The following is a 112,364-nucleotide window of genomic DNA, read 5'->3' on the forward strand; positions in this document are numbered from 1 at the left end:
GGAAATCTGTGGATCAAAGCTCCTTCGCAGCTCCCCACAGCTTATCGCAGCGTAGCACGTCCTTCATCGCCTCTCATCGCCAAGGCATCCACCGAACACCCTTAAGGCACTTGATTGCTCTCATTATCAATATCCACACACTCGGCAGAATGTTGAACTGCACACTTACTGAAGACCCGAAAGTCATCAGCGCGCCCCCTCGATAGAGGCTGCGTGCAGCTGGATATGATTAGAAAGACCAGCTTGCTTCGTAAGATCGAACCGATAGTGAGGCGGTCAAGCTTCACTAATAAAGACGCTGTCACACAAGGTAACAACACTGGCCGTCTTGCGACAGCCAATGCCACCCGAACCATCTTGCGATGCTTCAGAATGAGCGGCCAGGAGATAATGCAAGAATCCGCAACGCATATCTTGCGATATGCTTCGCGATCCAAGCTCGGATCGATCTCCTCTTTACGATGTCAGAAATCCCGCAGGCAGCGTTCTGGTGAGAACATCTGCATGCGAATTGATATATCGCGGACAATAAAACAGGCGCCACCCGTATGGGGCACACTGTGAACACGCTGCACTGAGCAGTCGTCATGAACCCGTCGCTCCATCCAGACTTCTGGTGGAGGCAGACGGGATCGAACCGACGACCTCATGCTTGCAAAGCACGCGCTCTCCCAGCTGAGCTATGCCCCCGTTCCAGAAGACGAATGCTCAACGCAAAAGACAGCGTCAATACAAGATGCGATGTCGTGACGTGAGCGCAGCAACCTCAATGGATAGTCGCGCATATATGGTGGGCCTGGGAAGACTTGAACTTCCGACCTCACGCTTATCAAGCGCGCGCTCTAACCAACTGAGCTACAAGCCCTAACGACGAGGAGCTCGGTCGGCGCGACGTCGCATATGCAACGTGCATCGCTCAACGCCGCCCCTGGCGCGTGTTCGTCCGCGAAGAAAGAGAAACGAAGACGGCGGTGTCCCGCCAATGCAGCTCAGCGATTGATCCAATCACTGGCCACTGATGTTTCTAAAACGATCCGATAGCTGCCCAAATCTTTGAAGACTTTGGCAAGCTGAAGGACCATCCTTAGAAAGGAGGTGATCCAGCCGCAGGTTCCCCTACGGCTACCTTGTTACGACTTCACCCCAGTCGCTGACCCTACCGTGGTCAGCTGCCTCCCTTGCGGGTTAGCGCACTGCCTTCAGGTAGAACCAACTCCCATGGTGTGACGGGCGGTGTGTACAAGGCCCGGGAACGTATTCACCGTGGCATGCTGATCCACGATTACTAGCGATTCCAACTTCATGGGCTCGAGTTGCAGAGCCCAATCCGAACTGAGACGGCTTTTTGAGATTTGCGAAGGGTTGCCCCTTAGCGTCCCATTGTCACCGCCATTGTAGCACGTGTGTAGCCCAGCCCGTAAGGGCCATGAGGACTTGACGTCATCCCCACCTTCCTCGCGGCTTATCACCGGCAGTCTCCTTAGAGTGCTCAACTAAATGGTAGCAACTAAGGACGGGGGTTGCGCTCGTTGCGGGACTTAACCCAACATCTCACGACACGAGCTGACGACAGCCATGCAGCACCTGTGCTCTATGCCCCGAAGGGAAGGTTCCATCTCTGGTACCGGTCATAGACATGTCAAGGGCTGGTAAGGTTCTGCGCGTTGCGTCGAATTAAACCACATGCTCCACCGCTTGTGCGGGCCCCCGTCAATTCCTTTGAGTTTTAATCTTGCGACCGTACTCCCCAGGCGGAATGCTTAAAGCGTTAGCTGCGCCACTGAAGAGTAAACTCCCCAACGGCTGGCATTCATCGTTTACGGCGTGGACTACCAGGGTATCTAATCCTGTTTGCTCCCCACGCTTTCGTGCCTCAGCGTCAGTATCGGGCCAGTGAGCCGCCTTCGCCACTGGTGTTCTTGCGAATATCTACGAATTTCACCTCTACACTCGCAGTTCCACTCACCTCTCCCGAACTCAAGATCCTCAGTATCAAAGGCAGTTCTGGAGTTGAGCTCCAGGATTTCACCTCTGACTTAAAGACCCGCCTACGCACCCTTTACGCCCAGTGATTCCGAGCAACGCTAGCCCCCTTCGTATTACCGCGGCTGCTGGCACGAAGTTAGCCGGGGCTTATTCTTGCGGTACCGTCATTATCTTCCCGCACAAAAGAGCTTTACAACCCTAGGGCCTTCATCACTCACGCGGCATGGCTGGATCAGGCTTTCGCCCATTGTCCAATATTCCCCACTGCTGCCTCCCGTAGGAGTTTGGGCCGTGTCTCAGTCCCAATGTGGCTGATCATCCTCTCAGACCAGCTACTGATCGTCGCCTTGGTGAGCCATTACCTCACCAACTAGCTAATCAGACGCGGGCCGATCTTTCGGCGATAAATCTTTCCCCGTAAGGGCTTATCCGGTATTAGCTGAAGTTTCCCTCAGTTGTTCCGAACCAAAAGGTACGTTCCCACGCGTTACTCACCCGTCTGCCGCTGACGTATTGCTACGCCCGCTCGACTTGCATGTGTTAAGCCTGCCGCCAGCGTTCGCTCTGAGCCAGGATCAAACTCTCAAGTTGGACTTGAACTTTGAACCGGCTGATCACATCGTTTTGACGAGGTCCCACCATTTTTGGTCAACCGAAGCTGACCGCCGTCCGTGATTCACATCACTGACAGCGATGGTGTAACCTTATAAAACGTGTACCGCCGAAGTCTTTCGTCCGGTCCCAACCCTTTGAAAGCCGAAGCTTTCTCGTGATCGAGACCCGCAAGGACTCCGCCGTCCACGTTTCTCTTTCTTCATCTTTACTTGTCAAACAACCCGACGCCGAAGCGTCGCCCTCCCCGTAAGGGAGGAAATCTCGTTCTGATCTTCCAAAGTGAAGGTCATCAGGCGGCACCCCGTAGGATGCCAGCGCCCCGAAGGGAGCGAACCAGTAGACCCTCCCGAAGAAGGAAGCAATCTCTTTTTTCAGATTATCCGGCGATTTTTTCTTTCGAAGAAATCAGCGAACCTTCCTGAAGAAGAAGATTTGCCAAGCATCTATTCCTAGACCACCCGGCAACCTTACCTCGAAAGCAAATTCTCAACCGACATATATCGGTTGATGTTTCACTCTTCAAGGTGAGGAGCTTGTGAGACACAGACAACCGCCCGGGCCGTTGGGCCCCGGCGCCGCCGCGCTCAGTGGCCGTCTTATAGGGCAGGCTTTCGAAGGTTGTCAACGCCCTTGTCAAAAATCCGTCGCACTGCACCGAAGAAATTTTGCAACGCAAAGAAGCCCCCGTTTTATCGGGCCTTCACGCCGTACTAGAGCCACATTCCTGCGACGTTCTGCACAGGAAACATGCCCTGGCCGGGCGAATAGAAGTATAGTTTCGGCCGGCCGGTTCGAAGATTCGGAGATGATGTAGGATTGTCGCCGAACTTTGGATGAAGCTTGGGATCGAATAATCATCCTGGGGATCGAAAACATCGAAGAGTTGCACCGCATCGACGTTCGGCAGGTCTCGCCAGTACTTTGGCGTACGGCGAATATCGGTGACGGAAAGACAACCAGGCGCTTGTGGCTCGATTGGCAACCCACCCGGGGCGCCATGAGCTGGACGAAGGCACACTGGCAGTTCGTTGAGTGGCGTTTCGTTTGAGTGCTGAGATCTGAGAGACTAAGACAAGACTTGGGGGACGGCAGTTTTGAACCACGGGACGTCACGCGGGGGACACTATGGGCGTGCCGGGATCATCGATCTCGGTCATGAGCCCCCGCTATCCGTCGACGGGTCGGAAGCCGCGGTCATCGACCGCCGCCGTGTCTCCGTGCAGTGGTTCAGCGGAACGATTCTCACTGGTCTGTGCGGCGCGGCTCTGATCGGCGGCGCCGTTTTTGCGTCGCTCGACGGCGAAATGACCTTTGCCAAGGTCCCCGAACGGGTCGAAGGCGCGCTGCGCGGCGCGTTTGGCGCCAATGACAAGGGTGCCGTTGCCCGCAAGAGTGATCGCCTGCCGCCGCCGAGCGACTCGGCAGCCGCTCGCCAGGTCATTCGCGTTTCCACCGTTGCCCGCGCCGGCACCCGCGACGTCATGAAGGTGCGCCCGTTCGTTCGTATCGCGGGCAACCTGTCGCTGACGACCAGCGATCTCTCTGCGAAAGTCCCAGCCTTCAATGCCCAGCGCATGCTGACCGATGTCGGCACTGCGGCGCCCGCGGACGGCGACGATTCGCAGAATCCCAACGCCGCCGAGCCGGATGCCGAAGTCTCGTTTGTGACGCGCGACCTCGCCTCGGTGCTGCCTCGCGCCAAGATCGCAGCCAACGTCGCCATCGACGAGGTGCTGCTGCGGGTGCGCGATGCATCGAACTGGCGCGGCAACAGCGCCGTGAAATATGCGTCCAGCAACCCGGCCGATCTCAAGATGGCCTATGCCGCGGAAGGCACGCCCGATCCGTATGCCGGCTTCGAGGCCCGCGTGGTGCCGGAAAACGTCACCCTGCTGCCGAAGACCAAGGAACAGATCACCGGCGGCAACCCTTCGAGCGAACGCATTCACATCGTCAAGAAGGGCGAAACCGTCCAGACCATCCTGCGTGAAATGGGAGCCAGCCCCGGCGAAGCGCTGGCGATCGCCAATAATCTCGGCGCGCGCGGCCGCGACGGCGGCCTGAAGGAAGGCCAGAAGCTGCGCATCATGATGGCCGGCACCGGTCCGGGACTTCAGCGTCAGCAGCCGGTCCGCGTCATCGTCGCCAACGAAACCACCATCGAAGCAGTCGCCGCCCTGTCGGATCTCGGCAAATACGTCGCCGTCGACGTCCAGAGTTTCAACAGCGTGACGGAAACCGCCAATGCCAGCGACGACGACGATGAGGATGACGGCACCGGTGTGCGGCTCTATCAGAGCATCTACGAGACCGCGATGCGCAACAAGGTCCCGGCCACCGTCATCGAGGACATGATCCGCATCTACTCCTACGACGTCGACTTCCAGCGCAAGGTGCAGGCCGGCGACTCGTTCGAAGTGTTCTTCGCCGGCGAAGACGAAGCTCCGGTCAACACTGAAAAGACCGAAGTGCTGTATGCCGCCCTCACCGTCGGCGGCGAAACCAAGAAATACTACCGCTTCCAGGCGCCCGACGATTCGATCGTCGATTACTATGACGAGACCGGAAAGAGCGCGAAAAAATTCCTGGTCCGCAAACCCGTCAACAACGCGATCATGCGCTCCGGCTTCGGCGGCCGCCGTCACCCGATCCTCGGCTATACCAAGATGCACACCGGCGTGGACTGGGCCGCGCCCTACGGCACGCCGATCTTCGCATCGGGCAACGGCACCGTCGAGAAAGCCGGCTGGGAAGGCGGATACGGCAAATATATCCGCGTCAAGCATCCCAACGGATATGAAACCGCCTATGGCCACATGACCGCTTTCGCCAAGGGCATGGAGCCCGGCAAGCGCGTGCGGCAGGGCCAGGTGATCGGCTTCGTGGGGTCGACCGGCCTGTCCACCGGCGCGCATCTCCATTACGAAATTCTGGTCAACGGCCGCTTCGTCGATCCGATGCGTATCAAGCTGCCGCGCGGACGTTCGCTCGATGGTCCGATGCTGGCTAGCTTTGAGACCGAACGCGACCGGCTCGATGGCCTGATAAACACCCGTCCGGGCAACACTCGTCCGCAGCCGCAGGCCGCCAAGGGCCAGAAGACGGCGCACGCCAACGACCGCTGATTTCACGGCGATTAAGTTTCACAACAAATTTCTCGATGTTTAAAACAGCACCCCGCGCTGCGCAGTTGATGTCGCGTGCGTTGCAATGTCGGTTTCCGTTGCCAAGCAACGCGCTCCGACAAATACTCCCCGCATAAAAATCATACGTAAACGCCGGGAGATTTGGTCATGAGACATCGGTTCGTCGTGTGCACGACAATTGCCGCCGCGCTCGCGGTTGGCGCCGCCACCGCAGCCTTCGCGCAAACCTATGAGGTGACGAAGCTGGTGCCAGGTTCGGCATTCCATGGCGTGCATGGGCTCGGCATCGACAAGAGCGGGCGGCTGTTCGCGGGCAGCGTCGCGGGTGCCGCGCTTTACGAAGTCGACCGTAACGCCGGCACGGCAAAGATTTCTATCTCCACCGCAGACGGCGGCATGGCGGACGACATCGCCTTTGCGCCCGACGGCACCATGGCGTGGACCGGATTCCTCACCGGCGATCTCTACGCCCGCAAGGGCGACGGCCCTATCAAGAAACTCGCGTCCGGCCTGCCCGGAATCAATTCGCTGGCGTTCCGCAAGGACGGCCGGCTCTACGCCACGCAGGTGTTCCTCGGCGACGCGCTTTACGAAATCGACATTGAGGGCGCGAAACCTCCGCGCAAGATCATGGAGAAAATGGGCGGCCTGAACGGATTCGAATTCGGACCCGACGACAGGCTCTACGGACCGCTCTGGTTCAAAGGCCAGGTCGTGAAAGTCGATGTCGACAAGGGCGAACTCGCCGTCGTCGCTGAAGGCTTCAAGGTTCCGGCCGCGGTGAACTTCGATTCCAAGGGCAATCTCTGGGTGGTGGACACCGCACTCGGCCAGCTCGTGAAGGTCGATCCGAAGACCGGCACGAAGAAGGTCACCGCCCAGCTCAAGCCTGCGCTCGACAATCTCGCCATCGACGGCAACGACCGCATCTTCGTGTCCAACATGGCCGATAACGGCATTCAGGAGGTCGATCCCGAAACCGGCGCCGCGAAGCAGGTCATCATCGGGCAACTCTCGCTGCCCGGCGGCATCGGCGTCGTGAGCGACAACGGCAAGGACACGGTCTACGTCGCCGACGTTTTTGCCTATCGCACCGTTGACGGCTCGACCGGCAAGGTCAGCGAACCGGCGCGGATGCATGCCGACGGCGTCACGCTCGAATACCCGATGAGCGCGACGGCGAAGGACGATTTCGTTCTGCTGTCGAGCTGGTTCACCGGCACCGTGCAACTGATCGACCGCAAAACCGGCAAGACCGTGGAAATGCTCCACGGCTTCACAGCCCCGCACGACGCGGTCCGTCTCGGCGACGGCAGCATTCTGGTCAACGAACTCGGCACGAAGTCGCTGGTGCGCGCCAGCGGCGAGCACGGCAAGGACCGCAAGACAATCGCCAGCGATCTCGCGGGTCCGGTTGGCCTTGTCGCTGCGAACGACAACACCGCCTATGTGACGGAAGCGTTTGCGGGGCTGGTGTCGAAGATCGATGTCGCGAGCGGCGCGAAAACCGTCGTCGCCAAGGACCTGAAAGGTCCGGAAGGCATCGCGCTGGCGCCGGACGGCAAGTTGATCGTCGCGGAGGTCGGCGCCAAGCGCGTGATCTCGATCGATCCGCAGACCGGCACGATCACCGAACTCGCCGGCAACCTGCCGATCGGGCTCGCGGGGGCGGCGGGAACATTGCCGACGAATATTCCAACCGGCGTCGGCGTCGGCGCATCAGGAACGATCTATGTGTCGTCCGACATCGAAAACGCGATCTACACACTGAAGAAAAAATAATCGGCGCAGGTCTCATCCGCAGTTCTTCCCTCTCCCCTTGTGGGAGAGGGTGGCGAAGGTGAGCGAGCCGAGCCGGGTGAGGGGGTAAACTCAGCGAGTTTCCAAACCCCTCACCCGCCCTCGCTTTGCTCGGGCACCCTCTCCCACTAGGGGAGAGGGTAAGAGAGTTTAGTTCATCTTGCTCTTCGGCACCGGCGGCGCCTCGGCATCAATCTTGGCAAGCTGACCGTTGAAGGTCAGGCCGCCATCGCCTGCCGAAACCGCAACGGTTTCGCCGTCATGGACACGGCCAGCCAGAATCATCTCCGCCAGCGGGTCCTGCACCGCGCGCTGGATCGCACGCTTCAGGGGCCGCGCGCCGTAAGCCGGATCCCAGCCCTTTGCAGCCAGCCAGTCGCGCGCCTTGTCATCCAGCGTCAGCGTGATCTTGCGATCCGCCAGAAGCTTCGACAGCCGCTGCATCTGGATATCGACGATGCGGCCCATCTCGGTACGCTGCAGCCGGTGGAACAGGATGATCTCATCGACGCGGTTGAGGAATTCCGGACGGAAGCTCGACCGCACGATGGCCATGACCTGATCGCGCACGGCAGCCGTGTCCTCGCCCTCAGCCTGACTCACCAGATATTCGGAGCCAAGGTTCGAGGTCATGATGATCAGCGTGTTGCGGAAATCGACGGTGCGGCCCTGACCGTCGGTCAGGCGGCCGTCGTCCAGCACCTGCAGCAGCACGTTGAACACATCGGGATGCGCCTTTTCGATCTCGTCGAACAGCACGACCTGATATGGACGACGCCGCACCGCCTCGGTGAGCGCGCCGCCCTCGTCATAGCCGACATAGCCCGGAGGCGCGCCGATCAGCCGCGCGACCGAATGCTTCTCCATGTATTCGGACATGTCCATGCGCACCAAAGCGGTCTCGTCGTCGAACAGATATTCGGCGAGCGCCTTGGTCAGCTCTGTCTTGCCTACACCGGTGGGGCCGAGGAACATGAACGAGCCAATCGGACGGTTGGGATCCTGCAATCCGGCGCGTGAACGCCGCACCGCGGTGGACACCGCCGTCACCGCTTCGGCCTGCCCGATCACGCGCTGCGCAAGCTGCAGCTCCATCTTGAGCAGCTTCTCGCGTTCGCCCTCGAGCATCTTGTCGACCGGAATGCCGGTCCAGCGCGACACCACCTGCGCGACGTGGCTTGCCGTCACCGCTTCCTCGAGCACGACATTGCCGGCCTTCTCGCTCTCTTCGAGCGCCTTCAGCCGTTTTTCGAGATCGGGAATGCGGCCATAGGCCAGCTCGCCCGCCTTCTGGAATTCGCCGCGCCGCTGAGCATCGGCCAGCTCCTGACGCGCCTGCTCCAGTTCGCTTTTGACCTTCTGGGCATCGGACAGCTTGTCGCGTTCCGACTGCCACTTCGCAGTCAGCGCGTCGCCCTTCTCTTCGAGCTCGACAAGTTCCTTCTCCAGCCGCTGCAGGCGATCCTTTGAGGCCGAGTCGGTTTCCTTCCTCAGCGCCTCCTGCTCGATCTTCAGCCGCACGATCTCGCGATCGATGTTGTCGAGCTCTTCCGGCTTGGAATCGATCTGCATCTTCAGCCGCGCCGCGGCTTCGTCGATCAGGTCGATGGCCTTGTCGGGCAGAAAGCGGTCGGTGATGTAACGGTTCGACAGCGTCGCCGCAGCCACGATCGCGGAGTCCGTGATGCGGACACCGTGATGCAGCTCGTACTTCTCTTTCAGGCCGCGCAGGATCGACACCGCGTCCTCGACGCTGGGCTCGCTGACGAACACCGGCTGGAAGCGGCGGGCCAATGCCGCATCCTTTTCGACATGCTTGCGGTATTCATCGAGCGTGGTCGCGCCGATGCAATGCAGTTCGCCGCGCGCCAGAGCGGGCTTGAGCAGGTTCGACGCATCCATCGCGCCGTCGGCCTTGCCCGCGCCGACCAGCGTGTGCATCTCGTCGATGAACAGGATGATCTGACCATCGGAACCGGTGACCTCGGAGAGCACGGCCTTCAGCCGCTCCTCGAACTCGCCGCGATACTTCGCGCCGGCAATCAACGCGCCGAGATCGAGCGACAGGACCATCTTGTCCTTGAGGCTCTCGGGCACATCGCCGTTGATGATGCGCAGCGCGAGACCCTCGACGATGGCGGTCTTGCCGACACCGGGCTCGCCGATCAGCACCGGGTTGTTCTTGGTGCGACGTGACAACACTTGAATCGTGCGGCGGATTTCCTCGTCGCGGCCGATCACCGGATCGAGCTTGCCGTCACGCGCGGCCTGAGTCAGGTCGCGGGCATATTTCTTTAGCGCGTCATAGGCGTTCTCCGCCGACGCGCTGTCGGCAGTACGGCCCTTGCGCAGCGCATTGATGGCGGCGTTGAGATTTTGCGGCGTGACGCCGCCCTTCGCGAGTAGGGTGCCCGCCTCGCTGTCCTTGTCGAGCGCCAGCGCCAGCGCCAGCAACAGCCGCTCCACGGTGACGAAACTGTCGCCGGCCTTGTCGGCGGCCTGCTCGGCGGCATCGAAGGCGCGCGCGGTCGCCGGGGCCAGATACACCTGCCCTGCGCCCCCACCGGACACCTTCGGCATCTTGCCCAGCGCATCCTCGGTAGCTTTCAGGATCGCGCGCGAATTCCCGCCCGAGCGATCGATCAGGCCGCCGGCCAGACCTTCGCTGTCGTCGAGCAACACTTTCAGGATGTGCAGGGGCGTGAATTGCTGATGGCCCTCACGCACGGCCAACGTCTGCGCCGACTGGATGAATCCCTTCACGCGGTCGGTGTATTTCTCAATGTTCATTCGGTTTCCCTCAGCCTGCCCTTCCGCCCCGAAGGCACGGAATTAGCATCTTCAATGGGTTTCCGCCCTCCCGCACCGATGCTCGGCTGGAGGCGGAGATGTCGCCAGCGCCACGGCTGGCTTGATCCTCATGTGGGAACCTAGTCCGCATTCGGAAAGAGGCCTGTCCCTCGAAATCGCCGGGTAGCGCGGGACAAAATCATGCCTTAGAAAACCACATGCACGGAACCCCCGCAGTCACCGTTAACGGTATCTATCGCTATCCCGTCAAAGGCCTGTCACCGGAAGCGCTCCCGAGCGTCACCCTGCGTGAGGGCCAGACGCTGCCGGCCGACCGGCGCTACGCCATCGAGAACGGCCCGAGCGGTTTCGATCCGGCCGATCCGAAGTATTTTCCGAAAAACCGTTTTCTGATGCTGATGCGCAATGAACGTCTCGCGGGACTTCAGACCCGGTATGACGACGCCAGCCACATCCTGGCCATCCACGCCAACGGCGCAGAGGCCGTGCGCGGCGATCTCGAAACGCCGGAGGGCCGCGCCGCCATCGAGACTTTTTTCACGGAGAATTTTGCGCCCGAGCTAAAGGGTCCGCCGAAGCTCCTCGCGGCTCCCGGCCACAGCTTCTCCGATGTCGCCGCCAAGGTCGTGTCGATCATCAATCTGGCCAGCGTCGCCGCCATTGAAACCGTCGTCGGACAGCCGGTTCATCCGCTGCGCTTTCGCGGCAATCTCTATGTCAGCGGCTGGCCGGCCTGGCACGAGTTCGATCTGCTCGGGAAAGAACTGAGAATCGGCAGCGTGCGGCTGAAAGTGATCAAGCGGATCGTGCGCTGCGCCGCCGTCAATGTCGATCCGGTGACCGCCGAACGCGACATGAATATCCCGCAGGCATTGATGCAGACATTCGATCACGCCGATTGCGGCGTCTATGCCGAGGTGATCACCGGCGGCAGCATTGCCGCCGGTGATGCAATCGCGACTCTTGAGGAACTCGTTTGAGTTCTGCGCCGTCAGCTTGACGGCATGACGTAGGCGTAGATACGCCCGCGCGAAAAGCTCGCCTCGGCAACACGGCGGCCGTAGTTGCCGGAGATCACGATCGGATTGCCCTTGGCGTCGATGCCGCTGACGACTCCGACATGGCCGCCGCGGCGGCCGCGTGACATGACGGCGATGGCGCCGACCTGCGGGCCGGAAATGCGCTGGCCGTAGCTCGCGAACGAACGCGCCATGTCCGAACCCGTGCCTTTGTGCCCGGATTTCTCGAGAACCATGTTCATGAAGCGCGCGCACCACAGACTGGCTCGGCTTGTGGGATTCCCGCTGCCGATATAACGCCGCGCTTCGGCGACAAGGTTCGATCCGCCGAAACCACCGAAGCCCTGCGAGGTCGAATTTTCGACCGGCGCCGCTTTGACAGAACGGCCGCGCCGCGCGTGATGACGAGTGCGGTGGCCATAATGCTTTTTGGCGTGATGCTTGGAATGGTGGGCGTGATAGTGCCGGCTTGCGCCGTGATGTGGCCTCGCCGAAGCCGGTGTCGCCATTGCGACGATTGCCACCGAACACAGCGCCAGCGCGGCGCCTCGAAGTGGCAGGCGAAATTTACGCGATACAGTCATCCAATAGTCCCCGTGACACCCCTGTGCCCCATCGTTCGCACGCGAACGACATACTGCAGTGCACAAAACGGGTCGATGTGACGAGAACAAGACGCGACAAGGCGCGCGCGGAGTCATTTCGCGGCGATAACGGGAAGATTTCGTGGCGAGAATGCGAACATACACGGCCACATTGGAGCCGTGAATATTAATCGCGGCGCGTGAGCAGAAACACGCCCTGCTCGCCGAACATGTTCCAGAACCACCACGGCGCATTGAGCCGCAGCGGCCGGCCATAGAGATCGAGTGCGACGGCGCGCTCCATCTTGACGTTGATCTCGTCGCAGAGCTGGACGAAATCCTTGATGGTGCAGAAATGGATATTCGGTGTGTCGTACCACGTCGCCGGCAGGTTGTCGGTGCGCGGCATCTGGCCCTTCACAAGCAACTGGAGGCGCATTTTCCAGTGGCCGAAATTCGGAAACGACACGATGGCGCTGCGCCCGATGCGCAGCAGGTTCTCCAGCACCACGCGTGGCTGGCGCGTCGCCTGCAAGGTCTGCGACAGGATCACATAGTCAAACGCGTCGTCGGGATAATTGATGAGGTCGGTGTCGGCATCGCCCTGCACCACCGCGAGCCCCTTGGCGACGCAGTGATTGACGCCCTCGCGCGACAGTTCGATGCCGCGCCCGTCGACGCCGCGCGTCTCCAGCAGGCGCAAGAGATCGCCCTCGCCGCAGCCGACATCGAGTACCCTTGAGCCGGGCTCGACCATTTGCGCGACGAGCAAGTGGTCGCCCCGATAACCGTTCTCGGTGACCGGAAGAACCGCGGTCGGTTTGAATGCCTGATCCTGAATCGTCATGCGGGCACTCCTATCTGCTCGCCGAGGTCAGGCCGTGCGCCGACGCGGCCGATTCCAGAAATGCGCGAGAGATCTCGATGAACTCGGGCACGTCGAGCAGGAACGCATCGTGTCCCCGGTCGGTCTCGATTTCCGCGAACGACACCCGCGCGCTGCCGGCATTGAGCGCATGCACGACCGCGCGCGATTCCGACGTCGGAAACAGCCAGTCGCTGGTGAACGACACCACGCAAAACCGCGTGCGCGTGCCGCGCCAGGCTTCCGCCAGCACGCCGTCATGATCGGCGGCGATGTCGAAGTAATCCATCGCGCGCGTCAGATAGAGATAGCTGTTGGCGTCGAATCGCTCGACGAACGACGAGCCCTGATGGCGCAGATAGCTTTCGACCTCGAAGTCCGCATCGAACGAGAAGGTCGGAACCTCACGATCCTGCAAACGCCGGCCGAACTTGCGATGCAAGGCGGCGTCGGACAGATACGTGATATGCGCGGCCATGCGCGCGACACCGAGCCCGCGGCGCGGATGGGCGTCGTCCTCGAAGTAGCGCCCGCCGCGCCAATCCGGATCGGCCATCACCGCCTGACGGCCCAGTTCGTGGAACGCGATGTTCTGCGCCGAATGCCGCGTGCTGCACGCCACCGCCAGCGCGGAAAACACGCGCTCGGGATAGGCCGTGGTCCACTGCAGCGCCTGCATCCCGCCCATCGATCCACCGACGACGGCGAACAGTTTCTCGATGCCGAGATGATCGAGCAGCATCGCCTGCGCCCGCACCATGTCGGGAATGGTGATGACAGGGAAATCCAGTCCCCACAGTTTGCCGGTTGCTGGATTTGTCGATGACGGACCTGTGGAGCCCATGCAGCCGCCGACCACGTTGGCGCACACGACGAAATAACGGTCAGTGTCGATCGGCTTGCCGGAGCCAACCAGCGTTTCCCACCAGCCGGGCTTGCCGGTGACCGGATGCACATTCGCGACATGCTGATCCCCGGTCAGCGCATGGCAGATCAGAATGGTGTTGGAGCGATCCGCATTGAGCTGGCCGTAGGCTTGATAGGCGATCTGGAACGGCGCGAGATCGATGCCGCAGTCCAGCCGCAGCGGCTTGTCCGCACCGAATTGCGCGACCAGCGACGACGGATGATCCGCCTCGTGCGCGCGCTCGGTGGACGCCGTATCACTCTTCAACGGTTTGACATTAACCATCTTGCTACTGGCCTCCTCAGAAGGTCGCGAGACCAACATCGGAAATCAGGCCACAAAAAACCCGGCCTGAAACGAGGTTCGGCCGGGATCACTTATGTCCCCGGCCTGTTTAGCGAGTTGTTTAACGTGGCTGCAAGCCGGCCGGCTCAAATGACCACGGAATGGCTAAGTTACTAATCACGAACGGCCTTTTCGTCAAGCTGCACCGCGAAAGCGCGGGCTGTCCCTGCCGCGGTTTGAGGCCGGAATTGCCAATGTTTTCTTTGCTTTCAGGCGCTCTCCTGCCTATCAATGCGCCCGTCACCTATCCCGTTTTCGACCAATTCCAGGCGGCCTTTGCGCCGCAAGCCGCGTTCGGACCCAAGTTGAACCGATGACCAAGCAACCGCCATCACTGCAGGACCTGCGCCGCGAAATCGATTCCATCGATGAGCAGGTGCATGGCCTCTTGATGCAGCGCGGCGACATCATAGACCGTCTCATCTCGGTGAAGAAGACGCAGGAAGTCGGCTCGGCGTTCCGGCCCGCACGCGAGGCCGACATGATGCGCCGGCTGGCGCAGCGTCATCGCGGCATCCTGCCGCTCGACACCGTCGAGAGCATCTGGCGCGTCATCATCTCGACGTTCACCTATGTGCAGTCGCCGTTCTCGGTGCATGCCGATCTGTCGGTCGGCGAATCCGCGATGCGGGATTCGGCGCGATTCCATTTCGGCTTCACCGTCCCGTTTCTCGCGCACTTCAATGCCGAGGCTGCGGTCGAAGCCGTGGCGAAATCCAAGGGCGATCTGGCGCTGATCTCGGCGATCAGCAGCCGCTCGCCCTGGTGGATCGCGCTGGAGCCAACAGCCGCGCCGAAGATCATCGCGCGGTTGCCGTTCGTCGAGCGCGCCGACCATCCGGCGGCGCTGCCGGTGTTCGTAGTCTCGCGCGTGGCGGCGGACGCAATGGTCACCGAAGTCGAGATGTGGAGCGTTCGCGTGTCCGGCTGGAGCGCGGATGTGGCGCGTGCGCTGTCGCCATTCTCCGAAATTATCGCCGTCCCCGATACGGCCTCCGATGGCGCCGCCTTGCTGATCTCGGTTCCGGGCCCGGGTGGTCTCGACAAGATCACCGCCGCGCTGGTCGCCGCCGGGGCCTCCGTGCGTTCATCGGCCCTCGTCGGGAGCCATGCGACGCGCTATACGGTGCCGCCGACCACTGCGTCCAAATAGTCTTTCTTTCGGAGTTTAAGTTGATGTCACGTCCTGTGCCGAAGCCGGGCATTCTCGATATTGCACCCTACACGCCGGGCAAAAGCGGCGCCGGGCTGACCGGCCGCGTGTTCAAGCTGTCCGCGAACGAGACCCCGCTCGGGCCGTCACCGAAAGCCATCGAAGCCTACAAGGCCGCCGCCGATCATCTGGAGGATTACCCGGAAGGCACTTCGCGTGCGTTGCGCGAAACCATCGGACGCACTTACGGCCTCGATCCCGACCGCATCATCTGCGGCGCGGGCTCGGACGAACTTCTCAATTATCTTGCCAACACCTATCTCGGTCCCGGCGACGAGGCGATCCACACCACCCACGGCTTCCTCGTCTATCCGATCGCCACCATGGCGAACGGCGCCGTCAATGTGATCGCGCCGGAGAAGAATTTCACCGCCGACGTCGATGCGATCCTGAATCTCGTGACGCCGCGCACCAAGATGGTCTGGCTGGCCAACCCGAACAATCCGACCGGGACCTATGTGCCGTTCGACGAGGTCAAGCGGCTGCGCGCCGGATTGCCGCCGCATGTGCTGCTGGTGATCGACGCGGCGTACTCCGAATACGTCTCGCGCAACGACTATGAAGCCGGCATCGAAATGGTCGCCACCCACGACAACACGGTGATGACGCGCACCTTCTCGAAGATTCACGGGCTCGCGTCGCTGCGCGTCGGCTGGATGTACGGGCCGGCCAACATCATCGATGCCGTGAACCGCATTCGTGGCCCGTTCAATGTCTCGACGGCAGCATCGGAAGCCGCGATCGCATCGCTGGAAGACCCCGAACACCAGAACCGGTCCCGCGTGCATAACGACACGTGGCGCACGTGGCTCACCGAAGAAGTCGGCAAGCTGGGACTTGAGGTGACGCCGAGCGTTGCGAATTTCATTCTGATCCACTTCCCGCAGGAAAAGGGCAAGACCGCGGAGGACGCCGACGCATTCCTCACCAAGCGCGGCCTGATCCTGCGCGCGCTGAAGAACTACAAGCTGCCGCATGCACTGCGCATGACCGTGGGCACCGAAGAAGCCAACCGTCTGGTGGTCGCCGCACTCGCCGAATTCATGGGGCAGAAGTGAACGCGCAACCGCTATTCGGGCGAATCGCGCTGATCGGCTTCGGCCTGATCGGTGGCTCGATTGCGCGTGCGGCACGCACCCAGGGGCTTGCAGGAGAGATCGTGACCACCGCGCGCTCGCCGGCGACCCGCGCGCGCGTGCAGGAACTCGGCATCGTCGATCGCGTGGTGGACACAAATGCGGACGCAGTGAAGGACGCTGACCTCGTCATACTGTCCATCCCGGTCGGCGCCTGCGGGCCGGTCGCGGAGGAAATTGCGCCGCATCTCAAACCAGGCGCAATCGTCTCCGATGTCGGCTCCGTCAAAGGCATGGTGCTGCGGGACATGGCCGCTCATCTGCCGAAGACCGTCCATTTCATTCCAGCGCATCCGGTAGCGGGCACCGAACATTCCGGTCCCGATTCAGGCTTTGCCGAACTGTTCATCAACCGCTGGTGCATCCTGACGCCGCCGCCGGACGCGGACCCGGCCGCCGTCGAGAAGCTTGCGGAATTCTGGCGCGCGCTTGGCGCCAATGTCGAAACCATGGGGGCCGACCATCATGACCTCGTGCTCGCCGTCACCAGCCATCTGCCGCATCTGATCGCCTACACCATCGTCGGGACCGCCGACGAACTGGAAGACGTGACACAGGCGGAAGTGCTGAAATTCTCCGCGGGCGGTTTCCGCGATTTCACCCGCATCGCGGCGTCCGACCCGACCATGTGGCGCGACGTGTTCCTTGCCAACAAGGATGCCGTGCTGGAGATGCTCGGCGCGTTTCAGGAAGATCTGTCGAAACTTACCCGCGCGATCCGCCGCGGCGACGGCGAAGCGCTGTTCGATCACTTCACCCGCACCCGCGCGATCCGCCGTGGCATCGTCAGTCTCGGTCAGGAAACCGCCGATCCCGACTTCGGCCGCAAGCACGCAAACCTTCCGAAGCCAGCGGACAAGGCGTAGGCCGGCTAAAAGCTCAGAAAGTCATGCGCGGGCTTGACCCGCGCATCCATCCTAAAAAACTTTTGAAAGGATGGATTGCCGGGTCAAGCCCGGCAATGACTGTTTCGTCATTGCGAGCGCAGCGAAGCAATCCAGTCATTGAAAAAGCAGGAACTGGATTGCTTCGTCGCTTCGCTCCTCGCAATGACGAGCAGAATTCAAAACAGCGGCGCGGTCTGCGCGATCCGCAAGGGACCGATAGAAATCACGCCTTCTGTGAACTTCAGCGGAAACGCCCGCGCGGGCTTGCCTTCCAGCGTCGAGGCCTGACCAAGCAGGTTGATGCCTGCAACCACACCGGCATTGGCATTCTTGCGTGCGACATTGCCTAATCCCGGAATCATCCGGTCGAGCGCGCCGATCACCTTGTTGACGTCCTGCGCGCTGACGCCGGGCGCGATGCGATCGACGGTCGATTGCGGCACGCCGTCCATCAACAGCTTGTCGATGCCGAGCTGCGACACCACCCGCTCGATCCCCGCGACCGTCATCGTCAGTTCGCCGTCGAGATACCCGGTCGGCGTGAGGGCGAGCGAACCCGCGGCAACCGCGATGGTCTCACCCTGCTGCACACGCGACTGGGTGAAATCGAGGCGGCCACCGGCGGCTTGAATTTCGCGAAAACGTTCCGGCCAGGGTTTCGGCGCGAAGTCCTTCAGGCCGCGCAACAGTGCGCGGATGTCCGCATCGAACGGCTCGACGAGAATGGGATGCAATCCCTGCAAGCTTCCCGCCGTCACCAGAAACGCCGTCTCCACCACCGGATTGTTCGACAGCGAGCCTTCCAGCAGACGCGTATGCAACTCGAGATGCTTTGCGCGCAACAAAGGCGTCTGCGCTGAACCGTTCATGCGATCGAGCGCCGGATCGTCGAACACCAGAGAGACGCGCTGCGGCGTGGGCAGACCGGAAGCGCTGGCGCGGCCCGTGGTCCAGCCCGCAACGAAGGACGGAGCCTCTCCTCTGCCCGCGACGGTCGCCGGTCCGGTGAATTCGGCGATGATCTTGGTCGGATCGTAAACCTGCGCGACGACCAGAATATCCTTCAACCGCGCAGTGAGCTGGGTCTGGTCGGCGGTCTGCGATGTCAGCGTCACCACCGGACTTTCGCAGCGAACCTCCATGCGGAACGGAAAGCCCGTAACCGAGCGGCTGGCGCACTCATAGGCGCGGCCGGATTTCGCCTCGCGCGTGCGCCATTCCTCGAATTTCTCGTCGACATGGGACGCGGCATAGAACCAGAACCCGCTCCACGCCGCGGCTGCGGCGAGGACCAGAACCGGCATTACGAAAACGGGCCAGAGGCGGCGCCGGGGAACGATGGGAGATGTCTGCATGACGGAAGCTAGATCACCGGAATCGGGCAATTGAAAGATGCACTTTTCGCGCAAATCCCTTTGAAGTCCAGAAGGTTGGACGTCCTTCGGTTGCACGTACGGAAGCAGACTGGTAGGCGTCATCTATCAGGTAACGCAATCATGGCCGCAAAAATCCTTTCAGAATCGGAGTTTCCCGAGGGCGACCTGTGGGTGTTCGGCTACGGATCGCTGATCTGGAAGCCGGGCTTCGCGTTTCTCGAACAGAAGCCGGCGCGGTTGATCGGCGAGCATCGCTCGCTCTGCATCTATTCGATGGTTCATCGCGGCACGCCGGAAAAACCCGGACTGGTGCTGGGGCTCGATCGCGGCGGAGCCTGCCAGGGCGTCGCGTTCCGGGTGGCGGCAACTGACAGAAAAGCGACCGTCGCCTATCTGCGCGAGCGCGAGCAGGTGACGGGCGTCTATCGCGAAGTGATGCGTTCGGTCTGGCTTCAGGGCGATGCCCGCCAGCGCGTCAGCGCGCTGGCCTATGTCGCCGACCGCAGCCACGATCAGTACGCGGGCCGGTTGACGATGGACGAGCAGTTACGGCTGGTGCGCCAGGGTCACGGCGCTTACGGGCCGAACGACGAATACGTCATCGCGACGGTGACCGCGCTGGAGGCACAGGGCGTTCGCGACGCCCCGCTGCATCGTCTCGCAGCGCTGCTGCATGGCGAAGCCGCCCTGCACCGTCACACCTGATCGGTTGCCACTCAGGACCGGACGGACGCGGCCACCGGCGCGGAAAAGCCGATCAATCGCACCTGCTCCTCGCGTCCCGCCTTTACCAGCCGGTCGGTCGCCTCCTCGATGGCGGCCTGCATGCGCGCGGTGAACTCCTGACGTTTGAGGCCAGGCGGGATCGGATCCAGAAACTCGATGACAAGCGTTCCGGGGTAACGCATGAAGGTCCGGCGCGGCCAGAACAATCCTGAATTCAGCGCCACAGGAATGCATGGCACGCCGGCCTCGCCATAGATCAGGCTGACGCCGCTCTTGTAGTCGGGTGGCGCACCGACAGCACGCCGCGTCCCCTCGGGAAAAATTAGGAGCTGACGGCCGCGCTGGATTTCGCGGGCCGCGCGCTTGGTGATGTCGATCAAGGTGCGTCCGCCGGCTTTGCGATTGACGCCGATCATGCCGGCCTTGCTGAGATACCAGCCGAACAACGGCAGCCAAAGCAACTCGCGCTTCAGGATGTAAAGCGGCTCGTCGAAAAATTGCAGCAGCGCGAAGGTTTCCCAGGTCGACTGATGCTTCGATGCGGCGATCAGCGGGCCTTTCGGGATTTTGTCGAGGCCGCGATATTCAACCTTGGTGTTGCAGATGATCCGCATCCACCAGATGCTCGTCTTCCCCCAGTTGGTCGCAATCCAGACGATGCCCCAGCGCGGCATTGCGTAGGTCGGAAGTCCGAGCAGCACCCAGAACGCCAGATTCAGATAGAAAACGATATTGTAGAGCAGCGACCGCAGAAATACCGAAACCATCGATGAACCCGGTTAGTTGGCGGACGCGGTGGCCGGTTTTGAAGGGGATGGGGGCGCGCCGATTTCCGGCATGCCGCCCTGCCCTACGCCGCCGAAAGCAACCCGCGTCTGCGCAAAAAGATACTTGGCGTATTCCGATAGCAGGAGCCGCAACGCCGCGCCACTCGTCCACCACGGCTCCTCGCGCCACTTTTCGCCGACCACGGCAAACGGAACCAGTTCGATATCGGGCATCGAGTGGGACAATTCAACGATCGCACGCGGCATGTGATAGTTCGATGTCACCACGATCAGCGAGTGAAAGCCGCGCTCCGTCGCCCAGCGCCGCGTCTCCGTTGCATTGCTGCGGGTGTTGACGGCGGAGCGATCCAGATCGACGCAGCAGGCCAAGAGGCGCTGGCTGTCGGGCAATGTGCGCTGAATATCGCTGTAGCCGCTGGTCGGATGCACGCCGGAAATCAGGAGCCGGCGGCCATAGCCAACCGACAGCAATTCCAGCGCATCGGAGACGCGCGACGATCCGCCGGTGAGCACCACGATGCCATCGGCATTGCGTGACGGCTTCTCCTCGGCCGGCGGCACCCGCGACAGGAAATCGACGAAGCCCAGCCCGATAAACAGAAGGATGCCGGCAGCCGCAAGCATCACCACACGATGGCGCAAGCGCCCGCGCGTCGGCGTGACATCGTAGCTGTGTGAGGTCTCGGACAATCTCAACTCGCTCAGGCGCATCAATGGAGTGCTACCCGTTCCTGCATCAGTCTATCGCAAAATCCGGCGCGGCTGTGGCCTCAAACGTCACCAACACCATGTTTTGACGCGTGGTTTCACTCTAGCCCACTCCTGCCCGCTCGAAAATGCGCTCAATCGATTTCCTCGAGGGTTGCAAAAAGCGTCCGCCGCGACGCCCACGCGGTCACCGCGGCAATCAGGAGGGTCTGGGCGGCAAGCACCAGATAGCCGGAAGCCGGCAGCGCGAATGTCCCGAGCAGTGCGGCAAACTGATCGCCGACCGGCGTGCCGGAGAACCAGCTCGCGATCGATTCCGAAAAGCCGAATGTCAGCATCGCGGCCAGCCCGCCGATCAGGCCGCCCTCCAGGCCCAGCCGCAGAAAATGGCGCAGGAAGCGGTTGGCGATATAGCGGTCCTGCGCGCCGACGAAATGCAGCACCTCTACGATTGGCCGGTTGGCGGCCATTGCGCCGCGCGTCGCGAACGACACCGAGATCACCGTCGCCACGATCACGAGGATCAGAATGCCGGTGCCCGCCAGCACGATGGCCCCGGTCATCGAGCGCATCCGCTCGATCCAGGCGCGATGATCGTCGATGGTTGCGGATGGAGCCGCCTGTGCGACGCTGCGGCGCATGGCCGCGAGATCCGGCGTCGCCCCCGGCGCGATGCGCACGACGATGACGCGTGGAACGGGCAGGTCGTTGAGCGACAATCCGGTGCCCAGCCACGGCTCAAGAAGTTTGGCCGACTCGTCCTTGCTGAAGGGGCGCACTTCCAAAATACCGGGCAGCGTCCGCGTGGCCTCGGTGACGCTACGAATGTCACGCTCGATGTCGCGCCCCGGCGAAGGTCGCAGTTGGATCGTCAATTCGCTGGACACGTCGGATTGCCATTGGGCCGCCGACGACCGCACCAGCAGCACCGCGCCGGTCGTCATCGAGGCGAGATACGTCATGATGGCCACGACCGCGATCAGCGCGCGCCCGGCGATCGAGCCGCGCGGAACGATCGGCGACAGGTTTCGCGCACTCGCCGCGACTTCCGACTTGCTGTCGCCCAGATCCATCATGATCTTGCGGTCATCAATCATAGATGTGCAGCCGCGATTCATGCAGCACCATGCGCCGCGCCTCGTATTGATCCATCAGCGCGATGTCGTGGGTCGCGATGATGACGGCGGTGCCGGATTTGTTCAATTGAATGAAAAGGCTGAGCAGCCGCCGCGCCAGTGACGGATCGACGTTGCCGGTCGGCTCGTCCGCCAGCAGCAGTTGCGGACGGGCGATCACCGCGCGTGCGATCGCGGCGCGCTGCTTCTCACCGCCCGACAGGATCGGCGGCAACGCGTCCATCCGCTTGCCGAGCCCGACCCAGTTGAGAAGGTCGATGACCTCCTTGCGATAGCTGGATTCGCTGCGCCCCATCACCCGGAACGGCAGTGCGACGTTTTCATAGGTCGTCATGTGATCAAGCAGCCGGAAGTCCTGCAGCACAATCCCGATCCGCGAACGCAATTCGGCGCGCGCATCCTTGTCGAGCAGCGACACGTCCTTGCCGAACAGATTGACCAGACCGCGCGTCGGCCTCAGCGACAGGAACAGCATGCGCAGCAGCGACGTCTTGCCCGCGCCGGACGGCCCGGTGAGAAACTGGAACGAGCGGGCAGGAATCTGGAAGGTCAGGTCGCGCAGAACCTCCGGGCCAAGCCCGTAACGCAAACCGACATTTTCGAACCGGACCAATCTCAGCTCCGTTCGACATGACCGATGGAGACGCTGCCTAGTGGTCCGATTCTAATATTCGCATCCCGTTTCAGTTGGCACCTATGCGAATGTTAGAATTGGAGGACCACTAGCAAATATAAAGTTCTGGTGGAGTTTTGGATTTGACATTCGCGTTGGGAACCCGCTGTCAGCAGGGGCGAATGTCAAATCCACTCCACCAGGATGTCTCCGGACACCCCCGTCAGCCGGCAACCGCCGGGGCGGACGCCATAAACGCTTTTGAGGCCGTTATGGTTTCCGATTCGTTAACGGACGCCGGATAGCATCTAGTGGTCCGATTCCGGCATTCGCATTCCCTCGCTGCAGGCACCTTTGCGAATGCCGGAATCGACGGACCACTAGTAGGCATAAGCTTCTGGTGGAGTTTAGGATTTGACATTCGCGATGCGGATTCGCGGTCGCTGGGTCGCGAATATCAAATCCACTCCACCAGACGCGTTCACTCTGGCGATTCGTCCATGCATATCGTTTGTCCCAATTGTACGACATCCTACGCGATCGATCCGGCCAATTTCAGCGAGGCCGGACGCCGGGTCCGGTGCGCCCGTTGTCAGGAAGTCTGGCTCGCGGTGCCGCAGGAACTCGCGTCCACCGCTGCCATGTCGCGGAACGACATGGACGATACCCGTCCGCAGGACGGTTTTGGACCGCAAAACGATGCGGCAGGCGACTGGCGCGAGGACAATGCGCCGCACGTCGAGAGCCCGTCGATTTCCGCCGGATGGCCCGAACCTGAGGCCACGCAACCGGCTGCCGAAGCAGACGGGAACTGGACCGCACTGGCCCGGCAGGAGGCGATGACCGAGGCCGCTCCGGCCAAATCGTCCCGGTTCAAAAAACTTGGCGCCTCCGTCGCGCCCTTCCTGAAATCGGCGAACTGGGCCAAGGCCCTGCCCGGCGTTCTGACCCTGCCGACCGTCTGCGTAGCGCTCGGCGCGATGGTGTTCGGCCTGACCGCTTGGCGCACCGACGTGGTGCGGGTACTGCCGCAGACTGCGGCGTTCTTCAAGATGATCGGCATGGGCGTGAACCTGCGCGGCCTCGCCTTTGAGGATCTCAAGATCAGCACCGAGACAGTGAACAACAAGCCGGTCCTGCTGATCGAAGGTGCGATCGTCGATGTCACGCGCAAGTCCGTCGAGATTCCCCGGCTGCGATTCATCGTGCGCGACGCCAAGGGTGCGGAAATCTACGCCTGGAATGCCGTGCTGGAGCAGCCGGTGCTCAACCCCGGCGAGAAGGCCTGGTTCAAGACGCGGCTGGCCTCCCCGCCGGCGGAAGGCCGCGAAATTGCCGTGAGGTTCTTCCACAAGCTGGACATTGCGTCCGGAGGAACCTGAATGTCGCGCGTCCTGATCGCAGACGACGAAGAGTCGATGCGCCTGCTTGTGGCGCGGGCGATCGCCATGGATGGCCATGAGATCGTCACCGCGGAAGACGGCGCCGAGGCGCTGGAGATTCTGAACCGCGACAACGGTGCATTCGATCTTCTGCTCACCGACATAAAAATGCCCGTGATGGACGGCATTGCGCTGGCGCTGGCCGTCGCGCGCGACTTCCCGCGGCTGACGGTCCTCATGATGACGGGCTTCGCCGATCAGCGCGAACGCGCGTCCGGACTGGAAGCGATCGTCCACGACGTCATCACCAAACCATTCGCCGTGGCAGATATCCGCACCGCGGTCGCGGATGCACTGGCCTCGCGCGCCCCCGACTAAGTCACTCCGCCAGTTGCGGCGCGGCCTTGCCCGAGCGCAACGTCAGCCGCGTCAGAATGAAGGCCGCAACCGCGCACATCGCGATGGTCGCCACCATCGGCATCGCCGTGCCGTCGAAGAAAGCGCTGGCGACGACGATCATCACAGCACCCGTAATCATCTGCAACGTGCCGCCCAGCGCCGATGCCATGCCGGCAATCGGCCCGTGATCCTCCAGCGACAGCACCATGGTGGAGGGAATCACGAGTCCCAGCCATGCATTGGCGATGAACAGCATCACGACGAGCACAATGAGGCTGTCGACACCGGCAGCGGTCACCGCGAACAGGGCAAGCGTCGCAACTGTGAAGCAGGTCACCGCCACCGACACCACGCGCGTGATGCCGAAGCGCGACGCCAGATAAGCACTGAACTGGGAGGCGCCGATGAAGCCGATGGCGTTCACCGAGAATGTCAGGCCGTACTGCGTCGGCGTCAGGCCGAAGTGGCCCATATAGATGAAGGACGAGCTGGCGAGGAACGCGAAAAAGCTCGCCATGCCGAAGCCGCCGATGAAGGTTAATCCAAGGAAGCGCCAGTCGCGGAACAGCTCACCGAAGCCGTCAAGCACGCTGCGGACGCTGACCTCGACCCGCTCCTCGGGCGGCCGCGTTTCGGGCAGCACGAAAGCGACCAGCAGGAATGAGAGGATAGAGGCGGCAGTGACAGCGGCGAACACCGAGCGCCAGCCGAACGGAACGATCAGGCCGCTGCCGACGAGAGGCGCCAGGATCGGCGAGACGCTGAACACCAGCATCACCAGCGACATCAGCCGCGTCGCATCGACGCCGGTATGCAGATCGCGGATCACCGCGCGTGGGATCACCATCACCGCCGCCGCGCCGAGGCCCTGCACGAAGCGGAAGAAAATCAGCCATGCGATGCTCGGCGCCAGACCGCAACCGATGCTGCCGAGCGCAAAGACCACAATCCCGAAATAAAGCGGCGGCTTGCGGCCCACCATGTCCGAGACCGGCCCGTAGACGATCTGGCACACGCCGAACGCCACGAAAAACGCCATCAGCGTCATCTGCGTGGCTGCGGTGGATGCCTGCAGGTCCGACGCGATGGCCGGCAGCGCAGGGAGATACATATCGATGGCGAAAGGGCCGATCGCGGACAACAGACCGAGCACGATCGCGTTTTTTGCAAAGCTTGAAGACATAAAACTTGAAGACATGGCGTGACGTATCCTGAACATTCTTGTCGATTGTGTGAGGGGTTAGACAGTCAATTCGCGCGACCGGCGCGGGCGGCTGTTGTGATGAGCCGTGAAAAATGGTCAATGCCATAGAGGGCTCTGACGGCATCAATCAAGAAACGGGACGGGACATGACCAAGGGACACAAGAAGGTCGCGCTGGTGACCGGCGCCGCGCGGGGCATCGGACTGGCCGCGGCGAAGCGATTTCTGGCCGACGGCTGGCATGTCGCACTGCTCGACATCGAAAAGGACCTGCTCGCGCAGACCTTCAAGACGCTCGCCGCACCCGACACGACGCTGTCGATCCATTGCGACGTCTCTGACGCCGACGCCGTCGCCGCCGCTTTCAGGCAGGTGGTCCAGCATTTCGGGCGGCTCGACGCACTGATCAACAATGCCGGTATCGCGATCTTCAAACCGCTGCTCGAAACCACGCAAGCCGACTGGGACCGCGTGCTGGCGGTGAACCTGACCGGGCCGTTTCTCTGCACCCAGGCGGCGGCGCCGCTGATGCGCGAGAACGGCGGCGGCGCCATCGTGAACATCACCTCGATTTCGGCGCTTCGCGCCTCGACGCTGCGCACCGCATACGGGACCAGCAAGGCCGGCCTCGCACACCTGACTAAACAGTTCGCCGTCGAACTCGCAACACTCGGCATTCGCGTTAACGCGGTCGCGCCCGGCCCGGTCGATACCGCGATGGCCAAAGCGGTTCATACGCCCGCGATCCGCGCCGACTATCACGACACCATCCCGCTCAATCGCTACGGACTCGAGGAAGAACTCGCCGAGGCGATCTTCTTCCTGTGCAGCGACCGCGCCAGCTACATCACCGGACAGATGCTGTCGGTGGACGGCGGGTTCGAGGCGACCGGAATCGGTCTGCCGACGCTGCGCGGCGAAGGCCGCAACGGCTGACAGCGAGACGGCGCCGTTTCGTGCTTCTGCCTTAAGACGCACAGGCATCCATATCGTCCCGCGAGCGTTCTGGCGTCCTGCGGTGTGCAGTCTTGCGAGCATTGCCTGCCTCTATGCGTGACTGCCCCATGCTTTCGATCAGCGGCAGTATTTGCGCCCGGTAACTGGCGAACAGATCGGTCGTGATCCAGCTTTCGTAGTGATCTTCGGTCTCGAACACGCCGATCAGCAGGGCTGAGCTTCCATCGACGTCGCGATAGATCCGGCCACCGTGAAACCCCGAGATCTTGTCCGAGAACGAATCCCGGGCGGCCTCAAGCAGAGCAGCGAGTTCGTCGAGCTTGCCCGGCTTGGGCGTGAAGCTGTTGATCAGGACAAACGGCCGCGGCTCATTGCCCGACGGCTGTGTCCGATCGTGATGAATGGTTCCGCTCATCGATATCATTCCTGATTGCCATGGGAGGTTAGCTCCGCCATCACGACGTCTTGCGATGACGGACAAGGCAGCCTACAACCTCAACTTAAGTTGAGGTCAAGCGATGACGAACAAGGATCACCACGGCAAACCACCCGCCGGGATTGCCCGCGAATTGACTGTCGGCGAGGTTGCCCAACGTTCCGGCGTCGCCATTTCCACTCTCCATTTTTACGAGTCCAAGGGACTCATCGCGAGCCGCCGCAACCAAGGCAACCAGCGCCGCTATCCGCGAGCCGTGTTGCGCCAGGTCGCCATTATCAAGGTGGCGCAAAGCACCGGCGTTCCACTTGCCGCGATCCGCGATGCCCTGACGTCGTTACCCAAGGGACGTCCGCCGACAGCGAGGGACTGGGCGAGACTTTCCGCCAGCTGGCGCGCCGATCTGGATGAACGCATCGCCAAGCTGACCCGTCTTCGTGACCAGCTCGGCGATTGCATCGGATGCGGATGCCTCTCACTCAAAACCTGCCCGTTGCGTAATCCTTCGGATCAGCTCTCAAAGCAGGGTTCCGGAGCAAGACTGCTCGACCCGTCCTAGCGCCCGACGATCGTCGCCACGTGTTACTTCCGCTTCTTTGGTTGCGCATGTTGCCATGCCATTTCCAGTGCGTTCCTGAGTTCAGCGACGCCCAGCGCCGCTAGACTTACTGTCGTCCATCCCTGCTTGCCCCAGGCATTCGGCACCGGTGTGAATGCTCCGGGCGCAAGCATGCATTTGAATTCCTGCTCTTCCGCCGTGAACTTGATATTGGCGGTGCGGCCATCGGCAGCGAGCGTCACAAAGATGCGGGCTACCTTGAACGCCGCCCGATCGAAATGCGGCGCCTCGGTGGTACCGTCCAGAGACAGCGCGATGCGCCGCAGATCGTTGCCCGTTGCCATGGCAGACCACCATCAAAGCTACTTTTCGGCGACGGCCTTCATGCTGCTCAATCCCTGCTGAAACTGGTCGCCGCACATGCGATCCATATTCATGAACATGTGCATGATCTTCATCATGTAAGGCACGGGACCCTGCATCGCCCAGGTCACGTTGGTCGCGTTGCCCTTAGGCTGCATGGTGAACTCGGCGGTATTGTGCGCTTCGAACGGGCTGAAGAAATCCAGCTTGATGACGATTTTGGACGAAGGCGTCGCGTCCAGGATCTCCATGCGGCCGCGGCCGACATTCTTGTTGCCGTTCCACTCATACACCGAACCCTTGCCGTTCGGCGCACCACTGAACGTCCGCTGCATGGCCGGGTCGAGCTTCTCGTAAGGCGACCACGAGCCCCAATGCCTGTAGTCGTTGATCAGCGGGAAAATCTTCTCCGCGGGCGCGTTGATGTCGATGGACCGCTGCACGCGGAAGATATCCGGCCGCATCGCAGCGACGATGAGAACGATTGCGATCAGAACCGCGAGAACGATGGCAATGTATATCAGGGTAGTCATGTTTTTACTCCGTCTCACATGAAAATCAGGCGTCAGCGACGCCAGGGAAAGATCAGACGCAGCCGCTCATCGCGCAGATACAGCCCGGCCCAGAGCAGGATGCCGAGGTAGACGCCGAACAGCGTGTGGCTGAACAGCGGGCTTCCGGCGCGGACATGCACGTAGATCGCGCCGCCGAGGTAGCCGGTCAGCAGGATGGCGCCGAGCACCGAGGTCTTGGGATAGGCGTAGAGCAGCGTGCCGGCCAGCGTCAGCACGCCGAGGGTAACCGCGAGATCGGTCGGGATGCCGAGCTGACGCGACGTCTCGATCACGATATCGAGCGCGATCAGCTTGATGGCACCGTCGAACAGCAGGAACAGGACGACCAGACCGCTGAGGATGCGGCCGGTCCATAGCGCGGTCGGCGAAATCGGAACTAGTTCATTCATAGTGACAATCCTTTCGGCATCGAGCCGGAACCTTGGCCGGGCCATGGCAGGCCCAGCGATTGCAGTGGATCTGGGGATCAGGTCTTCGCCAGATGTTCGTCGAGCTGGTCGAAGGTGCCGCCGTAACCCTGCTGCATGCAATCGAACAGACCCTCGAAGCTCACGCGCTCCTCCGCGGACGGATTTACGGGAGCGCCGTGTAACTCCAGCATGGTTTTCCCGTCATGCTCGGAGAGCGTGAGGGTGTTGTGAACTTCAAGTGGCCAAGTCGGGTCGAACGGCGCGCGCGCAATTCCGCCCTTCGCGTCCGAGAACGAACTGACGAACACGATGCGCTCGGGTTTGACGATTTCGCGATAGACGAAACGGCCCCACCATGTGGTCGCGCCGTCCGGCATCAGCATGCTGTAGTGAAACACCCCGCCCGGCCGAAACTCGAGTTTCGCAACGTCGAGTTTGCCGCCTTTCGGCCCCCACCATTGCGCAAGGCGATCCGCCTCCGACCATGCCTTCCACACAAGATCGCGCGGTGCGTTGAACGTGCGCGTAACAGCGAATTCGCGCGACGCGGTGGCGATGGGCTTTGCTTGAGTCAGCATGGTTTTCTCCTGAGTGGCTCAGGCCGTGCAGCCGGTGGCCAGCGGATGACCGAAACTCCAGCCATGACCGAACGGATCGCGCACTTCGGCGTAACGCGCGCCCCAGAACGCATCCCATGGCTGCACGATGACTTTCGCGCCTGCATCCACGGCACGCTTCACGGCCTCGTCGCAGTTCGGCACTTCGAGATGCAGCAGGAAGCTGGAGCCGCCGAGTTCGTCGGGCGGAATGGTTTTGCCGTCGCCGTGATCGGTCGTGCCGCGGTACTCGGGAAAGTCATCCATCAAGAACACAACCGCACCGTTGATGATGAGGTGCGCATGCATCAGGCGCTTACCGTCCTCGGCGGGCATCCGCATCACTTCGGTGGCGCCGAGTCCCTTCTTGTAAAACTCAACGGCCTCGCTCGCACCCCTGACCACGAGATGCGGAACAAGCGGCGGCAGCGGCGGCATTTGATCGGTCATGGCGTGCTCCTCGGCTTTGGATGTACTTGTGACGTCTTCGAGTGGTTCGCGGCACCGCCGCGAAGGGAGTTGCTATTTTCGGGGCGATGCCCGTTTTGTCGTCTTCCGGTGCTTGGGCTTCCCGGGCTTGCTGGCGTCGCTTGTTTCCTTCGCCTGCAGCCCGCCGAGATATTCCTCAAGGCGATCCAGCCCTGCTTCCCAGAAGCGGCGATAGCTCTCGAGCCAGTCGTCAACTTCCTTCAGCGCCGCGGGTTCGATCTTGCACGGACGCCACTGCGCCGCGCGGCCGCGCGTCACCAGACCGGCATGTTCCAGCACTTTCAGATGCTTCGACACCGCCGGCATGCTCATGGCGAAAGGCTCGGCGAGTTCCGTCACCGATGTTTCGCCCAGCACCAGCCGCGCGAGGATGGCGCGGCGGGTGGGGTCGGCAAGGGCTGCGAACTTGGTGCTGAGCGGGTCCATCGGCGCCTTCATATAACCAATCAGTTAAATAACCTGATGGTTAAATATAAGCGTTCAGCGAAACTGTCAAGCGCTCCTGATCGAAAAATCGGATGGGGACTGTGCCGCGCCGGCATGAAGGCCGAAGCGCGCCTAAGGCTCAATAATCCTTGAGCAGCCGCTCGATGTAATCGAGTTCGATTTGCGGCCGCTGCGGGTCCGCGAGACGGCGGCGCAGTTCTTCCAGAATTCGCCGCACGCGCTGTACGTCGATCTCACCGGGAATCTTCACGGAGAGATCATCGCTCCACTCACGGCCGCTGAGCGGCCGTCCCAGCGGATCGGTGGTGTTGCCGCTGTTCTGCTGACGGCCCATGCGCTCGCCCGGCCCGGTGTCCTGTCCCTCGCCCTGCTGCATCGACTGCGCGAGATTCTGCGCGCCCTTGCGCAGGGCCTCAAGCGCGCGGCCCTGTGAATCGACGGCGCTGTCGGCATTGCCCTGTCCAAGCTGACTGCCGGCATCGCCCATCGCGGAGTCGGCGTCGCCAAGCGCATCGCCGCCGTCCTGACCGTCCTGTCCCTGCTGACCCTGCTGACCTTGACCCGGCTGGCCCTTCTCGCCGCGCTGACCCGGCATCATGCCGTTCTTCTTCATGTCCTCGAGCAGCTTGCTCAGCCGGTCTCGCAGCGCCTGCTGGTCCTGGCGCAGCCCGTCCATCTGGCCCTGATTGCCCTGCTCGCCGCGGCCGCGTTCGCGCCGGGATTCCTGCCCCTGCTTGAACGTCTTGTCGCGCAACTGCTGCTGCTTGCGGATCATGTCGCCGAGTTCGTTCAGCGCCTGCTCCATCTCGCCGTCGCCCTGCCCGGGCTGCGCCATCTGCAGGTTTTCCAGCATCTGCTGCATCTGATCGAGCAGCGCGCGCGCGGCATCCTTGTCGCCGGAGCGCGACAGCCGCTCCATGCGGTCGATCATGTTCTTGAGATCCTGCTGGCGCATCACCTTGGTGTTGGGATCGAGCGGCCGCGCCAGTTGTTGCGGGTTGTTGCGCAACTGCTCCGCCAGTTGGCGCATGAAATTATCCAGCGCCGCGCGCAGGTTGTCGGTCAGCTTCTTGATCTCTTCGTCGCTGGCGCCGCGCTCAAGCGCCTCCTTGAGCGCGTCCTGCGCGGCGCGGAGCGCCTTGTCGACGTCGGTGATGTTGCCGTCCTCGATCGCGATCGCGAGCGCCCACAGGCTGTCGACGGTCTCGCGCATGGCGTCGCGCGTCTTGGCGCGGTTGAGCCGGTTCGCGACGCTACGCAGGCCGAGATAATGTCCAAGCTCGGGCGTGAACGCCTCGGGCGCAATCATCAGCGCTTCGAGCGCGATCAGCACCAGCGGCTTCTGGTTGGCGTCGAGCGCGAGGTTACGGCGCTGCTCGATCAGCGCCCGCGCCAGCGGCTTCACGAACAGCCGCTCCGGCAGCCGCATGTCGAACGGCTCGCTGCGCCCTTCATTGCCGGCTTCGTCTTTCGCGGTCAACGTCAGCGTGACATCCGCGCCGGCGTAGGGATTTTCGCTCAGGTCCTTCACCGTCTGGCCGACGCCGTTACGCGTGCGCACATTCGGCAATCCGAGCGTAATCGACGGCGGATCAAACAGTGGCTGCGCCTTGGCGCTGTCCTCCCTGGCGCCATCCTCTTTCGCCGCACGGGGCGCGAACTGCGCATGGGCTTCGGTAACGCCGTAATCGTCTTCGAGCTTGTAGGATAGCAGCAGCGCACCCTTGGCCTGCCGTTCGGGGTCCTTGGCCAGCGAAATGCTGGGCGCGCGATCGGGCATCGCCTTGAATGTCCATTGCGGCTGCCCTGAAGGCGAACGGACATGCGCGATACCGTCGCCCGTAATCGTAAAGTTCCGCTCGTTGGTGCCCTGCGGCGCATTCCCTGCGACAGGCGTTTCCGTCACGCCGCCGCTTGCGGCGACATCGAGCCTGCTGCCGCTGGATCGGACGATCAGAGTGCTTCCCGCCGGCACCGAAACAGGCCCGGCGCCAGACGGCGGCGCGTCCTTATTGGTGGAGGCCGAGAGGATGATCGGCGGACGGCTGGTGTAAGGCGGCGGCGTCACCCAGGCATCGACGCGAACATTCGCAGCCGAGAAGGCACCATTCCAGTCGAACGCTGCGACGACGCGCGCGAAACGATCGCTGCCGGCGGCGACATAGGTCGCAACCAGCAACACGACCACCAGCGCGCGCAACGCCCACGGATCGTGCAGCGCGAGGCGCGGTGACGGCAGACCGGCGCGGATACGCTTGATCGAGGCCAGCGTACGCGCGTGCTGCTCCTGCCAGAGCGCTTGCGTGATCGGATCCTGCGATTTGAGCGTATCGGTCAGCGCCGTGGCGGGGCGATGGCGAATGCCGGTGCCGCGATCGAGCCGGCGCAGCGCATCCTCGCGCGTCGGCCAGCGAAACCGGATCGCCGGCACCAGCGCCGCGAATGCAAGCAGCACAAAAGCGGCAAAGGCGACGATGCGTACAGCGAAAGGAAGAGCGATCCAGAAACCGGCCCAGGACGCGGCCAGAAAAAGCCCGGCGACGGTCAACAGCCGCGCGAGATGCGGCCAGCCGCGCTCCCATGCGACCGCGAGCCGCGCGCGCTGCAAGGCCTGCGCGAGCTGAAGTTTCCGGGCCTCCTCGGCAATGCGCGGACGCTCCGATGGGTCTGGGGTCGGTCCGTTCAACTGGCTCTCCAGATTCAAGTCATTGCAGCCTAGCACAGCGGCTGCAATGAGGCATGGTCTCAACGCGCTACCCACATGCAAAGCGGCTGCCAAAAGCCACGATCATCCGCGACATGGCGACATTCCCTCTCACAAAAGCGTGACGGCGAAGCGCCGGTTCCCGGGCTTGGCCACGCCTCTCGGTGAGCTACTTCCCGTGCAGGAGAACGCCTGGAGACTTTTCGATGAGCCTCAACGCCAAAAAGGCAGTCGCCGGATTGCTGAGATCGCTGGCCGCCATTGCGGCCCTGCTTTTCATCCCGGCCTGGTCACTGAGGTACTGGCAGGGGTGGGTCTATCTCGCGATCATGGGAGCGGCCTCCGCCGCGATCATCCTGTATCTCGCCAGGCACGACGACGCATTAATCGGGCGGCGGCTCAAGGTTGGCCCCATTGCCGAAAAGGAAAAGAGCCAGAAGATCATTCAGGCTTTCACATCCGTGGCCGGGATTATCCTGATTCTGGTGCCGGGATTCGACTATCGCTGGCAGTGGTCGCACGTTCCAGTCGCGCTGGTCTCGACAGGTTTTGTCGGCGTAGCGCTCGGTTTTATCATCATGTTTCTGGTGTTCCGCGAGAACAGCTTCTCATCAAGCATCGTGGAGGTCGCCAAGGATCAGACAGTCGTCTCGACCGGACCCTACGCCGTGGTCCGGCATCCGATGTATGTCGGCGCGATCGTGCTGTTTCTCGCGACGCCGCTGGCGCTCGGGTCCTGGTGGGCGTTCATTCCCGCGATCATCCTGAGTGCGATGATCGCGGTGCGCCTGATCGACGAAGAAAGATTTCTCGGTCGCAATCTGCCGGGCTACGACGCTTACCGCTCGCAGGTGCATTACCGGCTGATTCCGGGATTGTGGTGAAGGACTAGCAGACTCTTTGCCGAGGCATGATCTGGTCCGAAACCGGTTCTCAATTTTCGGGATCATGCCCTAAAGCCACGGTGCCGTGCGGTCCATCGCGATCAGCGCCTCGGCGTCGATCCGCGGACGCACCACCGCATACTCGCCGTCCTTCACCAGCACCTCGGGCACCAGCGCACGGGTGTTGTAGCTGCCGGACTGCACCGCGCCGTAAGCACCCGCCGTCATGATGGCCACAAGGTCGCCGGGCTTCGGCTCCGGCATCCGGCGGTCGAGCGCCAGATAGTCGCCGGTCTCACAGACGGGACCAACCACGTCCGCGGTGAAGTTCCGCGCGGCATCCTCGCGCACCGGCAGAACGTCGTGATGCGCCTCATACAGCGTCGGACGAATGAGATCGTTCATGGCGGCGTCGATGATGACGAAATTCTTCGCATCGCCATGCTTCACGTAGATCACGCGGGCGACAAGAATCCCGGCGTTGCCCACGATCATGCGTCCCGGCTCGAACATCAGCGTGGCGTCGAGGCCCTTCGTCACTCGCTTGACCATCGCCGCATACGCGGCGGGCTCCGGCGGATTGGGCAGATCGTGCTTGTACGGGATGCCGAGACCGCCGCCGAAATCGACGTGCGAGATGGTGTGGCCGTCGGCGCGCAGCGTGCCGACGAATTCAACCATCAGCTTGAAGGCATCTTCAAGCGGTCCGAGATCGGTGATCTGGCTGCCGATATGCATATCGACGCCGGTGACCTTGATGCCGGGAAGCTTTGCGGCGCGCGCATAAACCTCGCGCGCGCGGCTGAGCGGAATCCCGAACTTGTTCTCGGACTTGCCGGTGGAAATCTTGGCGTGCGTCTTCGCATCGACATCCGGATTGATGCGAACGGAAATACGCGCGGTGCGGCCCATCTCGCTCGCGAGCTTCGACAGCAGTTCGAGTTCGGGCTCGGACTCGACATTGATGCAGAGAATGTCTTCGGCAAGCGCCTGCCGCAGTTCGGCCTCGGTCTTGCCGATCCCGGAGAACAGGATCTTCTGCGGCGAAATGCCCGCGGCGCGCGCGCGCTTCAGCTCGCCGCCGGACACCACATCGGCGCCCGCGCCGAGTTTCGCAAGCGTGCGCAGCACGGACTGATTGGAGTTCGCCTTCATCGCGTAGCACACCAGCGTGGGCACGCCGGCAAATGCCTCGGCGAAAACGCCGTAGTGACGCTCGAGCGTGGCGGTCGAATAGCAATAGAACGGCGTCCCGACCTCATCGGCGAGACGGATCAAGCTCACGTCTTCAGCGTGCAAGACGCCGTTGCGATACTGGAAGTGATTCATGACCTAGCGATCCGGTTCTGACATTCGTATCATAATTTCCGCAGGCACCCTTTACGAATGTCAGAACCAAAGGATCGCTAGAATTATTATATGCTAGTGCCCTCTCGCATCCGACGTTCGTATGCAAAGCGTTGCAGACTGAAACGAACGTCGGATAGGGGCACTAGATCAGTCCAGCAGCGCGTCGAGCGGAATGCGTTTTTTCTCGCCGCGCGGCGCGGTCGGCACGTTGGTGCTGCCCGGCGGACGGTAGACTTCGGTCTGGAGGTTCGCCGCGGAATTCGGATTCGCAGTGGCGAAGTCCGACGTTGGTGTCCCGCTCGGATCTGCCGATGCCCCCGGAGGCGCGTCGAGGAAGGCCTTGCGGCCACATCCTGCAAGCGCGCACGACACGACGATCAGGCCAACGGCCGTCAGTTTCGAGTAGGAGCGATTCGAACGAGAGGTCACGCGTAAGTGTCCCGTATCCAACGTTGCGTCAATGTCAGAACCGGACCACCCGTCCCTGAAATTCCGCGCCACCATACAAAGAAGGTGCCGCTCTGGCGAGGCCCGGATTAAACGAAAATATCCGGGATCAGCCCGAATTTTGCTCTTTTTCCAGCCGCTTGAGCCACTCCTTGGCCTGCGCGCGGACATTCGCCGGCGCGGTGCCGCCATAGCTGGTGCGGCTTTCCACCGAGGCCTGGACCGACAGCACATCCAGCACCGAGGCGGTGATTTTCGGCTCGACCGCCTGCATCTCGCTCAGCGACACCTTGTGCAGGGCGAGACCCTGTTCCGCGGCTTTCGCGACGATTCGCCCTGTGACGTGGTGCGCGTCGCGGAACGGCATTTTCAGCGTCCGCACCAGCCAGTCGGCAAGATCCGTCGCAGTGGCATAACCCTCGCCCGCCGCCACCTTCATGCGCGCTTCCTCCGGCATGATGTCGAGCGTCATGCCGGTCATGGCGCGGATCGCGAGCGAAAGAGCCTTGAAGGCTTCCATCGCGCCTTCCTTGTCTTCCTGCATGTCCTTTTGATAGGCGAGCGGAAGTCCCTTCATCACGATCAGCAATGCCGTCAATGAGCCGATGACGCGGCCGGTCTTGGCGCGCACCAGTTCGGCTGCATCCGGATTTCTCTTCTGCGGCATGATCGACGAGCCGGTCGTGAACTTGTCGGACAGACGCACCAGCCCCACCAGCGGCGAGGTCCAGATCACGATCTCCTCGGCGAAGCGCGACAGATGCACCGCCGCAATCGCCGACGCCGACAGCGTCTCGATCACAAAGTCACGATCCGACACCGCGTCGAGCGAATTGGCCATCGGCCGGTCGAAGCCGAGCGCGCTCGCTGTGGCGTGACGATCGATCGGGAACGATGTTCCGGCCAGCGCCGCGGCACCCAGCGGACTCTCGTTCAGTCGCTTGCGCGCATCCGCGAACCGGCCGCGATCGCGCGAGGCCATTTCCGTGTAGGCCAGCAGATGGTGACCGAATGTCACAGGCTGCGCGGTCTGCAGATGCGTGAAGCCCGGCATGACTGTGTCGGCGTGCTCGATGGCGCGATCCACCAGCGCGCGCTGGAACGCGGCCAGCGCCCGGTCGATGTCGTCGATGACGTCACGCACATACAACCGGAAGTCGGTCGCGACCTGATCGTTACGCGAACGCGCGGTATGCAGACGGCCCGCTGCCGGGCCGATCAATTCACCAAGGCGGCTCTCCACATTCATGTGAATGTCCTCGAGCGCACGCTTGAACGAGAACGAACCCTTGGAGATTTCTGACAAAATCGTGTCTAGACCGCCCGTGATGTTTTTTGCATCGTTGGCCGTGATAATGCCCTGAGCCGCGAGCATCGCGGCGTGAGCTTTGGACGCAGCGATATCCTGGGCGTAAAGGTGCTGATCGACGTCGATCGAGACGTTGATTTCCTCCATGATCGCATCGGGACTTTCACCGAAGCGGCCGCCCCACATCTTGTTGCTCATATCCTGGTACTCACGCGTTCCTGCTCAGATCCAACCGCCAACCGACACTTTTCCGTCAAACCATCCGTTTCCTGTATCGCAACGGCAGCATGACGATTTCAACCGAGACGAGACCTATGCCCAATATCGATCCATCGACACCCGGTTTGCCCCGCAAGAATGCGTCTCGCATTCGAGTAACCGTCGTTTCCGCCATTATAGCGGCCGCGGCGGGACTGGGTGGGATATACGGGATCGGCGGGTTCATGCGCAATGCGCACGCGCAGGCCCAATGTGCGCCGGCGGTCGATCTGGCCAAGAAAATCGCCCCTTTGGCGAAAGGTGAAGTCGCCGCATTAACCATGGCCACGGCTCCGCTGCAATTGCCCGATCTCACGTTCGAGGATTCCGAGGGCAAGACCAGAAAGCTGTCGGAATGGAAGGGCCGCACCGTTCTCGTCAATCTGTGGGCGACATGGTGCGTGCCATGCCGCAAGGAAATGCCGGCGCTCGACAAGCTGCAGGAAACCCTTGGCGGCGCGGACTTTGAGGTGGTCGCAATCAATATCGACACCCGCGATCCCGAAAAGCCGAAGAATTTTCTCAAGGAGGCCGCGCTGACCAAGCTCGCCTATTTCCATGACCGCAAGGCGAAGGTGTTTCAGGATCTGAAAAGCGCCGGGCGCGCGCTGGGGATGCCGACCTCCGTGCTGGTCGACGGCGCGGGATGCGAGATCGCGACCCTCGCAGGCCCCGCTGAATGGGCCAGCGACGACGCTTTGAAGCTGATCAAGGCCGCCACCGCGAAATAAAGCCGCAGTTCCATCTGACGTCGCCCCTTGACGTCACCACGCGCGCCCCTATACTTAACCACATGGTTTACTATTCTACCGATCGCCTGAACCGCGTGTTTGCCGCCGTCGCCGATCCGACGCGGCGCGCGTTGCTGGCCGAACTTGAAGGACGCGACAGCGTCACCATCAGCGAACTGGCGAAACCGTTCGCAATGTCCCTGCCCGCCGTCATGAAGCATCTCGATGTGCTGTCGGACGCGGGACTGATCACCAGGAGCAAGACAGGCCGCACAGTCACGTGCCGCCTGACAGCGGCCCCGATGGAGCAGGCAATGGAATGGCTCAGCCGCTACCAGCGATTCTGGACCGCACAACTCGATCGTCTCGCCGCTTTTGTGGAGAAGGATTTATGCTCACCCAGCCAAGCCTCACCCTCGCCCGACGACTCAAAGCCCCAGCCTCCAAAGTCTTCGAAGCGTGGACGGATCCCGCCAAAATCGTCCAGTGGTTCGGACCCGGACACACCATAGGCGACAGCGTAAAGGCCGACATGGATGTACGCGTCGGCGGGCACTTCCGCATCAATTTCAGCACCGACGACGGCGAGTCGCATCAGGTCGGCGGCAAGTATCTCGAGGTCACGCCCTATCAACGGCTGGTGTTCAGCTGGGCGTGGCATTCGACGCCGGAGCGCGTCTCGCAGGTGACGGTCGTGCTGCGCGAGGAAGGCGACGTGACGCTGCTCACGCTGACCCACGACAAGTTCTTCGATGAAGCGGCCCGCGACGGCCACAAGCGCGGCTGGACCGGAACGCTCGACAAGCTTGAACAGTTCTTCGCCTGATTGCGTAAAAAACTGAGCGAAAGGAGTGCGACATGAAGCTTTTCTATTCCGAGACGCTGAATCCGCGGAAAGCGTGTGCCGTCGCCAAGTATCTCAACTCGCCGGTCGAGTTCGTGCATGTCGATCTGGCCAAGCTGGAAAACCGGACGCCGCAGTTTCTCGAAATCAATCCCAACGGAAAGGTCCCCGTCTTGCAGGATGGCGAGACGACGCTTTGGGAAGCCAATGCGATCATGTGCCATCTCGCGCGGGTCGCGGGATCTGACCTGTGGCCCAAAGATCAACGCCAGATTGAAGTGATGCGCTGGCTAAGCTGGGACGCCAACCATTTCACGCGCTTCGCCGGCAGTCTCTATTTCCAAAATCTCGTCAAACCGCAGCTCGGGTTCGGCGAGCCTGACGCGGCAATCGTGCAGGAGGCCGAAAAATGGGTCCGCCAGCACGGCTCGGTGCTCAACAACCACCTGCGCGGCCGCGATTATCTGGTCGGCGACACACTTACCGTCGCGGACTTCGCCGTCGCCGTGACCCTGCCCTATGCGGACAAGGCGCACATTCCGGTCGGCGACTTCCCGGAGATCGTGCGGTGGCATGCCCGCCTCAACGAACTTCCGGCCTGGCGCGATCCGTTCCCGGGGAACCGCGCCAAGGCGGCTTGAACCAAGGCAGCTTGAATCAAGGCAGCGTGATTTTCCAGACACAGGAGCTTCCGATGCAAACGCACAAGATCGCCTCAAAAGACGAATGGCTGTCCGCGCGCAAGGCTTTGCTCACCAGAGAGAAGGAATTGACCCGGCTGCGCGACAAGATCAGCGAAGAGCGCCGCACCCTGCCCTGGGTAAAGGTAGAGAAGACTTACGTTTTCGATACACCGCAAGGAAAGAAGACACTGGCCGACCTGTTCGAAGGCCGCAGCCAGTTGATCATCAAGCACTTCATGCTGGCGCCCGGCCAGCTCGAAGGCTGCGTCGGCTGCTCGTTCGAGGCCGATCACGTCGAGGGCGCGCTGGTGCATCTTGAACATCACGACGTCACCTATGTCGCAGTGGCGCGCGCGCCGCTTTCCGAAATCGAGACTTACAAGAAGCGCATGGGCTGGCACTTCACATGGGTGTCATCCGCCAACAGTGACTTCAATTACGACTTCAACGTCTCGTTCACGCCGGACCAGGTTGCGAACGGCAAGGTCTATTACAACTACGAGGCGACCGAAGTTCCAATCGAGGATCTCTCCGGCAACAGCGTCTTCATCAAGAGCGAGAACGGCGAGATCTTCCATACCTATTCGACCTACGGCCGCGGGCTGGAAGAAATTCTCGGTACCTACATGTATCTCGACATCACGCCGAAAGGCCGCAACGAGAATGGCCCGAACAACGACCTGACCGACTGGGTCCGGCTTCACGACCGCTACGACAGCGGCGGATATGTCGATGCCACCGACCGTTACCGTGCACCCGACGGCGAACACGCCTGCTGCGCGCCCGCCAAACAGGACTCGTAACACTTCACCGCCGGACACCCGGCATAAACCTGGAAACCACCAAAGGAGTTTGAAATGCAGTATGTCGATGGATTTGTTCTGCCGGTCCCGAAGAAGAACATGAAAGCCTACACGGCCATGGCCAAGCTGGCCTGCAAGGTCTGGCTCGATCACGGTGCTCTCGATTATCGCGAATGCGTTGCCGAAGACGTCAAGCCCGGCAAGGTCACTTCGTTTCCGCAAAGCGTGAAGCTGAAGGCCGGTGAGACCGTCGTTTTCTCCTGGATCACCTACAAGTCGCGCAAGCATCGCGACAGCGTGATGAAAAAAGTGATGGCGGATCCGCGCCTCGCAAAAATGATGAACGATCCGAAGAATATGCCATTCGACGGCAAGCGCATGTTCTGGGGCGGCTTCGACACCTTCGTTACGGCATAGCGCCGCATCTTCCAGCAACTTTAACCCGGTACGGAGTACGAGAATGCAGCCATTCACCACATGCCTCTGGTTCGACGGCAGAGCCGAAGAAGCCGCGAAGTTCTACACATCCATCTTCAAGGATTCGAAGATTGGCAGTATCGCGCGCTACGGAAAGAATATGCCCGGGAAAGAGGGGTCCGTCGTGACCGTCGAACTCGAACTGAACGGCCAGAAATTTCTTGCCCTCAACGGCGGGCCGCACTTCCAGTTCACACCCGCGATCTCCGTTATGGTCAACTGCGAAACTCAGGAAGAAATCGATCACTACTGGGAGAAACTTCTGGAAGGCGGCTCTCCGCAACAATGCGGCTGGCTGACCGACAAGTTCGGCCTGACGTGGCAGATCGTTCCTGCCGAGATTGCAGGCATGTGGAAGAACGGCACGCCCGTGCAAACACAAAAGATGATGGAAGCCTTGATGAAGATGATCAAGCTCGACATCAAAACCCTGAAACAAGCCTATGACCAGGCCGCCTAGCACGGCCCGTCGCCGCGATCTCCTCGACCGGAATGACGTCAATGTCATTCCGATCCCCGGCGGCGCAACCAATCTCTACTCCCTCGCGTTTCACATCGCGTGGGGGCAGGCAGAAACCATCGTGATGCAAAGGAGTGTAGCCATGTTGAAAGCAAGTCATGCGTTCAGCGGCTTCTCGACCAATGACATCGGCAAGGCCAAGGAATTCTACGGCCGCACACTGGGACTTGAAGTGTCCGAAGAGCACGGACTCCTGAACCTGCATCTGGGCGGCGGCGGCGATGTGCTGATCTATCCGAAAGCCAACCACGCCCCGGCGACTTTCACCGTGCTCAATTTCCCGGTCGACGACGTCGACAAGACGGTCGATGAACTGACGAAACGCGGCGTCCGGTTCGAAATTTACACCGAGCCCAGCATCAAGACCGACGCGAAAGGCATCTCGCGTGACAACGGCGGACCCACCATCGCCTGGTTCAAGGACCCCGCAGGCAATATCCTGTCGGTGCTCGACGTCAACGGCGCGATGTAGCGCGAGCGGATCGTAAGCGCTTGATCGCGCGTCAGGACTTCAACGAAGGAGACAGCCATGACGTCGCACGGACACTTCCACTGGAATGAACTGGTGACGCCCGATGCGGAGCGCGCCATGCAGTTCTACAAGACGACCATCGGATGGACGTTCGAGCCGATGCCAATGGAAGACGGCGCAACCTACTGGGTCGCCTATGCGAACGGCGAAATGGCCGCCGGAATCTTTCCAACCAACCGCCCGGCCTTCGAGGGTGTCCCCGAAGGCTGGATGCCATATCTGGCGGTCGATGATGTCGATGCGCGGGTGAAGACAGCCATTGCATCCGGCGCGCAACTGATGCGGCCGATTTTCGATGTGCCGCACGTCGGCCGCATCGCGATCCTGACCGAGCCCGGCGGTGCCGGTATCGGGTGGATCACGCCGGTCTCCTGACCGCGTTCAGGCCGAAATATCGAGATTACCACCGACGCCCGGCGGATTGTTCGCGGCGGGCTGGAGCAGTTGCAGCACCGATTTTTCCGAATCGATGTTCTGCTTCATGACGCTGGTTGCGATCTGCTGCTGGGTATTGGCAGCCTGCATGGCCATCATGCTGCTAACGATGCTCATTACGTCCATGGAAACGCATTCTCTCAGCGACTCAAGTTACGTGAACCTAGCCCAGAGACAGTTAACAAATTTTAGCTGGAGCGCATTTTGTGGCGCGCGGGAGAATTACCGCGTCGGAACCGGCTTGTCGCCACGGTAATCGTAGAAACCGCGTTGCGACTTGCGGCCAAGCCAGCCAGCTTCGACATACTTCACCAGCAGCGGGCACGGACGATACTTCGAATCGGCCAGTCCCTCGTGCAGCACCTGCATGATCGACAGACAGGTATCGAGGCCGATGAAATCGGCCAGTTCGAGCGGCCCCATCGGATGGTGCGCGCCGAGCTTCATCGCAGCGTCGATGGCTTCGACGTTCCCGACGCCCTCATAGAGCGTGTAGATCGCCTCGTTGATCATCGGCAGCAGAATGCGGTTGACGATGAAAGCCGGAAAATCTTCGGAGACGGCAATCTGCTTGCCCATCGCGGTGACAAAGGCGCGCGCAGCATCAAACGTCGCGTCGTCGGTGGCGATGCCGCGGATCAGTTCGGCCAGTTCCATGACCGGGACCGGATTCATGAAATGAATGCCGATGAATTTCTCAGGCCGGTCCGTCGAGGCCGCCAACCGGGTGATCGAGATTGATGACGTGTTCGACGCGATAATCGCCTCGGGCCTCAGGACCGCGCAGAGATCGTGGAAGATCTTGCGCTTGACCTCTTCCTTTTCAACCGCCGTCTCGATCACGAGATCGCAGGCGGCCAGACCGTCGAGGCTGTCGGACGAGGTGATTCTGGCGAGCGCATGCTTGTGCGCGTCTTCGGTGATGGTCTTCTTTGTGACCTGACGCGTCAGGTTGCCGTTGATGGTGGCCATCGCGGATTTCAGGCGATCGGCGGACACATCGTAAAGTACGACATTGAACCCGGCGAGCGCAGCAACATGCGCGATGCCGTTGCCCATCTGCCCCGACCCAATCACACCAACGGTCTTGATCGCTGCCATTCGCTTCCGGTCTCTGTGGCTCTCAGCCTTAAGGTACGGCAATCACCTTGCCGCACCCTCTTTAACATTACGTCAAAACACCGGCCCCGGGTTCAGAAATCCCGCCGGGCCGGTGCGCAACATAACACGGTCCGGGCGCATCGCGCGCCCGGATGTCGATCTTAAAGCGCCGCCGTCAGTTCAGGCACCACCTGATAGAGGTCGGCAACCAGGCCGTAGTCCGCCACCTGGAAGATCGGCGCGTCCTCGTCCTTGTTGATCGCGACGATCACCTTGGAGTCCTTCATGCCGGCCAGATGCTGGATCGCGCCGGAAATACCGATGGCGATGTACAGTTCAGGCGCAACCACCTTGCCGGTCTGGCCGACCTGCCAGTCGTTCGGCGCATAGCCTGCGTCTACCGCGGCGCGCGAAGCGCCGACGCCGGCGCCCAGCTTGTCCGCCAGCGGCTCGATGTACTTGGTGAAGTTCTCACGGCTCTGCATGGCACGGCCACCGGAGACGATGATCTTCGCCGAGGTCAGTTCCGGACGATCGCTCTTGGCGACTTCCTCGCCGACGAAGCTCGACAGCGCCGGATCGGCCGCAGCCGCGGCGTTCTCGACCGACGCGCTGCCGCCGTCGCCGGCCGCGGCGAACGTCGAGGTCCGCACGGTGATGACCTTCTTGGCGTCCTTGGACTTCACGGTCTGGATCGCGTTGCCGGCGTAGATCGGCCGCTCGAACGTGTCAGGCGAAACCACCTTGATGATTTCGGAGATCTGCATCACGTCGAGTAGTGCTGCGACGCGCGGCATCACGTTCTTGAAACGCGAGGTCGCAGGCGCGACGAACGCGTCATACGATCCAGCCAGCGAGACGATCAGCGCAGCCAGCGGCTCGGCCAGATCGTGTTCCAGGCTGGCGTTTTCCGCGAGCAGAACCTTGGTGACGCCCGTGAGCTTCGAGGCAGCTTCGGCGGCAGCCTTGGTGCCCTCACCGCCACCGGCGACGAGAACGTGGACCTCGGCGCCGAGCGCGACAGCCGCGGTCAGGGCCTTGTTGGTGGAATCCTTCAGGGTGGCGTGGTCGTGTTCAGCAATCAGCAGCGTGGCCATCAGAGCGCCCCTACTTCCTTAAGTTTCGACACCAGTTCGGCGACGTCCTTGACCTTGACGCCCGCCTTGCGGCCCGGAGGCTCGGTGGTCTTGAGAACTTCGAGACGCGGCGAAAGATCGACGCCGAAGCTGTCAGCGGTCTTTTCGTCGATCGGCTTCTTCTTCGCCTTCATGATGTTGGGAAGGCTTGCATAGCGCGGCTCGTTGAGACGCAGGTCGGTGGTGACGATCGCCGGTCCCTTGACCTTCACCGTCTGCAGGCCGCCGTCGACTTCGCGGGTGACCTTGAAGTCCGATCCGTCGACTTCAAGCTTGGACGCGAACGTCGCCTGCGACCAGCCGAGCAGCGCGGCCAGCATCTGGCCGGTCTGGTTGCTGTCGTCATCGATCGCCTGCTTGCCGAGGATCACGAGACCTGGCTTTTCCTCGTCCACGATGGCCTTCAGGATCTTGGCGACGCCGAGCGGCTCGACAGTGCCTTCAGCCTTTACGAGGATGCCGCGATCGGCGCCCATGGCGAGGCCGGTGCGGATCGTCTCCGACGCCTGCGCGGGTCCGATCGACACCACCACAACCTCGGTCGCCTTGCCGGCCTCTTTCAGGCGCAGGGCTTCCTCGACAGCGATTTCGTCGAACGGATTCATCGACATCTTGACGTTGGCGAGCTCAACGCCCGTCCCGTCGCTCTTGACGCGAACCTTGACGTTGAAGTCAACGACGCGCTTAACCGGCACCAGAACCTTCATCGGTTCCCTTTCGTCCTGAAATGGGTTGATCACATCCACTCTAAAGCGGTTGGGCGCGGAACCTAATGGTCCCGCCAATCCGGGTCAACGCGCGAAAACTAGAAATACAGGAAGGTATACCTAATACGCGCGATCACCGGTTTTGACCCGGCACCCAAAGCACGTCGCGGGCGCCATTGTCATTGACCGACCGGCCGGCCACGAAAAGAAAATCCGACAGCCGGTTCAGATACTGCAGGGCTGCATCGCTCACCGGCTCGTCCGGCTGGGATGCCAGTTCCACCACCATCCGTTCCGCGCGGCGACAGACGGTTCTCGCCATGTGCAGATAGGCCGCAGCTGGTGTTCCGCCAGGCAAAATAAACGAGTTCAGCGGCGCCAGATCGGCATTGAGCGCGTCGATATCCTGCTCAAGGCGTTCAACCTGCGTGGTCAGCACGCGCAGCCGCTCGGCCTTGCCCTCCCGCTGCGGCACGGCCAGATCGGCGCCGAGATCGAACAGATCGTTCTGCACCCGACCGAGCATCGCATCGATGGCCGGGGCCTGCGCCAGATGAAGGCGGGCCACGCCGATCACGGCGTTGGTTTCATCGACGGTTCCATAGGCACTGACGCGAAGATCGTATTTCGGGCGGCGTTCGCCGCTGCCGAGCGCCGTGGTGCCGTCGTCGCCGGTGCGGGTGTAAATCCGGTTGAGAATGACCATCGCGTCGATCCATTTGCCAGTCGGAGTGGCGGTTGAAATCCAGTCTGCCTCGTCAATCAGCTCTTACCAAGCGCCCAGACGGCAAGCATGGCAATCACGATGGCGATGAACTGAAGCAATACGCGCAGCCGCATCAATCGCTGCGAAGTGTTGGGCGAGCCGCCGCGCATCATGTTGAACAGGCCGAGCATCAGCACGATGGTGACCGCGGCCAATGCGATGGGAAGGGCAATGCTTGAGAGGAACGATGTCATGGGGGGTAGATAACACCGCCGACGGCATCGCGCCATCGCCTGTCTAAAAATGCGGGAGAGAACCTTTTGGCTCCTCAACCGTACATGACTTTAGGTGCCCGGCGCGGTACATCTTAAAGGCGATAAATCAGGGTGAAACGTGAGGCTGATCCGAGACGCTTTCAATATCGCACTCGATGCGTTCTACACGTTCCTGGCCGATGACGGCTGGGCGATCGCGAGCCACATCGCTTTATCGGCGCTGATGGCGCTGTTTCCCTTCCTGATCGTCATTACCGCTCTTGCCGGCGTCTTCGGCTCCAAGGACCTTGCCGACCGGGCCGCCGAGATGATGCTGGACACCTGGCCCTCGCAGGTCGCCGACGCGTTGTCCGGCGAAATCCACAATGTACTGACCCAGTCGCATGGGGGCACGCTGACCATCGGCCTCGTGCTCGCGATATACTTCGCATCGAACGGAGTCGAAAGCCTGCGCGTCGGCCTCAACCGTTCCTATAGCGTGGTCGAACAGCGCAGCTGGTACTGGCTTCGCCTTGAATCGATCGGCTACACCATGGTCGCTGCCGTGATGTCGCTGGCCATGGCGTTCCTGATCGTGCTCGGCCCGCTCATTCTGGCGACAGCCCGGCGCTATATCCCGCTACTGGTCGAACCCAATGAAAACCTTCTCAATATCCTGCGCTACGGCCTCACGATCTTCGCCCTCGTTGCAGCGCTGATCATTCTGCACAAGTGGCTGCCCGCAGGCACACGCAAGCTGCGCGAGATCATGCCGGGTATCGTGGTCACAATGCTCGCTTCGCTGGTGTCCGGCGTGATGTTCGGAAAATATCTCGAGCGCTTCGCCAGTAATTACGTCACGACCTATGCCGGCCTTGCATCGGTGATGATCGCGCTGGTGTTTCTGTATTTCATCGCCGCGATTTTCATCTACGGCGGCGAACTCAATGCGTCGATCGTCAAGTGGCAGAAATCTAAGGCCGCTTCGCGTGAAGAAGAGCGGTCGCCAGCGCGCGCGGGCTGACCGGCTTGGTCAGGAACGCATCTGCGCCCGCGGCGCGCGAGGCGTCCTCATCTTCAGCGCGGCCCGACACTCCGATGATGGCGATGCGTCCGTGCGGCCCTTCGAGCGCGCGGACACGGCGGATTGCTTCAACGCCGTCGATGCCCGGAAGCACCATGTCCATCAGCACCGCATCGAAGTCGCCTTGCGCGATCCGCTCCGGCGCCGCTTCGCCGCGTCCGATGAATTCGGCCTGATGGCCGAGTTCGGTCAAAATGGCGTTGAGCACGACGCGGCCGAACGGATTGTCCTCGATGCTGAGAATGCGAAGGCCTTGCGACGCACGCGGCGGCATGTCCGATCCCGGCGCAGCCGTTAGCTCCTTGGCCCGCTTCACCGCAACGGTCAGCACGAACGTCATCCCGCCGCCACTGCGCTGGGTCGCAGTGATGTCGCCCCCCATCGCGCGGGCCAGTTGCTTGACCGACGACAATCCGAGGCCCGCACCGCCGAAGCGGGAGGCAATGCTGACATTGGCCTGCGAGAACGGCTTGAACAGCCGCCTGATCTCGGCGAGCGAAAGACCGATACCGCTGTCGGACACCGCAAAGGCGATGCTCAGCCTGTCGCCCGCGCCGGCTTTGACCGAAACGTCGAGGGCCACCGTGCCCTGCTGCGTGAACTTGACCGCGTTATCGATCAGGTTCTCGAGCGCCGCACGCAGGCGCACCGGGTCGCCGATCACGAAAACCGGCAGTTTCGCGGCGATCTCAACCTGCGATCGCAGGCCCTTCGCGGCGGCGCGGCCGGCCAGCGAATCCCCGATCGCCTGTGACAGCGCCTGAAGATCGAAGAAATCCTGACGCACCGCGAGCCCGGCGGTATCATGGCGCGCGGCATCGACAAACAGCGTGGCCAGCGCCGCCAGATGCTCCGCGCCGACCTTGATCGTATCCACCCAGCGCCGCTCCCGCTCGCCGAGTTCGGACGTCGCCAGCAGCGAACTGATCGCCAGAATACCGGTCAGCGGCGTGCGGACCTCGTGGGCGAACGCGGCCAGCGCGGCCTCGACGATACGCGATTCCAGATCCGGCCGTTTGGCCCGCCGCTTTGCGGGGGGCTTGGCGACAGCCTTTTTCAAGCTGATCTTTTTTGAGGCGGCCTTTTTTGCACGCGCCTTTTTCGCCACGCGCGGCTTTCGCGCTGGCGTTTTTGCACCGTCTTTGCCGCGCGTTTTCAGGCTGCGCTTGACGCGCGATTTCGCCGCCATGATTCCCCACCCATCCGGCGTCTAACATGCCATGCCGAAGGCGCGGGAGTCACGCCACGGCAGGTTTAAGACGGGTTAATACCAACAAGACGCCGCACTTCGGCCAGCGTTGTCCCGCCGGCCCGCAAGTCCTGCAGCGCCGTGGACCGCGTCGATTTCGACAGCTTCTGCCCGGCTTCGTCCAGCACGAGGGCATGATGGTGGTAAACCGGCTGCGGCAATCCGAGCAACTCCTGCAGCAGGCGGTGCACGCCGGTCGCCCAGAACAGGTCCTGGCCCCGCACAATATGGGTCACGCCCTGCAGGGCGTCGTCGATGACCACCGCCAGATGATAGCTCGTCGGCGTGTCCTTCCGGGCCAGGATGACGTCGCCCCATTGTTCGGGCCGCGCCGGAACGTCGCCGGTTTCGCCATCCGGACCCGCCCCCTGCTCCCTCCATGACAGGACGCCGGTGGTGCGTGCGACCGCCGCAGTCATATCGAGCCGCAGGGCATAGGGCACTTCCGCGCGAATTCTCTGCGCGCGTTCCACTTCCGTGAGTTGCCTGCCGATGCCGGGATAGACCGGAGCGCCATCGGGATCGCGCGGCCACGCACCCGTCCGCTCCTTCTCGCCGACCATCCGGGCGATCTCCGCTCGGCTCTCGAACGCGGGATAAATCAGACCGTCACGCGCGAGCCGGTCAACCGCCTCCCGGTAAAGTTCAAGATGTTCCGACTGTCGCCGCACCGGTTCTTCCCACGCGATGCCAAGCCACGCGAGATCCTCGTAAATCGCTTGCTCATACTCAGGCCGGCAGCGGGTGGCGTCGATGTCCTCGATGCGCAGCAACAAGCGCCCGCCACTCTGCCGGGCGAGATCGAAATTCAGCAGCGCCGAGCGCGCGTGTCCGAGATGGAGAAATCCATTCGGGCTTGGCGCGAAACGGAAAACGGGTGGCGGCATGGTTCGATCCTGTTCGACGCATGCTGCTAGTACAACAATTGCACTCGCGTCCGATTCCCTTCATGCTCGTGATCCGGTTCTGACCTTCGTACTGTATCCTTCGCAAGCACTTTTACGAAGGTCAGAACCAAAGGGATCACGAGAATCATAGTTTGCGAGTGTCCTTTCGTACCCGACGTTTGCTCGAGAGGCGCTGCGAGGTGAGGCAAACGTCGGATACGGGACACTCGCGAATTCAATGACAGTCCATCTCAACACGCAAGCGGACCTCGAGGACGCCGTCCACGCTCTGGTTCGTATCGATCCCAGGCTCGGTCCCGTCGCTGACGTCGCCGGGATGCCGTCCCTGCGGCGGCGCGAACCCGGCTTCGCGGGTCTCGCGGCCATCGTCTGCGGTCAGCAATTGTCGACCAAGGCCGCTGCGGCCATCTGGGGCCGCGTCAGCACCACATTCGATCCGTTTCATCACGACGCGCTGAAAAGTGCGCGCGCGGACCGGCTCGGGCGTCTGGGCCTGTCAGCGGCGAAGATCAAGTCGCTCAAGTTCATCGCACGCGAACTGAGCGCAGAGCGGCTTAATCTTGAAGTGCTCGCCGAAGAAGACGCCGATGCAGCGCATGCGACGCTGACCAAGCTGCACGGCATCGGCCCATGGACCGCCGACATCTACCTGCTGTTTTGCCTCGGTCACGGCGATGCGTGGCCCGCCGGCGATCTCGCGATCCAGGAAGCGATGCGGATCGGGCTTGGATTGAAAGCTCGCCCCACGGTGAAGGAGATGCAGCCGCTGGCGGAGCCATGGCGGCCGCTGCGCGGCGCGGCGGCGCATCTGTGGTGGTCGTATTATCACGCGATCAAAAAACGCGAGGGCGTGATCGCAGGAACAGCGAAGACTCCTGCAACTGCCCCTGTGAAGAAAAAACCTGCGCCAAAAGCAAAGTCCGTTTCAAACACCAAACCAGTTTTAAACAAATCCCGCGTCGCAAAATCGTCAGCGAAGCCGGCGAAGAATGCGCTACGTAAGAAAGCAGCGAAGACAACGGGAGCGCGGAAATGACGTCGGCCACTCAGTTCATTGTAGGACGTAACGATCTGGCGAAGTGCAGACTGGTCGAAGTGCCGTTGCCGAGCGTGACGCAACTGCCCGAGAACGCGCTGCTGGTGAAGGTCGATCGTTTCGCATTCACCGCGAACAACATCACCTATGCGATGCTGGGCGACCAGTTGAAGTATTGGCATCTGTTTCCCGCGCCGGAAGGGTTCGGCAACATTCCGGTGTGGGGTTTCGGGCGTGTCATCGAATCGCGCCATCCCGATATCGCCGTCGGCGAAGTCCTGTTCGGCTATCTGCCGATGGCCACGCACCTGGTGATCGAGGCGGCCGACGTTAAGAAGACCGGCTTCCGCGACGCCGCCGCGCACCGGCAAAGCGTCTCGCCGGTCTACAATGCGTATTCCCGCGTGACCGGCGACCCGGCATTCGAAGGCCGCAATGGCGACTATCAGGCGCTGCTGCGCCCGCTGTTCATGCTGTCGTTCCTGGTGGACGACTTCCTCGCTGACAAGGATTTCTTCGGCGCGACAAGCGTCATCCTCTCCAGCGCATCGAGCAAGACGGCGTTCGGGCTGGCGTGGCTGCTGCATACCCACCGCAAGCCCGTGCGCGTGATCGGCCTCACCAGCGCAGGCAACGTGGATTTCGTCACATCGCTCGGCTGCTACGACGATGTCGTGACCTACGACAAAATCGAATCGATGCCGGACCAGCCCGTCGCCTTCGTCGACATGGCCGGCAATCCGGAATTGCGCACCCGGCTGCACAGGCACTTTGGCGACCGGATGGTCTACAGCGGGCGTGTCGGCCTCACCCACCAGGACGCGGCACCGGACGACGATTCGCTGCCCGGCGCCAAGCCGACATGGTTCTTCGCGCCGGACCAGATCCGCAAACGCGCCAAGGAATGGGGCCCAGGCGGAATCGACCAGCGATTCGGCGCGGTCTGGTCGGGTTTCACCACAGCGATGGGACCCAAGCTCGATGTGATGGAAAGCCGAGGTTCCGATGCGGTCCAGCGGATCTATCTCGACACACTGAAAGGCCGCGTAAAACCGGCACAAGCTCACATGCTGTCGATGGCCGATTGAGGCGAAACGCTCACCAGCAGGTGAGCGGAAACGCTCTTCACAATCCCGTCACGCTGCCTGTAGTATGTCATCCCAAGCTGCTTCGCAGCCAATTGGGGTTGGGGCCAGGAGCGTTACTTGAACGCACATGTGTCACAAGGCGGTTGGCCGGTACTCGTGCTGAATGCGGACTTCCGGCCGCTGAGCTATTATCCGCTGTCGCTCTGGTCCTGGCAGGATGCTGTCAAGGCCGTGTTCCTCGACCGCGTCAATATCGTTGCGAACTACGACCACGCGGTTCACAGCCCAACCTTCGAGATGCAGTTGCCGAGCGTGGTCTCGCTCAAGTCGTTCGTGAAGCCGACGACGCATCCCGCCTTCACCCGGTTCAACGTCTTCCTGCGCGACCGCTTCTCCTGCCAGTACTGCACATCGCAGGACGATCTGACCTTCGATCACATCATCCCGCGCTCGCGCGGCGGCCAGACCACGTGGGAAAACGTCGTCGCCGCCTGTTCGCCGTGCAACCTGCGCAAAGGCAACATGACGATGGCGCAGGCGAAAATGCATCCGCGCCAGATGCCGTTTGCGCCGACGGTCCACCAGCTCCACCGCAACGGCCGGCTGTTCCCGCCGAACTACCTGCACCAGAGCTGGCTCGACTATCTCTACTGGGACACGGAACTCGATCCGTAAGCGCTTCGCCGTCAGGCGCTCTGCTCAAACGGATAGTCGGTGTATCCCGCCTCCGCCCCGCCATAGAACGTGGCCCGATTGTAGGGCGTGAGCGGCGACTTCCGCTGAAGACGAAGCGGCAGATCCGGATTCGAAATAAAGTGGCGGCCGAACGCGATCGCATCCGCCTTGCCCGACGCGACCGCATCTTCTGCGGCTTCTCCCGTAAAGCCGCCCGCGGTGATCAACACGCCGGGCCAGAGCGGCCTGAACAACTCCATTGCCGACGGCACGTTCTGATGATTGACGTCGGCGCGGCCCGCGCCGCTGCTGCGCGGTTCGATGAAATGCAGATAGGCCAGACCGTGCTCGCCCAGCATCCGCACCACATGGCTGTAGAGCGGCATCGGATCGGGCTCGCCGGTATCGTTGGCGACACCGTAGGGCGACAGGCGCACGGCAACCCGGTCAGCGCCCCAAACGCCGACGACCGCGTCGGTCACCTCCAGGAGCAGACGCGCGCGGTTTTCGATCGATCCGCCGTATGCATCCGTTCGCTGGTTGATGCGCGACTGCAAAAACTGCTCGAGCAGATAGCCATTGGCGCCATGAATCTCGACACCGTCGAACCCGGCTTCCAGCGCGTTCCGCGCGCCATCCCGGAAATTTTCAACGATGTCCGCGATTTCGCTGATCTCGAGCGCCCGTGGCGTCTCGTAAGGCACCTGCTTCCCATCAGCCGTCATGGCGCTGAAATTGCCGGAGATCGGAACGGCAGACGGCGCGACCGGCAAGGCCCCGGCGGGCTGGAACGACGAATGCGAGACGCGCCCGACGTGCCAGAGCTGCAGGAAGATGATTCCGCCCTTGGCATGAACGGCGTCGGTGATCTCGCGCCATCCCGCGATCTGCTCGCGCGAATAGATGCCGGGGGTTCTCGGATTGCCTCGTCCTGTCTGGGTGACCGGCGACGCTTCGGCGATGATCAATCCGCCCTTGGTGGCGCGCTGCGCGTAATACTCGAGATTCAATGAATGCGGTGCGTTATCTGTCTGCGCAGCCCGCATCCGCGTCAGCGGCGCCATGACGACGCGGTGGCTAAGCTGATACGGCCCGACTTTCAGCGCGGAAAAGAGCGAGGGAGCAGTCACGTAAGGCCTCCGGGTTCGGCATCAAGGGTCACGCTGCGTACCACAGCTCGTCTGTTTTCTCCCGCATTTGCGAACCAATCACGCGCATGGCAGGTCCCCGCAGGAAAACGCTCACCGCAGCAGCAGCGTCGCCGCGAGCGGCACCAGCAGCGACGTCACCAGCGCATTCAATCCCATCGCGATGCCTGCGAACACGCCCGCGACTTCATCGACCTGAAACGCCCGCGCGGTGCCGATGCCGTGCGACGCAAGGCCGGCTGCAAAACCGCGCGCCCGGAAATCAGTGATACCCAGCCGGTTCATTGTCGGAGTGACCACGATGGCGCCCATTACGCCGGTAAGGACCGTCGCAATAACGGTGATGGCCGGATTGGCACCCAGCATTTCGCTGATGCCCATGGCGACACCGGCCGTGACGGACTTCGGCGCCAATGCCAGCACGATGTCCCGCGGCAGCCCGGCGGCTTCGGCGAACACCATGACCGATACAATTGCGGTCGCCGAACCAACCAGCAGCGCCGCCAGCATCGGCAGGATCGCCGCCGCGACGAGTTTGCGATTCTCGTAAAGCGGGACCGCCAATCCGACCGTCGCAGGGCCAAGCAGAAAATGGACGAACTGCGCGCCGCCAAAATAGGTCGTGTAGCTCGTACCGGTGAGATACAGGAAAACACCGATGACCCAGATCGAATGCAGCACCGGATTCATCAGGGGATTGCGATGCGTCGCAAGCGATACAGCGTCGGCCAACGCATAGACGGCCAGCGTGACCGTCAGCCAGAGCAGCGGCGTCTGTGACAGATAGACCCACAGCGAGAATGGATTGTCCGTCATGGCGACTGACGCCTCCGCACCATGAGGCGGCTGATGATCAGGAACGTCCCGGCCGTGACAAGAAGCGTCACCACCACCGATGCCGCAAGGACCAGGGCTATGGCGACGCCGCGTTGCGCAAGCAGATCGAGATTCTGCACCACACCGACGCCCGCCGGCACAAACAGCAGCGAGAGATGCGCCAGCATGCCCTTTGCCGTTCCTTCCACGGCATTGTCGCGCAGCGGTCCACGCGCCAATGCGGTGTAACGATCGCGCAGGATCATGAGTGCGAACAGAAGCGCAAGGCCGATTACCGGCCCCGGAAGCGGCAGACGCAAACCCCGGACGATCACCTCGCCAATCAATTGACAGATCAGAATGATACTCAGGCTGGCGATCATGGCGGCTCCGAAACTGGTTCACGCCGCATATCACGCAAGTCAGCGCGACGCTGTCAATCGCGGTACAGGCGTGGGTGTAGCTTCATTGCTGCGAGCGCCGATAAAGCTCGACAATGTTTTTCCAGATCGTATCCTTGAGCTGGTTCGCGGCTGGCCCCTCGAGGATAGCTGGCGGTTTGGTGCGCTTGATACAGCCTTCGACCAGCCGCATCATCCAGACTTCGCCATCGGTGTAATAGAGATCGCCCTCGCCGTTGCGTCCGCGCAGCGTGGGACCAACCCCGGCCACGGTGTAGCGTGCCTCGATCATCCCGGCGGCCTGCAAATCGGTTTCGATCAGCTGCCGCTCGGCATCGACATCCGGCGCGATGTGATGCGTGACCGCGCCGGTGTAGCGGCTGAATCCCACGCTGCGGTCGAACGTCACCGCGCCAAGCCAGACCGGGCGCTTTTCTTCGCCATCCTTCAGCACCATCCACAACCGGATGTGATGCCGCTGGTCGGCGCTCTTGCCGACCGGCTTCTCGAAGGCGAGATCTTCGCGGCGGCCATCGTAGAACAGCGGACTGACTGGCGCGTTGGGATAGGCCCGGTCGAGCAGCACGCTGCCCGATATTTCCAGAGAGGAACGCCATGTGATCGGATCGGCGGGAACCCATCCCGCCTCGCGCATGGCGCAGAGAACGTCGTTCGACGATCCGACCAACCCGACATTGATCGGATCGGCTGGGATACCTTGCGCGGTGGCCGTCACCATCGGCAAGCCGTCGAGTTTTTTCTGATGCTCATAGTGCCGCCAGAATGACGGCAGCAGCAGATAGGCGATCGCGCCGTAGACGGCGAGAACGACGACAAGCGCGACGAGCACCCGCTTCATGGCGCACACAGACTGTCGTCGCGCTGAACCAGCCGGGGCGCCCGGCTGATCCGCTGATGGCCTGCCAATGTCAGCCTTTCAGCCGCTTGTTGCATTCGCTGTAGTAGCCGCCGCCCTTCTGGATCCATTTCAGACCACCATTGGCATTGGCAGCCTTGTTGGCGTTGTACTGATCAACGCAGGTGTGCATGCGCGCCTTGCTCGCCTTCTCGCTGGAGTATTTCGGTGCAATGGCGCTCGGGAACACCGCAGCGCCCGCGGCTGCCGGTGCAGCGGCCGGCTTCGGCGCTTCAGCAGCCTTTGGCGTTTCCTTCGGAGCGGCGGCTGCCTTTGGCGCTGCCTTGGGAGCTTCCTTCTGAGATTCCTTGGGAGCAGCCGTTGTCGCGGCCGCCGGCTTCGCATCGGCGCCGCACTGCGCCTTGCGGAAATCATTCCACTTCTGATCGCCCAGTGTGCCTGCGGTCTTCGCGGCCTGATACTTGGCGCTGCATTCCTGGGCAGTCAGGGCCTGCGCCGGCGTTGCGGCGAAACCTGCCGCTCCGGTCAGCAGTGCCACGCAAAATAGATTGGCTCGGATTGTCATCGAACTCTCCTGAAAAGGGATATCGAAAGCAGCACATCCTAGCCGACGCCGATTTGCATTCAATCGCGCCGCCACCGGTGGCACGCAAAATAATGACGGACCGGGTCCTTTCGCGCTGCGGCGCGTTCACCGAACGAAAGCCCGCAAGGCGCGCTGGATCGCCAACTGGAGACCCGTCGCCGGCCGCGCGCACGCTGCTCAGCTATATGGCTGCGGCGATCGGGTTGTTCACCGTGGCCATCGTCATTTCGGCAATCTTCGTCGCGCTTGTCACCCTGACGACCCCTGCGAAGTTCGGCGACATCGTCGTCGCGTTCGCGCCGGGCGCGATGGACGCTATGCTGGCGCTGGCATTGACGCTGCACATCGATCCGATTTTCGTCGGCGCGCATCACCTGTCGCGGTTTGTTTTCGTCTCGATCGCGACGCCGGGCATCGTCCATCTGTTCGGACGCCCGCAAGTCGATGCGGACGACTAGCGGTCAGGCTGACTTCATCGATTTGCCGATGCCCCACAGGGCCAGCGCCGCCAGGCCGAGGGAGATCAGCGCATTGTAGCCCGCCAGCGACAGTCCTAGAAAACGCCACTGCACTTCGTCGCAGCGGATCACTTTCACCTTATTGAGGCCGTCCAGCAGATTGCCGCCACCGCCAAGATCGGTGATCGGCCCGCTGCAATCGGTCGGGCCCTGCCAAAAGCCCCATTCGACGCCGGCATGGTAGGCGCCGAGTCCGGCATTGGCGAGCCATATGACGGCCAGGGCTCCGAGGCCCGCGATCAGAAGCGGGCGCGAGACATTACGGGCGGCTCCGAACGCGATCAGCGCCGCCAGCGGGATCGCCAGATAATAGGCATAGCGCTGCTCGAAGCACAGCGGACAGGGCCTGATATCGAGCACGAGTTCAAAGAACCACGCGCCCGCAAGGACGTCGGCCGCGATGAAAGCGATGGCCGCTCCGGCAACAAAAACCGGATCCCTCGCACGCCCCGTGTATCCCGGCTTGAAGATCGCGTCGCTCGCCACGTGGAATCTCCTGTTCGGAGCGTCCTAACTCGCCTACCGGCCGCTGTCGACGCTCATTCCCATCACAGGCGGTTGACCGCGACCGCGCGCAAGCTATATTCCGCCCGCTTCACGACCCCTGCCCTCGGGCACCGGTCCTGTTGGCCCCTGTGGCGGAATTGGTAGACGCGCTCGACTCAAAATCGAGTTCCGCAAGGAGTGCTGGTTCGATTCCGGCCAGGGGCACCAAGACTTTATCTAAAGTCCGACCCATCGGCGGGTATCTCCGGTGACGTTATGCTTCTATTGACTGCGCGAACGCGAATAACCGTCGATATCAAAAGACGTCACGCTTGAAGGCCAACTTCAGCGTCAATACTGGAATGACAGCGCATGCAACACGCCAACCCACAGCCCGCAGGCGGCTCCGACAGTGCCCGTACAGAAACCGCATTGCTCCAAGGTTTGTACAAGGTCGAGTTTGAGACCCCGCGAGGCAAGGCCTTAGGGGTGATCAACGCGGAAAACGGAAAGCTCCGTGGCGGGAGTTCTGCATTCGCATATATCGGAACTTACACTCAGAACGGCCAATCTTTTGCTGGAAGCGTTTCCAGCGTTCGGCATACGCCTGATTCCAGTCATCCGTCGGTGTTCGGGTTCGACGAGGTCATGATCAATTTCAACGGAACCGTCAAAGGCGGTTTTGCGATCTGCGAAGGCACCGCGACGGAATTTCCAAGCCTCGCATTCAAGGCCGTGCTGACCCGGGTCGCCGACTGACGGTGCGTCAGGCTCAGAGGAAGCGGCCATTCAGCCGCATTTCATCCTGCCCTTGAACTGCTTCTCGCCACCTGACTGATAGACCAACAGAACATATCGCCCGGTATAGGTGTCGTCGTCGGCTCTGTATGTCCCGATCAGAATGAGACTGGCGAGATTCTCACCCTTGTCGTCCGGAATTCCCAGCCGGACCCGCAGTTCATTGCCGTAGATCCATTGCTGCTCGATATTCTTGAGCTCGATCGCGCGTTTCGACCGCAGCGCCTTGTCGTCGCCGACCTTGATGTCGACCGAAGCCTGATTGATCTGGACGATGCCGCCCGCCCCGCCCGTCAGCGCGGAGAATTCGAAATTCAACTGCTTGTCATCGATCGAGCAGTCGAGATTGCCGGTCGCGGACGCGCCTTGCGCGGCAAGCGGCAAGCACACCAGAGCTATCTTCAAGCCTGAAACGATGCGCGATCCCATCCGTCGGCCCTCCGGTCGCGCTCGGCTCATCGCGGCTCGACCACGAGGCACTGAATCGCCTGACCGAAATATCCCTGAACGTCGCCGAGACGCGAGACCGCAAGGCCGGCGCCGTCGGCCCCCAGCGTCATTTCGGAATTCAGCAGGATCCAGTCACCCACCGGCGGCCGCGCAAATGTCACCGTGAGGTCGGCGTTGATGAAACTCCAGCGACTGAAATCCAGCACCGCCGCGACACCGTTGGAGCAATCCGCCGCCAACGCGGTTCTCATTGCCTGTGAAATCGGCGCGCCCTCGACGATCGGACGCTCGGGCCGAAACCAGATGGCTGCGGAGCCGAGCTTGAGAAAACCACCTTTGACGGCGCGCAGCGAGACGCCGCCGAGAAAGCTGCTGGACGTTTGCGGCTCTTCGCGGCCCGCCTCCGGACCCGGAACATCAATCGGCATCTCCGGCACAACATCGCCGGGCAGTGTCACCGCCTGCGTCCTGACCTTGAGCACGGTGGCGCGGACCACCTCAACGCCGTTCGCCAGAAGACGCACCGCGCAGAGCTGGATCTTGCGACCCTCACGCACCACCTCGGTCTCGATCGTGAGCGGCGCCACCGGCACCGGACGCATCAGATCGACGGTCAGCCGCGCCACATGCATCGGCTGAGACGATGGAATTTGCTCGGCGGCCCACACGATCAGGGACGACGGCGCGCCGCCATGCTGCATGCTGGGGTCCCACGGACCCGCAGCATGTTCGCTCGTGACCACGCGATTGCCTTCGACGCGAAAGACGGCTTCCATGATGCGCTTCGTCTGGCTCTAGAGCGGCGCGTCGGCGGCAGCCTCGTATTCTTTCTTGAAGCGCGCCACCAGTTCTGCGACCGGCAGCACCTTGTCGACGCTTCCGATGCCCTGTCCGCTGCCCCAGATTTCCTTCCAGGCCTTCGGCTTGTTGCGCTCGCCGCTGGCATCGGTGCCAAAATTCATCTTCGAGGGATCAGACACCGGCAGATTGTCCGGGTCCATGCCGGCAGCGACAATCGACGGCTTGAGATAGTTGCCGTGCACGCCGGTGAACAGGTTCGAATAGACGATGTCGTCCGCCGAGGATGCAGCGATCATGCCCTTGTAGTTTTCAGGCGCGTTGGCTTCCTGCGTGGCGATGAACGCCGAACCGATATAGGCGAAGTCAGCGCCCAGCACGCGCGCCGCGCGGATGGCGCGGCCATGTCCGATCGCGCCGGACAATGCGATGGGACCATCGAACCATTGCCGAGTCTCCGCCACGAATGCGAACGGCGAGATCGCGCCGGCATGGCCGCCCGCGCCGGCGGCCACCAGCACGAGACCATCTGCGCCCTTCTCGACAGCCTTGTGCGCGAACTTCTGGTTGATGACGTCATGAAACGTAATACCGCCCCAGGCATGCACGGCCTGGTTCAATTCCTCACGCGCGCCGAGCGAGGTGATCACCATCGGCACCTTGTGCTTCTCGCAGACCGCAAGATCCTGATCGAGACGGTTGTTGGATTTGTGCACGATCTGGTTGACCGCGAACGGCGCCGAGAGGCGATCGGGATGCGCCTTGTCGTGCGCCGCGAGTTCTTCCTTGATCCGGTGCAGCCATTCATCCAGCAGCGTTGCGGGGCGTGCATTCAATGCCGGAAACGAGCCGACGATTCCGGCCTTGCATTGGGCGATCACAAGATCCGGGCCCGACACGATGAACAACGGTGAACCGATCGCCGGAATCGAAAGGCGACCTTTGAACAAGGCAGGCATCGACATCAGAAAATCCTCTTCAAGACTGAACCATCAACTGAACCGTCAGGCGCGCGTCCGCGCTGCGGCAAATGTGCCACGGTCTTAGGGGCTACAGCGATTTCTTGAAAGGGGCTTGCGTTTACTGGCAGACCGCCTTGGTGACGAAATTTTCTGTCCGGCACGCGCCCTGGCCCGAAAAATACGCCTTTGCCGAGCATTTTTGAGTGGATTCGATGTCTACGCTCTTGCCCTCGGCGTAACCTTTCTCCTTGCAGAGCTGGTCTGCCGCGCGCTTGCAGTCAGGTGCGCCATTGGCCGCCGCGGGACAAAGCGTACGTCCGCTAGCCATCGACTGGCCAGACAGGGGCGCGATCCGCTTCAGGCTGTCCGTCGCATCCTTGGCGCTGGAGTTCAGCCCGTCGAGCGCCTTTCCCGGACTGGGCAATGCCGAACTCAAACCTGACGCGGAGTCCTTCAGCAGCTTGCCGATTTCCTCGACCAGTCCCGGATTGCTGGCCGGAGGTGCGGGTTCAGGCGCCGGCGGAGCAGCTTGCTGCGATGGTGCGGCCTGAAGCGGTGGCTTGGCCTGCTGCGACCAGGCCGCCGTCGTTCCCCACAGGATCGTGAGGACGGCAACCATCAGGATCATGCGTCCTCGCACGTCCACGAACAGATCGCTGGTGTGATTGGACATGCCCGAGAGTATCCCGCCGCCGCCGCCGGAGAAAGGTCTATGTCCGGCGCGGTTTCGCCACGAGAACGGTGCCGCGTCGATCAGAACAGTCGAAATGCGATGATGAAACCGAGCACCAGCGTGGCGGTGGCAATGATCACCCAGAGGCCGAGACGTTTCTCGATGGCTTCACGAATCCACGTGCCGTAGCGGTTGAGCAGGATCGCGACGATAAAAAACCGTCCACCACGCGCGATGATCGAGAAGACCACAAACAGCAGCAGATTGTAGTCGGCGAAACCGGATGTGATCGTCACAAGCTTGTACGGGATCGGCGTGAGGCCCTTCAGCAGGATGATCCACGCGCCGTATTCGGCGTAGGACGCGCGGAATGCCTCCACCTTGTCGCCGTAGCCGTAGAGATTGATCAGCCACTGCCCGACGCTGTCATAAAGCAGCGCGCCGATGGCGTAGCCGACAACGCCGCCGGCAACCGACGTCACCGTGCAGACCAGCGCGTAGAGCCACGCCTTCTGCGGCCGCGCCAGCGACATCGGGATCAGCATGACGTCGGGCGGAATCGGAAAGAACGAACTTTCAGCAAACGACACAGCTCCCATCAGCCAGAGGGCATAGGGCTTGTCGGCGGCGGCGATGCACCAGTCATACATTCGTCTCAGCATGGCGCGATGAACCACCGTCCGGGTAATTTGTCCATGTGTGGGAACGAGTAATTTAGCCGCTGATTAGCGGCGCTTTTTCAGCCGGCTGCTCTGAAGCGCGACAATTGGTCGCCGCGCAACACTTTCGGAGGCCGATGGTGGCGCAATTTTGGCGGCCGCCTTTGAGGTGGCTCCAGATTTGTCAGAAACCGACTTGGCTGCATGCGGCTTGTCAGCGGACGCTTTCGGCAGTTTTTCGGCGATGCCCTGGACCCGTTCGCGGCGATCCATTTCGGCCCATACGTCTTCCGGGCGAACACCTGCCGCCACCCAGAGAACCGACAGATTGTAGAGCAGATCCGCGCTTTCCCGGATTACCGCATCCGAGTTGCCGTTGACCGCATCGATCACGACCTCGATGGCTTCTTCGGCGAGCTTCTTGGCCATTTTCGCGGGGCCGCGCTGAAACAGCCTTGCCGTCCGCGACGTCGCCGGATCGAGATCCTTGGCCGCAATAACCGCGTGATAAAGCCGTTCTAGCGAATCACTCATGCGTCGAACCTAGATCAAATCCCTCGCCAGCGTGTTAACGGCCGCTCCAACCGGCTGAAAATACTCCCAAAAAGCAAATCGCCGGGATTTCCCCGGCGATCACCCAACGCGATTGGCGCGCCGATCAGTAGTAGCCGCCGCCATAGCCCCCGTAATAGGCCGGACCACCGTAGTAATGCCGTCCGTAATAGGGGCCGCCGCCGTAATAGTAGTTGTCGCGGTAGTAGTCGCGGCGGCGCTGCTCGGCGACGATGGCGCCCATGGTGCCGAGCGCCATGCCCATGAAAGCGAGGCCAGCGGCGTTGTTATTATAGCCGCGGCGCACGGCACGGCGGCGCGCGCGGGAGCTGAAATCAGTGGCTTCGCTGGCGTTCGCAGGTTCGGCAGATGTGGTTTTGGCCGCCGGTGCAGCGGCCAGCGGTTCTGCCTGCGCGGACAGCGGCGGTACAGCCACGGTCAAGACCAGCGCAGCAGCCGTCGCCAGAACAACAGCTCGGGTGAAAGGCGAAGGCGAAGTCTTACGAATAAGCATTTCAACGTCCTCATGGGTCATCCCTGGTCTGAACAGGCCAGTCGGAGGATAACCTTAATCATTACATTAGGTTCCTGAATCCGAATGCAAGCTGAACGACAAAAGGCGAAATTGCGGCAAACTCCGCCCCAAAGGGCCAAAAGGTGACGGACAGGTGCTTGTGTGCCTGTCATCATACCAACACAGCGGATGCTCAAAAACCGCGTCAACAAGACCAAGTGCCGCGCATGCCGAACACCCCGTATCGCCTCCTCCGCAAAACGCTGCTGTCGCTGGCGCTGCTGACGTGCGTCTGCGTCAGCCCCGGGTCAGCCGCGTCGGCTCTGCACTTCTCGTTTGACCGCGCGATCGACGGCGCAGCGGCACCGTTCGTACTCGCGTCCGTCCGAGGGTTGTTTCGCACCGAAGGTCTCACCGTCACCACCGGCCAGGCAACCAGTTCGGTCGACGCCATCGGGCGCGTCGCATCGGGCAGCAGCGACATGGCGCTGGCCGACATCAACGCGCTGATACGCTATCGCGACAAGGAGAACAGCGCGCCGGTCAAGGCGGTGTTCGTGCTCTACAACAAGGCGCCCTATGCGATCATCGCACGCAAGAGCCGCGGCATCGCGACCATGTCGGATCTCGAAGGCAAGACCATCGGCATCGTCGACGGCGACCTCGCAGCGCGGCTGTGGCCGGCGATGGCGCGCCTGAACAACATCAAGCGCGACAAGATCAGGACCGAGAAAATCAGCGCCGCGGTGCGCGAGCCGATGCTCTCGGCCGGTCAGTTCGATGCGGTGACCGGATTCTCATTTCTGTCGGCGATCAACCTGCGCGACCGCGGCGTCCCGGCAAACGATCTGGCGGTACTTCGGTTCTCCGATTTCGGCAGCGAGGTCTACGGGCATGCGCTGATCGTCAATCCGAAATTCGCGGACGCCAATCCGGACGCCGTGAAAGGTTTCGTGCGCGCGACCATCGCGGGCATCCGCCTGAGCCTCAAGGATCCGGCGCGCGCGATCGACGATGTGCTCCTGCAGATGAACGGCGGTTCGCGTGACGTCGAACTCGAGCGGCTGCGCGCCGTACTCAACGACAACATCGTCACCGACGAGGTCAAGCGGAACGGCCTCGGCGGCATCGAACCCGGCCGTTTCGATGCGGGCATCAGCCAGATCGCCGACGATTACGAATTCCGCAAACGTCCGTCAGCCGGCGACATTTTCGACGACAGCTTTTTGCCGCCCGTGAGCGCGCGCAAGGTCAACTGAGCCACGCAACACAGCACTGTCGTATTGGGGTTCGAAGATTTATTGTTTCTGGAGTTTCGTGATTGTCTTCATTCCACCCGCTTCCGTGGTGGAATAGGTGACCTTATCACCAACATGCACGGCATCCAGCGACGAGCGATCTTGTGCCTTGAATTCTTCCGCAGCGCCGCCTGCACTCGCTCCGACGGTCCCACTTTGCTCCTGTTGGATAGCGATCGTGCCTCTGATCCGGTCAATTTTCGTAATCATTCCCGTCAGGGCTTGTTGGGCCAAAGCCGCCGAACTGATGATCGTGAGCACCGCAGTAACGGCCAAAACGATGTTTGCGATTTTCATGGCAGTCTCCGGTTTTTTGGATATGCCCGACAAGCTGCGGTGGCCCGATTGGTTCCTCCGAGGGCGGCGATACAAATAGTCCGCGTCAGGAAATCGCACCCAGTCCGACAGCGCCAACCGGACAGGCCGACGCCGCGCCGTGCGATGTGACAAACCGCCGGTTGGAGCGATGCTCCGCTGGTATCCGAGCTTTCCAATTCAGCGGAACCTCATTATGCTCCCCGTGATTGTGGGGCTGGTTTTGGAAGTCATTGCATTGTGACCGCGATTGTCGCGATTGCGAATGCCGTGATCGCAAACATCTTGGCCAAAAATTCAGAATGACTCCCGCGCACAGTTAAGGTGTGCGGCGGATTTTTTATTGTTGATTTTCGGGGTACTGGGAATGACCGGCAAGAACAAGACAGCGGCGAAACTCTCGCCCAGGCTGCGGATGGGTTTTTTGGTCTCGACAGCGTTTGCGACCGTGCTGATGGCGGGCGAAGCGGCCCGCGCCGCCTGCGATCCCGCCGCCGCCAACAACGTCACCGCGACCTGCACCGGCACCACCAGCAACCAGGGCGCCGGCGCTCCCGGCACCAGCCTTGCGTTCAACGGTTACGGCCAGCAACTCCTCGATCTCAATGTCACGATCGTGCCCGGGGCAACGGTCGCCGGAACCGTCGCCGGCATCCGTGCCAATATGGCGACTGTCGCCAATTCCGGCACCGTCACCGGGGGCGTCTTGGGCATCTATGCCTCCACCACCGCCAACGTGATCAATTCCGGAACCATCGCAGGAGGAACCTTCGAAGGCATCTTTGCCACCATCGCCAATGTGACCAATTCGGGTGCCATCATCGGCGGCGGCGACTACGGCATCCGGGCCGACAACACGGCCACTGTATTCAATTCCGGCTCCATTTTGGGACTCAATTACGGCATCGCCACCACGACCACCGCCACTGTGACCAATTCCGGCAGCATTTCGGGAACAGGAGAGACCGGCATCTACGCCACCACCACCGCCACTGTGACCAATTCCGGCAGCATTTCAGGGGGCAACTACGGCATCCAGGGCAACACGACCAATGTGACCAATTCCGGCTTCATTTCGGGAACAGGCCTCTACGGCATTTATGCGGTCAACACAGCCACCGTGAGCAACTCCGGCTTCATCACCGGCGGCGACCACGGCATCCGGGGCAGCACAGCCAATGTGACCAATTCCGGCACCATTACGGGAATAGACCTCTACGGCATTTATGCCGTCAACACAGCCACCGTGAGCAACTCCGGCTTGATCACCGGCCGCGACTTCGGCGTCTCGGCCCACAACACCACCGTCACCAATTCCGGCATCGTCATCGGCAACTACGGCATCGCGGGCGCCACCACCACCGTGGCCAATTCCGGCACGATCAGAGGAATAAGCAACGACGGCATCTATGCCGCCACAACGGCCAATGTGACCAATTTCGGCAGCATTTCGGGGGGCAGCACTGGCATCCAGGCCGACACCGCCACCGTCACCAATTCCGGCAGCATTTCGGGGGGCAACGTCGGCATCTTCGCCCAGACAGCCATCGTGATCAATTCCGGCAGCATTTCGGGCGGGGCTGGCATCGTCGCCCCCACCGCCGCCAATGTGACCAATTCCGGCTCCATTTTGGGACTCAACTACGGCATCACCGGCACCACCGCCAATGTGACCAATTCCGGCACCATTACCGGAGGCATCAACGGTATCGGCGTCCCTACCACCGGCAACGTCACCAATTCCGGCACCATCATCGGCACAGGCGGCACGGCGATCCGCTTCAACGCCGGTGGCACAGCCGCCTCCGACAGCCTCAATATTTTGCCCGGTGCACGCTTCGGCGGGCTGGTGAACTTCGGCGGCGGCGCAGACAAAGTGACTTTTGGCGCGGGCAACTGGATTCTCAACACCGCGAGCTTCGATGCCGCGCTCTCCACCGTCACCACGTCGGGCACGCCGTATGTCGTGACACCAAACCAGATCATCGTCGCGGATCTTTCCGGCTTCGGCGTCATGAACCGCGCCGTGATGGATATCACCGGCTGGATTGCGTCCGTGCTGCCCGACACGCCGGTGTTCGAGCCGGCATCGGGCGGTGCGGCTAATGCTTTCGCCGCCATCGAAAACGCGGCACCTCGTTTTGACCACGCCTTTGGCACCGTGTCCGAAGCCATGGTCGTCAGAGCGATGGCCTATGCGCCGACGACGCCGGTGTTCAAGGGTGGTTCGGTCGCCGACAATGAAGGCAACAGCGTCTGGGCCAAAGGCTTCGGCGGACGGCGCGAGCAGACCACTGACGGCAGTTTCATCGGCAGCGTGACGATCGGTTATGGCGGCGCCTTCGGCTATGACCGGCAGATCACGCCCGATACAAAGCTCGGCGGCTTCATCGGCGGCAGCACCAATGAGACCGCACTCGACCTCAATGCCGGCCGCTTCGACACCGACACGCTGTTCGGCGGGCTCTATGCCCGCAGCTTTTTCGGCGCGACGTTCCTCGATCTGGCACTGATCGGCGGCAAGCTGAACAACGAGTCAAAGCGCAACATCGGCGGCGGGCTCTCCTTCGAAACCGCCAGCGCCTCATACGATGGCTGGTTCGTCAATCCCTCGCTCGCGCTCGGCCATCGCTTCGCGTTCGATCACGGCGTCACGGTCACCCCCGCGCTGAAAGTGCGTTACGTCGCCGCGCAGTTCGGCGGCTACACCGAGACCGGCTCCAGCGCCAATCTCACAGTGGGCGACCGCAACATGCAGGCGTTCGAGGAGCGTGCGGAGGTGACGCTGGCCAACAGCCATGCCTTCGACAATGGCAGCCGTCTTGGTGTCCGCGTCACCGGCGGCGTGCTGGCGCAGCAGCGTACCGGCGACAACACCGTCAACATCGCGCTGGTCGGGCAGAACTTCATCGCCGCGACGCCGGACAAGCAGAACGTGTTCGGCGTCTACGGCGGCGCGGGTCTGGACTGGCAATTCGGGCGCATGGCGCTGTTCGCCGCCGGTGAAATCACCGGCATGAACGACAATGTCACCACCTTCACCGGCAAAGGCGGCGTGCGCGTGGCGTGGTAGGCGCTACGCTTTATAATCAAGCGTAGCGCCCTGCGCTCCAACCGCGCAGCTGTTTCACGATGCGGCGTTCGGGAAGCGATAATCCTTGAACCGGTCGCGCAGCGTCATCTTGTGGATCTTGCCCGTTGCGGTGTGCGGAATATCGTCAACGAAGGCGACGTCGTCAGGCATCCACCATTTGGCGATCCTGCCGTTCATGAAACTCAGGATGTCGTCACCAGTGGCACCGTTCTCCTGCTTGAGACGCACAATCAAAAGCGGTCGCTCGTTCCACTTCGGATGATGAACGCCGATGACAGCAGCTTCTGCCACGGCGGGATGTCCCGCCGCGAGATTTTCCAGATCGATCGATGAGATCCATTCGCCGCCCGACTTGATCACATCCTTGGAACGGTCGGTGATGCGCATGTAACCGTGCCGGTCGATGGTCGCGACGTCGCCGGTGTCGAAATAGCCTTCATCGTCGAGGATATCGGTATCGACCCGGTAATAGGCCTTCGACACCGCCGGACCGCTGACCTTGAGCCGCCCGAATGTCTTGCCGTCCCAAGGCAACGTTTTTCCGTCGTCGTCGGTGATCTTCATCTGCACGCCGAACGGCGGAAAGCCCTGGGTCTGCAGGATATCGAGCCGCTCTTCCCCCGTGAGTGTTGTGAACGGCGGTTTCAGCGCGGCGACCGTGCCGAGCGGGCTCATTTCCGTCATGCCCCAGCCGTGGCGCACCCGGATGCCCATATCGACAAACGCCTTGATCATGGAGCGCGGCATCGCCGAGCCGCCGCAAGCCACCGTTTTCAGATCAGGCAGCTTCAGTCCTTCGGCGGCCATGTAGTTGAGAAGCATCTGCCACACCGTCGGCACGCCGACTGTGAATGTGACCTTCTCGGCGGTGAGTAATTCGTAGACCGAAGCGCCATCGAGCTTTGCACCAGGCATCACCAGCTTTGCGCCCATCGATGGAGCGGAAAAAGCGGCGCCCCAGCTATTGGCGTGAAACATCGGCACCACCGGCATGACGGTATCGGCGGCGCCGGTGCCGAGCGAGTCGCCGGCATTGGCGATCAGTGCATGCAGTACGTTGGAGCGATGCGAATAGAGCACGCCCTTCGGGTCGCCTGTGGTGCCGGAGGTGTAGCACATCGCCGCTGCGGTGTTCTCGTCGAACGTCTTCCAGGCGAAATCGCCGTCGACCGTACCGATCCATTCTTCGTAGGAGACCGCGTTCTTCAGCTTGGTCTCCGGCATGTGCGCCCGGTCGGTGTAGATGATGTAGCGCTCAATGCCCGGCAGCATCGGAGCGATGGCCTCGAGCAGCGGCACGAAGGTGAGATCGATCATCACCACCCGGTCTCCGGCGTGATTGATGATCCATGCGATCTGTTCCGGGAACAGACGCGGATTTACCGTGTGGCAAACGGCGCCGATGCCCATGATGCCGTACCAGGATTCCAGATGACGCCAGGTATTCCAGCCTAGCGTCGCAACGCGGTCGCCGATCTTGAGGCCGTCCTTGTCCAGCCGCTGCGCGACCTTCAGCGCGCGGGCGCGTATCTCGCGGTAGTTGGTCCGGTGAATCGGCCCTTCCACCGAACGCGTGACGACCTCACTGTCGCCATGGATAGCGGCTGCGTGATCGATGATCCGATTGCACAGCAGCGGCCAGTCCTGCATCAAACCAAGCATGCGAAAACTCCTCTGACGTTTCTGTCGTAAGGACGAACGCGAACCCCGCGCCTCAAAGAGCCAGCCGTCTTTGAGGCGCATCCGTTCGTCCCGCGCCCGAGCGGGCGCGTGGCCGGATCAAAAATTGATTTTAGGGAGCCAACGGATCAGCGTTGGCAAAGCTCATGAGAGCCGGTTCAGCAGTCAGTTCTGATTTCTGCTGGCATCAAGGCCGGCGCGTGTGAAGGCATCGACCCTTTGAGCGCCGTTCACATAGACGTTCTTGCTGGTCACTTCGCCAGCCTGGTTCACAGTGAACACATCAAGCATCTCGATCTTGGCCGTGAACGGCTTACCGGCTGTATCGACGAGGTCGATGATCATCAGCCATTCGAAAACCCAGAAATCGGCGCCGAAAAGCATACGCCCTTCTTCAAACCTGAATTCAACCGTGGCGAATAAATTAGCACAGTACTGCCGGAGAGCTTCACGTCCCTTGATCGGCTCTGCTCCGTCGTGCACCCAGAAAATCGTATCCTCGGAATGAAGCGACGCGATCAGATCCGGATTCCGCGTCTTCCACCCGACATGGTAACGGGCAAACAACGCCTGCGTATCAAGGCTCTTTTCAGCCAGTTGCGCTCTCGACATTTCATCCTCCCATTGTGTTTTGTTATGGAGGATCATTTACCGACTGGAAGTCTGTAAGTCAAGAGATTTGAAAACTGCGTGTTCGCGGCGGCGCGGAGATTCCTCACGAGTCCTTTTGAAGGCCGTACAGCATGCTTCGCAAGGTCGCGCAGTAAACGCGCGCAACCGCGACCGGATTGTCGGACGCGCCGGTGGCCAGCGCAGCTTCCATGATGGCGCCTGTGACAAGCCGCGCCGCAGAATCGATCTGCTTGCGGGACGCTTTCGGCCCCATGATCGCCACGAGACCGCTGTGGATCGCCGCAAAGAAGTGACGGTCGTCCATTTCGCGCCACCGCTGCAGGCCCATGACAACAGGCCCATCGATCAGAATCAGCCGGCGCAATCCAGGCTCGCTCGCAGCCTTCAGGTAAGCGTAGGTGTTCATCGCGATGGTTTCGGGCGTGCGCGGACCCTTGTTGGCTGCAAGGCGCGAATTGAGCTGGCTCGCCAGTTCCGCCTGCACGCGATCGAGCACCACCTCGAAAATGGACTGCTTGGACGAGAAGTGGTGATAAACGCCGCCCTTCGCGATGCCGGCGGCAGCGGCGATATCATCGATGCTCACGGCTTCGAATCCGCGCGCCATGAAGAGCTTACGAGCCGCGCTCACAATTCCATCGATTGTCGCTGCTGATCGTTCTGATTGCCGAGCCATCGCTTCACATATCCAGGACTATTCTGCCGATACGCGTCTTCGGCATCACAACGTCTTACTTTGTTCAGTTCAAAAACTCACTATCCGCGTTGCAAACGCCGTTACATGCCTGCAGTTCTCATGTAGGTGACATTTCGCGCCGTCCGCAGACCAGCGATCCGTTCCCCGCCGCCACTAAATGCCCGCAAAATCAATTGAGTGCATAACGACGCCGCTCGTTCCCCTCCCGCTCTGTATTCGCCGGCGATCCCCGGCTAAGATGGATGCCCTTTTGCTGAAATCAGACTTGCAAGGCTGTCCCTTTGATCCGTCTTTATGTTCGTGTTCTTGAACTGCTCGGCAAGGAAGCCCGGCTCGGCTGGTTCCTCGCCGCTGCAAACCTGATGCTTGCGGTGGCGCAGTTTGCCGAACCGGTCCTGTTCGGTCGCATCATCGACGTGCTGTCGGGAAAGCCGAGCACTGACACGATTTTCGGCACTATCACGTCGCCGTGGGTTCTGCTCGGCGCATGGGTGGCGTTCGGACTGTTCACGATCGTCTGCGGCGCCTTCGTCGCCCTGCATGCGGACCGTCTCGCGCATCGTCAGCGTCAGGCCGTGCTCACCGATTACTTCGAGCACATCATGCAATTGCCGCTCACCTTTCATACCGGCACGCATTCCGGGCGCCTGATGAAGGTGATGCTGCAAGGCACGGATGCGCTGTGGCGGGTCTGGCTCAGTTTCTTCCGCGAGCATTTCGCGTCGATCGTGTCCCTCGTGGTGCTGCTGCCGCTGTCGCTGTACATCAACTGGCGGCTCGCGGGCCTGCTGTTCATCCTGTGTATCGTTTTCACGATTCTGACCACGCTGGTGGTGCGCAAGACCTACGGCCTGCAGATGGAGGTCGAGGAGCATTACGGCGACCTCGCGGCCCGCGCATCGGACGCGCTTGGCAACGTCGCGCTGGTGCAGAGTTTCGTCCGCGTCGATGCCGAGGTGCAGGGGCTGCGCGGCGTTGCCGACAAGTTGCTGTCGGCGCAACTGCCGGTGCTGTCGTGGTGGGCGCTGGTGGCCGTCATGACCCGCGCCTCTACCACCATCACGATTCTGGCGATCTTCGTGGTCGGCATCATCCTCAACAGTCAGGGACAGGCGAGCGTCGGCGAGATCGTGATGTTCGTCTCCTTCGCCACCATGCTGATCCAGAAGCTCGAACAGGTCGTGAGCTTCATCAACAGCGTCTTTATGGAAGCGCCGCGGCTGCGAGAGTTCTTCGACGTGCTCGACGCGGTTCCCGCAGTGCGCGACCGGCCCGATGCCATCGATCCCGGCCGCCTCACCGGCCTTGTGGAATTCAATGACGTCTCGTTCTCCTATGACGGCAAGCGGCCCGCCGTCGAGGATGTCTCCTTCACTGCATTGCCGGGACAGACCTTCGCGCTGGTCGGCGAGACAGGCGCGGGCAAGTCCACGGCCATCGCGCTGCTGCACCGCGCGTTCGATCCGCAGTCCGGCTTCATCAAGATCGACGGCATGGATGTGCGCGGCATGACTCTGACGGCGCTGCGCCGGAATATCGGCGTGGTGTTTCAGGAAGCGCTGCTGTTCAACCGCTCGATCGCCGACAACCTGCGGGTCGGCAAGCCCGACGCCACCGACGAGGAACTGCGCGCCGCGGCCGAGGGCGCCCAGGCGCTCGACTTCATCGAGCGCAGCGATCTGAAGTTCGACACCAATGCCGGCGAGCGCGGACGCATGCTGTCCGGCGGCGAACGCCAGCGCCTGTCGATCGCGCGCGCGCTGCTGAAGAATCCGCCAATCCTGATCCTCGATGAAGCGACCAGCGCGCTCGACGCGGTCACCGAAGCGAAGGTCAATGCCGCGCTCGACACCGTGATGCAGGGCCGCACCACCTTCGTGATCGCCCATCGGCTGTCGACGATCCGAAATGCGACACGCATCCTGGTGTTCGCCAACGGCAAAGTGATCGAAAGCGGAACGTTCGATGAACTCGTCGCAAGCGGCGGCTATTTCGCCAAGCTCGCGAAGGCGCAGTTCATGGTTCAGGACGAGACCCGCGCCCATTCGCCCGCGCTGACGGCGGCCACGGCATCAAAGGCGTAACCTGATAAGGAACCGGACACGTCAAGAAGTGTGGGCATCGTCGAATTTTGGCCCATTTCATGCTTGATTGAGCCTCAAGGCCCCTGTTCGGAACCGCTCGCTCCGGTATAAGTATCGAGCCTGGTGACGCATCTGATTTGACCATCCGGATTGCCTTTCGAACCCGCATGCAACACGCCGAGGAGACTATGGTTTCATTCGCCGCAGGCGTGCTCTCAACAATCATCGGAATCCGGTAGTGGTGCTCGTCCCTGCCCCGTTCCGGCTTGCGGCGCTGCGTCCGTTTGCGCTTGCGGCGGCGATGCTCATTGCAGCGATCATGGCAACAATCGCGCCGCGCACGGCGCAGGCCGAAGCGCTGCTGGTGATCGAAGCCGACACCGGCAAGGTGCTTCAGGCTGAAAACGCGACCTATCCCTGGTATCCCGCGTCCGTCACCAAGATCATGACGGCTTACGTCACGCTGAAGGCGGTGAAGGAAGGCCGCATCACGCTCGACACGCTGTTCACGGTATCGCCCACGGCGGCCGCGCAGCAGCCTTCGAAGATGGGCTTCCGGCCGGGCACGCAGGTCACCGTCGACAATGCGCTCAAGATGATGATGGTGAAGTCGGCCAACGACATCGCCGTCGTGCTGGCCGAAGGCGTGTCGGGCTCCGTCGACAATTTCTCTGCGGAAATGAACAAGACCGCGCAGCGGCTCGGCATGACGCAGACAAGCTACGTCAATCCGAACGGCCTGCCTGCGGAGGGACAGGTCACTTCGGCTCGCGACCTCGGCATTCTCGCGCGCGCGATCATCCGCGATCTGCCCGAGTACGAATATTACATGCACATTCAGGCCATCAAGTTCGGCCGGCGCGTCACCGCGAACTTCAACAAGCTGATCGGCCGCTATCCCGGCGCGGACGGCATGAAGACCGGGTTCATCTGCGCATCGGGTTTCAATCTCGTCGCCACCGCGACACGCAACAACAAGCGGCTGATCGCCGTCGTGCTCGGTGCGCAGTCGTCGTCGCAGCGCACGCTCAAGGCAGCGCAGTTGCTTGAACGCGGCTTCGGCAGCAACAAGCTCACCTGGCTCAAGCCGTCGCTTGGCACCGTCGATGCGCTGGCGCCGATCGACGCGTCGCCGCCAAACATGCGCGACGAGATCTGCGGACCGAAGCGCAAGCGGCCCGCCGCCGAGAACGAGGAAGACGATCCCGACATCCAGGCGGATAACAACAACGATTCCGGCGTCTCGATGTTCACGGCCGGCCTTCAGGGCCCGACCATGAAGGTCTCCGACCTGCTCGCGATGCCGGCTGCCACCACGACGCCAGTGATCGTCTATACCGGCCCGGCCCGCACCGGCGCGGCCATTCTTGAGGCCGATGCCGCCGAAGCCGCCAACCAGGCAGCCTCGGTCGCCAAGCGGAAGAAGGGCGCGAAGCCGAAGGTTGCCGCCAAGCCGGATGCCGGCACGCCTGCGAAGCCCGAGAAGAAGGACGAGAAGACCGCGGCAAAGCCCGAGGCCAAGCCGGCGGTATCGCCTCCGAAGCCGAAGACCGCCGCGGTCACCCCGGCGGCCAAGCCCGCCGCCAAGCCGGCAGCAAAGCCTGAGGCCAAGCCCGCGGCGGCGAAACCTGCGGCCGCCAAGCCTGCTGGCGACAAGCCTCCCGCCGCCAAGCCTGCTGCCGCCGCAAAGCCTCCGGCCGCGGCCAGTTCCGCAGCCAAGCCCGCTGCCGCTCCCGCCGCCAAACCGGCGGCCAAGCCAGCCGCCCAGCAGAAGCCTGACGCCGCCCCCCGCGGTTAGAGTCTGATCCATTTGCTTGACCAGATTCAATCCCCGTTCGTCCCCGCGAAAGCGGGGACCCACGCTTTTGAGAGCTGGATTCCCGCTTTCGCGGGAATGAGCGGAATTCTCGACTAAGCCCGACCCATTGTGCTTTGCGGAATCCGCTGCCTCCAAGAACCGGCGCACGCAGCCGCCGCTGCGTCGTTACCACGCACAGGCTTGCTATGGCCTCCCGCTTTGCTCAATACTTACTTCAATACTTGAGAACATAGCCCGTGCACCCCGCCACAAGACGGGGGCCGTCAGGAAACCAGCGAGGGGAATAACCATGGAACGTATCTGGCTCAAACAATATCCGGCCGGCGTGCCTGCCGACATCGACGTCAATCAATACCCGTCGCTGGTGGAACTGCTCGAAGAGAGCTTCAAGAAATTCGCCGACCGCAAATCCTTCATCTGCATGGACAAGTCGATCACCTATCGCGAGCTCGACGAAATGTCGGCGGCGATGGGCGCCTATCTGCAAAGCAAGGGCCTGCAGAAGGGCGCGCGCGTCGCCATCATGATGCCGAACGTGCTGCAGAATCCGGTCGCCTCAAGCGCGATCCTGCGCGCCGGCTACACCGTGGTAAACGTCAATCCGCTCTACACCCCGCGCGAGCTTGAGCATCAGCTCAAGGATTCCGGCGCCGAGGCCATCATCATTCTGGAGAACTTCGCCAGCACGCTGGAGAAGGTGATCGCCAAGACCAACGTCAAGCACGTGATCATGGGCACGATGGGCGACCTGCTCGGCTTCAAGGGCGTGATCGTCAATTTCGTCGTGCGCAAGGTCAAGAAGATGGTGCCGGCGTATTCGATCCCGAACGCCGTGCCGTTCAACGACGCGCTGTCGGCCGGACGCAAGCTGAAGCTGAACAAGCCGAAGCTGACCGGCGACGATGTCGCGTTCCTGCAGTACACCGGCGGCACCACCGGCGTGTCGAAGGGCGCAACGCTGCTCCATCGCAACATTCTCGCCAACGTGCTGCAGAACGACGCGTGGCTGCAGCCGGCGTTGAAGAAGCCGCCGCATGTCGACCAGATCTTTATCGTCTGCGCGCTTCCCCTTTACCACATCTTCGCGCTGACCGCGTGCTTCCTGCTCGCGGTGCGGGCCGGCGGCGTCAACCTCCTGATCCCGAATCCGCGCGACATGGCGGGCTTCGTCAAGGAGCTGGCGAAGTATCAAGTCAACAGCTTCCCAGCGGTGAACACGCTCTACAACGGCCTGCTCAACACGCCGGGCTTCGACAAGCTCGACTTCTCCAAGCTGAAGAGCTGCTTCGGCGGCGGCATGGCCGTGCAGAAGCCGGTGGCCGACAAGTGGACGCAGGTGACCGGCGTGGCGCTGTCGGAAGGTTACGGCCTCTCTGAGACCTCGCCGACGCTGACCTGTAATCCCGCAGACACCGACAAGTTCTCCGGCTCGATCGGCATTCCGGTGCCGTCGACCTATATCTCGATCCGCGACGACGACGGCAACGAAGTGCCGCTCGGCGAGCCCGGCGAAATCTGCGCCAAGGGACCACAGGTGATGGCGGGCTACTGGAACCGTCCGGAAGAAACCGCGAAGGTGATGACCGCCGACGGCTTCTTCCGCACCGGTGACATCGGCATCATGTCGCCCGACGGCTACACCAAGATCGTGGACCGCAAGAAGGACATGATCCTGGTCTCGGGCTTCAACGTCTATCCGAACGAAGTCGAGGAAGTGATCGCGAGCCATCCCGGCGTGCTCGAATGCGCAGTGATCGGCGTGCCCGACGCAAAGTCGACCGAAGCGGTGAAGGCCTTCGTGGTGAAGAAGGATCCGAACCTCACCGCGCAGGACGTCATCAAGTTCGCTGCCACCGAGCTGACGGGCTACAAGGTGCCGAAGCACGTCGAGTTCAGGACGGAGCTGCCGAAGACCAACGTCGGCAAGATCCTGCGCCGCGAACTGCGCGACGAGAAGCCGAAAGCCGCCGCTGCGGCGAGTTGATCGGGACTGAAGCAGCAAATTGCTTCCTCATGGTCGTCCCCGCGAAAGCGGGGACCCATACTCCCTGAGCCATCGATCTTGCGCGTGATGCCCGCGCGACTTCTTCTCTGATCAACACCACCAACAATGGTTATGGGTCCCCGCTTTCGCGGGGACGACGTTGATGGTTCATTTTGACGAGCGCATTATCTGCATGACTGATCCCCTCATCTCCCCCGCCGACATCCTCACGTTCTGGCGGAACGCCGGATACGAGCGCTGGTACACCAAGGACGATGCGTTCGATCAGGAACTGCGCGACCGTTTCATGGCGGTTTGGGAAGCGGCCCGCGACGGCAAACTGAGCGCGTGGCAGGACACCGACGAGGGCGCGCTGGCGCTGCTGATCGTGCTCGACCAGTTTCCCCGCAACATGTTCCGCAACGATGCGCGCGCCTTCTCGACCGACGCCCTTGCCCGCGCGGTGGCTACGCGGGCCATTGCGGAAGGCCGCGACCTGCGCACCGATGCGGTCATGCGCGCCTTCATCTATCTGCCGTTCGAGCACTCCGAGGACATGGCGGATCAGGAACGCAGCATCGCGCTGTTCACGCCGCTCGGCGCGGACAGCCTGAAGTGGGCGGTGCTACATGCCGATATTATCCGCAAGTTCGGCCGCTTCCCTCATCGCAACGCTGTGCTAGGACGAACCACAACGCCGGAGGAAGCTGCGTTTCTGAAGGACGGCGGGTTCGCGGGGTAGGTGGGGTAAATCCCATCGTCATTGCGAGGAGCGGAGCGACGAAGCAATCCAGTCTTGCTTGTCGCCTCTGGATTGCTTCGCTTCGCTCGCAATGACGGCCTGCGGCTAGCCCACCCAACCAAATCTTAACGAATCCTTGCTAAGGCGCATCCTGCCCCACGAGCGGGAATCAGGATCGAGTGCCGTGACCGTCATGCCAGCTGATAGCGCGCCTGAAGCGAAGCCCGCGGGCTTGATCGCGCGGCTGCGCGGCGTGCTCACTGGCACCTCAGAGGCCTCGCTGACCAAGCGGCTCGCCGGCACCGTCTTTCTCATTCGCGTGCTGAGCGCAGGCCTCGCCTATTTCTCGCAGGTGTTGCTCGCGCGATGGATGGGCGGCTCGGACTACGGCGTCTACGTCTATGTCTGGACCTGGGTGCTGTTGCTCGGCAGCGTGCTCGATTTCGGCATCGCCGTGTCTGCGCAGAAAATCATTCCCGAATACCGCGCCAGCGGAGAACTCTCATTGCTGCGCGGCTTTCTGTCGGGCAGCCGCTGGATCACGTTGGCGGCGTCCACCGCGATCGCGCTGGCGCTGGCCGCACTGGTGAAACTCCTGTCGCCGTGGATCGATGCGAACACGGTGAGTCCGCTCTATATCGGCTGCCTCACCCTGCCCGCCTTCGTGGTCGCGAACACACAGGACGGCCTCGCGCGCTCTCATGACTGGATGCGCCTCGGCCTGATGCCGCAGTTCATCGTACGGCAGACGCTGATCATCGGGTTCACCGCCGGCGCCGTCGTGCTCGGCATGAACCTCGGCGCGACTGCCGCGATGATCGCCAGCGCCGCGGCGGTGTGGATCGCGATGCTCGGCCAGTTGATCGTTCTCAACCGCCGCCTGAATGCGAGCGTCGATCCGGGTCCGAAGACCTACGATTTCCGGAACTGGCTGAAGGTATCGCTGCCGATCATGATGGTCGAGGGCTTCTACCTGCTGCTGTCCTACACCGACGTGCTGGTGCTGCAGCAGTTCCGCTCATCGGAAGAAGTCGGCGTCTACTTCGCCGTGGTCAAGACGCTGGCGCTGGTATCGTTCATTCACTACGCGATGTCGGCCACCACCGCGCATCGCTTCAGCGAGTATCATGCCTCCGGCGACAAGGAGCGGCTGTCGGCCTACATCGCCCACGCGATCAAGTGGACGTTCTGGCCGTCGGTCGCGGCGACCGCGGTGCTGCTGGCGCTGGGCAAACCGCTGCTGTGGCTGTTCGGCCCGCAGTTCACCGCCGGCTACGGCATCATGTTCGTCGCGGCGATCGGCCTGATCGTGCGCTCCGCCATCGGCCCGGTGGAACGGCTGCTCAACATGCTGGGTCACCAGAACATGTGCGCGCTAGCTTATGCGCTGGCGTTCCTGGTCAACCTCGTGCTGTGCGTATTGCTGGTGCCGAAGTTCGGCGGCTACGGTGCCGCCGCCGCAACCTCGATCGCGCTGGTGTTCGAGACGATCCTGCTGTTCTGGATCACCCGACGCCGTCTCGGCTTTCACGTGCTGGCGTTCGGAAGGCGCCGGGATTAATCCCTCATCTCGTCATTGCGAGGAGCACTTGCGACGAAGCAATCCAGCTTGTTGCTCTGGATTGCTTCGCTTCGCTCGCAATGACGAAAATTACGCCGCCGTCCAGCCGCCATCGATCGACAGGTTCGCGCCGGTGATCTGTGCGGCATCGTCGCCGCACAGGAACAACGCGAAGGCCGCGACCTGCTCGGAGGTAACGAATTCCTTGGTCGGCTGCGCCTGCAGCAGGACATCGTTGATGACCTGCTCTTTCGTGAGGTTGCGCGCCTTCATAGTGTCGGGAATCTGCTTTTCCACCAGCGGGGTCCAGACGTAACCCGGCGAGATGCAATTGCAGGTGATCTTGTGGGTTGCCAGTTCAAGCGCCACCGTCTTGGTCAGGCCCGCAATGCCGTGCTTGGCGGACACGTAAGCCGACTTGAAAGGCGATGCGACCAGTGAATGCGCCGACGCCGTGTTGATGATGCGGCCCCAGCCGCGCTTCTTCATGCCGGGCACCGCGGCGCGAATGGCGTGGAATGCCGAGGACAGGTTGATCGCGATGATGGCGTCCCATTTCTCGAGCGGAAACTCCTCGACCGGCGACACGAACTGGATGCCGGCATTGTTCACAAGGACATCGACCGAGCCGAAGGTCTTTTCGCCGAGTTCGATCATGCCGGCGATTTCCGCGGGCTTGGCCATGTCGGCCGGCGAATAGGCGGCCTTAACGCCAAAATCCTTCTCGATGGCCGCGCGCTCCTTCTCGATGTCGGCCGGCGTGCCGAAGCCGTTGAGCACGACATTGGCGCCTGCGCCTGCGAAGGCCCGCGCATAGGCGAGACCAATGCCGCTCGTCGAGCCCGTGACCACCGCCGTCTTGCCGGAAAGAGTACCCATTATTCGCTCCTGTTCACTTCTTGATAGTCAGCAACTCATTGTCGCAAAGATCGTAGGTCACCATGGACTCGCCGGATTGCGGCCGGTTCAGCCATTCCCGATGACTCATGGAGGTGTAAACATCGCGCTCGCCCGCGGCCCAGTGCTCGACCATTCCGAGCCGGGAAAAATCGTAATCCTTCGACGAGGCTTCGTGCGTCTTGCTGCGGTAGATCAGATGAACCACCGTGACGGTGTTTTCCTTCGCCGCTTCATTGAGCGTGGCGACCAGCGGATCGCCCTTGAAGCTGTCCGGAAGCTTGGCGATCAGTTCGCGCACCGCCTTCTTGGCGTCGTGAACCTTCTTCGCCTTGTCGGTGTTCATGCGGGTGCGGCTGGAATAGCGGATGTCCTTCTCGCGCTCGGCCGCCTCGGCCAGCGTCTGCGGCAGCGGGCCGCGCGCACTGAACAGATCGACCTGAAAGATCAGCAGATCGCGGGCCGTCTCGGCATCCAGCACATAGTCCAGCGGCGTGTTGGACGCGACGCCGCCGTCCCAATAGTGGTCGCCCTCGATCTCGATGGACGGAAAGCCCGGCGGCAGCGCACCGGACGCCATGATGTGCTCCGGCCCGATCTTCTTGCCCATCTTCCTGAACGCGACATTGTCGAAATATCTGAAATTGCCGCTGGTGACGCTGACCGCGCCAACGCTCAGGCGGATCTTTGCCTCGTTGATCAGATCGAAGTCGACCAGCCGCTCCAGCGTCGCGCGCAGTGGCGTAGTGTCGTAGTAGCTCTGCGATTGCGGGCTGCCCGGAGGCCACAGCAGCGCGGGCGGGACGCGAGGCGTAAAGAAACCGGGAACGCCGAAGGTCGCGATCAGCGCAGCGCTGGTCTCGTTGAAAACCGAGCGTGCATGATCGCCTTGCACGAACGGGCTCCAGGGCCGCGGCGAGGCCGACGACACCATTTCCCAGAATTCCTTGAGTTTGCCGACGCGCTTCTCCCGCGGATTGCCGGCGATGATCGCGGCGTTGATCGCGCCGATCGAAATGCCTGCGATCCATTCAGGTTCGAAATCGTGATGGCAAAGCGCCTGATAGGCCCCGGCCTGATAGGAGCCGAGCGCGCCGCCGCCTTGCAGCACCAGCACGCGCTGGGCCTGCGCGGGAATCGTGGCAGCGGGTTTATCGGGGGAACGTTGATCCATAAGCCATCACTGAACTAGTGTCCCGTATCCGAGGTTCGCTTCGCTTTGCAGCGCTCTCCGAGCGAACCTCGGATACGAACGGACACTAGCAAACTATAATTCTAGTGATCCTTTGGTTCTGACATTCGTAAAAGCGCCCGCGAAGGATATGATACGAATGTCAGAACCGGATCACTAGCATCGTGGAACCGATGCTGCAGTACGGTGGCCTCTGTTCGCAGCCGCGTCAATTGGCCAAAACGAGGGGAACGTCACAGAAGATTTATCTGGAATCCGGTGCGGCAAGGATCAGCGTCCAGAACACCTTGTATTTGGTATTCGGAACATAGGTCGCGGCGATGCCCATTTTTGTGACACCGCTTGTCAGCATATTGGCCTTATGGGGCGGCGAATCCCGCCAGCCCGAGAAGGCTTCCGCCAGGGTGTGATAACCGGCCGATACGTTTTCGACCGCCTTGGTGGCGTCGAAGCCCGAGGCCTTGATGCGCTTGTCGAGGGTACCGGCGACATTGTGGTCGAGCTTGTTGCGAGCGCCCATCGCCTGCGACTGGGTCTCTGCCGCCTTCATCAGCAGCGGATCGACCTGGACCGCGCCGAGGCCGTTGTTCTGCCGGTAGCCGGAGATCATCGAGGCCGCGACGTTGGGGTCGAGCTTCGCACCGGCACTGGCCATGCTGAGATAGAATGCCGGCTGCTCGGTGGACGTGTCGCCGCCCGTCCCACAGCCGCTCAAAATCGTCAGCGCCAGAATGGCCCCCGCCACGCGTATCATATGATTCCCCAACCCCTAGTGTCCTGAATCCGAAGTTCGCCGCCTTTCCAGCGCACTCCGTAGCGAACTTCGGATTCAAAAGGACACTAGCAAATTATAATTCTAGTGTGGTTTTGGTTCGCAAGTCCGCAAATGGACGTGCTGAGAAAATGTTGCGGACTTGCGAACCACCACACTAGTCGGCGTTTGTTGCACACCAACAGTGGCTGAAAGGTGAACGGGGAAGGGATTGGTTTCGGCAAGGAACCACATGTCCGGTCGTCCCCGCGAAAGCGGGGACCCAGTCTTTTTGAAGAGCTGGATTCCCGCTTTCGCGGGAATGAGCGGAGAGGATCGTACCCTTAGCGATGAAGGAAGCGCCCCTCACCCGGATCGCAAGAGCGATCCGACCTCTCCCCGTAAGAACGGGAGAGAGGTAAGCAAGATCAGGAGGCCGCCGGAAACAGCCGGTAGCGCCGAGGCTGCAGGCTGACCACGTCGCCGGGCTTGAGATCGCGGTCGCGCGGCGCGTCGATCTCGATCAGGGTCTCGTTGGCGCCGTTATGCAGCACCACGTCGGCGCGCTGGGTCGGCCCGAACGCACGCACGTGCTTGACGTCGCCCTCGAAGATGCCGCTGCCGTTCGGCACGATCGAAACATCATGGCGGCGGATGAAGAGGTTCGACGGACCCGACGCCGCATCGCGCGGCTCGAGGTTCAGCACCTTGTCGCCGAGCCGGACCTTGCCGTCCGACACCTGCACCGGCAGCACGATGGATTCGCCGATGAAGCCGTGAACGAACGCCGTCGCCGGATTGTCGTACACATCACCGGGCGTGCCGATCTGCTCGATCTTGCCCTTGTCCATCACCACCACGCGGTTGGCGACTTCCAGCGCTTCTTCCTGATCGTGGGTCACGAAGATCGAGGTGACATGAATCTCGTCGTGAAGCTGACGCAACCAGCGGCGCAGTTCCTTGCGCACCTTGGCATCTAACGCGCCGAACGGCTCGTCCAGCAGCAGAATGCGCGGCTCGATGGCGAGCGCGCGCGCAAGCGCGATGCGCTGACGCTGGCCGCCGGACAACTGGCTCGGATAGCGGTCCGCCAGCCAGTCGAGTTGCACCAGATCGAGCAGTTCCTTCACCCTCTTCCGAATATGTACCTCGTCCTTGCGGATGGCGCGCGGCTGCACCCGCAGGCCGAAGGCGACGTTCTCGAACACGCTCATGTGCCGGAACAGCGCGTAATGCTGGAACACGAAGCCGACGTGACGCTCGCCGGCGCCGCGCGACAGCGCATCTTCGCCGTCGAAGATCACCGAGCCTTCGTCGGGCCAGTCGAGGCCGGCGATAATGCGCAGCAGCGACGTCTTGCCCGATCCCGACGGCCCGAGCAGCGCCACCAGCTCGCCGGTGGCGACCTTGAGATCGACATTGTCGAGCGCGGCAAAGGTGCCGAACTTTTTCACGATGTTGCGGACTTCAATCGTCACTTGCGGTCTGTCCTTCTTCGAGATGGCTTTCGAGGACCGTTTTCACGATCAGCGTGACGAGCGCCAGGAAAGCGAGCAACGACGCGATCGCGAACGAAGCCACAAACTGGTACTCATTGTACAGGATTTCGACGAGCAGCGGCATGGTGTTGGTTTCGCCGCGGATGTGGCCGGAGACCACGGAAACCGCGCCGAATTCGCCCATGGCGCGGGCGTTGCACAGCAGCACGCCGTACAGGATACCCCATTTGATATTGGGGATGGTCACGCGCAGGAAGGTGCGCAGCCCGGACGCGCCGAGCGAAATCGCCGCCTCTTCCTCCTGGGTGCCCTGCTCCTGCATCAGCGGGATCAACTCGCGCGCCACGAACGGGAACGTCACGAACGTGGTCGCCAGCGCGATGCCGGGCACCGCGAACAGGATCTGCACGTTGTGTTCCATCAGCCAGGCGCCGAAATAACCCTGGGCGCCGAACAGCAGCACGAACACCAGGCCCGAAATCACCGGGCTGACCGAGAACGGCAGATCGATCAGCGTGATCAGAAACACCTTGCCGCGAAACTCGAACTTCGCGATGGCCCATGCGGCGATCACCCCGAAGACCAGGTTGAGCCCCACCGATATCGCGGCGACGGTCAGCGTCAGCCGGATCGCGGAGAGCGCTTCCGGGTCCGACAGCGCCGCGAGATATGCGCCGATCCCTTTCGAGAACGCCTCGGTGAACACCACGACCAGCGGCAGCACCACGAAGATGGTCAGGAAGGTAATCGCAATGGTGATGAGGGTCCATCGCACCAAAAAAGGCTCGGTGCGAATCTCGTGCGCCGACGGCGTTGCGGGTCTGTTGATCACCATGATCGTTGCCGCCTAGACCGCAACCGAAACGCCGCGCGTCTGCGCCCAGCGTTGAATGCGGTTGATGGTGAAGATGATAAGGAATGAGACGATCAGCATGATCACGGCAATCGCGGTGGCGTCCGCATAACGGAATTCCGACAGCCGGATCACGATCAGCAGCGGCGCGATTTCCGACACGTTCGGCAGGTTTCCGGCAATGAAGATCACCGAACCGTATTCGCCGACGGCGCGCGCAAACGCCAGCGCAAAGCCGGTCAGGATCGCAGGCGTCAGGCTCGGCAGGATCACGCGCCGGATGATATCCCAGCGCGACGCGCCGAGCGATGCCGCCGCCTCCTCGACCTCGATTTCGAGATCGATCAACACCGGCTGCACCGTGCGCACCACGAACGGAAACCCGATGAAGATCATCGCCACGAAAATGCCGATCGGCGTGAAGGCGACCTTGATTCCCATCTCAGCCAGCGGCGCGCCGAGCCAGCCCTTTTGCGCGAACAGCGCGGTCAGCGCGACGCCGGCCACGGCGGTCGGCAGCGCGAACGGAATATCCACGATAGCGTCGAAGATCCGGCGGCCGGGAAAGCGATAGCGCACCAGCACCCAGACGATGATCATGCCCATCACGAGATTGACGAGCGCGGCCAGGAACGCGAGGCCAAACGAAATCCTCAGCGCATTGAGGGTGCGGCGCGCGGTGAGAATGCCCCAGAACTGATCGAGCGACAGTTCGAATGTCTTGAGAAAGAGACCCGCGAGCGGAATGAGGACAATAATGGATAGCCATGTGAGCGTCAGCCCCATGGTGAGGCCAAAACCCGGCAATGCCCGTCGTCGTCCCGTTCCTCCGCTCACGATGCCCCCATCATTCCGCGTTCAGATCAGTTCTTGTAGATCTGATCAAAAACGCCGCCCTCGGCGAAGTGTTCCTTTTGCGCCTTGGTCCAGCCGCCGAACACGTCGTCGATGGTGAAAAGGTTAACCTTTGCAAAGGAGTCCGCATACTTCTCGCCGACCGCGGCATCGCGCGGGCGATAGAAATTCCGCGCCGCGATTTCCTGGCCTTCCTTGGTGTACCAGTATTTCAGGTAAGCTTCAGCGGCGGCACGGGTGCCTTTCCTGTCGGCCACCGTATCCACCAGCGCAATCGGCGGCTCGGCCAGGATCGACAGCGGCGGCGCCACGATCTCAAACTTGTCCTTGCCGAATTCCTTCACCGCAAGGAAGGCTTCGTTCTCCCAGGCCAGCAGCACGTCGCCGACGCCCCGTTCAACGAACGTCACGGTTGAGCCGCGCGCGCCCGTATCGAGCACCGGCACATTCTTGAAGACGTCGCCGACAAACTTCCTTGCCTTGTCCTCGCCGCCGTACTTCTTCAGCGCGTAGCCCCACGCCGCGAGATAATTCCAGCGCGCGCCGCCCGACGTCTTGGGATTCGGCGTGATGACCTGCACGCCGCTCTTCACCAGATCGTCCCAGTCCTTGATGCCCTTGGGGTTGCCCTTGCGCACGAGGAACACGATGGTCGAGGTATAGGGCGACGCATTCTGCGGAAGCTTTGCCTGCCAGTCCTTCGCGATCAGGTTCTTGCCCGCGATCGCGTCGATGTCATAGGCGAGCGCCAGCGTCACCACGTCGGCTTTCAAACCATCGATCACCGAGCGCGCCTGCGAACCCGATCCGCCATGCGACTGCTTGATCTCGATGCTCTTGCCGGTTTCCTTCTGGTACGCGGCGGAGAACGCCTTGTTGAAATCGGAGTACAGCTCGCGCGTCGGATCGTACGACACGTTCAGCAGCGACACATCCGCGGCAAGCGCAGAACCGGCCCAGATCAAACTTCCGGCCACCAGGAGACGGGCGATAACAGGATTGGGGCGAACCATTTCAAGCTCCATTCGAACTGACGGCATCATCGCCATCAGGGAAGGCGTGAAACTCTGGAAATCGCGTGGTTATGTCAACGAAACCGGATTTCATTCTTAGCAAGCTTGCTGGACAAACGTTCCAAGAAATCGCGATTTTCAAGAAGGCAAAATTTTAAGAGGTTTTGGTGACGTGAATACCGCACTCCGTCTTGCCTCTGTCGCGCCAACGGCCCGCGCGCGGATCCTCGCCGGGGAGCGTGCGGCTGGTGCAAGGCATACACCCGATCGAGCTGAATCCGGATGCGACCAATGGATGCGGCGGAAGATCCATGGCCGCATACAGCGCTTTCAACTCGTCCTGCAACACATTGGCGAGCGGATTGAATTTCAGCCGCGCACCATCGGCTTCGACGACAGGAATTGCGGCGCGGTCGCCGCCCTGAAACCGCTTGCGGCCGTTGATCCAGCCGTCGAACGACGACAGTGCACGCGCCAGCGGTTCCACCTTGCGAATGAAGCAGCACTGATCCGGATTCGAAAACCACAGATCGCGATCCTTGTCCTCGCGCGCGAGCGTATCGCTCAGCGGATGAATCGTGCGCACATCGGTCAATCCGAGAAGTTTGGTCAGCGTGTCGCGATAGGCCAGCGTTTCCTCGAACAGCCAGCCGGTATCGAGAAACACCACCGGAATCGCCGGATCGACATCGGCTGCAATCTTCAGCAACGCCGCGGATTCCGTGCCGAACGACGACACCACGGCGAGCCTGTCACGGCCAACCTGCCGTACCGCAGCGGCGATGATTTCCGCCGGCGACGCCTTGGCGAGCGCGCGATCAAGCTCAGCGGCCTCCGCAACGATCAGCGATGACGAAGGGGCAGCAGGAGCCTGCGACAGGAACGACGGTGCAGCGGTCGTCATGAGCGCACTCCTTCCGGCAGATGCATCAGCCGGCGGTGAAACGCGGTGATGCGGCCGTCGCCGGTCGGCTGATAGAACACCGAATAGCGCTTCGCGACATTGGCGAAGGCGTCGGCGTCGCTCTGCTTCTTGACCTCAAAAGCATCAAACCCGGCGCGCAGCATGAACACGAACTGGTCGCGCAGCACCTGACCGATGGCGCGCAACTCGCCCCGAAACTTGAAACGCTCACGCAGCAGCCGCGCCTGGGTGTAGGCACGCCCGTCCCGGAACACCGGAAACACCAGCGCCACCGCCGCCAGTCTGTCGAGATGCGGCAGCAGATCGTCGACGTCGCGGTTGTTCGGCCAGATCACGCCGGTCTTGTCCTTGCGCGACAGCGCAGCCTCGGGATCGGCAAGAAACCGCTCGGCCGTGATCAGCACCGCGCCGTCAGCGGGAAGCTCCGCGTCGTCGGCCAGATGCACGTAGTCGTCGGCGACGACGGTGTTGCCCTTAACGAGTGGCATAGACCCGCTCCTTGAAAGGCTCGACGCCGAGACGCTTCACCGCATCGACGAACAGTTCATCGGGACGCTGGCGCAGCGCCAGATAGGCCTCGACGATATCTTCGATCACATCGGCAACCTGATCGAACGGCACCGCAGGGCCGACGAGATGGCCGAGCACGGCATTCTCGTCGGCGCGGCCGCCGATGGTGATCTGGTAAAATTCCTCGCCGTTCTTCTCGACGCCGAGAATACCGATATGGCCGACGTGATGATGGCCGCAAGCATTGATGCAGCCGGAGATATTGACGTGCAGCCGGCCTATCAGGTTGGCGGTGTCGTGATTGGCGAACCGCCGGGTGATTTCCTGCGCGATCGGGATCGAGCGCGCATTTGCCAGCGAGCAGTAATCGAGGCCGGGGCATGCGATGATGTCGGTGACCAGATTGACGTTCGGCGTCGCGACGCCGATCTTGTCGAGCGCGCGCCACAGCGCCGGCAGGTCGCGCCTGGCGACATGCGGCAGCGCCAGATTCTGTTCGTGACCGACGCGGATTTCGCCGAACGAATACTTCTCAGCCAGATCGGCAATCTCGTCCATCTGCTCGGCGGTGGCGTCGCCCGGAGGACCGCCGACCGGCTTGAGCGACAACGTCACGATGCCGTAGCCCGGCGCCTTGTGTGCAGCGACGGAGTTCTTGTACCAGGCCTCGAAATTCGGATTCTGCAGCGCCTTTTTCAGTTCATCCGGCGTATCCGAAAGCTTTTCGTACTTGGGATAGAAGAAGCGCGAGCGGATGTCTTCGACCTCGGCGGCGTCGAGCGCCAGCGCGCCGTCGCGCATCTGCACCCACTCCTCCTCGACCTCCTGCTTGAACTTCTCGATGCCAAGCTCGTGCACCAGGATCTTGATGCGCGCCTTGTAGATGTTGTCGCGGCGGCCGTACTGATTGTAGACGCGCAGGATCGCCTCGACATAGCTCAGGATGTCGCGGTGGCTGACGAATTCGTTGATGGTCTTGGCGATGAACGGGGTGCGGCCAAGACCGCCGCCGACCAGAACCTCGAAGCCGCTTTCGCCCGCCGCGTTCCGGTGAATGCGCAGGCCGATATCGTGAACCTTGATGGCGGCGCGGTCGTGATCGGACGCAGTGATCGCGAACTTGAACTTGCGCGGCAGGAACGAGAATTCCGGATGCAGCGTCGAATACTGGCGCAGGATTTCCGCCCAGATGCGCGGGTCCTCGACTTCGCCCGGCGCGACACCGGCCCACTGGTCGGAGGTGACGTTGCGGATGCAATTGCCTGAGGTCTGCATGCCGTGAATGCCGACCTTGGCGAGATCAGCCAGCGCGTCGGGCAATTCGGCCAGCTTGATCCAGTTGTACTGGATGTTCTGCCGGGTGGTGAAGTGGCCGTAACCGCGGTCGTACTTGCGCGCGACATGCGCCAGCGCCCGCAGCTGCTTCGACGACAGGGTGCCGTAGGGGATCGCGATCCGCAGCATGTAGGCATGCAGTTGCAGATAGACGCCGTTCATCAGCCGCAGCGACTTGAATTCGTCCTCGGTTAGCTCGCCGGACAACCGGCGCGCGACCTGATCGCGAAACTCCGACACACGTTCGTTGACGATGGTCCGGTCGAGTTCGTCGTAAGCATACATAACGATTGCCTTGAAGGTGTCGCGGCTCAGGCCGAGACGAGAAGATCGATGGTGACGCCCTGCTGGCGGATTTTCTCGCGCAGGTTGCCGGGCCGGATGCCATCCTCGCCGATCTCCACCGGCGCGATGTAGGCGCCGACCGCGCCGATATCATCGGCGACCGACTCCGCGAGCAGCGCGCGTGCGTCGTCGGCGGTCCGCACGATGGCGGCGTCGGACAGTCTGTCCGACCATCGATGCGCGGGCGTCCGGTAAATCACCGCGCCGTCGCCGGTGCGGTTGGCCGTGACAATGGAGGGACCGGTGATCTTGATTTTCTGTTGCAGAGGTGAGGTCATTCGGCAGCCATCAATAGGTCAGAGATGAGGTCATCGGGGGTTGCTTGCAGATTTCCATTCCGCCATGGAGCGGAGCGGGAAACGACGTCGCCAATGATCAGGATTGCGGGACCGGGCTTCACCTGATCGGCGAGTGACGGCAGATCGCGGAGCTTGCCGACCACGGCCTTTGAATCCGGCCGCGTCACCCGCGCGAACACGCCGACCGGCGTATCGGGCGAGCGTCCCGCTTTGAGCAGGCCTGCACGAATGGTCGGCGCCGCCGTCATGCCCATGTAGACAACGACGGTCATTTTGGTGTCGGTCAGCGCGGACCAGTCGACATTGCCGGCATCTTCCGCCTTGTGTGCGGTGAGGAAAGTGATGCGCAGCGCCTCCTGACGATAGGTCAGCGGCACTTCGGATTCTGCGGCGGCACCGAGCCCGGCGGTGATGCCTGGAATGACGGCATAAGCGACGCCCGCCGCGCGCAGCGCCGCGATTTCCTCGCCGCCGCGCCCGAAGATGAAAGGATCGCCGCCCTTCAGCCGCACCGCGCGTTTACCGGACTGTGCAGCCTCGATCAGCAGGCGATGAATCTTGTCCTGGCCGATGCCGGGTTTGCCGACACGTCGGCCGACCGGCACCCGCGCGGCGTCACGGCGCGCGCGGTCGAGAATTTCAGGCGATACAAGATCATCGTAGAAAACGACGTCGGCGTCTTGCAGCGCGCGCAGCGCCTTGACGGTGAGCAGATCGGGATCGCCCGGCCCTGCGCCGACCAGCGTGACGATGCCCTCGCCGCCGCTTGCCGCAAACGCCACCGGATCATGAATCGATGTCAGCTTGCGCTCGGCGTCGTCAACGCGCCCGGCCAGAACGTCCGCGCCGATCGGGCCGTCGATCACACGCTCCCAGAACAGCCGGCGCATCGCCACTTCGGGAAGCTTCGCCTTGATGGCGTCGCGCCAGCGCCCGGCGAACGATGCGAGATCGCCGATGCGCGCCGGCAGCAGTGTTTCGATCCGTTCGCGGACACGGCGCGCAACCACAGGCGAAGCACCACCGGTGCCAACTGCAACGACCACATCGCCGCGATCGACGATGGCCGGGAAGATGAAAGTCGAATGCGCGACCTCGTCCATCACGTTGACGGGAATGCCGCGCGCACGCGCGCGCGCCGCCATGGCGTGACCGGTCTCACCGGCGCCTGCGCACAGAATTGCAATGACGTTGGAAAGATCGGCGGTGAGCGGATCGCCGTCAGCGCGTTCGACGCGCGCGGCTGACGCAGCATCAAGCCGCGAGAGATCGTGTTGGCCATCGGTGGCGAACCATCGCACGCGCGCATCCGCCGCCAGCAGCAGGCGCAATTTGGCCTGCGCAAGCTCGCCCTCGCCGACCAGAACGACTGGTCCAGCTTGCAGATCAAGGAATACCGGCAAAAACCGCATGCGAAACTCCGCTTCCCCATTTACAGGGTTGACTGAAATTATTTTCTATTTATGTATCTTGCAAGCGGCATAAAGAGAAAATTATTTCTTCTACGCTGCGATGCAAAATTGGAATTTAGTACCACAAACGCAGCGCAAAAGAGATGCTTCTTCTCGAGCCCCATCCGGATGGCGATCAGCCCCGTCTGAGTGCCGCTGCATCTTTCCCAAGCAAAGGCCTGCGGGCGCAGCCCGCGCCCGTGACGGAGTAATTCCATGGCGAATTCCTTGGCGACCTCTTTGGCAAACTCTCCGGCGTCCAACTCGCCCGCATCCAAGTCTGCCGCACCGTTGATATCGTCCGTGCCTTCAATGGATCATCTCGACGAGCTCGAAGCGCAGAGCATCTACATTTTCCGCGAGGCCTTCGCCCGTCTGAAAAAGCTCGCGCTGCTCTGGTCGCTCGGCAAAGATTCCAACGTGATGATCTGGCTGGCGCGCAAGGCGTTCTTCGGCAAGGTGCCGTTCCCCGCGCTGCACGTCGACACCCAAAAGAAATTTCCCGAGATGTATGCCTTCCGCGATCAGTACGCGAAGGAATGGGGTCTCGATCTGAAAGTCGATTTCTGCCCGCCGATCGAGGAGATCGATCCGACGCTGCCGCCCGCCGCACGCTCGGCCGCGCGCAAGACGGAAGGCCTGAAGCTCGCACTCGCCAAATATGGCTTCGACGGATTGATCGCCGGCATCCGCCGCGACGAGGAAGCCACCCGCGCGAAAGAGCGCGTGTTCTCGCCGCGCGGGCTTGAGGGCGGCTGGGACGTGCGCGATCAGCCACCGGAATTCTGGGATCACTTCAACGCGTCGCCGCCGCAAGGCGCGCATCTGCGCATCCATCCGATCCTGCATTGGACCGAGGAAGACATCTGGGCTTACACCCAGCGCGAAAACATTCCGATCATCCCGCTCTACCTGTCGAACAACGGCAAGCGCTACCGCTCGCTGGGCGATCAGGACATTACCAACCCGGTCGTATCGAACGCCTCGAACATCGATGAAATCCTGACCGAACTGAAGGGCACGAAAGTGCCGGAGCGCGCCGGCCGCGCGCTCGACCATGAAACCGAAGATGCCTTCGAGCGGCTTCGTGTCGCCGGCTACCTCTGACGCGGAATGAGCGCCCTCATGAACATCGCTGTCACCAAGGCTTCCCTCGCACCTGCACCGAACGGCGTGACCACCCGCCCGCAGGTCCGCATCGTCATCGTCGGCCATGTCGATCACGGCAAGTCCACGCTGGTCGGCCGCCTGCTGCATGAAACCGGCAGTCTCCCGGACGGCAAGCTGGAAATGCTGCAGGCCGTCAGCGCGCGGCGCGGCATGCCGTTCGAATGGTCGTTTCTTCTGGACGCATTGCAGACCGAGCGCGACCAGGGCATCACCATCGACACCACGCAGATCCGCTTCCGCACGCCCTCGCGCGACGTCGTTCTGATCGATGCGCCGGGCCATGCCGAATTCCTGCGCAACATGATCACCGGCGCATCGCAGGCCGACGGCGCCATTCTCATTATCGATGCGCTGGAAGGCGTGCGCGACCAGACCCGGCGCCACGGCTATCTGCTGCATCTGCTCGGCGTCAAACAGGTCGCCGTCGTGGTCAACAAGATGGACCGCGTCGACTACAGCGCGGCCCGCTTCAAGGAGATCAGCAACGAGATTTCAGCGCATCTCACCAGCCTCGGCGTTACGCCCACCGCCATCGTGCCGATTTCGGCGCGCGACGGCGACGGTGTCACGGAGCGCACCGCCAACATCAACTGGTACGATGGCCCGACCGTGGTCGAGGCCATCGACGGCCTGACCCCGGCGCGCGCGCTGGACGAACTGGCGCTGCGTCTCCCCGTGCAGGCGATCTACAAGTTCGACGACCGCCGCATCGTCGCGGGCCGCGTCGAATCCGGCGACATCGGCACCGGCGACGAAATCGTCATCATGCCCACCGGCAAGGTCGCCAAGGTGAAATCTGTCGAGAGCTGGCCGCAGACACCGGTTTTCGGACGGCAAGGCGCCGGCCGCTCGGTCGGCATCACGCTCGATCGTGAACTGTTTCTGGAACGCGGCGATGTGATCGCCCACGTCAAGGCTGCGCCGCGCGACACCCGCCGTCTGCGCGCCCGCATCTTCTGGCTGCACGACGCCCCTTTGAAGGCCGGTGCATCGGTTCTGGTGCGGCTCGGCACCATGGAAACCCGCGCTTCGATCGTCGCCATCGATAAGGCGGTCGATCCCGGCGAACTCGCGAGCATCGAAACATCCTCCATCGGACGCAATCATGTCGGCGAGATCGACATCTCGCTGGCGAATCCTGTCGCCGCCGATCCCTACACCGACAATCCGCGCACCGGACGCCTCGTGATCGAGGTCAATGGCCGCATCGCCGGCGGTGGCCTCGTGCTGAGCGTCGATTCCGGACAGCGCGCCATTCCCGTCGACATCGTGCCGGTCGAATCCGCGCTACGCCCGGAAGAGCGCTCGGCGCGGTACGGACACGGCGGCGCGGTGGTCTGGCTGACCGGCCTGCCCGGCTCCGGCAAATCCACGTTGGCGCGCGCGCTTGAGCGCAAGCTGTTCAGCCGCGGCGGCTCGCCGCTGCTGCTCGACGGCGACACCTTGCGCGCAGGTCTCAACGGCGACCTCGGCTTCTCGCCGAAGGACCGTGCCGAAAATATCCGCCGCCTGGCTGAGATGGCGACGCATCTCGCGCGCAACGGCCATATCGCCATCGTCGCGGCCGTCTCGCCCGCCAGCGATGACCGCGCGCAGGCGCGGCGCATCGCCGACAATCTGTTCCGCGAAGTCTATGTGGCGACCCCGGCCGCGGTTTGCGAAAGCCGCGATCCGAAGGGCCACTACGCCAAGGCGCGCGCCGGAAACCTGCCGAGCTTTACCGGCATCGCCAACGACTATCAGCCGCCGGCCAATGCCGAACTGACCATCGACACCTCGACACGTTCGGTCACTGAGGCCGCCGACGAGATCGAGCGATTGCTGGCGGGAACAGGCGTGCTGTTCGGCGAACTGAACGATCTCGCGGCGAACATCTAAATCCAAATCGATTTACAGGAGAGATACCTTGCGCAAGATTCTCATCGCTCTCGCCGCCAGCGTCAGCATCGCCTCATCCGCGCAGGCGCAAACGCCGAACACGCTTCTGAACGTCTCCTACGACATCGCCCGCGAACTCTATGCGGCGATCAACGTCGAGTTCGCCAAGCAGTGGAAGGCCAAGACCGGCCAGGACGTGACCATCAACCAGTCGCACAATGGCTCCACGCGTCAGGCCCGCGCCATCCTCGAAGGACTCGAGGCCGACGTCGTGACCTTCAATCAGGTGCCGGACGTGCAGGTGCTGCACGACAAGGGCAAGCTCATTCCGGCCGACTGGCAGAAGCGGCTGCCGAACAATTCCTCGCCGTATTATTCGCTGCCCGCATTCCTCGTGCGCGCGGGCAACCCGAAGAACATCAAGGACTGGGACGATCTGGTGAAGCCCGGCGTGCAGGTGATCTTCCCGAATCCGAAGACCTCGGGCAATGCCAAGTACACTTATCTGGCCGCCTACGCCTTCGCCAAGAGCAAGTACGACAGCGCCGAGAAGGCCGATGAATTCGTCAAGAAGCTGTTCGGCAATGTGCCGGTGTTTGATACCGGCGGCCGCGCCGCGACCACGACCTTCGTCGAACGCCAGACCGGCGACGTGCTGATTACGTTTGAAGCCGAAACCAACGGGATTCGCGACATTGCCGGTGCCGACAAGTATCAGGTCATCGTGCCGTCGCAGAGCCTGCTGGCTGAATTTCCGGTGGCCGTGATCGACAAGTTCGCCGACAAGCACGGCACGCAGGCGCTCGCCAAGGCCTATCTGGAATTTCTGTACACGCCGGACGGACAGACCATTCTGGCCAAGCAGTACAACCGCGTGAACGACAAGACGGTCGCGGAGAAATTCAAGGACAAGTTCCCGGCAGTGAAGCTCGTCACCATCGAGAAGGAATTCGGCGGCTGGGACAAGGTCAACGCCGAGCACCTCAATCCCGGCGCGAAACTCGACCAGCTGTTCGGCGGCGCGAACAGGTAAGCGACCGTTTCGTCATTGCGAGCGAAGCGAAGCAATCCAGAGCACAAGAACTGGATTGCTTCGTCGCTTCGCTTCTCGCAATGACGAATCCTTATTTTCGTTTCAGAAGTGGATGATTTGAATTGCGGCGCCGGGTCATCCCAGGTTTCGGACTGGCATTGGGAACAACCGTTCTCTATCTCGGGGCGATCGTGCTGCTGCCGTTGTGCGCGCTGCTGCTGAAAGCCTCGGGGATCGGACTGACGCAGCTCGGCGAGATCCTCTCGTCGCCGCGCACGCTGGCGGCGATCAAACTGACCGTCTCGATGGCCTTCGCGGCCACTATCTTCAATGCAATCTATGGCCTGCTGCTGGCATGGGTGCTGGCGCGCTACAGTTTTCCCGGCAAACGCATCCTCGATGCGCTGGTCGATGTTCCGTTCGCGCTGCCGACCGCCGTCGCAGGCCTCGCGCTGACAGCCCTGTTCGCGAAGAACGGATGGTTCGGTGCACCGCTCGACAAAATCGGCATCACAGTCGCCTACACGCCGCTCGGCATCGCCCTCGCCATGGCCTTCACCAGCATTCCCTTCGTGGTGCGCACGGTGCAGCCCGTTATCGAGGATCTCGGTTCGGAGGTCGAGGAAGCAGGCCGCTCGCTCGGCGCCAGCGATGTCCAGATTTTGTGGAAGATCATTTTTCCGGCGATCTTCCCGGCATTCCTCGCCGGATGCTCGCTGTCGTTCGCGCGCAGCCTCGGCGAGTTCGGCGCGGTGATCTTCATCGCCGGCAACCAGCCGATGAAAACCGAGATTGTCGCGCTGCTGACCTTCATCCGGCTCGAGGAATACAACTACGAGGCGGCAGCAGCGATTGCCGCCGTGATGCTGGTGATGGCGTTCATCATGCTCGTCATCACCAATGCCGTGCAGGTCTGGCACCTGCGGTACGTCGGGCGCGGAGAAGTGTGATGTCGATTGCATCGGAGCGCGACAGCGAACAGGCCGACTGGATGCACCATCCGGTCGGCGGCGGCATCGTCACCCGGCGGATCGTGCTGTGGACCGTGCTGGTGCTGACCGCGCTGTTTCTTGTCGCCCCCCTGGTGCTGATCGTCACGTCGGGATTTTCCCTGGGCGTCGGCGTTTTTCTGCGCAACCTGACCGAGCCGGCGACGGTCCACGCCATCTTCCTGACACTGCTGACGGCGCTCGTCGTCGTGCCGATCAACATCCTGTTTGGATTGGCGGCAGCGTGGACGGTGACCAAGTTCGATTTCCGGGGCAGGACGCTGCTGATCGCGCTGATCGAGCTGCCCTACTCGATTTCGCCGATCGTCGCCGGTGTCGCCTATCTGTTCGTCTACGGCTCGCAGGGCCTGCTCGGTCCGCTGCTGGATTATCTGGACATCAAGGTGATGTTCGCGCTACCGGCGATTTTTCTCGCGAGCCTGTTCGTGACCGCACCGTTTGTTGCGCGCGAACTGATTCCGCTGATGCAGGTGCAGGGCACTGACGAGGAAGAAGCCGCGGTGACGCTCGGCGCGGGCGGGTTCACCACGTTCTGGCGGGTCACGCTGCCGAACGTCAAATGGGCCGTGGTCTACGGGGCTATCCTCTGCAACGCGCGCGTGATGGGTGAATTCGGCGCGGTGTCGGTGGTATCCGGCAACATCCGCGGGCAGACCACGACACTGCCGCTGCAGATCGAACTGCTCTATCAGGACTACAATGTCGTCGGCGCCTTCGCCGCCGCGACGGTGCTGACCGCCGTCGCCCTCGTCACGATCCTGATCAAGGTCACGCTCGAGCGCTACAGCGAAGTACCGCAGAGCGGAATTGGCCACTAGCGACGGCTGAATACCCCGCGAAATCAGCCGTGGGATAGCCTCGGCGAAGGCGGTGGTATACGCCTTTCGGACCCGGGGAAGGGTCTTCTCTTTTGCCCTTTTTTGGCGTTAAAACCTCCCCGCCACGCCGCCCGTGTCAGCGGCAATCACCATTCATCCTGAAGCCCTGAGACGGCGTCGTTTTTCGCCGTTCTCCGTGAGATTTATCATGAAACGTATCGATGCCAGCGGTTTGAAGATCGCGCCTGTTCTGTTCGACTTTATTGCCAAGGAAGCGACCGCCGGCACCGGCATTGCGTCCGACGCCTTCTGGGCGGGCCTCGCAGGAATCGTCAAGGATCTCGCCCCGCGAACGCGCGACCTGCTCAAAACCCGCGACGCGCTGCAGGCCAAGATCGACGACTGGCACAAGGCGAACAAGGGCAAGGCGTTCAACATGGACGCCTACACCGCCTTCCTGAAGGAAATCGGCTATCTGCTGCCGGAGCCGGCAGCGAAGGACGTTCAGACCGCGAATGTCGATGAAGAACTCGCCAGCATGTTCGGGCCGCAGCTCGTCGTGCCGCTGACCAATGCCCGTTATTCCCTGAACGCTGCGAACGCGCGCTGGGGCAGCCTGTATGACGCGCTCTACGGCACCGACGCCATCCCGCACGACCCGTCAGAGGGCGGCAAGGGTTACAACAAGGCGCGCGGCGACAAGGTCATCGCCAAGGCCAAGACGTTTCTCGATCAGGCCGTGCCGCTCGCGACCGGCAACCACAGCGACGTCACCGCCTATCACATCGAACACGGCCAGCTTGCCGCCAAGCTCAAGAGCGGCAACGCCACCGCGCTCAAGAACAAGACCCAGCTCGTGGGTTATCAGGGCGATGCCGCCTCTCCGACCTCGATCCTGCTGATCAACAACGGCATGCACATCGACGTGCAGATCAACCGCAACAACACCATCGGCAAGGACGATCCGGCCGGCGTCGCCGACATGATCCTGGAATCTGCGGTCTCGACCATTCTCGATATGGAAGACTCGGTCGCCGCCGTCGATGCCGACGACAAGGTTCTGGTCTACCGCAACGTGCTCGGCCTGATGAACGGCACGCTGTCGGCTGACTTCGAGAAGGGCGGCAAAACGCTGACCCGCGCCCTCAACGCCGACCGCACCTACACCGCGGCGGACGAGAAGGGCAAGGTGACCCTGCACGGCCGCAGCATGATGCTGATCCGCAACGTCGGCCATCACATGTACACCGACGCCGTGCTCGACAGCGAGGGCCAGGAAATTCCGGAAGGCATCCTCGATGCCGCCGTGACGGGATTGCTGGCGCTTCACGACCTGAAGGGCAAGACCAAGCTGAAGAACAGCCGCGCCGGTTCGGTCTACATCGTCAAGCCGAAGATGCACGGCCCGGATGAAGTCGCGCTCACGGTCGACCTGTTCGACCGCGTCGAGAAGATGCTGTCGATGACCGCCAACACCATGAAGGTCGGCATCATGGACGAGGAGCGCCGCACCACGGTGAACCTCCAGGCCTGCATCCAGAACGCCGCGCAGCGCATCTGCTTCATCAACACAGGCTTCCTCGACCGCACCGGCGACGAAATCCATACGTCGATGGAAGCGGGTCCGATGATCCGCAAGAACGACATGAAGGCGCAGCCCTGGATCAAGGCCTACGAGGACTGGAACGTCGATATCGGTCTGGCCAACGGCCTGCCGGGTCACGCCCAGGTCGGCAAGGGCATGTGGGCTGCTCCCGACAAGATGGCCGACATGCTGACGCAGAAGATCGCGCATCCGCAGGCCGGCGCATCCACCGCCTGGGTGCCCTCGCCGACGGCTGCGACGCTGCACGCGCTGCACTATCATCAGGTCGATGTCGGCGCACGGCAGAAGGAACTGAAGAGCCGGGCGAAGGCGAAGCTCTCGGACATCCTGACGATTCCGGTTTCGAAATCGAATTGGGCGCCGGACGACGTCAAGCAGGAGATCGACAACAACTGCCAGGGCATTCTCGGCTACGTCGTGCGCTGGATTGATCAGGGCGTCGGCTGCTCCAAGGTGCCGGACATTCACGATGTCGGCCTGATGGAAGACCGCGCCACGCTGCGCATCTCGGCGCAGCATCTCGCCAACTGGTTGCATCAGGGCGTCGTCACCAGGGACCAGGTGATGGAATCCCTGAAGCGCATGGCCGCGATCGTCGACAAGCAGAACGCCGGCGATGCGCTTTACAAGCCGATGGCGCCGAAATTCGACGGCGTCGCCTTCCAGGCCGCCAGCGACCTGATCTTCAAGGGCCGCGAGCAGCCGAACGGCTACACCGAGTTCATCCTGCACGCACGCCGCAAGGAAGCGAAGCTCGCAGGCTGACACCACGACACTTTCATGACGAAAACCCCGGCCTTGCGCCGGGGTTTTTGTTTGAGCGGACCTTATTACCAATGCGTTTTACGGTTTACGCCATCTTAACAGCGCGTCGTGAATGATCGATTCGGTGGCAGGCGGCGCGTCTGCCCACTCTGAGTGATCCCGCCCTCCCTGCGCGAATGCAGGCTTTCAAACAAGGAAGAAGAAATCGATGCGTGCATCGCTTGCCACGAAGCTGTCTTCTATGGTCGCCGTCGGACTGGCCGCAATCACCGGCGCCAGTCTCTGGCTTGCGGACGCCAGCATCGAATCCGAACGACAGGCAGTCTCCCGGCAGGCCGAGTTCAAGCAGCTGGGCGACGATCTCGCCGCCGGCTCGGACCTCCTGACCAATGAAGCGCGCCGCTACACCATTTTCGGAGAGAAGAAGCACCACGACGCCTACTGGCGCGAGGTGAACCAAACCAAGACACGTGATCGCGTCGTTCAGCGCCTGACCCAGCTCGGCGCGCCAAAGGCAGAACTGGACCTGATCGAAAAGGCCAAGGCCAACTCGGATGCCCTCATCAAGATCGAGGAAGCCGCCATGGCCGCCGTGCAGAAAGGCGATCTCGAGCAGGCCCGCAAGCTGATGTTCGATGCGAACTACGATCGCAACAAGGCTGTGATCGTGCAGCCGCTCGACGAATTCCAGACCAAGATGAACACCCGCGCCAGACTGGAGACGGAAAGCGCACAGTCCCGCGCGCGCTGGATGGGCTTCATCGCCCAGGTCATGACCATCCTGTCGGCCGTCACCTTCATCGCGATCCTCTATTTCGTGTTCAGCCGCCGCGTGGTCGCCCCGTTGACGCAGCTTGGCGCCGTCGTGACGCGCCTCGCCGAGCAGGATTACAAGGCTGAGGTGCCGAACATCGACCGGCAGGACGAAATCGGCGACATGGCCCGTGCGGTGCAGGTCTTCAAGCAGAACGGCATCGAGCGCGAAAGACTGGAAGCCGAACAGCGCAACGAACGCTCCGCCAAGGAACGGCGCGCCGCGCAGATGGAGCGGCTGACCCTGGAGTTCGAGACGAAAGTCGGCAATCTCGTTCAGCTTCTGTCGACGGCGTCGAGCGACATGCAGATGACCGCCCAATCGATGTCGGCGACCGCCGAGGAGACCAACCAGCAGTCGACCGCCGTTGCCTCCGCTGCGGAAACCGCATCGCTGAACGTCGAATCGGTCGCAGCAGCAGCGGAAGAGCTTTCGTCGTCGATCGGCGAAATCAGCCGTCAGGTCACCCAATCGGCAACCATCGCAAACACCGCGGTGGCCGACGCCAAGCGCACCGACCAGACCGTTCAGGCGCTCGCCGAAGGCGCCCAGAAGATCGGTGAAGTGGTCACGCTGATCCAGACGATTGCATCGCAGACCAACCTGCTCGCCCTCAACGCCACGATCGAAGCCGCACGGGCGGGTGACGCGGGACGCGGGTTTGCCGTTGTTGCAACCGAAGTGAAGAGCCTCGCCACCCAGACCGCTCAGGCGACCGAGGAGATTTCAGCGCTGGTGAACCAGATCCAGATCGCCACGCGCGACGCGGTCGCTGCGGTCCAGGGCATCGGAACGACGATCGACGACATCAGCAAGATCTCCGCCGCCATCGCTGCTGCGGTGGAGGAACAATCCGTCGCAACCAAGGAAATCGCGCAGAACGTGCAACGCGCCTCTGCCGGCACCGCCGAAGTGACCGCCAACATCGGCGGCGTGCGACAGGCTGCGACCGATACCGGTTCTGCGGCAGAGAAAGTGCTCGGTGCAGCCGGGCGACTGTCGCAACAGTCCAACGAGTTGCAGAGCGAGGTCCGCGTGTTCCTCGGCAGCGTGAAGGCCGCTTAACAAAGGCGTCATTGGCGGAACAGTTGCCGGTGCATGACGTTATCGATCACATTCACACTCAGGAGATGATCGATGGATTGGAACCGCGTTGAAGGTAACTGGAAGCAGTTCAAGGGTGCTGCGAAGGAAAAATGGGGCAAGCTGACCGATGACGATCTCGATGTCATCGAAGGCCGCCGCGAGCAGCTCGAAGGCAAGCTCCAGCAGCGCTACGGCTTCGCCAAGGATCAGATCCACAAGGACGTGGACGACTGGTTCAAGACGCTGAAATAGCCGCTACAAACAAGCAGCGAAAAGCCCCGGCAATGCCGGGGCTTTTTGCTTGGGTGCGAACTTCGTCGCAGCCTGCGCCGCCGGCGCTAGAACACCGCGAGATATTTCAGAATCGAGATGATGCCGATGATGATGACGATGGCGCGGACGATCTGCTTCGCGCGACCGTCGATCGGCAGCAGATTCACGAGGTAAAGAACCAGAATAACGACGAGAAACGTGATCAGGACGCTGATAAGCAAAGACATGGTAACCCCTCATGCAATCGAAAACGCAGGGAGCGAGAAACTCGTCCCGTATCCCTGCAAATCCAACGATCACATTGAGGTTTGGTTCCCTTCCGGGAACAGAGATCACATCCCGCGAACTACTGCGCCGCGACGACCGGCAGACGTTCGAATTTCGCGCGAACGGATTTCGGTGCCGGCGTGAAATTGAGCGCCGCGCTGCGGCGGCTGCTGCCTGCGATCATCAAGCCATCCGCGCCGGCAACGATATCGCCCTTGCGCAGGGTCGGATCGTCTTCGATCTTGACCGAGGCCAGACCCGCGGGGTCCTTGCCGTTGCAGGTGCAGCCGGCGATCAATTCCTTGCGGTAGCGAAACGCGTTCGGAAGGTCCGAATAGGACTTTCCGGTTTCGCTCGACGCGTGATCGATCGATCCGCCGTAGAAAATTTTCGTCTCGGAGGCCGGACAGAAGCTCTTGCAGGCTTCGGCCTTGGTCTGTCCTTCAGATGCGACGACCGGGAAGTAACGACCGTCGCAGGTCCGCACGCAGTAGGACGTCGATCCGTAGCTTCCGCCATAGATGTTGACCCGTCTGCCCGGCGACGGCTGCGCGTCACCGAACGGGGAAACGAACGGCATCGATGGCGGCGGGCTTGGATGCGCGTTGTCGTTCATGATACCGCCGAAGAACGAGGAGAAAAAGTCACGGGCATGCGCAGACGAAGCACCGGCCGAAACTGAGACAAGCGCCATCACGACGGCAACTGCCGTCGATCGGCGGTACAACTTGAACTGACGCATGATGCCCTCTTCAGCCTGGTTCATCCGGTACATGGCCTGCTCAAACTTTCAATCAATATAATCCGGACAATTTGGCGTTTTGTGACGTGCGCGGAGCAGCCGAGTCGCTCACGCGCAGCGGCTTGAGCGCGCTGGCTCTCGGGGCCGCTCTCTCTTTTGTAGCATCGGCTTCGATCCGGCGGCTCTTCGGCAGCACGACAACCTTGGTGCCGATGGAAACGCGGCTGGCCAGATCCTGCACATCGTCATTGGTCAGGCGGATACAGCCGCTGGAGACGAACTTGCCGATCGTAGACGGATCGTTGGTGCCGTGAATACGGTAAGCGCTGGAGCCAAGATACATCGCCGCCGCGCCCAGCGGATTTCCCGGACCGCCCGCAACGAACCGCGGCAGGTAAGGCTGGCGCGCGATCATCTCTGCTGGCGGGTGCCAGTCAGGCCAGGATGCCTTGCGCGACACGGTCTGCACACCCGACCAGGTGAAGCCCTCGCGGCCGACGCCGACGCCGTAGCGGATCGCGCGGCCCTGACCGAGCACGTAATACAGCGTGGTGTTGCCGGTATCGATCACGATGGTGCCGGGCGCTTCGTGTGTCCCGTAGGAGACGACCTTGCGTTGCAGCCGCTCGGGAAGGACAGCAGAACTGTCGCTGTCATCCTCGGTCATATTTGGCGAAGGCAGCGCTTGCCGATCCGACCAGAACGAGCCCTGCGAGTATCCATTTGAATATCCAGCGTAGCCAAGCGTTTGCGACATCGCGGGCGTGGCCAGGACGATCGGCAATGCCATCGCCGCCACGGTGAAGCCGCGAGCTGATCGAAGGGACGTGGTGAAAATCCGGGAGATGGAATTTGGAGACACTGAATTCGCCTGCGCCGAATGTGTCATGACCTGCCTCGGGGTTCTGCGATGGCATCGTGTGATGCGGATACAGAGCGAACGCGGGGTCATGGCTTTGGTTCCGGCGCTCTCCTCGCAGCGATTGTTTGTGCAGGCCGGCACGGTGCCGGTTCACGCCAAGACAGTGGAACCTTGGGACGGGCTGACGGTTAGCGGTCCCGGAGGCCGGCTGGGGCCGGTGTAAAATCGAGGACTTTCATCATGTCTCTTGGCACCATTCTCATCATTATTTTGATCCTTATCCTGCTCGGCGTCATTCCAAGCTGGGGCCACAGCGCCAACTGGGGTTACGGCCCGTCGGGGATCGTCGGCACCATTCTGGTGATCGTGGTGATCCTGCTGTTGCTCGGCAGAATCTGACGTGGCCGACGTGCGCCGGGAGGTGCGCGACAGGATTCGTCCGGCGAAGCCTTCGCCGGACGAGCAGGACGAGCAGCAGCCTCCGGCTATTGGACAAGCGGAGATCGTTTCTTTTTCGCTGATCGCGCTGCTCATCATCAGCGTGGTTGCGGTGCTGTACGTCGCGCGGGCTTTCTTCCTTCCGACGGTGACAGCGCTCGTGATCGGCACCATGCTGTCTCCGGCGGCGAAATTCTTCGAGCGTTTTGGAATTCCACGCTCGGTCTCGGCGGTCCTGATCGTCTCGGCAACCTGCGCCGCATTGGCTTTCATGGTGGCGCTGATTTCCGCGCCGGTGATGGAGTGGACCACGCGGCTGCCGGAGCTGGGATCGTCGCTGAAGGACAAGTTTCACGTCTTCGACCGGCCGATCGCGTTCTGGCACCAGTTGCAGGCGTTGTTCGGAATCACGACAGCGCCCGGCGAATCCAGCCTTCTGCTGCCGAAGATCGAATGGGTACAGCCAACGCTCGAATTCCTGTCGCCGACATTCACCGAGATCCTGCTGTTCTTCGCGGTTCTCGTTCTCTTCATCGCAAGCTGGCCGGATCTGCGCCGCGCGCTCGTTCTGAACTTTACCGGCCACGACTCGCGGCTGCGCGCCCTGCGCATCCTGAACGCGATCGAGAGCAATCTCGGCGGCTATCTGCTGACGGTGACCCTGATCAATATGGGGCTTGGCATCGCCACCGGATTGATCTGCGCTGCCACCGGAATGCCGAATCCCGCCGGCCTTGGCGCGCTGGCCGCGACGCTGAACTACATTCCGATCATCGGCCCTATCGTCATGTTCGTCGTGCTGGCGGCGGTCGGCATCATTACCGCCTCGACGCTCAGCGGCGGATTGGTCGCGGCGGCAGCCTTTGCCGCCGTGGCCTTCATCGAAGGACACTTCATCACGCCCATGATCATCGGCCGGCGGCTCGAGCTGAATGCGCTCGCAGTGTTCATCGCCATTGCCTTCTGGACATGGCTGTGGGGACCGATGGGCGCGTTTTTGTCGTCACCGATCCTGATCGTCGGCCTGGTCCTCAAGGAGCACTTGATGCCGGTCAAGGACACCCAGTTGCCCGGCGACTAATCAGCAATGGAACCTTCGCCGGAACCGCGCGTTTTCGCACGGAGCCATGCGGCACAGGAGTTTTAGATGTCCAGCACCGACGGCGAAGACGCCATGAAATCCATGACGGACAAAGCCACACATGAACGCCTTCAGAAGGATGTAGAAGCCGTGAAAAACGATATCTCAGCACTCGCAGATCAGATTTCGGACGTGATCGAGGCTTTCAAGGGCGATGCCCGCAAGCAGGCCAAGCGGACGTACAAGCAGGCCCGCTCCAATGTGGACACGATGATGTCCGACGCCAGCAAGCGCGGCAGCGAGGCGCTGGACGCCGCACAGGATTATGCCAGCACGCTGGAGGAATCGCTCGAAGACGCCATCACGCAGCGCCCGCTGGCCGCGGTCGGCCTCGCCGTCGGGCTCGGCTTTCTGATCGGCGTGACCTGGCGCCGGTAACGCGGATTTTCAGGCCACCGGCACCCCGCCGGTGGCGCTCGGGGCGGATTTTTCGTTGACGGATACTGATCGGATTTTCGATGTTTCAGAAATTCATGGATGACTTTCGCGAAAGCACCGGGAGTGCGCTGCGGCTGACATCTCTGGCAATCGCCGTCGCGGTGTTGCTGTTCATCACAACCTCGTTCCTGTGCGCTGCAGCCTTCGTTTTTGTCCTGCAGAAATACGGATTGCTGCAGGCCTGCCTCGCGGGCGCCGGCGTGTTCTTCGTAGCGACTATGCTGGCGGCGGTCTCCTACATCGTGCGCAAGCGGCAGATCCGGAAGAGGCCGGTCGAGGCTGCCAAATCCACCATGCAGGCGGCTCTGAGCGACCCGATGGTGCTGGCGGCGGGCCTGCAGATCGTTCGAACGATCGGGCTGAAGCGTATCATTCCCATCGTCGCCATTGGCGGCGTGGCCCTTGGCCTGATGGCGAGCCGCCGCCAAACGGCCGACGATGAACCCGAGGAAGAATAAGGGTTTTCAAAGCAATTCAAAAACAAAGAGCGCCGGTTGGCGCTCTTTTCGTTGGACCATGGCGAACGATCAGGTCACGCAGCGGCCCGGTGCGAGTTGCCTTGCGGCGGGTGCCAGAACGCTGACCACGGGCTCGCAGGCCACCGGCCGCGATCCTGCGGACGACCCCTTGCCAGTGCTCGTGGTCGACGCCGGAGCCTTGCGCAGAGCATCCGCCGCATCGCCTGACGGCATGCGGACCATGACCGAGGAATCGGAGGACCCCGGCACCTTGAATGAAATCGTGACGCCGCCGCCAGCGGGCGACACCGCCGGGTCGCGATCGCCCTTCGCCGACCGATCGACATTGACCGTGATTGTTTCAGCACGCGCGATTGCTTCCATACGCACAGGACTCGTCATCGCCGCGTCACCGCGCTGAGCCGGACCAAGCAGGCCGTTTCCCGCCGATACTTCCAGATGCACGGCACCCAGTGCCAGCATCCCTGCCACCACTCCGAGAGTTCCAGAAGCCAGGTTAGACATCTGCCGCCTCTACACGTTGCCATGCCGCACGACTGCGCGGCTCTGCGGTAACAACGTGCCTCGCGCAGCTTTCGTTCCGGCGGCGCTATGGCGACGGCGCTAGAAAAATCTGATCCGGACAGGAACATTGTCGTGAGGTGCGCGTCGTATCCATAGCCGGTCAAATCCCCCTGCCCCTAATCGACCGGCTTTACGGGGGTGTAGCTGTGGTGATGCCGGCTGCACCCCTTTTTCTTTGTCTTTCTGCAACGCACGAAAAAGCCGGAACACGATCATCGCGTTCCGGCGTTTTCGTCACGGATGTGTGTTCAGGACGCAGTCGCCCCTTCAGGACGCCGCCGCCCTGGGCCGGCTTTTGGAGTTGCGCTGGAAGAACAGCGCCTGGCTTGCCACCGCCGACACCATGGCCGGCTGGAACGGCTTCGAAATCAAAAACGCCGGTTCAGGCCGCTCGCCGGTCAGAAAACGCTCCGGATAGGCAGTGATGAACACCACCGGCACCTCGAACGACTTGAGCAACTCGTTCACGGCATCGAGGCCAGAACTGCCATCCGCAAGCTGGATGTCCGCCAGGATAAGACCCGGTCTTTTCGCCTTCGCCAGCGCGATGGCATCGGTATGGGTCCGCGCCACGCCGATCACGTTATGACCGAGATTCTTGACCAGGCTTTCGAGATCCATCGCGATGAACGTCTCATCCTCGATGATCAGGACATCGGTCGCGATCTCGGCAGCCAGTTCGCGGCCGGCGGTGTCCGCCAGTTCACGAACATGTGTCACGTCCGTATTCAGGATGTGGCCGACCTCTTCTTCCGCGAAGCCTTCGAGCGACAGCAGCAGAAACGCCTGACGCGCGAGCGCCGTCAGGCTCGACAGCCGCTGCTCGGACGCAACCGGTGCGGCTCCCTTGTCGGTCGTCTCATTCAGGGAGACGGAATTCCATATCTGGGTGAAAAGCCTGAACAGACCGACGCGCGGCCCGTGCTTTTCCTCCAGCAAGACGGGGTCTTGGAGCAAAGCCTCAAGCATGGCTGCCACATAGGCATCTCCCGATGCCTGGCTTCCGGTCAGCGCGCGGGCATAGCGCCGCAACAGTGGCAGATGTTCAGCTACGAGCTGAGAACGAGACATACCCCCTCCAATCAATCTTCATTTCCAATTTGGAGCGTAACGCGGTCGGACGACCGCCGGTTCCCCGCTTCCGGCTGTTTACGTTTTAATCGGAGAAAAGTTCCGGTCGGTCTGGAACTTTCTGGTGACCCCCCCGTTGACGAGTACATGATCATGGGGCTGAAAGGCTTCGAAGGGAACAGAAAACTCTCGTGTTTCTAGTTAGTTAGTTAGCTACTGGCTGGCACACGGGACGACAACGGATCTGGCCAATGAAAGATTTGAAGCCTCCACAAAATAGGGCATCTACCGGCGCCGGCAAGCAAGGTGGGCTCAATGCCGAAATCCAATCCCGTATCGGGCACCAGTTGCGCGCAATGTACGACGATGTCGTACGGCAGGGCGTGCCGGACCGTTTTGCCGATCTGATCCGCCAGCTTGATTCTCAAGAAGCGGCATCACAGATCGCTGGAGACCCGACAAAAGACGGGAGGGACTAATGCCTCTCACGGATTCACTTCGCGACGACATTCTTGCGACCGTGCCAAGCCTGCGCGCGTTCGCTATTTCCCTCAGCGGCAATGCCGACCGGGCGGACGATCTCGTGCAGGAAACGCTGTTGCGCGCCCTTGCGCATATCGATTCCTTCCAGCCGGGATCCAACCTGCCGGCGTGGCTGTTCACGATTCTGCGCAATCTCTTCCGCTCGGACTATCGCAAGCGGCGGCGGGAGGTTGAAGACGCCGATGGCAGCTATGCCAAGACGCTCAAGTCGCAGCCTGCCCAAAGCGCACATCTCGAGTTCGAGGAGTTTCGAACCGCGCTCGACAAGCTGCCGCAGGATCAGCGCGAAGCGCTCATCCTGGTGGGTGCCTCCGGCTTCTCCTATGAAGATGCCGCAGCCATCTGCGGATGTGCGGTCGGCACCATCAAGAGCCGCGTGAACCGCGCACGATCGAAACTGAGCGCCCTGCTCTATGTCGATGGCGCCGAGGACTTCGGACCGGATGACACGATTCGCGCCGTGATCGGCGGGGGTGGCGGCTAGACCGCCATCTCGGCCTCACAGCCAGCAAATGAAAAACGCGGCCACCTGCAAGTGGCCGCGTTTTTGCTGGATCAGTTCAGGCCGCCAAAGGCCCAGATTAAAATCAGCACGGGAATGGGAATCCCGAGCAGCCACAACAGCAGATAGCGTCCCATGTAACTTTCCTTTGCGTGACACAGCGTCTGCTGCTCAATCCATCGCCGGAAAATTTGTTCCTCGATCCGTCCGGATCAGCGCTTTCTGACCGGCGCACCGATGCGCTCGGTGCGATCCATCTCGGTCTCGTCCACCACTGTCGCCATCGGAGCCGTCAGTTCGTAGACATAGCTGACGTCGGTGAAGTATCGCTTCGACGTACCGCCCAGCGCTTCGGGAGCAACGCGATCCAGCAGCACAATTCCGAATTCGCTGTCGGCGCGGCGGGTCGCCGCACTGGTGTTGAATTCTTCCCAGCGGAAATGGAAAACCGCATCCGGTTCTTCGCTCACGCTCCAGTCCGCGACGATATGCGGATGCTTGCCGACCAGCGACAGTCCTTCATCGGCATGAGACGCCAGTTCGAAAAACAGCAGCGACAGGCTCTGCGCCGCGCGCGCGCTCACGGTGACGTCAGGCCCGCTCAGCGCAATCCGGTCGGCATGGGGAATCGCCCGCGGTTCGAACAGGCCCTTGAGCTTGACGCCCTGCCACTGGCTTTCGCTGAGCAGCGACACGACATGCGACATGGCATGAATACGGCCGATCAGCAGGTCGCGTGCGACGTCGATGTCCGCGCCGTGACGCATGGTCCGCGTCACGATCGACTGGATGACCGCCAGAATGTTTTTGACGCGATGATTGAGTTCATCGATCACCGCGGTCAGCCGGCGTTCGAAGTCGATACGGGTCTGGATTTCCCGGCTGAGGCGCACGTTGTTATAGGACACATATCCGAACAGGCCGCAGAGAATGAGGGTCAGCGCCACGCCGATCAGCGTCACGATGCCCGCGAGTTCCTGGGCGCGCGTCGCGACGTTCGTCTTGGCGTAGTAGATCAGCGTCCAGTCCCGCGCGCCGAATGAAACGACGCGCAGCAGCGGCGGATTCTCGGCGTCAAGCTGAAGCGGAACGGACGTGACATTGCCTTCGGAATCCGAGGTCAGGTTGTCCGAGGCGTTTCGCGGATCGCGCAGCGCCACCGAGAACAGTGACAGATCGTCGTTGGCGAGCATCAAGGGCGCCAGCCGGTAGGAAATCGTCAAAAAGCCTGCAGTGCTGGTCCCCGTGTCCGTCCGCACCGGCGACGCCAGAACGATGCCCATGGGCCCGCCGATACGCAGCAGCACGAAAGGATCGGACGACACCGGCCGCCCCTCCTCCATTGCGCGGTTGAGCATGGGCATGATCACCGGATGGTTGCTCAGTATCCGGCCGACGAACGCCTTGGTCTCGTCGTTCTGCGGTTCGACATCCATCACGACGGTCGCCGGATCGGGCGCCGCCGCCGGATTCAGCGCCGTGTCATCGGCGTTCCGAATTGTCGGATTGGAGAAACCTGCAAGTTTCAGTTCGTTCTGCGCCCGGCCGAAATCGGCGCGCGGAACGCGAGCCACCCAGCTTGCGACAAGGAAATCGGTCTTGAACGCGTAGATCGACGACCGCAACGGCTGCAACGCATTGGCCATGTTGATCGATGGCGACCGAAACAGCCCGACCGCGACCCGAGCCAGCAGCTCACGTTCGCTGAGGCGCTCCTGAACCAGGCTGGCATGGGCATCGACCGATCGGGCCAGATCGATCCGGCCGATCGAGAGCTCCTGATCGTAGACCTTCATAGCCACGAGACCGGAGATAACCACTCCGATGATCGCCATCAGTCCGATGATGAGGCCAAGACGGAGCACGCAGTTACTCGAAAGCAATAAGGAATGAAAATGAGCCCAGGCCAGTGAGGCTGGCCCGGCGGAAGCGGCGGTCGTACGCAGATCCCGAACTACTCGTCATGAATACTCTGTTCCGGCCGTATCCTGGGTCTATGGCCGGCACGGCCTGAATGTCTCGCGAATGGAATAATGTAGGCGCTGCCAGATGGTTCCAGCGACGGGAAAATATACCTGTCGGAATTCATGGTAAACCCGCAGAACGCAGCCGTCAGGCCACGGCCATGGCCAGACCGAGGACCACCGTGACGATCCCAAGCAGAATCGCGCCAAGAAAGACGCCGCCATAGTCCCTGCCGGGTGCTGCGAGTGACTGTTTCATGCAGGGCTAACACGCCCGCCACGCGAGCGTTCCTGACAATATCAATGCAGCATGGCGTAGCGGCTGTGCAGAAACGCAGTCAGTTCGCCGTTTCTGGAACCGATGCCCGAAGGCCGCCCTTCACCTCGATGAAGCGGATGATGCGATCAAGGCCTTCGCTCTTTTTCAGGTTGGTCATGACAAACGGCCGTTCCCCGCGCATCCGCTTCGCATCGGTGTCCATTTTCTCGAGCGATGCGCCGACATGCGGCGCCAGATCGATCTTGTTGATCACAAGCAGATCGGATCGCGTGATCCCAGGACCGCCCTTGGAAGGAATCTTGTCGCCGGCCGCGACGTCGATCACGTAGATGGTGAGATCCGCCAGTTCCGGCGAGAAGGTTGCCGCAAGGTTGTCGCCGCCGGATTCGATCAGCACCAGATCGAGATCGGGAAACTTCATCCGCATGTCGGCCACCGCCGCGAGATTCATCGAGGCGTCCTCGCGGATCGCGGTATGCGGGCAGCCGCCCGTCTCCACGCCGGCGATGCGATCCGGCGTCAGCGAGCCGGATCGGACCAGAAACTCCGCATCCCACTTGGTGTAGATGTCGTTGGTGATCGCCGCGATCTCGTAACGCTCGCGCATCGACTTGCAGAGCAGATCCATCAGGGCGGTCTTGCCGGACCCGACCGGGCCGCCGATGCCGACGCGAAGCGGGCCGTTCATGCTGGTGCTCATGGCAAAACCTTTCTCAAGATCGAAACAGCCTGGTGTATTGCGCTTCATGACTCATGCTGGCGAGATCCGCGCGGAACGTCGCGCTCGCGAGATCGTCCAGCGCAGCATCGAGCGATTTTTCCGCTGTGGCCGCGATCACGGACTCCAGCGCCGCCAGCGCGCGCTGGCTGTCGGTCTGTCCCAGCGGGATGAGACGGACACCGGCTGAAATCCAGTTTGATGTCGTCGCGTGCAAAAAGGCGTGCAACGTCAGAGGCAGCGGAATGCGATGTCCCGCCGCGAGCACACCGACGGCGACCGGATAAGCGACCGGACCAGTCACATGCGATGCCAGGAGATCGAGCGTCTCGCAATTCCAAGCTGATCGGGCGATCTCGACAAAGGCGCGGCCCTGCGCGGTGGTTTCCAGATGCCGTTCGCGCGACGGCACGAACGCTGCGGCGAGTTCGGCGACATCATTCAACATCCGCCCGTCTGTCGCGGACGCCGCCCGGTAGGCATGGCAGAGCAATGTGCCATCGCAGAAACCCGCGCCCTCCAGCAGCATGGTCGCGAGCCACTGCTGCAACGTCGTCATGCTGGTGATGTCGCCAGCCTCGACCGCCCACTCGATACCGCTGGAATAGGAGAACGAGCCGACCGGAAACGACGGCGACAACCACGTCATCAAGCGGAACAGCGCAGCCGATTCCTCTACCTCGGACGCGAGGCCATCCTGACCGCGCTCATTTGTGGTCATGAGCATGGGCGTGACCGTGGTGATCGTGATCACACTTGCCGTCACCGTGATCGTGATGCGCATGACCATGATCATGTTTGCCATGGTCGTGGTGATGGTCATGATCGCCGTGACTGTGACCGCCATGACTGTGATCGCCGTGACTATGGTCGTGTTGCTGATGACCATGCGCGGCATGGCCGCCGCCGGCATAGGCTCCGCCTTCCGGATCGAACGGCGCTTCGATGACGGTGACGCGTGCGCCGAGACCGCGCACCATGTCCTCGATGACATGATCGCGGCGAATGCGGAGGCCCTTGCCGACGATCTGCGTCGGCAGATGCCGGTTGCCGAGATGCCAGGCGACCCGCACGAGATGATGCGGATCGGTGCCGCGAATTTCCACCAGCGGCTCCGGCGCCGCGACCACCTCGATCAGCCGCCCGTCTTCCAGCACCAGCGCATCGCCACCGCGCAACGCGACGGCTTCCTTCAGGTCCAGCAGAAATTCCAGCCCGCGCGTGCCGGTCATCGCCATCCGCCGCCGGTGCCGGTCGTCGAAACCGAGCACCACCGTGTCAGCGGCGGCCTCGGTCCAGCGAACCTGCGGGCGAACCTGCGTTGCGCGGATCATGAGGTGAGCTTCTGCACTTCGCCGCCGATAATGACTTCGATGTTGGTCGGCGACGCCTTGAACGGCCCGGACAGCGCGCGCCACGCCTTCAAATGCGGCA

Annotated in this window: 116 protein-coding genes, 3 tRNA genes, 2 rRNA genes, 1 pseudogene and 1 riboswitch (2 of these 123 cut by a window edge); of the genes and pseudogenes, 49 read left to right on the forward strand and 73 right to left on the reverse strand. The window is 61.9% G+C overall.

Features of this window, described 5'->3' with window-relative positions; all coding sequences use genetic code 11:
- The 4 genes from YH63_RS03690 to YH63_RS03705 form a co-directional block, all read right to left on the reverse strand.
- Positions 1 to 116: ribosomal RNA gene (locus YH63_RS03690) — 23S ribosomal RNA — on the reverse strand (it extends 2,704 nt beyond the left edge of the window).
- Positions 117 to 614: 498 nt separating this feature from the next.
- Positions 615 to 690 (reverse strand) — tRNA-Ala (locus tag YH63_RS03695).
- A gap of 98 nt (positions 691 to 788) precedes the next feature.
- Positions 789 to 865, reverse strand: a tRNA-Ile gene (locus YH63_RS03700).
- Between the two features lie 223 nt (positions 866 to 1,088).
- Positions 1,089 to 2,577: ribosomal RNA gene (locus YH63_RS03705) — 16S ribosomal RNA — on the reverse strand.
- Together the 16S and 23S rRNA genes with 2 tRNA genes alongside form the textbook arrangement of a ribosomal RNA operon.
- A 1,118-nt stretch (positions 2,578 to 3,695) precedes the next feature.
- Between YH63_RS03705 and YH63_RS03710 the strand changes: the two genes are divergently transcribed.
- A complete protein-coding gene (locus YH63_RS03710; protein WP_046828775.1) occupies positions 3,696 to 5,726 on the forward strand; it encodes a LysM peptidoglycan-binding domain-containing M23 family metallopeptidase in 2,031 nt (676 codons plus the stop codon).
- Between the two features lie 168 nt (positions 5,727 to 5,894).
- Entirely contained in the window at positions 5,895 to 7,529 is a 1,635-nt protein-coding gene (locus YH63_RS03715; protein ID WP_046828774.1) for a Vgb family protein, read from the forward strand.
- Positions 7,530 to 7,697: 168 nt separating this feature from the next.
- On the opposite strand, the gene clpB is transcribed toward YH63_RS03715, so the two are convergent.
- Complete coding sequence (clpB, locus tag YH63_RS03720; protein WP_046828773.1) at positions 7,698 to 10,337, reverse strand: ATP-dependent chaperone ClpB; 2,640 nt, start codon at positions 10,335 to 10,337, stop codon at positions 7,698 to 7,700.
- 218 nt (positions 10,338 to 10,555) lie between these two features.
- Here clpB and YH63_RS03725 point away from each other — a divergent pair, with 218 nt between their 5' ends.
- Entirely contained in the window at positions 10,556 to 11,338 is a 783-nt protein-coding gene (locus tag YH63_RS03725; RefSeq protein WP_046828772.1) for an MOSC domain-containing protein, read from the forward strand.
- Positions 11,339 to 11,349: 11 nt separating this feature from the next.
- Here the strand turns inward: YH63_RS03725 and YH63_RS03730 are convergent, their stop codons facing one another.
- The 3 genes from YH63_RS03730 to metX all read right to left on the reverse strand — a co-directional run bounded on the left by YH63_RS03730 (position 11,350) and on the right by metX (position 14,018).
- Complete coding sequence (locus tag YH63_RS03730; protein WP_046828771.1) at positions 11,350 to 11,961, reverse strand: TIGR02594 family protein; 612 nt, start codon at positions 11,959 to 11,961, stop codon at positions 11,350 to 11,352.
- Positions 11,962 to 12,148: 187 nt separating this feature from the next.
- Positions 12,149 to 12,808: a methionine biosynthesis protein MetW gene (gene metW, locus YH63_RS03735; protein ID WP_046828770.1), complete on the reverse strand. Its 660-nt coding sequence runs from the start codon at positions 12,806 to 12,808 to the stop codon at positions 12,149 to 12,151.
- Between the two features lie 10 nt (positions 12,809 to 12,818).
- Positions 12,819 to 14,018 (reverse strand): homoserine O-acetyltransferase MetX, encoded by a 1,200-nt coding sequence (metX, locus tag YH63_RS03740; RefSeq protein WP_046828769.1) that lies wholly within the window; start codon positions 14,016 to 14,018, stop codon positions 12,819 to 12,821.
- Positions 14,019 to 14,106: 88 nt separating this feature from the next.
- Positions 14,107 to 14,186: riboswitch (SAM riboswitch) on the reverse strand.
- Between the two features lie 205 nt (positions 14,187 to 14,391).
- Here metX and YH63_RS03745 point away from each other — a divergent pair.
- The 3 genes from YH63_RS03745 to YH63_RS03755 are packed head-to-tail and all read left to right on the forward strand — an operon-like array spanning position 14,392 to position 17,293.
- Positions 14,392 to 15,231 carry a chorismate mutase gene (locus YH63_RS03745; protein WP_046828768.1) on the forward strand — a complete coding sequence of 280 codons (840 nt, stop codon included), beginning with the start codon at positions 14,392 to 14,394 and terminating at the stop codon, positions 15,229 to 15,231.
- A 23-nt stretch (positions 15,232 to 15,254) separates the two neighbouring features.
- Positions 15,255 to 16,349, forward strand: a complete 1,095-nt coding sequence (gene hisC, locus YH63_RS03750) for a histidinol-phosphate transaminase (protein ID WP_046828767.1) — start codon at positions 15,255 to 15,257, stop codon at positions 16,347 to 16,349.
- Complete coding sequence (locus YH63_RS03755; protein ID WP_046828766.1) at positions 16,346 to 17,293, forward strand: prephenate/arogenate dehydrogenase family protein; 948 nt, start codon at positions 16,346 to 16,348, stop codon at positions 17,291 to 17,293. The genes hisC and YH63_RS03755 overlap by 4 nt, the downstream gene beginning before the upstream one ends.
- Before the next feature lie 197 nt (positions 17,294 to 17,490).
- Here the strand turns inward: YH63_RS03755 and YH63_RS03760 are convergent, their stop codons facing one another.
- The gene (locus YH63_RS03760) at positions 17,491 to 18,618 is read right to left on the reverse strand and encodes a DUF2125 domain-containing protein (RefSeq protein ID WP_046828765.1); all 1,128 of its coding nucleotides are present in this window, start codon (positions 18,616 to 18,618) and stop codon (positions 17,491 to 17,493) included.
- A gap of 192 nt (positions 18,619 to 18,810) precedes the next feature.
- Between YH63_RS03760 and YH63_RS03765 the strand changes: the two genes are divergently transcribed.
- Complete coding sequence (locus tag YH63_RS03765; protein ID WP_046828764.1) at positions 18,811 to 19,395, forward strand: gamma-glutamylcyclotransferase; 585 nt, start codon at positions 18,811 to 18,813, stop codon at positions 19,393 to 19,395.
- Positions 19,396 to 19,406: 11 nt separating this feature from the next.
- On the opposite strand, the gene YH63_RS03770 is transcribed toward YH63_RS03765, so the two are convergent.
- From YH63_RS03770 to ftsE, 4 genes are all read right to left on the reverse strand, one after another.
- Positions 19,407 to 20,183: a lysophospholipid acyltransferase family protein gene (locus YH63_RS03770; RefSeq protein ID WP_046828763.1), complete on the reverse strand. Its 777-nt coding sequence runs from the start codon at positions 20,181 to 20,183 to the stop codon at positions 19,407 to 19,409.
- A gap of 12 nt (positions 20,184 to 20,195) precedes the next feature.
- Positions 20,196 to 20,828, reverse strand: coding sequence for a YdcF family protein (locus YH63_RS03775; protein WP_083992722.1), 633 nt, complete (start codon positions 20,826 to 20,828; stop codon positions 20,196 to 20,198).
- 218 nt (positions 20,829 to 21,046) lie between these two features.
- Entirely contained in the window at positions 21,047 to 22,009 is a 963-nt protein-coding gene (locus YH63_RS03780) for a cell division protein FtsX (RefSeq protein ID WP_046828762.1), read from the reverse strand.
- On the reverse strand, positions 22,002 to 22,661 hold the full coding sequence (gene ftsE, locus YH63_RS03785) for a cell division ATP-binding protein FtsE (RefSeq protein WP_040427541.1): 660 nt from the start codon (positions 22,659 to 22,661) through the stop codon (positions 22,002 to 22,004). The genes YH63_RS03780 and ftsE overlap by 8 nt, the downstream gene beginning before the upstream one ends.
- Positions 22,662 to 23,161: 500 nt before the next feature.
- Here ftsE and YH63_RS03790 point away from each other — a divergent pair, with 500 nt between their 5' ends.
- Positions 23,162 to 24,043: a zinc-ribbon domain-containing protein gene (locus tag YH63_RS03790; protein WP_046828761.1), complete on the forward strand. Its 882-nt coding sequence runs from the start codon at positions 23,162 to 23,164 to the stop codon at positions 24,041 to 24,043.
- On the forward strand, positions 24,044 to 24,421 hold the full coding sequence (locus YH63_RS03795; protein WP_046828760.1) for a response regulator: 378 nt from the start codon (positions 24,044 to 24,046) through the stop codon (positions 24,419 to 24,421).
- A 1-nt stretch (position 24,422) separates the two neighbouring features.
- Here the strand turns inward: YH63_RS03795 and YH63_RS03800 are convergent, their stop codons facing one another.
- Positions 24,423 to 25,640, reverse strand: a complete 1,218-nt coding sequence (locus YH63_RS03800) for a multidrug effflux MFS transporter (RefSeq protein WP_046828759.1) — start codon at positions 25,638 to 25,640, stop codon at positions 24,423 to 24,425.
- A gap of 152 nt (positions 25,641 to 25,792) precedes the next feature.
- On the opposite strand from YH63_RS03800, the gene YH63_RS03805 reads away from it, so the two are divergent.
- Positions 25,793 to 26,581 (forward strand): SDR family NAD(P)-dependent oxidoreductase, encoded by a 789-nt coding sequence (locus tag YH63_RS03805; RefSeq protein WP_046828758.1) that lies wholly within the window; start codon positions 25,793 to 25,795, stop codon positions 26,579 to 26,581.
- 31 nt (positions 26,582 to 26,612) lie between these two features.
- On the opposite strand, the gene YH63_RS03810 is transcribed toward YH63_RS03805, so the two are convergent.
- Complete coding sequence (locus YH63_RS03810; RefSeq protein WP_046829771.1) at positions 26,613 to 27,017, reverse strand: antibiotic biosynthesis monooxygenase family protein; 405 nt, start codon at positions 27,015 to 27,017, stop codon at positions 26,613 to 26,615.
- 103 nt (positions 27,018 to 27,120) lie between these two features.
- On the opposite strand from YH63_RS03810, the gene soxR reads away from it, so the two are divergent.
- Entirely contained in the window at positions 27,121 to 27,597 is a 477-nt protein-coding gene (soxR, locus tag YH63_RS03815) for a redox-sensitive transcriptional activator SoxR (RefSeq protein WP_046828757.1), read from the forward strand.
- 23 nt (positions 27,598 to 27,620) lie between these two features.
- Here the strand turns inward: soxR and YH63_RS03820 are convergent, their stop codons facing one another.
- The 7 genes from YH63_RS03820 to YH63_RS03850 all read right to left on the reverse strand — a co-directional run bounded on the left by YH63_RS03820 (position 27,621) and on the right by YH63_RS03850 (position 33,163).
- On the reverse strand, positions 27,621 to 27,941 hold the full coding sequence (locus YH63_RS03820) for an MmcQ/YjbR family DNA-binding protein (protein WP_046828756.1): 321 nt from the start codon (positions 27,939 to 27,941) through the stop codon (positions 27,621 to 27,623).
- A gap of 18 nt (positions 27,942 to 27,959) precedes the next feature.
- A complete protein-coding gene (locus YH63_RS03825) occupies positions 27,960 to 28,493 on the reverse strand; it encodes an SRPBCC family protein (RefSeq protein ID WP_046828755.1) in 534 nt (177 codons plus the stop codon).
- 32 nt (positions 28,494 to 28,525) lie between these two features.
- A complete protein-coding gene (locus YH63_RS03830) occupies positions 28,526 to 28,924 on the reverse strand; it encodes a DoxX family protein (protein ID WP_046828754.1) in 399 nt (132 codons plus the stop codon).
- A 77-nt stretch (positions 28,925 to 29,001) separates the two neighbouring features.
- On the reverse strand, positions 29,002 to 29,523 hold the full coding sequence (locus tag YH63_RS03835; RefSeq protein ID WP_046828753.1) for an SRPBCC family protein: 522 nt from the start codon (positions 29,521 to 29,523) through the stop codon (positions 29,002 to 29,004).
- A gap of 18 nt (positions 29,524 to 29,541) precedes the next feature.
- Positions 29,542 to 29,991: a VOC family protein gene (locus YH63_RS03840; RefSeq protein WP_046828752.1), complete on the reverse strand. Its 450-nt coding sequence runs from the start codon at positions 29,989 to 29,991 to the stop codon at positions 29,542 to 29,544.
- A gap of 72 nt (positions 29,992 to 30,063) precedes the next feature.
- On the reverse strand, positions 30,064 to 30,456 hold the full coding sequence (locus YH63_RS03845; RefSeq protein ID WP_046829770.1) for an ArsR/SmtB family transcription factor: 393 nt from the start codon (positions 30,454 to 30,456) through the stop codon (positions 30,064 to 30,066).
- A gap of 139 nt (positions 30,457 to 30,595) precedes the next feature.
- A complete protein-coding gene (locus YH63_RS03850) occupies positions 30,596 to 33,163 on the reverse strand; it encodes a TIGR02302 family protein (protein WP_046829769.1) in 2,568 nt (855 codons plus the stop codon).
- Between the two features lie 224 nt (positions 33,164 to 33,387).
- On the opposite strand from YH63_RS03850, the gene YH63_RS03855 reads away from it, so the two are divergent.
- A complete protein-coding gene (locus YH63_RS03855; protein ID WP_046828751.1) occupies positions 33,388 to 34,065 on the forward strand; it encodes a methyltransferase family protein in 678 nt (225 codons plus the stop codon).
- Between the two features lie 69 nt (positions 34,066 to 34,134).
- Here YH63_RS03855 and lysA read toward each other — a convergent pair whose 3' ends face one another.
- From lysA to argH, 3 genes are all read right to left on the reverse strand, one after another.
- On the reverse strand, positions 34,135 to 35,394 hold the full coding sequence (gene lysA, locus YH63_RS03860; RefSeq protein WP_046828750.1) for a diaminopimelate decarboxylase: 1,260 nt from the start codon (positions 35,392 to 35,394) through the stop codon (positions 34,135 to 34,137).
- A 168-nt stretch (positions 35,395 to 35,562) separates the two neighbouring features.
- Positions 35,563 to 35,844 carry a hypothetical protein gene (locus tag YH63_RS03865; RefSeq protein ID WP_046828749.1) on the reverse strand — a complete coding sequence of 94 codons (282 nt, stop codon included), beginning with the start codon at positions 35,842 to 35,844 and terminating at the stop codon, positions 35,563 to 35,565.
- 127 nt (positions 35,845 to 35,971) lie between these two features.
- Entirely contained in the window at positions 35,972 to 37,369 is a 1,398-nt protein-coding gene (gene argH, locus YH63_RS03870) for an argininosuccinate lyase (RefSeq protein ID WP_046828748.1), read from the reverse strand.
- A gap of 116 nt (positions 37,370 to 37,485) precedes the next feature.
- Between argH and tlpA the strand changes: the two genes are divergently transcribed.
- The 9 genes from tlpA (at position 37,486) to YH63_RS03915 (ending at position 42,394) form a co-directional block, all read left to right on the forward strand.
- Positions 37,486 to 38,160 (forward strand): thiol:disulfide interchange protein TlpA, encoded by a 675-nt coding sequence (gene tlpA / locus YH63_RS03875; RefSeq protein ID WP_046828747.1) that lies wholly within the window; start codon positions 37,486 to 37,488, stop codon positions 38,158 to 38,160.
- Positions 38,161 to 38,222: 62 nt separating this feature from the next.
- On the forward strand, positions 38,223 to 38,672 hold the full coding sequence (locus YH63_RS03880; RefSeq protein ID WP_046828746.1) for an ArsR/SmtB family transcription factor: 450 nt from the start codon (positions 38,223 to 38,225) through the stop codon (positions 38,670 to 38,672).
- Positions 38,639 to 38,986, forward strand: a complete 348-nt coding sequence (locus tag YH63_RS03885; RefSeq protein ID WP_246658115.1) for an SRPBCC family protein — start codon at positions 38,639 to 38,641, stop codon at positions 38,984 to 38,986. Before YH63_RS03880 ends, YH63_RS03885 begins: the two co-directional genes overlap by 34 nt.
- Positions 38,987 to 39,018: 32 nt before the next feature.
- Complete coding sequence (locus YH63_RS03890) at positions 39,019 to 39,645, forward strand: glutathione S-transferase family protein (RefSeq protein WP_046828744.1); 627 nt, start codon at positions 39,019 to 39,021, stop codon at positions 39,643 to 39,645.
- A gap of 53 nt (positions 39,646 to 39,698) precedes the next feature.
- Positions 39,699 to 40,490 carry a DUF899 domain-containing protein gene (locus YH63_RS03895; RefSeq protein WP_046829768.1) on the forward strand — a complete coding sequence of 264 codons (792 nt, stop codon included), beginning with the start codon at positions 39,699 to 39,701 and terminating at the stop codon, positions 40,488 to 40,490.
- 54 nt (positions 40,491 to 40,544) lie between these two features.
- Entirely contained in the window at positions 40,545 to 40,907 is a 363-nt protein-coding gene (locus tag YH63_RS03900; protein WP_046828743.1) for a DUF1428 domain-containing protein, read from the forward strand.
- Between the two features lie 43 nt (positions 40,908 to 40,950).
- Entirely contained in the window at positions 40,951 to 41,427 is a 477-nt protein-coding gene (locus tag YH63_RS03905) for a VOC family protein (RefSeq protein ID WP_046828742.1), read from the forward strand.
- On the forward strand, positions 41,411 to 41,959 hold the full coding sequence (locus tag YH63_RS03910) for a VOC family protein (protein ID WP_246658008.1): 549 nt from the start codon (positions 41,411 to 41,413) through the stop codon (positions 41,957 to 41,959). The genes YH63_RS03905 and YH63_RS03910 overlap by 17 nt, the downstream gene beginning before the upstream one ends.
- Before the next feature lie 57 nt (positions 41,960 to 42,016).
- Entirely contained in the window at positions 42,017 to 42,394 is a 378-nt protein-coding gene (locus YH63_RS03915; protein WP_046828741.1) for a VOC family protein, read from the forward strand.
- A gap of 6 nt (positions 42,395 to 42,400) precedes the next feature.
- Here the strand turns inward: YH63_RS03915 and YH63_RS03920 are convergent, their stop codons facing one another.
- The 6 genes from YH63_RS03920 to YH63_RS03945 all read right to left on the reverse strand — a co-directional run bounded on the left by YH63_RS03920 (position 42,401) and on the right by YH63_RS03945 (position 46,358).
- Positions 42,401 to 42,580 (reverse strand): YjfB family protein, encoded by a 180-nt coding sequence (locus YH63_RS03920; protein WP_046828740.1) that lies wholly within the window; start codon positions 42,578 to 42,580, stop codon positions 42,401 to 42,403.
- Positions 42,581 to 42,676: 96 nt separating this feature from the next.
- Entirely contained in the window at positions 42,677 to 43,555 is an 879-nt protein-coding gene (locus YH63_RS03925) for a 3-hydroxybutyryl-CoA dehydrogenase (protein WP_046828739.1), read from the reverse strand.
- 161 nt (positions 43,556 to 43,716) lie between these two features.
- The gene (locus YH63_RS03930; protein WP_046828738.1) at positions 43,717 to 44,652 is read right to left on the reverse strand and encodes an electron transfer flavoprotein subunit alpha/FixB family protein; all 936 of its coding nucleotides are present in this window, start codon (positions 44,650 to 44,652) and stop codon (positions 43,717 to 43,719) included.
- Positions 44,652 to 45,398: an electron transfer flavoprotein subunit beta/FixA family protein gene (locus YH63_RS03935; RefSeq protein ID WP_046829766.1), complete on the reverse strand. Its 747-nt coding sequence runs from the start codon at positions 45,396 to 45,398 to the stop codon at positions 44,652 to 44,654. The genes YH63_RS03930 and YH63_RS03935 overlap by 1 nt, the downstream gene beginning before the upstream one ends.
- 133 nt (positions 45,399 to 45,531) lie before the next feature.
- Positions 45,532 to 46,104: a cob(I)yrinic acid a,c-diamide adenosyltransferase gene (locus tag YH63_RS03940; protein ID WP_046828737.1), complete on the reverse strand. Its 573-nt coding sequence runs from the start codon at positions 46,102 to 46,104 to the stop codon at positions 45,532 to 45,534.
- Positions 46,105 to 46,160: 56 nt separating this feature from the next.
- On the reverse strand, positions 46,161 to 46,358 hold the full coding sequence (locus tag YH63_RS03945) for a twin transmembrane helix small protein (RefSeq protein ID WP_046828736.1): 198 nt from the start codon (positions 46,356 to 46,358) through the stop codon (positions 46,161 to 46,163).
- Between the two features lie 139 nt (positions 46,359 to 46,497).
- Here YH63_RS03945 and YH63_RS03950 point away from each other — a divergent pair, with 139 nt between their 5' ends.
- A complete protein-coding gene (locus tag YH63_RS03950; RefSeq protein WP_046828735.1) occupies positions 46,498 to 47,382 on the forward strand; it encodes a YihY/virulence factor BrkB family protein in 885 nt (294 codons plus the stop codon).
- Here the strand turns inward: YH63_RS03950 and YH63_RS03955 are convergent.
- Both YH63_RS03955 and gluQRS read right to left on the reverse strand, forming a co-directional pair.
- On the reverse strand, positions 47,333 to 48,631 hold the full coding sequence (locus tag YH63_RS03955) for an ATP-binding protein (RefSeq protein ID WP_046828734.1): 1,299 nt from the start codon (positions 48,629 to 48,631) through the stop codon (positions 47,333 to 47,335). The genes YH63_RS03950 and YH63_RS03955 overlap by 50 nt on opposite strands.
- Before the next feature lie 65 nt (positions 48,632 to 48,696).
- Positions 48,697 to 49,578 (reverse strand): tRNA glutamyl-Q(34) synthetase GluQRS, encoded by an 882-nt coding sequence (gene gluQRS / locus YH63_RS03960; RefSeq protein ID WP_046828733.1) that lies wholly within the window; start codon positions 49,576 to 49,578, stop codon positions 48,697 to 48,699.
- Positions 49,579 to 49,816: 238 nt separating this feature from the next.
- On the opposite strand from gluQRS, the gene YH63_RS03965 reads away from it, so the two are divergent.
- The 3 genes from YH63_RS03965 to YH63_RS03975 all read left to right on the forward strand — a co-directional run bounded on the left by YH63_RS03965 (position 49,817) and on the right by YH63_RS03975 (position 52,398).
- Complete coding sequence (locus YH63_RS03965; protein WP_046828732.1) at positions 49,817 to 50,635, forward strand: DNA-3-methyladenine glycosylase family protein; 819 nt, start codon at positions 49,817 to 49,819, stop codon at positions 50,633 to 50,635.
- The gene (locus YH63_RS03970) at positions 50,632 to 51,723 is read left to right on the forward strand and encodes a DUF2855 family protein (RefSeq protein ID WP_046828731.1); all 1,092 of its coding nucleotides are present in this window, start codon (positions 50,632 to 50,634) and stop codon (positions 51,721 to 51,723) included. The genes YH63_RS03965 and YH63_RS03970 overlap by 4 nt, the downstream gene beginning before the upstream one ends.
- A 117-nt stretch (positions 51,724 to 51,840) precedes the next feature.
- Positions 51,841 to 52,398 (forward strand): HNH endonuclease, encoded by a 558-nt coding sequence (locus YH63_RS03975; protein ID WP_046828730.1) that lies wholly within the window; start codon positions 51,841 to 51,843, stop codon positions 52,396 to 52,398.
- A gap of 11 nt (positions 52,399 to 52,409) precedes the next feature.
- Here the strand turns inward: YH63_RS03975 and YH63_RS03980 are convergent, their stop codons facing one another.
- From YH63_RS03980 to YH63_RS04000, 5 genes are all read right to left on the reverse strand, one after another.
- A complete protein-coding gene (locus YH63_RS03980; protein ID WP_046828729.1) occupies positions 52,410 to 53,528 on the reverse strand; it encodes an alkene reductase in 1,119 nt (372 codons plus the stop codon).
- A 111-nt stretch (positions 53,529 to 53,639) separates the two neighbouring features.
- Entirely contained in the window at positions 53,640 to 54,362 is a 723-nt protein-coding gene (locus YH63_RS03985) for an LrgB family protein (protein WP_046828728.1), read from the reverse strand.
- Positions 54,359 to 54,745: a CidA/LrgA family protein gene (locus YH63_RS03990; protein ID WP_046828727.1), complete on the reverse strand. Its 387-nt coding sequence runs from the start codon at positions 54,743 to 54,745 to the stop codon at positions 54,359 to 54,361. The genes YH63_RS03985 and YH63_RS03990 overlap by 4 nt, the downstream gene beginning before the upstream one ends.
- Before the next feature lie 82 nt (positions 54,746 to 54,827).
- Positions 54,828 to 55,622 (reverse strand): LssY C-terminal domain-containing protein, encoded by a 795-nt coding sequence (locus tag YH63_RS03995; protein ID WP_046828726.1) that lies wholly within the window; start codon positions 55,620 to 55,622, stop codon positions 54,828 to 54,830.
- A gap of 70 nt (positions 55,623 to 55,692) precedes the next feature.
- Positions 55,693 to 56,205 (reverse strand): hypothetical protein, encoded by a 513-nt coding sequence (locus tag YH63_RS04000; protein WP_046828725.1) that lies wholly within the window; start codon positions 56,203 to 56,205, stop codon positions 55,693 to 55,695.
- Positions 56,206 to 56,396: 191 nt separating this feature from the next.
- On the opposite strand from YH63_RS04000, the pseudogene YH63_RS04005 reads away from it, so the two are divergent.
- Positions 56,397 to 56,684, forward strand: a pseudogene (locus YH63_RS04005) (AbrB family transcriptional regulator); the annotation flags it as partial.
- 3 nt (positions 56,685 to 56,687) lie between these two features.
- Here YH63_RS04005 and YH63_RS04010 read toward each other — a convergent pair.
- On the reverse strand, positions 56,688 to 57,230 hold the full coding sequence (locus tag YH63_RS04010; protein ID WP_046828723.1) for a disulfide bond formation protein B: 543 nt from the start codon (positions 57,228 to 57,230) through the stop codon (positions 56,688 to 56,690).
- A gap of 143 nt (positions 57,231 to 57,373) precedes the next feature.
- On the opposite strand from YH63_RS04010, the gene YH63_RS04015 reads away from it, so the two are divergent.
- Positions 57,374 to 57,458: transfer RNA gene (locus YH63_RS04015), tRNA-Leu, on the forward strand.
- A 144-nt stretch (positions 57,459 to 57,602) separates the two neighbouring features.
- Positions 57,603 to 57,989, forward strand: a complete 387-nt coding sequence (locus tag YH63_RS04020) for a hypothetical protein (protein ID WP_046828722.1) — start codon at positions 57,603 to 57,605, stop codon at positions 57,987 to 57,989.
- Positions 57,990 to 58,019: 30 nt separating this feature from the next.
- On the opposite strand, the gene YH63_RS04025 is transcribed toward YH63_RS04020, so the two are convergent.
- From YH63_RS04025 to YH63_RS04055, 7 genes are all read right to left on the reverse strand, one after another.
- Positions 58,020 to 58,457, reverse strand: a complete 438-nt coding sequence (locus YH63_RS04025; RefSeq protein ID WP_046828721.1) for a hypothetical protein — start codon at positions 58,455 to 58,457, stop codon at positions 58,020 to 58,022.
- Positions 58,458 to 58,483: 26 nt separating this feature from the next.
- The gene (locus YH63_RS04030) at positions 58,484 to 59,254 is read right to left on the reverse strand and encodes a thioesterase family protein (protein ID WP_046828720.1); all 771 of its coding nucleotides are present in this window, start codon (positions 59,252 to 59,254) and stop codon (positions 58,484 to 58,486) included.
- Between the two features lie 18 nt (positions 59,255 to 59,272).
- Positions 59,273 to 60,241 carry an NAD(P)H-dependent flavin oxidoreductase gene (locus YH63_RS04035; RefSeq protein ID WP_046828719.1) on the reverse strand — a complete coding sequence of 323 codons (969 nt, stop codon included), beginning with the start codon at positions 60,239 to 60,241 and terminating at the stop codon, positions 59,273 to 59,275.
- Between the two features lie 115 nt (positions 60,242 to 60,356).
- Positions 60,357 to 60,911: a hypothetical protein gene (locus YH63_RS04040; protein WP_046828718.1), complete on the reverse strand. Its 555-nt coding sequence runs from the start codon at positions 60,909 to 60,911 to the stop codon at positions 60,357 to 60,359.
- A gap of 80 nt (positions 60,912 to 60,991) precedes the next feature.
- Entirely contained in the window at positions 60,992 to 61,573 is a 582-nt protein-coding gene (locus YH63_RS04045; protein WP_046828717.1) for a YqaA family protein, read from the reverse strand.
- A gap of 63 nt (positions 61,574 to 61,636) precedes the next feature.
- Entirely contained in the window at positions 61,637 to 62,104 is a 468-nt protein-coding gene (gene hisE, locus YH63_RS04050) for a phosphoribosyl-ATP diphosphatase (protein WP_046828716.1), read from the reverse strand.
- Between the two features lie 124 nt (positions 62,105 to 62,228).
- Positions 62,229 to 62,636 (reverse strand): hypothetical protein, encoded by a 408-nt coding sequence (locus YH63_RS04055; protein WP_046828715.1) that lies wholly within the window; start codon positions 62,634 to 62,636, stop codon positions 62,229 to 62,231.
- 227 nt (positions 62,637 to 62,863) lie between these two features.
- Between YH63_RS04055 and YH63_RS04060 the strand changes: the two genes are divergently transcribed.
- A complete protein-coding gene (locus YH63_RS04060; protein WP_046828714.1) occupies positions 62,864 to 63,895 on the forward strand; it encodes an ABC transporter substrate-binding protein in 1,032 nt (343 codons plus the stop codon).
- 39 nt (positions 63,896 to 63,934) lie between these two features.
- Here YH63_RS04060 and YH63_RS04065 read toward each other — a convergent pair whose 3' ends face one another.
- Positions 63,935 to 64,231, reverse strand: a complete 297-nt coding sequence (locus tag YH63_RS04065; RefSeq protein WP_046828713.1) for a copper-binding protein — start codon at positions 64,229 to 64,231, stop codon at positions 63,935 to 63,937.
- Positions 64,232 to 64,616: 385 nt separating this feature from the next.
- Here YH63_RS04065 and YH63_RS04070 point away from each other — a divergent pair, with 385 nt between their 5' ends.
- Positions 64,617 to 67,322: an autotransporter outer membrane beta-barrel domain-containing protein gene (locus YH63_RS04070; RefSeq protein ID WP_046828712.1), complete on the forward strand. Its 2,706-nt coding sequence runs from the start codon at positions 64,617 to 64,619 to the stop codon at positions 67,320 to 67,322.
- A gap of 54 nt (positions 67,323 to 67,376) precedes the next feature.
- Here the strand turns inward: YH63_RS04070 and YH63_RS04075 are convergent, their stop codons facing one another.
- The 3 genes from YH63_RS04075 to YH63_RS04085 all read right to left on the reverse strand — a co-directional run bounded on the left by YH63_RS04075 (position 67,377) and on the right by YH63_RS04085 (position 70,332).
- Positions 67,377 to 69,005 carry a fatty-acid--CoA ligase gene (locus YH63_RS04075; protein ID WP_046828711.1) on the reverse strand — a complete coding sequence of 543 codons (1,629 nt, stop codon included), beginning with the start codon at positions 69,003 to 69,005 and terminating at the stop codon, positions 67,377 to 67,379.
- 183 nt (positions 69,006 to 69,188) lie between these two features.
- Positions 69,189 to 69,635 (reverse strand): YybH family protein, encoded by a 447-nt coding sequence (locus YH63_RS04080; protein ID WP_170978657.1) that lies wholly within the window; start codon positions 69,633 to 69,635, stop codon positions 69,189 to 69,191.
- 103 nt (positions 69,636 to 69,738) lie between these two features.
- Positions 69,739 to 70,332, reverse strand: coding sequence for a TetR/AcrR family transcriptional regulator (locus YH63_RS04085; protein ID WP_083992643.1), 594 nt, complete (start codon positions 70,330 to 70,332; stop codon positions 69,739 to 69,741).
- Between the two features lie 302 nt (positions 70,333 to 70,634).
- Here YH63_RS04085 and YH63_RS04090 point away from each other — a divergent pair, with 302 nt between their 5' ends.
- The 5 genes from YH63_RS04090 to YH63_RS04110 all read left to right on the forward strand — a co-directional run bounded on the left by YH63_RS04090 (position 70,635) and on the right by YH63_RS04110 (position 78,543).
- Positions 70,635 to 72,437, forward strand: coding sequence for a glucan ABC transporter ATP-binding protein/ permease (locus tag YH63_RS04090; protein ID WP_046828709.1), 1,803 nt, complete (start codon positions 70,635 to 70,637; stop codon positions 72,435 to 72,437).
- A gap of 301 nt (positions 72,438 to 72,738) precedes the next feature.
- A complete protein-coding gene (locus tag YH63_RS04095) occupies positions 72,739 to 74,235 on the forward strand; it encodes a D-alanyl-D-alanine carboxypeptidase family protein (RefSeq protein WP_046829764.1) in 1,497 nt (498 codons plus the stop codon).
- 310 nt (positions 74,236 to 74,545) lie between these two features.
- Positions 74,546 to 76,240: a long-chain fatty acid--CoA ligase gene (locus tag YH63_RS04100; RefSeq protein ID WP_046828708.1), complete on the forward strand. Its 1,695-nt coding sequence runs from the start codon at positions 74,546 to 74,548 to the stop codon at positions 76,238 to 76,240.
- A 193-nt stretch (positions 76,241 to 76,433) separates the two neighbouring features.
- Positions 76,434 to 76,982: a DUF924 family protein gene (locus YH63_RS04105; RefSeq protein WP_046829763.1), complete on the forward strand. Its 549-nt coding sequence runs from the start codon at positions 76,434 to 76,436 to the stop codon at positions 76,980 to 76,982.
- 193 nt (positions 76,983 to 77,175) lie between these two features.
- Complete coding sequence (locus tag YH63_RS04110) at positions 77,176 to 78,543, forward strand: lipopolysaccharide biosynthesis protein (RefSeq protein ID WP_046828707.1); 1,368 nt, start codon at positions 77,176 to 77,178, stop codon at positions 78,541 to 78,543.
- 90 nt (positions 78,544 to 78,633) lie between these two features.
- Here YH63_RS04110 and YH63_RS04115 read toward each other — a convergent pair whose 3' ends face one another.
- From YH63_RS04115 to YH63_RS04175, 13 genes are all read right to left on the reverse strand, one after another.
- Positions 78,634 to 79,422 carry a 3-hydroxybutyrate dehydrogenase gene (locus YH63_RS04115; protein WP_046828706.1) on the reverse strand — a complete coding sequence of 263 codons (789 nt, stop codon included), beginning with the start codon at positions 79,420 to 79,422 and terminating at the stop codon, positions 78,634 to 78,636.
- Positions 79,423 to 79,435: 13 nt separating this feature from the next.
- Complete coding sequence (locus tag YH63_RS04120; protein WP_046828705.1) at positions 79,436 to 80,614, reverse strand: DUF3734 domain-containing protein; 1,179 nt, start codon at positions 80,612 to 80,614, stop codon at positions 79,436 to 79,438.
- 262 nt (positions 80,615 to 80,876) lie between these two features.
- On the reverse strand, positions 80,877 to 81,386 hold the full coding sequence (locus tag YH63_RS04125; protein WP_046828704.1) for a CAP domain-containing protein: 510 nt from the start codon (positions 81,384 to 81,386) through the stop codon (positions 80,877 to 80,879).
- A 425-nt stretch (positions 81,387 to 81,811) separates the two neighbouring features.
- Positions 81,812 to 82,861 (reverse strand): sulfate/molybdate ABC transporter ATP-binding protein, encoded by a 1,050-nt coding sequence (locus YH63_RS04130; protein WP_046828703.1) that lies wholly within the window; start codon positions 82,859 to 82,861, stop codon positions 81,812 to 81,814.
- Positions 82,851 to 83,717 carry a sulfate ABC transporter permease subunit CysW gene (gene cysW / locus YH63_RS04135; protein WP_046828702.1) on the reverse strand — a complete coding sequence of 289 codons (867 nt, stop codon included), beginning with the start codon at positions 83,715 to 83,717 and terminating at the stop codon, positions 82,851 to 82,853. Before cysW (YH63_RS04135) ends, YH63_RS04130 begins: the two co-directional genes overlap by 11 nt.
- A 12-nt stretch (positions 83,718 to 83,729) precedes the next feature.
- Positions 83,730 to 84,572, reverse strand: coding sequence for a sulfate ABC transporter permease subunit CysT (cysT, locus tag YH63_RS04140; RefSeq protein ID WP_083992641.1), 843 nt, complete (start codon positions 84,570 to 84,572; stop codon positions 83,730 to 83,732).
- 26 nt (positions 84,573 to 84,598) lie between these two features.
- The gene (locus YH63_RS04145) at positions 84,599 to 85,615 is read right to left on the reverse strand and encodes a sulfate ABC transporter substrate-binding protein (protein ID WP_137325284.1); all 1,017 of its coding nucleotides are present in this window, start codon (positions 85,613 to 85,615) and stop codon (positions 84,599 to 84,601) included.
- A gap of 142 nt (positions 85,616 to 85,757) precedes the next feature.
- Positions 85,758 to 86,507, reverse strand: coding sequence for a phosphoadenylyl-sulfate reductase (locus YH63_RS04150; RefSeq protein ID WP_046828700.1), 750 nt, complete (start codon positions 86,505 to 86,507; stop codon positions 85,758 to 85,760).
- Positions 86,504 to 87,016, reverse strand: a complete 513-nt coding sequence (locus tag YH63_RS04155; protein WP_046828699.1) for a DUF934 domain-containing protein — start codon at positions 87,014 to 87,016, stop codon at positions 86,504 to 86,506. The genes YH63_RS04150 and YH63_RS04155 overlap by 4 nt, the downstream gene beginning before the upstream one ends.
- The gene (locus tag YH63_RS04160; RefSeq protein WP_046828698.1) at positions 87,003 to 88,658 is read right to left on the reverse strand and encodes a nitrite/sulfite reductase; all 1,656 of its coding nucleotides are present in this window, start codon (positions 88,656 to 88,658) and stop codon (positions 87,003 to 87,005) included. Before YH63_RS04160 ends, YH63_RS04155 begins: the two co-directional genes overlap by 14 nt.
- Positions 88,659 to 88,684: 26 nt before the next feature.
- Positions 88,685 to 88,996 (reverse strand): DUF2849 domain-containing protein, encoded by a 312-nt coding sequence (locus YH63_RS04165; protein WP_046828697.1) that lies wholly within the window; start codon positions 88,994 to 88,996, stop codon positions 88,685 to 88,687.
- Positions 88,993 to 90,429, reverse strand: coding sequence for a siroheme synthase CysG (gene cysG / locus YH63_RS04170; protein WP_046828696.1), 1,437 nt, complete (start codon positions 90,427 to 90,429; stop codon positions 88,993 to 88,995). Before cysG ends, YH63_RS04165 begins: the two co-directional genes overlap by 4 nt.
- A gap of 38 nt (positions 90,430 to 90,467) precedes the next feature.
- The gene (locus tag YH63_RS04175) at positions 90,468 to 90,746 is read right to left on the reverse strand and encodes a hypothetical protein (protein WP_046828695.1); all 279 of its coding nucleotides are present in this window, start codon (positions 90,744 to 90,746) and stop codon (positions 90,468 to 90,470) included.
- Positions 90,747 to 90,780: 34 nt separating this feature from the next.
- Between YH63_RS04175 and cysD the strand changes: the two genes are divergently transcribed.
- The 8 genes from cysD (at position 90,781) to YH63_RS04215 (ending at position 100,900) form a co-directional block, all read left to right on the forward strand.
- On the forward strand, positions 90,781 to 91,575 hold the full coding sequence (gene cysD, locus YH63_RS04180; protein ID WP_046828694.1) for a sulfate adenylyltransferase subunit CysD: 795 nt from the start codon (positions 90,781 to 90,783) through the stop codon (positions 91,573 to 91,575).
- 18 nt (positions 91,576 to 91,593) lie between these two features.
- Positions 91,594 to 93,516 carry an adenylyl-sulfate kinase gene (gene cysC / locus YH63_RS04185; protein ID WP_046829761.1) on the forward strand — a complete coding sequence of 641 codons (1,923 nt, stop codon included), beginning with the start codon at positions 91,594 to 91,596 and terminating at the stop codon, positions 93,514 to 93,516.
- A 28-nt stretch (positions 93,517 to 93,544) separates the two neighbouring features.
- The gene (cysP, locus tag YH63_RS04190; protein WP_046828693.1) at positions 93,545 to 94,549 is read left to right on the forward strand and encodes a thiosulfate ABC transporter substrate-binding protein CysP; all 1,005 of its coding nucleotides are present in this window, start codon (positions 93,545 to 93,547) and stop codon (positions 94,547 to 94,549) included.
- A gap of 122 nt (positions 94,550 to 94,671) precedes the next feature.
- Positions 94,672 to 95,499 carry a sulfate ABC transporter permease subunit CysT gene (cysT, locus tag YH63_RS04195; protein WP_046828692.1) on the forward strand — a complete coding sequence of 276 codons (828 nt, stop codon included), beginning with the start codon at positions 94,672 to 94,674 and terminating at the stop codon, positions 95,497 to 95,499.
- Entirely contained in the window at positions 95,499 to 96,377 is an 879-nt protein-coding gene (gene cysW, locus YH63_RS04200; RefSeq protein ID WP_046828691.1) for a sulfate ABC transporter permease subunit CysW, read from the forward strand. Before cysT (YH63_RS04195) ends, cysW (YH63_RS04200) begins: the two co-directional genes overlap by 1 nt.
- A gap of 208 nt (positions 96,378 to 96,585) precedes the next feature.
- Positions 96,586 to 98,748 (forward strand): malate synthase G, encoded by a 2,163-nt coding sequence (locus YH63_RS04205; RefSeq protein ID WP_046828690.1) that lies wholly within the window; start codon positions 96,586 to 96,588, stop codon positions 98,746 to 98,748.
- Positions 98,749 to 98,956: 208 nt separating this feature from the next.
- Positions 98,957 to 100,627, forward strand: a complete 1,671-nt coding sequence (locus YH63_RS04210; protein ID WP_046828689.1) for a methyl-accepting chemotaxis protein — start codon at positions 98,957 to 98,959, stop codon at positions 100,625 to 100,627.
- Positions 100,628 to 100,699: 72 nt separating this feature from the next.
- Positions 100,700 to 100,900, forward strand: coding sequence for a CsbD family protein (locus YH63_RS04215; RefSeq protein WP_019199909.1), 201 nt, complete (start codon positions 100,700 to 100,702; stop codon positions 100,898 to 100,900).
- A gap of 86 nt (positions 100,901 to 100,986) precedes the next feature.
- On the opposite strand, the gene YH63_RS04220 is transcribed toward YH63_RS04215, so the two are convergent.
- From YH63_RS04220 to YH63_RS04230, 3 genes are all read right to left on the reverse strand, one after another.
- Positions 100,987 to 101,148 (reverse strand): Thivi_2564 family membrane protein, encoded by a 162-nt coding sequence (locus tag YH63_RS04220; protein WP_002714461.1) that lies wholly within the window; start codon positions 101,146 to 101,148, stop codon positions 100,987 to 100,989.
- Positions 101,149 to 101,267: 119 nt separating this feature from the next.
- Entirely contained in the window at positions 101,268 to 101,930 is a 663-nt protein-coding gene (locus YH63_RS04225; protein WP_046829760.1) for a DUF2865 domain-containing protein, read from the reverse strand.
- A gap of 52 nt (positions 101,931 to 101,982) precedes the next feature.
- Positions 101,983 to 102,819 carry a L,D-transpeptidase gene (locus tag YH63_RS04230; protein WP_046828688.1) on the reverse strand — a complete coding sequence of 279 codons (837 nt, stop codon included), beginning with the start codon at positions 102,817 to 102,819 and terminating at the stop codon, positions 101,983 to 101,985.
- 213 nt (positions 102,820 to 103,032) lie between these two features.
- Here YH63_RS04230 and YH63_RS04235 point away from each other — a divergent pair, with 213 nt between their 5' ends.
- The 4 genes from YH63_RS04235 (at position 103,033) to YH63_RS04250 (ending at position 105,267) form a co-directional block, all read left to right on the forward strand.
- A complete protein-coding gene (locus tag YH63_RS04235; protein WP_019199906.1) occupies positions 103,033 to 103,191 on the forward strand; it encodes a DUF3309 family protein in 159 nt (52 codons plus the stop codon).
- Between the two features lies 1 nt (position 103,192).
- The gene (locus tag YH63_RS04240; RefSeq protein ID WP_046828686.1) at positions 103,193 to 104,311 is read left to right on the forward strand and encodes an AI-2E family transporter; all 1,119 of its coding nucleotides are present in this window, start codon (positions 103,193 to 103,195) and stop codon (positions 104,309 to 104,311) included.
- 66 nt (positions 104,312 to 104,377) lie between these two features.
- Positions 104,378 to 104,749, forward strand: coding sequence for a DUF883 family protein (locus YH63_RS04245; protein ID WP_046828685.1), 372 nt, complete (start codon positions 104,378 to 104,380; stop codon positions 104,747 to 104,749).
- Positions 104,750 to 104,829: 80 nt separating this feature from the next.
- Positions 104,830 to 105,267 carry a hypothetical protein gene (locus tag YH63_RS04250; RefSeq protein WP_046828684.1) on the forward strand — a complete coding sequence of 146 codons (438 nt, stop codon included), beginning with the start codon at positions 104,830 to 104,832 and terminating at the stop codon, positions 105,265 to 105,267.
- Positions 105,268 to 105,336: 69 nt separating this feature from the next.
- On the opposite strand, the gene YH63_RS04255 is transcribed toward YH63_RS04250, so the two are convergent.
- Both YH63_RS04255 and YH63_RS04260 read right to left on the reverse strand, forming a co-directional pair.
- Positions 105,337 to 105,750 carry a hypothetical protein gene (locus YH63_RS04255; RefSeq protein WP_349642962.1) on the reverse strand — a complete coding sequence of 138 codons (414 nt, stop codon included), beginning with the start codon at positions 105,748 to 105,750 and terminating at the stop codon, positions 105,337 to 105,339.
- Between the two features lie 369 nt (positions 105,751 to 106,119).
- Complete coding sequence (locus tag YH63_RS04260; RefSeq protein WP_046828682.1) at positions 106,120 to 106,923, reverse strand: response regulator; 804 nt, start codon at positions 106,921 to 106,923, stop codon at positions 106,120 to 106,122.
- 251 nt (positions 106,924 to 107,174) lie between these two features.
- Between YH63_RS04260 and YH63_RS04265 the strand changes: the two genes are divergently transcribed.
- Both YH63_RS04265 and YH63_RS04270 read left to right on the forward strand, forming a co-directional pair.
- Positions 107,175 to 107,402, forward strand: a complete 228-nt coding sequence (locus tag YH63_RS04265; protein WP_046828681.1) for a NepR family anti-sigma factor — start codon at positions 107,175 to 107,177, stop codon at positions 107,400 to 107,402.
- Positions 107,402 to 107,950 (forward strand): sigma-70 family RNA polymerase sigma factor, encoded by a 549-nt coding sequence (locus YH63_RS04270; RefSeq protein ID WP_046828680.1) that lies wholly within the window; start codon positions 107,402 to 107,404, stop codon positions 107,948 to 107,950. Before YH63_RS04265 ends, YH63_RS04270 begins: the two co-directional genes overlap by 1 nt.
- Positions 107,951 to 108,180: 230 nt before the next feature.
- On the opposite strand, the gene YH63_RS04275 is transcribed toward YH63_RS04270, so the two are convergent.
- The 5 genes from YH63_RS04275 to YH63_RS04295 all read right to left on the reverse strand — a co-directional run.
- Entirely contained in the window at positions 108,181 to 109,833 is a 1,653-nt protein-coding gene (locus YH63_RS04275; RefSeq protein WP_046828679.1) for a CHASE domain-containing protein, read from the reverse strand.
- A gap of 437 nt (positions 109,834 to 110,270) precedes the next feature.
- A complete protein-coding gene (gene ureG, locus YH63_RS04280; RefSeq protein WP_046828678.1) occupies positions 110,271 to 110,912 on the reverse strand; it encodes an urease accessory protein UreG in 642 nt (213 codons plus the stop codon).
- A 13-nt stretch (positions 110,913 to 110,925) separates the two neighbouring features.
- The gene (locus tag YH63_RS04285; RefSeq protein WP_046828677.1) at positions 110,926 to 111,657 is read right to left on the reverse strand and encodes an urease accessory protein UreF; all 732 of its coding nucleotides are present in this window, start codon (positions 111,655 to 111,657) and stop codon (positions 110,926 to 110,928) included.
- A complete protein-coding gene (locus YH63_RS04290) occupies positions 111,638 to 112,264 on the reverse strand; it encodes an urease accessory protein UreE (RefSeq protein ID WP_046828676.1) in 627 nt (208 codons plus the stop codon). Before YH63_RS04290 ends, YH63_RS04285 begins: the two co-directional genes overlap by 20 nt.
- On the reverse strand, positions 112,261 to 112,364 hold the final stretch of the coding sequence (locus YH63_RS04295; RefSeq protein ID WP_046828675.1) for a putative quinol monooxygenase. It continues 202 nt past the right edge of the window; only the last 104 of its 306 coding nucleotides appear in the window; its start codon lies off the right edge, out of view; the stop codon is at positions 112,261 to 112,263. Before YH63_RS04295 ends, YH63_RS04290 begins: the two co-directional genes overlap by 4 nt.

Source organism: Afipia massiliensis (assembly GCF_001006325.2).
GTDB lineage: Bacteria > Pseudomonadota > Alphaproteobacteria > Rhizobiales > Xanthobacteraceae > Afipia > Afipia massiliensis_A.

Coding starts and splice junctions, on each gene's coding strand:
- YH63_RS04225 (WP_046829760.1), bottom strand. CDS start 101,930: ATGCGTCAGTTCAAGTTGTACCGCCGATCGACGGCAGTTGCCGTCGTG.
- YH63_RS04080 (WP_170978657.1), bottom strand. CDS start 69,635: ATGTCGAGAGCGCAACTGGCTGAAAAGAGCCTTGATACGCAGGCGTTG.
- YH63_RS04245 (WP_046828685.1), top strand. CDS start 104,378: ATGTCCAGCACCGACGGCGAAGACGCCATGAAATCCATGACGGACAAA.
- YH63_RS03725 (WP_046828772.1), top strand. CDS start 10,556: ATGCACGGAACCCCCGCAGTCACCGTTAACGGTATCTATCGCTATCCC.
- YH63_RS04230 (WP_046828688.1), bottom strand. CDS start 102,819: ATGACACATTCGGCGCAGGCGAATTCAGTGTCTCCAAATTCCATCTCC.
- soxR (WP_046828757.1), top strand. CDS start 27,121: ATGACGAACAAGGATCACCACGGCAAACCACCCGCCGGGATTGCCCGC.
- YH63_RS04105 (WP_046829763.1), top strand. CDS start 76,434: ATGACTGATCCCCTCATCTCCCCCGCCGACATCCTCACGTTCTGGCGG.
- lysA (WP_046828750.1), bottom strand. CDS start 35,394: ATGAATCACTTCCAGTATCGCAACGGCGTCTTGCACGCTGAAGACGTG.
- YH63_RS04065 (WP_046828713.1), bottom strand. CDS start 64,231: ATGAAAATCGCAAACATCGTTTTGGCCGTTACTGCGGTGCTCACGATC.
- YH63_RS03900 (WP_046828743.1), top strand. CDS start 40,545: ATGCAGTATGTCGATGGATTTGTTCTGCCGGTCCCGAAGAAGAACATG.
- YH63_RS04285 (WP_046828677.1), bottom strand. CDS start 111,657: ATGCTCATGACCACAAATGAGCGCGGTCAGGATGGCCTCGCGTCCGAG.
- argH (WP_046828748.1), bottom strand. CDS start 37,369: ATGAGCAACAAGATGTGGGGCGGCCGCTTCGGTGAAAGTCCCGATGCG.
- YH63_RS03895 (WP_046829768.1), top strand. CDS start 39,699: ATGCAAACGCACAAGATCGCCTCAAAAGACGAATGGCTGTCCGCGCGC.
- YH63_RS03775 (WP_083992722.1), bottom strand. CDS start 20,828: ATGCTTGCGGCTGCCGGCATCCTTCTGTTTATCGGGCTGGGCTTCGTC.
- YH63_RS03730 (WP_046828771.1), bottom strand. CDS start 11,961: ATGACTGTATCGCGTAAATTTCGCCTGCCACTTCGAGGCGCCGCGCTG.
- YH63_RS03760 (WP_046828765.1), bottom strand. CDS start 18,618: ATGCCGGTTCTGGTCCTCGCCGCAGCCGCGGCGTGGAGCGGGTTCTGG.
- YH63_RS03985 (WP_046828728.1), bottom strand. CDS start 54,362: ATGACGGACAATCCATTCTCGCTGTGGGTCTATCTGTCACAGACGCCG.
- YH63_RS03920 (WP_046828740.1), bottom strand. CDS start 42,580: ATGGACGTAATGAGCATCGTTAGCAGCATGATGGCCATGCAGGCTGCC.
- YH63_RS03825 (WP_046828755.1), bottom strand. CDS start 28,493: ATGACTACCCTGATATACATTGCCATCGTTCTCGCGGTTCTGATCGCA.
- YH63_RS03855 (WP_046828751.1), top strand. CDS start 33,388: ATGAGCCTCAACGCCAAAAAGGCAGTCGCCGGATTGCTGAGATCGCTG.
- tlpA (WP_046828747.1), top strand. CDS start 37,486: ATGCCCAATATCGATCCATCGACACCCGGTTTGCCCCGCAAGAATGCG.
- ureG (WP_046828678.1), bottom strand. CDS start 110,912: ATGAGCACCAGCATGAACGGCCCGCTTCGCGTCGGCATCGGCGGCCCG.
- YH63_RS03910 (WP_246658008.1), top strand. CDS start 41,411: ATGACCAGGCCGCCTAGCACGGCCCGTCGCCGCGATCTCCTCGACCGG.
- metW (WP_046828770.1), bottom strand. CDS start 12,808: ATGACGATTCAGGATCAGGCATTCAAACCGACCGCGGTTCTTCCGGTC.
- YH63_RS04070 (WP_046828712.1), top strand. CDS start 64,617: ATGACCGGCAAGAACAAGACAGCGGCGAAACTCTCGCCCAGGCTGCGG.
- YH63_RS04270 (WP_046828680.1), top strand. CDS start 107,402: ATGCCTCTCACGGATTCACTTCGCGACGACATTCTTGCGACCGTGCCA.
- YH63_RS03830 (WP_046828754.1), bottom strand. CDS start 28,924: ATGAATGAACTAGTTCCGATTTCGCCGACCGCGCTATGGACCGGCCGC.
- YH63_RS04205 (WP_046828690.1), top strand. CDS start 96,586: ATGAAACGTATCGATGCCAGCGGTTTGAAGATCGCGCCTGTTCTGTTC.
- cysC (WP_046829761.1), top strand. CDS start 91,594: ATGAACATCGCTGTCACCAAGGCTTCCCTCGCACCTGCACCGAACGGC.
- YH63_RS03905 (WP_046828742.1), top strand. CDS start 40,951: ATGCAGCCATTCACCACATGCCTCTGGTTCGACGGCAGAGCCGAAGAA.
- YH63_RS04100 (WP_046828708.1), top strand. CDS start 74,546: ATGGAACGTATCTGGCTCAAACAATATCCGGCCGGCGTGCCTGCCGAC.
- YH63_RS04155 (WP_046828699.1), bottom strand. CDS start 87,016: ATGCCACTCGTTAAGGGCAACACCGTCGTCGCCGACGACTACGTGCAT.
- YH63_RS03880 (WP_046828746.1), top strand. CDS start 38,223: ATGGTTTACTATTCTACCGATCGCCTGAACCGCGTGTTTGCCGCCGTC.
- YH63_RS04045 (WP_046828717.1), bottom strand. CDS start 61,573: ATGCTGAGACGAATGTATGACTGGTGCATCGCCGCCGCCGACAAGCCC.
- YH63_RS04060 (WP_046828714.1), top strand. CDS start 62,864: ATGCCGAACACCCCGTATCGCCTCCTCCGCAAAACGCTGCTGTCGCTG.
- cysW (WP_046828691.1), top strand. CDS start 95,499: ATGTCGATTGCATCGGAGCGCGACAGCGAACAGGCCGACTGGATGCAC.
- YH63_RS03810 (WP_046829771.1), bottom strand. CDS start 27,017: ATGAGCGGAACCATTCATCACGATCGGACACAGCCGTCGGGCAATGAG.
- YH63_RS03970 (WP_046828731.1), top strand. CDS start 50,632: ATGACGTCGGCCACTCAGTTCATTGTAGGACGTAACGATCTGGCGAAG.
- YH63_RS03995 (WP_046828726.1), bottom strand. CDS start 55,622: ATGAAGCGGGTGCTCGTCGCGCTTGTCGTCGTTCTCGCCGTCTACGGC.
- YH63_RS04115 (WP_046828706.1), bottom strand. CDS start 79,422: ATGGGTACTCTTTCCGGCAAGACGGCGGTGGTCACGGGCTCGACGAGC.
- YH63_RS03770 (WP_046828763.1), bottom strand. CDS start 20,183: ATGGTTTCGGTATTTCTGCGGTCGCTGCTCTACAATATCGTTTTCTAT.
- YH63_RS04290 (WP_046828676.1), bottom strand. CDS start 112,264: ATGATCCGCGCAACGCAGGTTCGCCCGCAGGTTCGCTGGACCGAGGCC.
- YH63_RS03965 (WP_046828732.1), top strand. CDS start 49,817: ATGACAGTCCATCTCAACACGCAAGCGGACCTCGAGGACGCCGTCCAC.
- YH63_RS04055 (WP_046828715.1), bottom strand. CDS start 62,636: ATGCTTATTCGTAAGACTTCGCCTTCGCCTTTCACCCGAGCTGTTGTT.
- cysW (WP_046828702.1), bottom strand. CDS start 83,717: ATGGTGATCAACAGACCCGCAACGCCGTCGGCGCACGAGATTCGCACC.
- YH63_RS04110 (WP_046828707.1), top strand. CDS start 77,176: ATGCCAGCTGATAGCGCGCCTGAAGCGAAGCCCGCGGGCTTGATCGCG.
- YH63_RS03990 (WP_046828727.1), bottom strand. CDS start 54,745: ATGATCGCCAGCCTGAGTATCATTCTGATCTGTCAATTGATTGGCGAG.
- YH63_RS04145 (WP_137325284.1), bottom strand. CDS start 85,615: ATGGAGCTTGAAATGGTTCGCCCCAATCCTGTTATCGCCCGTCTCCTG.
- YH63_RS03820 (WP_046828756.1), bottom strand. CDS start 27,941: ATGGCAACGGGCAACGATCTGCGGCGCATCGCGCTGTCTCTGGACGGT.
- YH63_RS03890 (WP_046828744.1), top strand. CDS start 39,019: ATGAAGCTTTTCTATTCCGAGACGCTGAATCCGCGGAAAGCGTGTGCC.
- YH63_RS03945 (WP_046828736.1), bottom strand. CDS start 46,358: ATGACATCGTTCCTCTCAAGCATTGCCCTTCCCATCGCATTGGCCGCG.
- YH63_RS04160 (WP_046828698.1), bottom strand. CDS start 88,658: ATGTATGCTTACGACGAACTCGACCGGACCATCGTCAACGAACGTGTG.
- YH63_RS03955 (WP_046828734.1), bottom strand. CDS start 48,631: ATGGCGGCGAAATCGCGCGTCAAGCGCAGCCTGAAAACGCGCGGCAAA.
- YH63_RS03940 (WP_046828737.1), bottom strand. CDS start 46,104: ATGGTCATTCTCAACCGGATTTACACCCGCACCGGCGACGACGGCACC.
- YH63_RS03935 (WP_046829766.1), bottom strand. CDS start 45,398: ATGAAGGTTCTGGTGCCGGTTAAGCGCGTCGTTGACTTCAACGTCAAG.
- YH63_RS04125 (WP_046828704.1), bottom strand. CDS start 81,386: ATGATACGCGTGGCGGGGGCCATTCTGGCGCTGACGATTTTGAGCGGC.
- YH63_RS04030 (WP_046828720.1), bottom strand. CDS start 59,254: ATGGAAGCCGTCTTTCGCGTCGAAGGCAATCGCGTGGTCACGAGCGAA.
- YH63_RS04250 (WP_046828684.1), top strand. CDS start 104,830: ATGTTTCAGAAATTCATGGATGACTTTCGCGAAAGCACCGGGAGTGCG.
- YH63_RS03790 (WP_046828761.1), top strand. CDS start 23,162: ATGCATATCGTTTGTCCCAATTGTACGACATCCTACGCGATCGATCCG.
- YH63_RS04260 (WP_046828682.1), bottom strand. CDS start 106,923: ATGTCTCGTTCTCAGCTCGTAGCTGAACATCTGCCACTGTTGCGGCGC.
- YH63_RS04035 (WP_046828719.1), bottom strand. CDS start 60,241: ATGTCGATGCCTGCCTTGTTCAAAGGTCGCCTTTCGATTCCGGCGATC.
- clpB (WP_046828773.1), bottom strand. CDS start 10,337: ATGAACATTGAGAAATACACCGACCGCGTGAAGGGATTCATCCAGTCG.
- YH63_RS03845 (WP_046829770.1), bottom strand. CDS start 30,456: ATGGACCCGCTCAGCACCAAGTTCGCAGCCCTTGCCGACCCCACCCGC.
- YH63_RS04095 (WP_046829764.1), top strand. CDS start 72,739: ATGCTCATTGCAGCGATCATGGCAACAATCGCGCCGCGCACGGCGCAG.
- cysG (WP_046828696.1), bottom strand. CDS start 90,429: ATGCGGTTTTTGCCGGTATTCCTTGATCTGCAAGCTGGACCAGTCGTT.
- YH63_RS03765 (WP_046828764.1), top strand. CDS start 18,811: ATGGCCGCAAAAATCCTTTCAGAATCGGAGTTTCCCGAGGGCGACCTG.
- YH63_RS04165 (WP_046828697.1), bottom strand. CDS start 88,996: ATGACCTCACCTCTGCAACAGAAAATCAAGATCACCGGTCCCTCCATT.
- YH63_RS03780 (WP_046828762.1), bottom strand. CDS start 22,009: ATGATTGATGACCGCAAGATCATGATGGATCTGGGCGACAGCAAGTCG.
- YH63_RS03835 (WP_046828753.1), bottom strand. CDS start 29,523: ATGCTGACTCAAGCAAAGCCCATCGCCACCGCGTCGCGCGAATTCGCT.
- YH63_RS03795 (WP_046828760.1), top strand. CDS start 24,044: ATGTCGCGCGTCCTGATCGCAGACGACGAAGAGTCGATGCGCCTGCTT.
- YH63_RS04040 (WP_046828718.1), bottom strand. CDS start 60,911: ATGTCCAATCACACCAGCGATCTGTTCGTGGACGTGCGAGGACGCATG.
- YH63_RS03800 (WP_046828759.1), bottom strand. CDS start 25,640: ATGTCTTCAAGTTTTATGTCTTCAAGCTTTGCAAAAAACGCGATCGTG.
- YH63_RS04120 (WP_046828705.1), bottom strand. CDS start 80,614: ATGGATCAACGTTCCCCCGATAAACCCGCTGCCACGATTCCCGCGCAG.
- YH63_RS03805 (WP_046828758.1), top strand. CDS start 25,793: ATGACCAAGGGACACAAGAAGGTCGCGCTGGTGACCGGCGCCGCGCGG.
- YH63_RS04075 (WP_046828711.1), bottom strand. CDS start 69,005: ATGCTTGGTTTGATGCAGGACTGGCCGCTGCTGTGCAATCGGATCATC.
- YH63_RS04150 (WP_046828700.1), bottom strand. CDS start 86,507: ATGACGACCGCTGCACCGTCGTTCCTGTCGCAGGCTCCTGCTGCCCCT.
- YH63_RS03745 (WP_046828768.1), top strand. CDS start 14,392: ATGACCAAGCAACCGCCATCACTGCAGGACCTGCGCCGCGAAATCGAT.
- YH63_RS03840 (WP_046828752.1), bottom strand. CDS start 29,991: ATGACCGATCAAATGCCGCCGCTGCCGCCGCTTGTTCCGCATCTCGTG.
- YH63_RS04020 (WP_046828722.1), top strand. CDS start 57,603: ATGCAACACGCCAACCCACAGCCCGCAGGCGGCTCCGACAGTGCCCGT.
- gluQRS (WP_046828733.1), bottom strand. CDS start 49,578: ATGCCGCCACCCGTTTTCCGTTTCGCGCCAAGCCCGAATGGATTTCTC.
- metX (WP_046828769.1), bottom strand. CDS start 14,018: ATGGTTAATGTCAAACCGTTGAAGAGTGATACGGCGTCCACCGAGCGC.
- hisC (WP_046828767.1), top strand. CDS start 15,255: ATGTCACGTCCTGTGCCGAAGCCGGGCATTCTCGATATTGCACCCTAC.
- YH63_RS03715 (WP_046828774.1), top strand. CDS start 5,895: ATGAGACATCGGTTCGTCGTGTGCACGACAATTGCCGCCGCGCTCGCG.
- YH63_RS04265 (WP_046828681.1), top strand. CDS start 107,175: ATGAAAGATTTGAAGCCTCCACAAAATAGGGCATCTACCGGCGCCGGC.
- YH63_RS04220 (WP_002714461.1), bottom strand. CDS start 101,148: ATGTCTTTGCTTATCAGCGTCCTGATCACGTTTCTCGTCGTTATTCTG.
- YH63_RS04235 (WP_019199906.1), top strand. CDS start 103,033: ATGTCTCTTGGCACCATTCTCATCATTATTTTGATCCTTATCCTGCTC.
- YH63_RS04210 (WP_046828689.1), top strand. CDS start 98,957: ATGCGTGCATCGCTTGCCACGAAGCTGTCTTCTATGGTCGCCGTCGGA.
- YH63_RS04085 (WP_083992643.1), bottom strand. CDS start 70,332: ATGGCTCGGCAATCAGAACGATCAGCAGCGACAATCGATGGAATTGTG.
- YH63_RS04215 (WP_019199909.1), top strand. CDS start 100,700: ATGGATTGGAACCGCGTTGAAGGTAACTGGAAGCAGTTCAAGGGTGCT.
- YH63_RS03930 (WP_046828738.1), bottom strand. CDS start 44,652: ATGGCCACGCTGCTGATTGCTGAACACGACCACGCCACCCTGAAGGAT.
- cysD (WP_046828694.1), top strand. CDS start 90,781: ATGGATCATCTCGACGAGCTCGAAGCGCAGAGCATCTACATTTTCCGC.
- YH63_RS04000 (WP_046828725.1), bottom strand. CDS start 56,205: ATGACAATCCGAGCCAATCTATTTTGCGTGGCACTGCTGACCGGAGCG.
- YH63_RS04025 (WP_046828721.1), bottom strand. CDS start 58,457: ATGGGATCGCGCATCGTTTCAGGCTTGAAGATAGCTCTGGTGTGCTTG.
- YH63_RS03915 (WP_046828741.1), top strand. CDS start 42,017: ATGACGTCGCACGGACACTTCCACTGGAATGAACTGGTGACGCCCGAT.
- hisE (WP_046828716.1), bottom strand. CDS start 62,104: ATGAGTGATTCGCTAGAACGGCTTTATCACGCGGTTATTGCGGCCAAG.
- YH63_RS04255 (WP_349642962.1), bottom strand. CDS start 105,750: ATGCTGGCACTGGGTGCCGTGCATCTGGAAGTATCGGCGGGAAACGGC.
- YH63_RS03925 (WP_046828739.1), bottom strand. CDS start 43,555: ATGGCAGCGATCAAGACCGTTGGTGTGATTGGGTCGGGGCAGATGGGC.